Below are 98,551 nucleotides of genomic sequence, written 5' to 3' on the forward strand. Positions count from 1 at the left end.
AAGATTCCAGTAGTACCGCTTTATAGCGGGCCAGTAAAAGTGCTTGCGATACCGCTCTTTGGGGCGAGCAGTAACAATGGCCCTTTGGAGGGCCAGGGATAAACCACCAGTTGAACTGGTGGTTGCTAACTTATAAAGTATCACTCATAAGAAAACTCCTTTGATGCGATGGAAATAATCAATCTTTCATTTGAGGCTTAAAGATCAGACTGGCCAGGTATGAAAAAATCAGAGAAGCGGACACACCTGCGGCACAGGCAGTGAAGCCGCCTGTAAAAAGTCCGAGAAGACCATACTGGTTAATGGCTGTCTTCATGCCTTTCCAGAGAAGATGCCCAAATCCGGGAAGGGGGACCGAAACACCTGCACCGGCATAGTCGACCAATGGCTGATAGATTCCGACAGCACTTAAGAGGACACCGGAGCAGACAAGAAGAACCATAACCCTGCCGGGCATCAGTTTGGTTTTGTCAAGAAGAATCTGGACCAGGGCGCAGATGACGCCGCCGACCCAGAAGGCATTAAAATAATCCATATGAAACTCCTTTCAGGATAATTGCACGTGTTCAATAACAATTCCATGGGCGATGCCGGGAACGGATTCGCCCTCATTAAAACTGACTTTGGAGAGCATGGCACCGGTGGGGACAAAAAGGACTTTTTTCCACTGTCCGCTGACAATGCGTGGAAGGATGAAGGCTGCCAGAACAGCGGCCGCACATCCGCATCCACTGCCTCCGGAATGGGTATCCTGTGCATCATTGTCAAAGATCAGAAGCCCGCAGTCATAGTGGCGGGAAGCGATGGAGATATCTTTTTCGCCGAGAAGATCAAACAGGATCCGCTGTCCGACTCTGCCGAGGTCTCCGGTGATGATGGCGTCGTAATAAGAAGGCTGACGCTGGAAGTCGGTCAGATGGCGAGAAATAGTGTCGCTTGCGGCAGGAGCCATGCATCCGCCCATGTTCAGGGAATCACGAAATCCAAAATCAATCACGGTTCCGGTGGTGACAGCGGTGATCGCAGCACATCTGTTCTTGTGACGCAGAGGGGATGCATTGGGAAGATCACCAGAAAGAGGCGGCTTGTCTCCGAGAACGCAGGCTCCGCTTCCGGTCACCGTCCAGGTTGCGGACAGGGGACGCTGGCTGCCGTACCCCAGCGGAAAACGAAATTCTTTTTCGGCAGTAGCAAAGTGACTGGAAGCAGCACAGAGTATGTGTGAACCATAACCGGCAGCTACAGACATGGCACCGAGGGAGAGAGATTCTCCGATCGTGGAGCAGGCACCGTACAGCCCGTAAAACGGGATGCCTATTTCCGCAATGCCAAAGGAAGAGGCAATCGTCTGGGCGAGAAGATCACCGGCAAAGGCCATGCGGATATCGGAGGGCTTAAGCCCGGCTTTTCCGATTGCCAGGATCGCAGTTTCTTTTTGGAGTGTGCTTTCTGCATTTTCCCAGGTGTCCGTTCCGAAACGGGGGTCCTCACTGATCATATCGAAGCAGTGCTTTAATGGTCCTTCGCCTTCTTTTTTTCCTACGATGGAAGCAGCACTCTGGATATAAACCGGTTCATGAAATGCAAGGCTTGCTTTTCCCATCTGAACTGTGCTGCTCATCCGATCACCTCCATAAGTTTAAGAATGTAGTAGATGATGCCAAGGAGCCAGGAACTTAAGATTCCGTACAGGATCACAGGACCTGCGATGGTAAAAATCTTGCATCCGATTCCAAAAATCTGTCCTTCGGCCTGAAATTCTATGGCTGAAGCTGCAACAGAGTTTGCAAATCCAGTGATAGGGACAAGACTTCCGGCACCTCCGAATTTTCCGATTTTGGAGTACAGGTTGAACCCTGTCAGAAGGACACTCAGCAAGATCAGAAGGAGAGAGCACCAGCTTCCGGCACTTTCCTGATCGATACCCATGGATTGTGCAGTGTTCAGGATGAACTGTCCCAGAAGACAGATGAGTCCGCCGGTGAGAAAGGCTTTTGCCATATTTATGGGAAGGCTGTGAGTTGGTGTAACGGACTTGACATATTGTTCGTATTTTTTCTGCTTTTGGAGCTGTTGTTTATTTGCCATGAAAAACTCCTCTCTTTCGGTTTGACTTTTATGCGGTTTATGCATATAATGATTGAGGCTTATTGCCAGCCAAAAAAGTAAAAAATGAGTGTACCGATGCATTTCCCGACGGCGATAGAGAGAATGACTGCCGGGAATCCTTCCGTCAGGTGGATCCTCCTGAAAAAGACAGGAAAGACAGAGGCTACCTCTGCCAGAGCCAGGATCCAGCTTCCGAGAAAAATGCCGGAAAAAACACCATATACTATCAGAAAAGGAATGCCGAGAGGCAGCGAAAAGTGAAACAGGCAGAACACATTGCCAAAGACAAAACCAAGCAGAGTCATATCTTCATAAAGAAGAACAGAATCTGCGGTACGTGTGATGCCGGCATATCTGGGCACGATGGAAAGGCCGATCATCAGTCCGACCGCACCGCCGGCGATGATGATACCTGAGCACAGTCCAAGAAAACCTAAAAAAATTTGCTGCCACATAAAAAAACTCCTTTTCGGTTGACTTTTATGTTTAGTATGTGAAAATTTGATAGAATCATACATTAATTCTTAAAAAACTATGAAAAACTGTACTTTTATCTGAGGAGATAGTATAATTAGTAAAAATGAGGGTGCGTGACATTTTACCAGGTTGCTGTGAGCGGAGTGAACAGTGACAATGAATACAAGTTACTGTGAACGGAGTGAACAGTAATAACTACAAGAATGGTATAGGGAGGTTTTGCATGTATGATGCATATTCTCGAATGGAACTATTATTGGGGCAGAAGGGTGTAGACTGCCTGAGTAACGCCAGAATCGCAGTTTTCGGACTTGGCGGTGTGGGTTCCTATACAGTGGAGGCACTGGCACGCTGTGGAGTAGGAAGTCTTACTCTTGTGGATCATGATGAGATATCCGTGACAGATATCAACAGACAGCTCTATGCACTGCAGTCTACGATTGGGCATAAGAAAGTGCAGATCGCAAAAGAACGGATACGTAATATTGATGAGGATATTCTGGTACACACATACGAAAGTTGCTATAATGAAGATACTATGGGACTGTTTGACCTGAGAATGTACGATTATATCGTGGATGCAATGGACACGGTTTCATCTAAGATACTCCTGATAGAGCAGGCGGGGAAATATAAGATTCCGGTAATCTCATGTCTGAGTATGGGAGATAAGTTAGATCCTTCGAGATTGGAGATCATGGATATTTCTCGTGTCGCGGCAGATTCTGCGACCAAGAAGATGCGTGCAGAACTCCGGAAGAGAGGCGTCAGAAGACTTAAGGTGATTTGTTCACGAGAACATTCACACAGAGGATTTGAATTCAGAAAGATCAAACCAAGTGTCGAGAAAAACATCCAGGGAAGTATTTCATTTGTAGCGGGAGTGGCAGGTCTTATGACTGCCGGTGAGGTAGTCAGGGATATTCTTGCTGAAAAATACAAAAAATAACAAAATCAGGAGTTTGTAAACCTGATAAATAAATAGAAAGATTGAGGACAGTGTTTGTGAACGAGCAGATCAAGCAGAAATTTTGCCAGGAGCTGGGAGAAGAGCAGGTGCTCTTTGAAGAGCCTATGAAACGTCACACAACTTTTCGCATTGGTGGACCGGCAGAGGTCTTCGTGATGCCGAGAACAATAGAAGAAATACAAAAGACTCTTGAAATATGCAGAAGGGAGAAGCTTTCGTATTTTATACTTGGAAACGGAAGCAACCTGCTGGTAAGTGATCAGGGCTACAAAGGCGTGATCATCCAGATGGATCGCAATATGGAGCAGATCACTGTAGAAGGGACTGAGATCCGTGCAGCAGCGGGAGCACTCCTTTCTTCTATTGCGGTTGCAGCCAGAAGAGCATCCCTTGCGGGATTTGAGTTTGCGGGAGGCATTCCGGGAACGCTTGGCGGAGCCGTTGTGATGAATGCAGGTGCCTATGGCGGAGAGATGAAGGATGTACTCAAGGACGTAACGGTAATGACCGGGGAAGGTGAGGTTCGTGTAATCCCGGCAGCAGAACTTGAGATGGGATACCGTACCAGCATTATCAAAAAAGCCGGCTATCTGGTACTTGGGGCGACAATTTCTCTTAAGGAGGGAAACCTGGAAGAAATCAAGACACTCACGAGAGAACTCCGTGAGAAGCGTACTTCAAAACAGCCGCTTGAGTTTCCGAGTGCAGGAAGCACGTTCAAGCGTCCGGAAGGATACTTTGCAGGTAAGCTGATCATGGACAGCGGGCTTCGAGGCTGTCAGATCGGTGGTGCCAGAGTATCAGATAAGCATTGCGGATTTGTGATCAATGCCGGAGATGCGACAGCAGAGGATGTTGTGAGCCTGATGAAGCATGTGACAGAAGTGGTCCGTGAGAAGTACGGAGTAACTTTGGAACCGGAAGTGAAATTTTTGGGGGAATTTGATAAGAAATGCGACTGGTAATTGTTACAGGATTGTCCGGAGCGGGAAAATCCACAGCAATGAAAATGCTGGAAGATGCACAGTATTTCTGCGTAGACAACCTGCCGATACAGCTGGTTGGAAAGTTTGTTTCTCTGATGTCGGCAAATCAGGGCGAGGATATTCAGAACGCAGCAATCGGGCTGGATGTCCGAAGCGGCAGATATCTGGAAGGTCTGGAAGAAGTACTGGATCAGCTTAAAGAGATGGGACACAAGTTCGAAATCCTTTTTCTTGATGCAGACGATCGTACACTTGTTAAGAGATACAAGGAAACAAGAAGAACGCACCCGCTGGCTATGGCAGGGCGTGTTGATGAGGGAATCCGGGAAGAACGAAAGAGATTAAACTTCCTTAAAGAACGTGCAGACTATATTATAGATACAACGCATCTGCTTACCAGGGAACTTAAGAAGGAACTGGACAAGATCTTTGTGGAGAACGGTAAGTTCGACAATATGATGATCTCAGTATTATCCTTTGGATTTAAATATGGGATACCGGAGGATGCGGATCTTGTGTTTGACGTGAGATTCCTTCCGAATCCTTATTATGTAGATGAACTGCGTCCGCAGACAGGAATGGATGACGGCGTGTTCAATTATGTGATGCAGAACCAGACGGCGAAGGATTTTGCAGATAAGCTGGAAGATATGATGAAGTTCCTGATTCCGAACTACGCAAAGGAAGGGAAGACAAACCTTGTGATAGCGGTCGGATGTACGGGCGGAAAGCATCGTTCGGTTACTCTGGCAAGAGTGCTCTATGACCGGCTGCATGCAGAGCGGAGTTATGGGATTCGCCTGGAACACAGAGATATAGGTAAAGATGCACTGCGTAAAAATAAATGATATGAGATAGGAGAATGGAAATGTCTTTTTCGGGGATGGTGAAAGAAGAACTTTCCAGACAGATCAGCATGGCAAGGCACTGCAGGCTTGCCGAAATTACAGCACTTTTGAGTGCATGTGGAAGAATGACAGCAGAAGGGGGACTGCATTTTCAGACCGAAAATTATGCTGTTATAAGAAAGTACTTTACATTGCTGACAAAAACCTTTAATATAGAGACAGCAATAGCTATTCGGGAAAGCTGTCAAATGAAAAAGGGAAAGATATATTTCGTTGAGATTGCAGACCCGGAACAGATAGAAACTGTACTTCAGGGAACGAAACTTTCTGCAGATGAATATAACGGAGGTATGCTGGATGCGGGTAACGGATTTGTTACTCAGCAGGTATGCTGCAAACGGGCTTTTATCCGCGGTGCATTTCTGGCATCGGGATCAATCAGCGATCCGGAGAAAGGCTATCATCTGGAAATCGTCTGTTCAGAAGAAAAAAAGGCAGATCAGCTGCAGGAACTTATCCGCAGCTTTGATATTGATGCCAAAATTGTCGTGCGTAAGAAGTCATATGTGGTCTATGTGAAGGAGGGCGCACAGATTGTTGAAATGTTGGCGGTTATGGAGGCAAATGTGTCGTTGATGAATCTGGAAAATATACGGATCGTCAAGGAGATGCGCAACAATGTCAATCGGAAAGTAAACTGTGAAACAGCAAATATCAACAAAACGGTGAATGCAGCAGTGAAACAGGCAGAGGACATCAGACTGATTGAGGAAAGAATGGGATTCCACAATCTGAATGAGGGTCTTGCTGAAATTGCGGAGCTGCGACTGCAGTATCCGGAAGCTACACTAAAAGAATTAGGTATGATGTTAAATCCGCAGGTAGGAAAGTCGGGGGTTAATCATCGCCTGAGAAAGCTCAGCGAGATTGCTGATGGACTGCGGATGAACGAGGAGGATTTATTATGATTAAAAAACCAATCACTATTCAACTGTCTACAGGGCTGGAGGCACGTCCGGTTGCGCAGCTGGTACAGGTTGCAAGCCAGTTCAACAGTGAGATCTATGTTGAGATTGGAAGAAAAAAGGTAAACGCAAAAAGTATTATGGGAATGATGACATTAGGGCTGGATTCAGGTGAAGAGATCACACTTTCCGCAAATGGTGATGATGAAGAAGCGGCAATGACAAGTATTGAGAAATATTTGAGTAATCAATAATAAGAATTAAGAGCGGAGTAATAAGAGCATTGACCGGAAGAAGACCAGTCCGGCCAATGCTTTTTGCATCTGGCAAAAAGCAAGATTATAAGTTGACCATGAAACAAAAACAGGGTATAATAATAAAATGTTAATGAATGTAAACCAAAGCGAAGGAGATACCAATGTCTAAATTTTTGAAATTTATTGTACATTTTGTGATCATATGTACGATCATACTGATACTCGGTATGGCACTGCCGCCGTTTTTTGGGGTTTCTACTGTGATCGTGGACAGCAGCGATAAGGTTACCAATCTGCCCATGGGTTCTGTGACATATGCGATACCGGTGAGGACCGAAGAAGTAAAGAATGCACCGGGAACTCCGCTCCTGGTGAAGAAGGACTCTGCTACCTATCGTTATAACCTTGTAAGCATAGGAGATAATAACATAGGTACAGTTATTGATCCGACTGTGGCTGAGCAGAGCAATATCTCAGTATCTGTTAAGAACTGGGTTCCGAAGGTTGTTGTTACGATTCCTTTTGTAGGATATGTCCTGACAGCAACGGAGAGTACAGAGGGACTGATCGTTCTTGGACTGATTGTTCTTTTCCTCATCATTCTTTATGTTGTGGCAGAGCTTCTTAAGAAGGAACCGGAAGATGAATATGAGGATCTTCTTGGAGACCGCAGACATGTAAAGACTGCGAAGGAACTCCGCATGGAAGAGAAGGCACGTGCGAGACGAATGGATGAAGAAGACAGAGAACTTCTTTACGGAGAGAAGGCACGACGCAAACAGGTCAAGAAAGAAGAAAAGAAACGCAAGAAGATCCGTACAGGCGGATTCGTAGATGAGATTTACGAGGATGATCTGGAGGAGGAAGCACCGGTACAGAAGAAGACTCGTCCGGTAAGAAACATGCAGACTGCAACCAGCGAGGCGCATGAACTTCTCAAGAAGGAAATCGCGGCAGCGACAGCAGAGGAATTTTCCGATGATGAGCAGGATACATATAGAAGTGCCGGCGGCCATACAGAAGAGATTCCGAACATCCAGGAGGCTGAAGAAGAGCCTGAAGAGAAACCGGTAGAGATCAAGAAACTTGCAATCCCGCATTATACTGCTTCTCAGCTCGCGGACAAAGCGAGAAAGGCTGGAGATGCTCCGGATATCGTCAGAGATTCTATCACAAAGGTTACATTATTTGACTACTCTGATATTATCGGTGGTGATGAGGAGTCAGAGGAATAAATAACTGAATGATGTTTCTTTATTATATATAGAAAGAAAATCACTAAATCAGATGCAGCGAAGGGCAAAGAAACCTTTCGCTGCATTTTGCACTATAATAAGAAGAAAACAGATAAAAATATTGTGCAGAAATTTGTTCAAAAAAATAAAAAAAAGGCTTGCATAATTAAGAATCATCGTATATACTAATATCTGCTGTGACATGATAGCTATGAAGCGCGAGGTTGCTGCCATATTACCGGCAGGTTTTCCGTGGAGCGAATGTCAAGTTAGGAAACTGACGACAAGTCACTGTACAAGTTCAGAAACCATCATCGGGATGGACGTGTGGATAAATGTCGCATGACACACACGGAGATGTGTACAGTCGCCGCTTGTCGTACTGCATAATTGAGTACGAATAGGAGGAGACTTTTTTTATGGCAAATCAGGTAATGAGAATCACTTTAAAGGCTTATGATCATCAGTTAGTAGATGCATCAGCAGCAAAAATCATCGATACTGTTAAAAAGAACGGAGCAACTGTTAGCGGACCAGTTCCGCTTCCGACTAAGAAGGAAGTTGTTACAATCTTAAGAGCTGTTCACAAATATAAAGATTCCAGAGAGCAGTTCGAACAGAGAACTCATAAGAGACTCATCGATATCATGACACCAACTCAGAAAACAGTAGATGCACTTTCCAGACTGGAAATGCCTGCAGGTGTTCACATCGATATCAAGATGAAAAACAAATAATTAACTCGTTTTTAAATGTCCCTTGGGCATTTCAAAAAACTATATGATTGCCTTTATGGTAATCCGCTATAAGGAGGAAGAAAGAAATGAAGAAAGCTATTTTAGCTACTAAAGTCGGAATGACTCAGATCTTCAATGAAGACGGACAGTTAATTCCGGTAACCGTTTTACAGGCTGGTCCATGCGTTGTAACTCAGGTTAAAACAGAGGAAAACGACGGATATGCATCAGTTCAGGTTGGATACGGCGACATCAGAGAAAAACTGGTGAACAAACCGGAAAAAGGTCACTTCGACAAAGCTGGAGTTGCTGTTAAGAGATTCGTTAAAGAATTCAGATTCGAAAACGCTGCAGAATATGCAGTAGGACAGGAAATCAAAGCTGATATCTTTGCGGCTGGAGATCACATCGATGCTACAGCAGTTTCCAAAGGTAAAGGTTTCCAGGGTGCCATCAAGAGACATGGACAGTCCAGAGGACCTATGGCTCACGGTTCCAAATATCATCGTCATGCAGGTTCCAACGGTGCTTGCTCCGATCCGAGTAAAGTATTCAAAGGAAAACACATGCCAGGACATATGGGAAATGTACAGGTAACTGTTCAGAATCTTGAAATCGTTCGTGTAGATACAGAAAACAATTTACTGTTAGTGAAAGGTGCTGTTCCAGGACCTAAGAAATCTATGGTTACCATCAAAGAGACAGTAAAGTCTTTATAATTGAGAAAGGAGGAGCATCAGAATGGCAAACGTAACAGTTTTTAATATGGAAGGCAATGAAGTTGGAACAATGGAACTGAACGATGCAGTGTTCGGAGTAGAGATCAACGAGCATCTTGTTCATCTCGCAGTTGTTCGTCAGCTTGCAAATAAACGCCAGGGTACTCAGAAAGCTAAAACACGTTCTGAAGTAAGCGGCGGCGGAAGAAAACCGTGGAGACAGAAAGGAACAGGTCATGCAAGACAGGGTTCCATCCGTGCACCACAGTGGACTGGCGGCGGTGTAGTATTCGCTCCGGTTCCGAGAGACTATGAAGTAAAAATGAACAAGAAAGAAAGAAGAGCAGCTCTGAAATCAGCTCTGACTTCTAAAGTTCAGGATAATAAACTGGTTGTTGTAGACAGCCTTGCACTTGCAGAAGCAAAGACAAAAGAAATGCAGAAGGTTCTTACAAACCTCAAAGCAGACAAAGCTCTTGTTATCACAGCAGCTGATGACCAGAACGTAGTTATTGCAGCAAGAAACATCGCAGATGTACAGACTGCAACAGTAAGTACTATGAATGTATATGATGTTATGAAACACAATACAGTAGTAGTTACCAAAGATGCAGTAGCATCCATCGAGGAGGTGTACGCATAATGGCAGATATTAAGTATTATGATGTGATCCTGAAACCGGTTATCACAGAAAAATCCATGAACGCCATGGGAGAAAAGAAATACACATTCCTGGTACATCCGGAAGCAAACAAGTCTCAGATCAAAGAGACTGTTGAGAAAATGTTCGAAGGAACAAAAGTTAAGAGCGTAAATACCATGAACATGGATGGTAAGAAAAAACGCCGTGGTGCAGTTGTTGGAAAGACAGCTAAAACCAAAAAAGCGATCGTAGCTCTTACAGAAGAAAGCAAAGACATCGAGATCTTCGAGGGATTATAATCCCTCAGCTTTCAGAAGATATATGCTGGAAAGCATGATAACTAATATTCGAAAGGAGAAACATCATGGGAATCAAAACCTATAACCCATATACACCTTCCAGAAGACATATGACTGGATCTGATTTCTCTGAGATCACAACAAGTACCCCTGAGAAATCCTTAGTCGTATCTCTGAAGAAAAACTCTGGACGTAACAACCAGGGTAAAATCACTGTTAGACACCGCGGAGGCGGAAGCAGAAGAAAATACAGAATCATCGACTTCAAGAGAAGAAAAGATGATGTTGTTGCAACAGTTAAGACAATTGAGTACGATCCGAACAGAACAGCTAACATCGCTCTGATCTGCTATGCAGACGGCGAGAAAGCATATATTCTTGCACCGGAAGGACTGAAAGTCGGACAGAAAGTTATGAACGGTCCGGAAGCAGAAATCCGTGTAGGAAACTGCCTGCCGCTGGAACTTATCCCAGTTGGTACTATGGTTCATAATGTTGAGCTTCATCCTGGAAAAGGCGGACAGATGGTTCGTTCCGCAGGAAACGGTGCTCAGCTGATGGCTAAAGAAGGAAAATACGCAACATTAAGATTACCGTCAGGTGAAATGAGAATGGTTCCGCTTGTATGCCGCGCATCTATCGGTGTTGTTGGTAACGGCGATCATAACCTTATTAACGTTGGTAAAGCTGGACGTAAACGTCACATGGGAATCAGACCTACAGTTCGTGGTTCTGTAATGAACCCGAATGACCATCCGCATGGTGGTGGTGAAGGAAAGACCGGAATCGGTCGCCCAGGTCCGTGTACACCATGGGGCAAACCTGCTCTTGGTCTGAAGACCAGAAAGAAAAACAAACAGTCCAACAAGCTCATCGTAAGAAGACGCGATGGAAAAGCTTTAACAAAATAATAAGGAGGGTACAGAATGTCTCGTTCACTGAAAAAAGGACCATTCGCAGATGCAAGCCTGCTTAAAAAGGTTGACGCTCTGAATGCTGCAAATGATAAATCTGTGATCAAAACATGGTCACGTCGTTCCACTATCTTCCCGTCCTTCGTAGGACATACAATTGCAGTACATGATGGAAGAAAACATGTGCCGGTATATGTAACAGAAGATATGGTTGGACATAAACTTGGTGAGTTCGTAGCAACAAGAACTTACAGAGGACACGGAAAAGACGAAAAGAAATCCGGCGTTCGCTAGAATTAATTTAAATAAATAATCTGCCTGTTGTCCCGCAAGGGGACAGCAAGGCGGTGTTACCAGATATCGATTAAATGGAAAGGAGGCACTTTAAAATGGCAAAGGGACATAGAAGCCAGATTAAGAGAGCCAGAAATGAGAGTAATAGAGAGACAAGACCGTCTGCAAAATTATCTTATGCAAGAATTTCTGTTCAGAAAGCATGCTATGTATTAGATGCAATCCGCGGTAAAGATGTGCAGACAGCACTTGGTATCCTCACATACAATCCAAGATACGCTTCAAGCGTTCTGAAGAAGCTGCTTGAGTCAGCAATTGCAAACGCAGAAAACAATAACGGAATGAGCGCAGATAACCTCTACGTTGCAGCGTGCTATGCAAACAAAGGACCTACAATGAAACGTATTCAGCCAAGAGCACAGGGTAGAGCTTACAGAATCGAAAAGAGAACAAGCCATATCACCATCGTGCTGGATGAAAGATAAGGAGGAAAAGCATGGGACAGAAAGTTAATCCACATGGCCTTAGAGTCGGTGTTATCAAGGATTGGGATTCCAGATGGTATGCAGAAGCAGATTTTGCAGATTACCTGGTTGAAGACTATAATATCAGAACATTTTTAAAGAAAAAACTTTACAGCGCAGGTGTTTCCAAGATCGAGATCGAGAGAGCATCTGATAGAGTTAAGATCATCATCTACACTGCTAAACCGGGTATCGTAATCGGTAAGGGCGGATCTGAGATCGAAAAAGTTAAAGCTGAATTACAGAAATACACAGATAAGAAACTCATCGTAGATATCAAAGAAGTTAAGAGACCGGACAGAGATGCTCAGCTTGTTGCTGAAAACATCGCTCTGCAGCTTGAGAACCGTATCTCCTTCAGACGTGCTATGAAATCTACAATGCAGAGAACAATGAAAGCAGGAGCAAAGGGAATCAAAACATCCGTATCCGGACGTCTTGGCGGAGCTGATATGGCTCGTACAGAGTTCTACAGCGAAGGAACAATCCCGCTTCAGACACTTCGTGCTGACATTGATTATGGATTTGCAGAAGCTGACACAACTTACGGAAAAGTTGGTGTAAAAGCTTGGGTATACAATGGTGAAGTACTTCCTACTAAAGGAAATAAGGAAGGGAGCGATAAATAATGTTAATGCCAAAAAGAGTAAAACGTCGTAAACAGTTCCGTGGCTCCATGAGAGGTAAAGCCCTTAGAGGTAATAAAATCAATTATGGTGAATTCGGTCTTGTTGCTACCGAACCTTGCTGGATCAGATCTAACCAGATCGAAGCAGCCCGTGTTGCCATGACACGTTACATCAAACGTGGTGGTCAGGTTTGGATTAAGATTTTCCCGGATAAACCAGTAACAGCGAAACCAGCAGAAACACGTATGGGTTCCGGAAAAGGTACCCTTGAATACTGGGTAGCAGTTGTTAAGCCAGGACGTGTAATGTTCGAAATCGCAGGCGTTTCTGAAGAGATCGCTCGTGAAGCATTACGTCTTGCAATGCACAAGTTACCATGTAAATGTAAAATCGTTTCTCGTGCAGACTTAGAAGGCGGTGATAACAGTGAAAATTAATAAATTCGTAGAAGATTTAAAAGCAAAATCAGCTGCAGAATTAAATGAAGAATTAGTAGCTGCTAAAAAAGAACTTTTCAATCTGAGATTTCAGAATGCAACCAATCAGTTAGACAATACAAGCAGAATCAAAGAGGTTCGCAAGAATATTGCCAGAATCCAGACAGTAATCACTGAGCAGACAAACGCTGCGAAATAGTGATATATAGGAGGAAATAATCGTGGAAAGAAATCTGAGAAAGACCCGTGTGGGTAAGGTTGTCAGCAATAAGATGGACAAGACCATTGTTGTTGCTATCGAAGACCATGTAAAACATCCTCTTTACAAAAAAATCGTAAAGAGAACATATAAACTCAAAGCTCATGATGAAAACAATGAGTGCAATATCGGTGATACCGTTAAAGTAATGGAAACCAGACCGCTGTCCAAGGACAAGAGATGGAGACTGGTTGAGATCGTAGAGAAAGTGAAATAAGGAGGAAACCAGTATGATTCAGCAGGAAACTAGACTGAAAGTTGCCGACAACACTGGTGCAAAAGAAATCCTTTGTATTCGTGTTATGGGTGGCTCTACAAGAAGATATGCAAACATCGGTGATACTATCGTTGCTACTGTTAAAGATGCAACACCAGGCGGCGTTGTTAAAAAAGGTGATGTAGTAAAAGCTGTTGTTGTTCGTACCAAAAAAGGCGCTCGTCGTAAAGACGGATCTTACATCCGTTTCGATGAAAACGCAGCCGTAATCATTAAAGATGACTTAACTCCGAGAGGAACTCGTATCTTTGGACCAGTTGCCAGAGAACTTCGTGAGAAGAAATTCATGAAGATTGTTTCCTTAGCTCCGGAAGTATTATAGGAGGGTGCCTGATGTCAGCTATGAAAATTAAAAAAGGCGACACTGTTAAAGTAATCGCTGGTAAAGATAAAGGTAAAGAAGGAAAAGTTCTTGCCGTTAACGTAAAAGACAACACTGTAATCGTTGAGAATATCAACATGGTTACAAAGCACAACAAACCATCAGCAGCAAACCAGGCTGGCGGAATCACAACAAAAGAAGCTGCTCTTCATGTTTCCAACGTAATGCTCGTTGTAGACGGAAAAGCAACAAGAGTTGGATTCAAGATGGATGGAGACAAAAAAGTACGTGTTGCAAAAGCAACAGGTAAAGTAATCGATTAATTAAGAGAGGAGGCATGACAGGTGAGTAGATTAAAAGAACTTTACAAAAATGAGATCATGGATGCCATGACCAAGAAATTCGGATATAAAAACGTTATGGAAGTGCCAAAACTCGATAAGATCGTTATCAACATGGGTGTTGGTGAAGCAAAAGAAAACGCTAAGCTTCTTGATGCAGCAATCGCTGATATGGAACTGATCACAGGCCAGAAAGCAATCGCTACAAAAGCTAAAAAATCAGTAGCTAACTTCAAAATCAGAGAGGGTATGCCAATCGGTTGTAAGGTTACCTTAAGAGGTGAGAAGATGTATGAATTCGCTGATCGTCTTATCAACCTTGCTCTTCCTCGTGTACGTGACTTCCGTGGTGTTAACCCGAACGCTTTCGATGGCAGAGGAAACTACGCACTGGGAATCAAAGAACAGCTTATCTTCCCGGAAGTTGAGTATGATAAGGTAGACAAAGTAAGAGGTATGGATATCATCTTCGTTACAACTGCTAAGACAGACGAAGAGGCTCGTGAGCTGTTAACTCAGTTCAATATGCCTTTTGCTAAATAAGGAGGAGAATTCGAATGGCTAAGACAGCAATGAAAATCAAACAGCAGCGCAAACAGAAATTCTCCACAAGAGAATACAGCCGCTGCAGAATCTGTGGACGTCCACATGCATACCTGAGAAAATACGGTATCTGCCGTATCTGCTTCCGTGAACTGGCTTACAAAGGTCAGATCCCGGGTGTTAAAAAAGCAAGCTGGTAGGCCGAAAGCAACTTAATGAACTCAAGCACTTATGCGCAGAGTGAATTTAGTGCGAGGTTCTTCCCGAATCTTAATGAAACCGAGTGTAAACGAAGGTTGAATTTAGCTGAGGGAAGTGGTGCAAATCTAAAAATGTAATTAACGTACATGTAAAGTCTGAAAAGAGTGAATAATTAGGAGGAAACTAACATGACAATGACAGATCCGATCGCAGATATGCTTACAAGAATCCGTAACGCTAACACTGCAAAACATGATACAGTAGATGTTCCGGCATCCAAAATGAAAATCGCTATCGCAAACATTCTTCTTGACGAAGGATACATTGCAAAATATGATCTGGTTGAGGATGGTGTATTCAAAACTATCCACATCACACTGAAATACGGTGAGACAAAGAACGATAAGATCATCACAGGACTTAAGAGAATCTCCAAACCAGGTCTTCGTATCTACGCTGGTAAAGATGAGCTTCCGAGAGTTCTTGGCGGACTTGGAATTGCAATCCTTTCCACAAACAAAGGTGTGATCACTGACAAAGAAGCTCGTAAACTTCAGGTTGGTGGAGAAGTTCTTGCATTTGTTTGGTAATAAGGTAAAAAATCTGCGAGCAGATTTTTAATAGATGAAGGAAACACCATCGTCACTAAATTCGACAGCCGACGCGATGCATCGACTCTCTCATTAAGTGTCGAGGTGTACTTTCACACTAAACTCGTACAGTGCTTATGCCTGTACTTGTTAAGTGTTCAATGCACTGAAAACAGAGAGAAATTAAATCTTTTCTCTCCGACAATTTAAGTAAGGAGGACAATATTATGTCACGAATCGGAAGACTTCCGGTAGCTATCCCGGCAGGCGTTGAAGTAAACGTAGCTGCAGGCAATGTAGTAACCGTTAAAGGTCCTAAAGGAACACTCGAAAGAGCACTTCCAACCGAAATGGAAATCAAAGTAGAAGATGGTCATGTAGTAGTTACAAGACCAAACGATCTTAAGAAAATGAAAGCATTACACGGTCTGACCAGAAGCCTTATCCACAACATGGTTGTTGGTGTAAGCGAAGGCTACACAAAAGAGCTTGAGGTTAACGGTGTAGGTTATAGAGCACAGAAACAGGGCAAGAAACTTGTTCTTGCACTTGGATATTCTCACCCGGTAGAGATGGAAGATCCAGAAGGTCTGGAATCCAAAGTTGATGGAAATAAGATCATCGTTTCCGGTATCAGCAAAGAAAAAGTTGGCCAGTATGCAGCAGAAATCAGAGACAAGAGAAGACCGGAGCCATATAAGGGCAAAGGTATCAAGTATGCTGATGAAGTTATCAGACGTAAAGTCGGTAAGACTGGTAAGAAATAAATAAGGAGAGTGAGAATATGATTAATAAAGCATCCAGAGCGGAAATTCGCGAGAAAAAACATAGAAGACTCCGTCATCATATCAATGGAACAGCTACTACTCCTAGACTGGCAGTATTCCGTTCCAACAAGCATATGTATGCACAGATCATTGATGACACAGTAGGTAAAACTTTAGTATCAGCTTCTACTCTTCAGAAAGATGTAAAAGCTGAACTTGAAAACACTGATGATGTAAAAGCAGCAGCATATCTTGGAACTGTAATCGGTAAGAAAGCAGTTGAAGCAGGTATCGAGAGCGTTGTCTTCGACAGAGGAGGCTACATCTATCATGGTAAAGTAAAAGCACTGGCAGACGCAGCAAGAGAAGCTGGGCTGAAATTCTAAAAGGGAGGAAAAGACACATGAAACATAATCTTATTGATGCTAGTCAGTTAGAATTAGAAGATAAAGTAGTGTCAATCAAACGTGTTACCAAGGTTGTTAAAGGTGGTCGTAACTTCCGTTTCACAGCTTTAGTTGTAGTAGGTGACGGTAACGGACATGTTGGTGCAGGTTTAGGAAAGGCAGCTGAAATTCCGGAAGCTATCCGCAAAGGAAAAGAAGATGCTATGAAGAAACTGGTTACAGTTGCAAGAGATGAGAACAATTCCATCACTCATGACTATGTAGGTAAATTTGGAAGTGCTGAGATGCTTCTGAAACGTGCTCCGGAAGGTACTGGAGTTATCGCTGGTGGTCCGGCGCGTGCGGTCATCGAGCTTGCAGGAATCAAAAACATCCGTACAAAATGTATGGGATCCAGAAATAAACAGAACGTAGTTCTGGCTACAATCGATGGATTAAGCAAACTGAAAACTCCGGAAGAAGTTGCAAAACTTCGCGGAAAATCTGTAGAAGAGATTCTGGCATAAGGAGGACAAAATAATGGCAAACACATTAAAAGTTACACTTGTTAAGTCTCCTATCGGTGCAGTTCCGAAACACAAAAAGACTGTAGAAGCTATGGGACTTACCAAAATGCACAAAACAGTTGAAATGCCTGACAATGCAGCAACCAGAGGAATGATCCAGCAGGTTCAGCATCTTGTTAAGGTAGAAGAAGCATAAGATATCCAGAGAGTATTTAAATAATAAAAGGAGGTGCCAAAGATGGAATTATCAAATTTAAGACCAGCAGATGGTTCTAAACACAGCGATAACTTCAGAAGAGGCCGTGGACATGGTTCTGGAAACGGTAAAACAGCCGGAAAAGGACATAAAGGACAGTTAGCTCGTTCCGGACACAAGAAACCGGGATTTGAAGGTGGACAGATGCCTTTATACAGACGTCTTCCTAAGAGAGGCTTCAAAAACAGAAATTCTAAAGAGATCATTGCAATCAATGTTGACGTTCTGAACCGTTTTGAGGATGGAGCAGAAGTTACAGTTGAATCTTTACTTGCTACAAGTGCAATCTCCAAAGCAGGAGACGGTGTTAAGATTCTTGGAAATGGTGAACTGACAAAGAAACTTACAGTTAAAGTAAACGCTGTCAGTGAAACCGCAAAAGCAAAAATCGAAGCTGCAGGTGGTACAGTAGAGGTGATCTAATGTTTGAAACTCTTAAAAGTGTTTTTAGAGTAAAAGAGATGCGGAGAAAACTTCTCTACGTCTTATGGATGATCCTTATCATCCGTATCGGTTCACAGCTCCCGATTCCGGGCGTGGACAGTGATGTATTCAAACAGTGGTTTCGGAGTAATACCGGTGATGCATTCAATTTCTTTGATGCATTCACCGGTGGCTCTTTTGAGAGCATGTCCGTATTCGCATTGAACATTACACCGTACATTACTTCTTCCATTATCATTCAGCTTCTCACAATTGCAATTCCTGCTCTGGAGGAGATGCACAGAGATGGTGAAGAGGGAAGAAAGAAGATGACAGCGATTACCCGTTATGTCACAATCGGACTTGCACTGTTCGAGTCCATTGCCATGACTATCGGATTTGCCCGTGGAAATATCGTACAGGATATGACCGTGCTTAAGGGAATTGTTGTAGTCGTAAGTCTGACAGCCGGATCTGCAATGTTAATGTGGATCGGTGAACGTATCACAGAGAAGGGCGTTGGAAATGGTATTTCTATCGTACTTGCGGTAAATATTATTTCTCGTATTCCGAGTGATATGACAACTCTTTATGAGAACTTTATTAAGGGGAAAACAATTGCAAAAGGAACACTTGCAGGACTTATTATCTTTGCAATTATTCTTGTTGTAGTAGTATTTGTCCTTATTCTTAATGGAGCAGAGAGAAGAATTCCTGTTCAGTATTCCAGAAAGATGGTGGGAAGAAAAATGATGGGTGGTCAGTCCACCAACATTCCGCTGAAAGTCAACACTGCCGGCGTTATCCCGATCATCTTTGCTTCTTCCATTATGTCATTCCCTGGTGTTATCGCACAGTTTGCTGGAAAAGCAAATGGAACCGGCATTGGAAGTGAAATTCTGAGAGGTCTCTCTTCAAGTAACTGGTGTAATCCATCTCAGATTAAATACAGCTGGGGTCTGCTGGTATACGTAGTTTTATGCGTATTTTTTGCATATTTCTACACTTCCATTACATTCAATCCACTGGAAGTTGCAGATAATATCAAAAAGCAGGGTGGATTTATTCCGGGTATCCGTCCGGGAAAACCTACATCAGATTATTTGACTAAAATGCTGAATTATATTATATTTATAGGTGCGGTAGGTCTGATCATTGTGGCAGTTATTCCGTTCTTCTTTAACGGAGTCTTTGGGGCAAATGTTTCTTTCGGTGGAACATCTATCATCATCGTTGTAGGTGTTGTACTTGAAACTGTGAAACAGATTGAATCCCAGTTGCTTGTCCGCAATTACAAGGGCTTCCTGAACAACTAAAAATGAAGGTTGTGGTGCGAAAGCGTCACAGCCTTGATTTGGTACAGGAGAAGTTTCTGTAACTGTTCACAGGTAATATCCCGCGAGGTGTTTTGCCAGGGATATGGCAAAATCCCGAGACATACGGGGCAAAATGCCACCACCGAAGGTGATTTGGAATGCATTTTGACCAAGTTACTGTGAACGGAGTGAACAGTAACAAGTTTCTTCTGTACAGGCAGCATCCTCTGGATGCCTGCAATATATGGCTTCATAAAGAAAAAGGAGGTATTTGTTATGCGAATTATTATGTTGGGTGCACCAGGTGCAGGAAAAGGAACTCAGGCAAAGAAAATTGCCGCAAAATATGGGATTCCGCACATCTCCACAGGAGATATTTTCCGTGCAAACATCAAAAATGGTACTGAGTTAGGAAAAAAAGCAAAAACATATATGGATCAGGGGCTTTTGGTACCAGATGAATTAACCTGTGATCTTGTAGTAGACAGAATTCAGCAGGACGATGCAAAAAATGGTTATGTACTGGACGGTTTCCCGAGAACTATTCCTCAGGCAGAATGCCTGACAGAAGCTCTTAAGAAACTGGGAAGCGGCATCGACTATGCAATCGATGTAGATGTTCCGGATGAAAATATTGTCAATCGTATGTCTGGCAGAAGAGCCTGCCTGAAATGCGGTGCTACTTACCATATCGAATATGCAGCACCGAAGACAGAGAACGTATGCGATACCTGTGGCGAAGCACTGGTACTGCGTGACGATGACAAGCCGGAAACTGTTTCCAAACGTCTGAAGGTTTACCATGAGCAGACACAGCCGTTGATCGATTACTACACAGAGCAGGGCGTATTAAAGACAGTAGACGGAACTCGTTCCCTGGATGAAGTTTTCCAGGCTATCGTCGAGATCTTGGGAGAATAAAAAATGTCAGTTTCTATTAAGTCAGAACATGAAATTGAGCTTATGAGACATGCCGGCCATTTACTGGAAAAGGTTCATGATGAACTGGCTTCTCATATTAAGCCGGGAATCAGCACAAAAGAACTGGACCGTATTGGTGAGGATATGATTCGCTCTATGGGCTGCACTCCAAACTTTTTGAATTATCAGGGCTTTCCCGCATCATTCTGCATCAGTCTTAATGATGAAGTAGTACATGGAATCCCGTCCAGACACAAAATCATTCAGGAAGGCGATCTTGTCAAGATCGATGCCGGACTGATCTACAAGGGTTACCATTCGGATGCTGCACGTACTTATGCAGTAGGTGAGGTTTCACCGGAAGCAAGACAGCTCATGGAAGTGACAAAGCAGAGCTTCTTTGAGGGTATAAAATTCGCAAAAGCAGGAAATCATCTGAATGATATTTCCAAGGCAATCGGTGCTTATGCAGCGAAATTCAACTATGGTATCGTTCGTGACCTGGTTGGTCATGGAATCGGAACACATCTCCATGAAGATCCGCAGATCCCGAATTTCCCGCAGAAGCGCAGAGGCATCAAACTGATGCCAGGTATGACACTTGCAATTGAACCGATGATCAATCTGGGACGCGCAGATGTTGCGTGGGAGGATGATGAATGGACAGTTGTAACTATGGACGGATCTCTTTCAGCACATTATGAAAATACTGTTCTGATCACGGATGGAGAACCGGAAATTCTGACTCTTACAAAATGACAGATGACACAGGAGGTTTATAATGTCTAAAGCAGATGTAATTGAAGTGGAAGGTACTGTATTGGAGAAGCTGCCTAATGCAATGTTCAAAGTAGAACTGGAAAACAAGCATGTGGTACTGGCTCATATCAGCGGAAAGCTGCGTATGAACTTTATCCGTATTCTTCCTGGAGATAAAGTTACTATTGAACTTTCTCCGTATGATCTTTCCAAGGGACGTATTATTTGGAGAGATAAGTAAAACCGTGAGGGGGACAGGCTCGAAGTTACGCGAAGGCCGCATGTCCCCCTCACACTCCCCCTCTCGGCCACGCGTGTGGTGGTGTGGGGGAGTGTGTTGGTTGGATAAAACCGAAAGAACTGGAGATTCGTATAGAGTCTCTGGTTCTTTTTTTATGCAAAAAGCTCTCAATAATAAATATTCAAATAAAACACGATTACTGTCAGAAGTGATAGTGAAAAGATGAAAATATTGTGTATAATAACAAATAAGAAGGAAAGATTTCTGAAAAAAATGGAGGAGTAGATAACAAATATAAGAAGGAGAAAGGAGCGGTGTTTATGAGTAAGAGAATGAGATTTTGGATGATGGGTGTGCTGGGTGTTATGATGGCGGGTCTGGTGTGTGTAAATGTCTATGCATATGTTCAATATCGACCCGCAAGTAGGTTTCTGTTACACTGATGTTACTGTGACCGAGGATTTGGGACACATCCTGCACCGGAGTGCCTTTTCTCAGCATATTTGTGGCAAACGAATGGCGGATAGTGTGTACGCCTGTGTGCCTCTTTGTTGGGATAGCAATCCCTGCTCTGCGTAAATACTTATGAAATTCCGGATTGAAATTGTTATGCTCACCCAATGGCTGAAACGGTGCGTTATGGCTCAGAAAGATAAAAGCCGAGGAGGACTGTGGGCGGCCATCTTGCAAATAAGAAATAATCGCCATACCTAGCTCTTTGCTGAGTGGCAGACTCAAGGCGTTCCCTGTCTTCTGCTGAGAAAGTGAAATGCAGTTTTCCTTCCAGTTAATATTTGAAAATTTGAGTCCCAAAACGTCGCTTATCCTTAACCCTGTTCTTGCAAGAAGCAGAAAAATCGCGTAATTCCGCCTTCCAACTGGATTGGCAGTATCGATGACTGCAAGAATCTTGTCGATTTCTTCAGGACTCCATACCTGTGGAATCTGGGGTGCAGTGCGTTTGAAGTTTGGGAGTTGAAGGGAATAATCCAAATCCGTATATTTGTGGTCATAAAGCCAGTGCAGGTAAGCACCAACTTGTCGGCATCTTGCAACACTTTTATAGGTTGATTGTTTAGACAACGAAAACCACTAACCGATGGAACGCCGTGTGCGGTGAAAGTCGCATGCACGGTGTGGAGTGGGGGAAAAGCCCGAGAGGATATCAGAGGCTTACCTATCACTATAGAACTCGGACTTTATCTATATGCTCAACCAGGCCCAGGGAGACCGTCAGATTTTGGCAAAGCAGTTGGGGATCTCCCCGCACCAACTTTCGTATGTGACCCATTCCGGTCCCGGCGAGGGGCTTTTGTTCTTTGGAAATGTGATCATCCCCTTTGTGGACCACTTCCCGAAGGACACACTCTTGTACAGCGTGCTTACCACAAGACCGGATGAAGTGGCGGGGACCAAAGCATGAGGCAAAAATTAAAATGGATCGGAGGTGAGAACAATGGCACACGACAGGGAATTTCAAAGGAAGCGTAAAGATACCCGGATGCCGGTGCGTGATTCCCACGGGGAGGATCAGCCGGCAGCCAGGCAGACCGAACAGGATTTTGACCTGCGCAGGGCACGGGACACCCCTTCTTCTGTCAACGGCAAGACACACAGGCAGGACATCCCTGTACAGACGGAATTTTCCCATCTGTCACCGGAAACACCGGAGTCCTTGTTGGAACAGGGCGAAGCGTATGCAACCGCTTTGGATGGTTTTTCGGAACACTTTGAGACACCGGATGCTGCCAGGACAGCGCCCCCGATACAGGACAACGTGCGAAGCAATTTCCGGCAGGAGGCTTCCAGACGTTTTCTTGTAACAGAGAATGCGACAGACCATGATACCGGAAAATATGCTCCTTCTTCCGAAGGCTCAGCCACACCGGACAGCACAGACAGATCCAGTCAGGAACACCGTTACCGGACACATCAGCATGGGAACAAATATCAACAGCGTTTTCAGGAAGCGGCACAGGCGGAGGAACAGGCAGCGCAGAAGGAAAAGGGTGTGGATAGCGAACCGCCGAAAACATCCAAGCTGGAATTTACTGCGGATGAACTACCGCCGGAGACAAAGGATAAAAAGCTCACCCATGCAAGACGGAAGGCGGAACGGACTGCACAAAAAGCAGAGCAGGCGCAAAATCGTCTACCTGCCCGGAAGAAACTGCGCATGGAGACGGTTTCCGACCCGGAGACCGGAAAAGCCAAAAAACACTTAAAATTTGAAAAGGAGGTCAAATCCCAAAAGGTCCATGTAAAAGGACCTGTACCCCTGCGTCCGGTCAAGGCGGGCGCCAATACTGCCATTGGTTACGCTCATAAAAAGATTTATGAGGCAGAGGATGAAAATGTGGGCATCAAGGCAGCCCACCGCTCTGAACTTGTGGGCGAGGCAGGGCTTCGCACGGCATATCACCGGCATAAAACTGCCCCCTACCGAAAGGCAGCGAAATTACAGCAAAAATCAGCAAAAGCAAACGCAAGACTTGCTTACCGGCAGGCTCTTAGCGACCACCCGGAGCTGAAGAAACATGCGATTGCCCGGATATGGCAGAAACAAAAACTGAAAAGGCAGTATGCCAAGGCTGCCCGTGAAGCCGGGAAACAGGCAAAAAATGCCGCAGTCGCAACAGAGAGGGTCAGCGTCGGTATTGTCCATGCGGTCAAACGGCACCCTGTAATCTGCCTTGTCCTCCTGCTTCTCCTTTTGGTAATTTTCCTGATCACATCCCTGTTTTCCACGTTCTCCAATATCGGGACCGGCGGTTTGGGAAGTCTGGCTGCTTCTACCTATCTTGCAGATGATCAGGACATCAACCAGGCGGAGCTTACCTATACCGAATGGGAAACGGATCTGCAAATGGAAATAGACCGGGTGGAATCAGACCGCCCCGGCTATGACGAATACCGGTATAACCTGGGCGCAATCGAGCATGACCCGTATGTGCTAATGGGGTATCTGACTTCTGCTTATCAGGGATTTACTTACGATGAAGTGGAAAGCGTGCTGCGGCAGCTTTTCCAGGAACAATATACCCTGTCCTTTTCAGAAGAAACCGAGATCCGTTACCGCACCGAAACTTCCGTTGATCCGGAAACCGGGGAAGAAACCCAGGAGGAAGTGCCTTATGAATGGCGCATCTTAAATGTCAAGCTCACAGTCACACCTCTAGAAAACCTGGTCGTTTCCCGGATGAACGCAGACCAGAAAGAGATCTGCGAGATCCTGCTGCAGACAAAAGGAAACCGCCAGTATGTCAAAAATGTCTTTGGCACCAACTGGCTCCCTTATGTGACCAGCTATTACGGCTACCGGGTACATCCCATCAGTGGGGAAAAGAACTATCACACCGGTGTGGACATCGGGATGCCGGAGGGCACAGAGATCCTTGCCGGGCATGACGGAACGGTCACCCTTGCGGGAAATGCCGGCGGTTATGGCTTGTGTGTCGCTATTGAAGGCGAGGCATACGAAGGACATACCCTGACGACCAAATACGGGCACTGTTCCCAGATCCTTGTTTCTGCCGGGCAGGAGGTCAAAGCCGGGGATGTGATTGCAAAGGTCGGGAATACCGGAAATTCTACCGGGGCCCACCTGCACTTAGAAGTCCTGGTTGACGGCCAGTATTTGAATCCCCTGTATTTTGCCGATACCGGCGATACCAGCGAACGGCACCTGCCGGAAGTTGGTTCAGGCGGTACAGGAAACTACTTCGATTATGACATTCCACCGGAAGCCCTTGCGGATGAACAGTTTGCCGCAATGATGGCCGAGGCGGAAAAATATCTTGGCTATCCGTATGTATGGGGAGGCGCAAGCCCTTCCACTTCCTTTGACTGTTCCGGCTATGTGTCCTGGGTGATCAACAACTGCGGCGTTGGCTGGAATTTCGGAAGGCTGACCGCGGATGGTCTTTTAGGTGTATGTACGCCGGTATCAAGTGCGGATGCAAAACCGGGCGACCTGATCTTCTTCCAGAGGACCTACAACACCAGCGGCGCAAGCCATGTAGGGATCTATGTGGGAAATGGAATGATGATCCACTGTGGAGACCCGATTTCTTATGCAAACATCAATACAAGCTACTGGCAGCAGCATTTTTATACATTTGGGCGTCTGCCTTAACAGATTGGAGGTAATAAATTGAATCCTAAAATTGAAAAACTGGAAAAGGAAATTGAAAAGACCAAAACAAAGATTGCGGAAATGCAGGCAAAGCTCCATAAGCTGGAGGAACAGAAAACAGAGCTGGAAAATACCGATTATGTAGCGGTGGCGCGCAGTTTCAAACTGACGCCCCAGCAGCTTGCGGATTTTTTGAAATCACAGCAGGCAGCCCCTTCGGAAACTGTTTTACCGCAGGAGAAGGAGGATGTGCATGAGGCTTAAAAAACTTTCCCTGCTGCTGGCGCTTACGCTTCTTGTAAGTGTCAGCGCATTACCTGTAACGGCTCATGCCGGCGGTTCCAAAGACACCACACCGCCAACGCTGACTGCTTCCATGGAGGGCGATGCCCTGAAAATAGAAAGCAGTGACGATCTATCCGGCGTGGAGGCGGTCTTTGTTGATGAAAACCGTATCAACTCCCTCACCGACGGGAAAGCGTCGGTCGCACTGAAAGATTATGCCGGAACAGAAAAACAGGTAAGCATATACGCAAAAGATTATGCCGGCAACCGTTCTGATATGGTAAAGCTGGATAATCCGTATTACAAAGAACCGGCTCCTGAAAAGAAACCTGCTACGACAGCACCCCAGAGTCCGTCCGGTACACAGACAAAACCGCCTAAGGAAGAAAAACCTTCCGGCTCAAACGCTGCAACCCCTTCCGGCGGCGGAAATTCTTCCGGTTCAGATAACAGTACCGGACAGCAGGAAAATACTTCTGCGATCCCGGAAGGTGCATTTACCCCGGAAGGCACCGGAACGGTACAGGACAACATCAGCGGTACGGATGGGGAAAAACAGTTTTACACCATCACTACGGACGCGGGCAATGTCTTTTATCTGGTGATCGACGGGAAACGGGAAGATAACAATGTCTACTTCTTAAACGGCGTCACAGAGTCCGACCTGATGGCACTTGCAGAAAAGAACAATGGCAGCATGAGCATGATCCCCCAGGAAGAAAGCTGTAACTGCACAGAAAAATGTGAGGCAGGAAAGGTTAATACCGGCTGTCCGGTCTGCAAAAATGACTTAAATGGCTGCAAAGGAAAAGAAAAGCCGGCGGAAACTGAAAAACCGGCAGAACCGGAAAAGCCGAAGAAAGAAACCGGCAGCGTCGGCACGATCCTGTTTATCCTTGCTGCCTTACTTGCGGTCGGCGGGATCGGTTACTATGTAAAAATCGTGCGTCCGAAACAGCAGGCCGAGGACGATGCGGAATTTGAGGATGACGGTTATGGCGAAGGCTTTGACCCGGATGAGGCATACGGGGAACCGGAATATCTTTCCGAGGATGATTTTGACGACAAGGACAGCAAATAAGGCTGTCCTTTTAGATTTTATGAAAGTGAGGATTTTTTCATGGAACATATCATAACCAGACGCCGCGGCTTTCGCAAGCTGTTGGCGTTTTTGCTTTGTATGGCAAGCATTTTGGGGCTTCTTCCGGCTCAGGCTTTTGCCATGTCTGTCGGACAGACGGCAAGCTCCTGGCTGGGCGACCAGTATGTGGGCTCTGATGGGAACCACTACCGTGCCCCGGCGCCTTACACCTATCTTGCCTACCATGCAGACGGAACCATCGATGTACACACCAGTTCCGGGGGCAATGCTTACCGGCACTATATGCTGACGGATTCTGACGGGATCAGCCACCAGGTTTACTGTGTGGAGAGCGGGATTCCTTACCATACTTCGGAAAATACCTATGTTTCGGAAAGCGGGACCAACAGCCAATACCTGAACCTGCTTCCTGCCGAGGCAAGGAGGGGGATCACCCTGACTGCGATCTATGGCTGGAAACCCGGTGCGGCGCTCCCTGTTTCCGGAATCAACGAGGATGACTATAAGATGGCAACCCAGATCATCCTTTGGGAATACCAGCAGCAACTTAGAAGCGATCCGTACAGCCGCCACGGAAACGGCCACGCAGACGCCGACCAGTATTTCAGCGTGATCGCCGGACGACCGGCAGAAAAAGCCTATGACTGGATTCTTGCACAGGTCGCTTCCCATTCCACAGTACCTTCCTTTACTTCTTCTAAGAAAAGCGAAGCACCGGAACTGGAACTGAAATGGGATGTAGAAAAAAAGGTCTATACCCTGACGGTCACAGATACCAATAACTTGAAGATCGATCTGGAGGCTTTGAAAGGCAGCGGCGTTTCTGTGACAAGAAACGGAAATGAATACACCTTTACCAGCAGGCAGATGATGATGGACCCGGTGCTGTTTGAATTCCGAAAGAATATCCCGGTGGCAAACGACATGCTGATCTGGGGCAGACCCGGCTACCAGACCATGATGACCGGTGCCAGCGATCCGGTTTCCTTCTTTGTAAAATTCAAAACGGAAACTTACGGTACCGCAAAACTTGTCAAGACCAGTGAGGACGGCATTGTTTCCGGTATCACCTTCCATATCTCCGGTACGGACATTTTGGGAAATGAAGTCAATGAGGAAGTTACGACCGGAGAAAACGGCCAGATTGAAAAGAAGCTCCTGCCGGGAACCTATCTGGTAAAAGAACTTCCGGTGGACCGCTATGTGACCCCTTCCGCACAGTACGTGACCATTGAAAGCGGGCAGACTTCTTCGGTACATTTCAGCAATATTCTGAAGAAATTTCGCGTCCATGTGGTAAAGAGTGATGCTGACACCGGAAATGCTCAGGGGGATGCCACGCTTGCAGGGGCGGCCTATGGGATCTTCCGTGATGGCGAACTGATCGACACTTATACTACCGGACCGGATGGCAGCTTTATGACCCGCTATTATGTATGCGGGGATGGCTGGACGATCCGGGAAATCGAACCGAGCACCGGGTATCTTCTGAATGAAACCATTTATGAAGTGGGTGCATCCCCTTCCCTGTATGAAGTGGAACTCAATACCACAGAAAATCAGGTGACGGAAACGGTTATTTACGGAAGTATCCAGCTTGTCAAGCACACCGATGACCTGGACCCGGATGTGCCTGAGGGCGAAAATACCGACGATCCCAATGCTGGTATCATCGAACGCCCGGAAGCAGGCGCAGTCTTTGAAGTTTACTTAAAGGCAGCCGGGAGCTATGACGCGGCAAAGGAAAGTGAACGTGACCTTCTTACCACGGATGCGGATGGTTTTGCTTCCAGTAAACCGCTTCCTTATGGACATTATACGGTCCATCAGATCGCAGGCGAGGAAGGCAAAGCCTTTGTCCCGGACTTTACGGTATTCATTTCCTCTGACGGAAAGACTTACAGCTATATCCTGAACAACCGCACCATCACAGCCCGTCTGAAAGTTGAAAAATGTGACGCAGAGACCGGAAAGATTATCCCTGTGACCGGAACCGGTTTTCAGATCAAGGATCTTTCCACCGGGGAATTTATCACCCAGACCGTCTACTATCCGAACCCGGAAACACTGGATACCTTCTATGTTTCTGACGAGGGCTGGCTGATGCTGCCGGAGCCTTTGGCCGCCGGGGATTATGAACTTTATGAGGTGGCTGCCCCTTATGGCTATGTGCTTTCCGATCAGCCGGTACCGTTTACCATTGACGGCAGCGAGGCGGTTGTGACGGTCACTCAGTACAATATGCCGCAGAAAGGCCAGCTTACCATCACAAAGACCGGAGAAGTATTTGCTTCTGTCCAGGAAAACGACGGACTGTACCAACCGGTATATGAGGTTGCCGGACTTCCTGGAGCGGTCTATGATGTGATCGCAGATGAAGATATTTATACCGGTGACGGTACCTTGCGGGCAGAAAAAGATACGGTTGTGGAAACACTTACGACCGGCGAGGACGGCACAGCGAAAAGCGGGTCTCTCTATCTTGGCCGTTATCGTCTGGAGGAACGTCAGGCGCCTTCCGGCTGTGTGTTGAATCCTCAACCGGAATATGTGGAACTGACCTATGCGGGTGAGACCGTAGAGGTTACACAGACAGCGGCCGGTCTTTATGACGAACGCCAGAAAGTGGATGTCACACTTTTCAAGGCAATGGAGACCGATGACCTGTTCGGTCTTGGCATGAACGAGGAATATAAGGATATTTCCTTTGGACTTTATGCTTCCGCAGACCTGACGGCGGCAGATGGCAGCGTAATCCCGGCAGGTGGACTTCTGGAAGTGGTCTCTGTTTCGTCTGAGGAATCCGGCGGTTACAGCGCTTCCTTCGCTTCCGACCTGCCTTTTGGCAGCTATTATGTCAAGGAACGCACAACCAACGGCGCCTATATCCTTTCGAATCAGGAATATCCGGTTGTCTTTGAGTATGCTGGTCAGGAAACCGCCCTGGTACAGATCCTTGTCAATGAAGGCGAGGCTGTTTCCAATGAACTTCTCCGTGGGCGTGTAGACGGTGTAAAAGTCGGGGAAAACCCGGAAGGCGGCGAGGATGTCACGCTTGCCGGTGCGCTCATGGGTCTGTTTAGACCTGATACCGAAGAATTTACTGAAGAAAATGCGCTGCTTACTGCTATTACCGGAAAAGACGGCAGTTTTTCCTTTGAGAACATTCCTTACGGACACTGGATCGTCAAGGAGATCTCTGCCCCTGACCTTTATACGGTAAGCCCGCAGCAGCACCATGTATATATCGGTGCAGACGGACAGCATATCGAGATCCGTGTGGAAAACACCCTGATCCGCGGCAGTGTGCAGGTAACTAAAACCGAAGCTGTGGAGGAACCGTCCCCTGTGGAAAAGGAGGATAAGAAAGACAAGAATTCTTTCCTGCGCTTCCTGCCCGGTGCAGTGTTCGACCTGTATGCGGATTCCAACGCCAACCAGGAATATGATCCTGACGATCAAAAGATCGGTACGCTGAAAGAAACCGATGCAGGCTATCATACGGCGGAAAACCTTCTGGCTGGCGGCTACTTTATCAAAGAAAGCAAAGCGCCGGAGGGCTATCAGCCTGACTCAAACGCTTACTATTTTTCCATCACAGAAGATGGACAGGTCGCAGTTGTGGAAAATGGAGAAGCCGGGCACGGATTTACCAATGAGGCTTACCGCGGCAACTTAAAGATCACAAAGGATTCCAGCGACGGGCGCAAAGATGGTTTTGCCATCGAGGTTAAGAGTGCGGACGGCTCCTACTGCGAGACATTCACCACTCCAAAATCCGGCGTGATTGAAGTTAAGGGCCTTCGTGTCGGTATTTATACCGTAACAGAAGTTGCAAACCGGGCAAGCAAGGATTACATCATTCCTGATGCCGCTACGGTGGAGATCAAGGCAGATCAGACATCTACGGTCCAGTTCTTTAATGAAAAACCGGAAAAGCCGGATAACCCAAAGAACCCGGAAAAGCCTTCTGTTCCCTCCAATCCTTCCACCCCTCAAAAGCCGGTACCGCAGACCGGGGATGATCCGTATATTTTCCTGTATGGCGGACTGCTGGCAGCCGCACTGATCGGCGGCAGCGTATTTGCTGTGTATTATTTCAAAAAGGGAAAATACAGCAGGACTTCCCTGAAAAGAACGGCTGTCGGGGTTTCTGTCCTTTCACTCTGCGTTCTGGTGGCTCTTGGCAGCGGTTTTTTGGTGTTCCGTGACTTGAACCAGTATGCTGAGAGTAAAGATGCCTATCGAGATCTTGCCGGATATGTGGAAGTGCCGGAGCAGACAGCTTCCCCGGAGTCGGCACCCGATCCGACAGAACCAAAACGGGACGATACCGATATTGTCCTGCCTTCGGTAGACTTTGAAACGCTCCGTGAAAATGGACCGGACATCATCGGATGGCTTTCTCTTCCTGATACGGTGCTCAATTATCCGGTGACGCAGACCGACAACAACGAGTATTACCTGAACCATCTTTATGACGGGACCTATAACAAGGTTGGCTGCCTGTTTGCCGACTATGAAAACCGGGCAGATTTTTCAGACCGCAATACGATCATTTACGGTCATAATATGCGGGATGGTTCCATGTTTGCGCTGCTGAACCGGTACGATGAACAAAGTTACTTTGATGCTCACAGGCAGATGTATCTCGTTACTCCGAAGGGTGGTTATGTCATGGAGATCTTTGCGGCTTTTGCAGCAAAGCCGGAAGAATCCGGCAGTGAAACTTCTCCCTGGCAGCTTTCCTGGAAGGATGACGGTGCTTATACTACCTGGCTTACAGCTATGAAGGAACGTTCTGCGGTGGAAAGTGATGTGACTGTGACCTGCAGCGATAAGGTACTGACCCTTTCTACCTGTACGCCGGGCGGCACAGGACGCTTCCTTGTCATGGGAAAACTCGTGAAAGTAGATAACGAAATATAGATTTTAGACGGTGCGGGGGCAAAAGCTCCCGCACCTGCTGTTTACAAGGAGGATTTTATTTTATGGTAAATACCATTATTTCCATTCCCGGCTATGTCCATCTTTACCGCTCACTTTTGCGGTTTTACGACATGCCGGAAAATGAAGTCCGGGAAATGCTCTATCTTCTGAATACGGCAAACCTGGACTGCTACGAGTATTATCACCCGGACCGCAGTGTGATCCAGAGCGGACCGGTCGCTTTTTGCGGATGGCTGGAAACGAAAGACTGCCGCCCTTACCGCACAGAGGTACAGCTTTACAAATCGCTGCTGTTTTTGAAGCGCAGCATCGACCGTGACCTGATCGTATCAGCTCAAAGGGAGGCTCTGCAAACCCTGCGCTGTATTATCTCCAATCTGGAATACCGCTTTTATAAAGCCTATGGCATGGAGATCGAGGACAAACGCACGGTCTATGGGGAATGTACCTACCGTCTGGTTCCCAGGGAGGATGAACCCAGCGTGTGCCTGATGCACGACTGGATCTACCTGCCAACTGCCTGATGTCACGAATAATATATAAAATATGTGACATATATGAAAACTGTACTGCCTTGCAAAATTTTTGATTTTTGATGTATAAATCAGATTTTTAATGGGAACACTCAAAATAAGAGGAATAGGACCTATTGCAATCATGTCACGAATAATATATAATATTCGTGACATGAAGGGAGGCGGTATTGTGGACAACGGATATACAAAACGAATACGAGAGCGTGTTCTTTCTCTTGAAGATGGAACTGTTTTTGTGATGTCTGATTTTGCGGATATTGCAGATACATCCACTATTCGTCAAAGTTTAAGCCGTTTAGTGCAATCAGGAACATTGCGCCGTATTTTGAAAGGAGTTTATGAAAAACCAAAATATAGCAAACTTCTGGATGAATATGTGGCGGCAGACCCGGAAGCGGTGGCGAACGCATTGGCACGAAGTTATCACTGGACGATTGCCCCATGTGGGAATACAGCATTGAACCTGTTAGGTCTTTCAACACAGGTAACAGCAGTATGGTCCTATATCAGCGATGGTCCATATAAGACCTACGAGTGGAACTCTACAAAGCTGGAATTTAAGCACCGGACCAATAAGGAGATTACCGGATTGTCCTATATGACAAGTTTGGTTATACAGGCATTAAAAACGCTTGGCAGATCGAATGTTACGCCAGAAGTCATACAGATGCTTTCCGAAAAACTGACAGACAAGGATAAACAGGCTTGTTTGAAGGAAGCAACCGAGTCTACGGATTGGGTTTACGATACGATACGGCAGATTTGTGGAGGTGAAAAGGTACAATGAGAAATATAGCAAGACTTTCAGATAACGACCGCAGGGAGCTGTTCAGAAATACAGCAGATAAAATGGGGCTGAATGATGCCATCGTGGAAAAAGACTTTTGGGTATGTTTTACGCTGGATTATTTATTTCACCGCTCACCATGGAAAGAGTCCATCACCTTTAAGGGTGGTACCAGCCTTTCAAAAGCCTTTCACCTGATCAGCCGGTTTTCAGAAGATATTGATTTGATTCTGGACTGGCGTGTATTGGGATATGGCAAAGATGAACCATGGGAGAAACGTTCCAATACAAAACAGGATGCTTTTAACAAAGAAGCCAATGTGCGTGCAGAGGTATTTCTGTCCGAAACATTCTGCCCGGCAGTCAAAGCCGGCTTATCCCAGGAAATCGGTTGTGAAGCAAATGTCTACATAGATGAAAAGGATAAACAGACGGTCATTTTCGCCTATCCGCACCTTTTTACGAATACGGCGACTTTACAGGTGATCCGTTTAGAGATTGGTGCGCTGGCAGCGTGGACTCCTGCAAAAACAGCGCTGATCGAACCATACGCGGCAAAATATTATCCGAAGATTTTTGAGCAAAAAGAAACCGCAATCCTTACCGTTGCCCCGGAACGGACCTTCTGGGAAAAAGCCACAATCCTGCACCATGAAGCGAACAGACCGGAACATTTGGAAATGCCGCAGCGGTATTCCAGACATTATTATGATCTCTACCGCATGGCTGCAACACCGGTTAAAGAAGCTGCTTTTTCCAGGCTTGACCTCCTGAAGAAAGTTGTAGATTTCAAAATGAAATTCTATCCCAGATCATGGGCGAAGTACCCGGAGGCTGTGCCGGGCACATTAAAATTACTCCCGCCGGAATATCGGTTTGCAGCATTGGAAGCGGACTATAACTCTATGCAGGATATGTTGTATGGGGATGTTCCGACATTTGAGACAGTCATAGCAGCGGTCCAGGAACTGGAAAAAGAGATCAATACACTATAAACAATTACATATCCATTTATTTGCCGGCTATTCTAAGATGCTTTAGAATAGCCGGTTTCTTGTTTTCAAAGGAGGGATGCTATATTACGCAAAATGAAGTCAATGCCGTTTTTGACGAACAGGTGCGGCTCTGTGCTGATACCTTGAAACGGAAAACCAAAGAATACACCGGGGATGACCCGGACCGGCTGGGTGCATTTAAGGCAGCGGCAGCTTTACAGCACACAACGCCCCAGCGTGCCCTTGCCGGTATGCTGGCAAAGCATATTGTTTCTCTGTACGATATGTGCTTTGCCGAGGAAACGGTTTACCCGATGGACACATGGGACGAAAAGATCACAGACAGTCTGAACTATCTGTTCTTACTGAAAGCGATTGTAAAGGAGGGACATACCAATTAAACGAATCGAAGTAAAAATTTTGAACTGCCAGGCGGTAGCGGAAGCAGAAAAAAACATGGTCTTTGCGGCAAGGCTTACCCAACAGGGACATAAGATTGCCTCAATGGACGACCTGATGGAGCTCTACGAAAAATCATTCAGCGTTCAGACAGTAGCAGCTATGGGGGCGCTTCCCCATCCTACCATCCAGAAATTTGCGGTGATCACGGTAGCCATTGTCGGCGCCAGCAGGCGTTTTCTGGCGCAGATCACCCGCCACCAGAACGAAGTAAAATTTATGAGTGCATCGCTGCAGTACAGCAACTATACGGGACAGGCGGATTTCGCTGTCCCGTATTCTATTATGACGGCTCCGGCAGTGGTACGGGAATTGTACTTAAAAAGCTGTCATGAAAGCATGAAATGTTATGAAGCCCTGTGCACTGCCGGAAGCGGGCACGATGCGGCCGGCTATGCCACGCCCCAGGGATTACGGAATGTACTGCTCATCAGCGCCACCCCTTATCAGTGGAAACATATCATCAGCCAGCGGGTATGCCGGAGAAATACTGATGAAACAAGGATTGTGCTGCTAAAGGTCTGGAAAGAACTTTATGAACTAAGCCCTGCTTTGTTTGCCCCATCACTGACCGGGCCTTTTTGTCAGATGGATCGATGTCTGGAAGGTAAAATGACCTGCGGGCGAAAATTGGAGGCAGATATGACGCCGGAGGATATTTTAGAAAAAGACTATCCTGCTCTTTGGGAAGGAGGCTGCCGATGAAAATAAAACTGATTGACTTTGGCGTACCGGAGCACCAGCGTCCTTACCGTCCGCATGGCAATGATGCCGGAGCAGATGTTTATCTGCCCTATGACTGCACCTTACAGCCCGGAGAAATCGCCAAAATTCCTCTTGGTTTTGGACTGGAAATACCGGATGGGTATGCGGGATATATCTTTCCCCGTACCAGTATGGCGGTAAAAGGTCTGGTCTGTGAACTGCCACCTGTGGATTCCGGCTACCGTGGAGAGATCCATGCGATCATCAGCAATGTAAGCAATCAGGCGCAGTCTCTTTTTAAGGGAGCCCGTATCGGGCAGCTTGTGATCACGCCGATCGTCATTGCGGATTTTGTAACCGATCTGGGAACAGAACGAGGAACCGGCAGCTTTGGCAGTACCGGCGAATAGAAAAAGGCTGTTTGGAGAACAGTTTTTGAATACTTATCGGTATAGGGAGCGGACATTTCGAGAACATTATAAAATATAATAAAGAAAGTCACGAAAAAAGCGGCCATTACCGTGACCGCTTACTTTCTGCTATTGAGTTCTTTCATAATACCGAGGATATATTGCATGGATTGAGGATCAAGCTGTCTTGCCTCTGCAATGAATTCCTTTAAGGTTTCCGGGTAGGTATTTCCTTCATCAAAGAATTCCTGCGGTGTCACACCCAGATATTCGCAGATGTAGAAAAAAGACTGCATAGCGGGAAGTGACTTTTTATTCTCAATATTATTGATGTAGTTGTTTGCCTGACCTAACGATAAAGACATATCGCGTGCGGAAACTCCTTTTTGTGTCCGCAGCTTCGCTAATCGTTCCGGGACAAAATCTTCATACATCGCCTTCACCTCCCATTCTGTAATAGATTGTACCTCACGCCCCTTTATTATCCGCAAAAGGAAAAAGGGTATTATCGTTGACTTGCTAAATTAAATCTATTACTATATGAAAAGTGAAGAATTTTACCTATCAGATGGAGGGATGACCGATGAAAGGAAAGACTTGCTGTGTTACCGGACACAGGGATTTGCCGCAGAATGAGATCAACAAAATAAAAGCCGCTTTGGAACATGAGATCGATGCTGCCGTTACAGATGGATTTACCTGTTTTATGAGTGGCTTTGCAGATGGCGTGGATCAGTATTTTGCAGAGCTGGTGTTGGAAAGAAAGCAGACTAATCCGGCGCTGGAGCTGATCGCAGTGATCCCTTACCGCAAACGTCTGGACAGCCTGAATAAGAAAACAAGAACCCGTGAACTGCTGGAGGCTTGTGCGGATGTTGTTGTCATACAGGAAAAATATCTCCCAAGCGTCTACTCCCACAGAAACCGCTATATGGTGGAGCACTCCGACCGAGTGATCGCTGTATATGACGGACGGGAAACCGGCGGTACGGCAAAGACGATCCGCTTCACCCATCGGATGAAAAAGGAACTGCGGGAAATCCCGGTTGGAGAGATCGTCCTGCCGGATCACTTGAAACCAAAAACAAAATAGATACCTGTTGATGCGCTCACTTTGAAGTGGGCGTTTTTCTTTACCCATTTTTAGGAGGAATGCTTATGTGGAACCTGATTTCACATTTCCTTACCTTTGCCGGAGGAATGGCTTCCGGCGTTATGTTGATGTGTCTTATGCAAACCGGAAAACTTGCGGATAAAGAATTTGAAACTATGAAGGAGGAATAAAAATTGAAACTTGTGATTGCAGAAAAGCCCTCTGTTGCTATGTCACTGGCAGCAGTATTAGGCGCAACGGAAAGAAAAGACGGTTATCTCGAAGGTTCCGGTTATCTGGTGAGCTGGTGCGTGGGACATCTTTTGGAACTGGCACAGCCGGAGGCTTACAAAGAACAGTACGCCAAATGGCGGTATGAGGACCTTCCGATCCTACCGGAAAACTGGAAATATGAAGTTCCAAAGGATAAGAAAAAGCAGCTTGCCCTTTTGTGCCGGCTGATGAAGGACAAACGGGTTGATTCTGTGGTATGCGCTACGGATGCCGGGCGTGAAGGAGAACTGATCTTCCGTCTGGTCTATGAATATGCCGGATGTAATAAGCCTATGGAACGCCTTTGGATTTCCAGTATGGAGGATGCGGCGATCCGTGAGGGTTTTGACCATCTCCGTCCCGGCAGTGATTACGATAAACTCTATGATGCGGCAGTATGCCGGGCAGGAGCCGACTGGCTGATCGGGATCAATGCCACCCGGCTTTTTTCTGTCCTGTATGGTGTCACACTAAATGTCGGCCGTGTTATGTCACCGACGCTGGCACTTTTGGTACAGCGTGAGTCGGATATTGAATCCTTCATCAGCAGGCCTTTTTATGTGCCGGAAATCACCTGCGGAGGTTTTACTGCTTCCGGCGAAAAAATGACGGAACGATCCGAGGCTGAAAAAATCCGTATGGACTGTGACCACAACTCCGCTTTTGTGCGTTCTGCGGAAAAGCAGGTAAAAACTATACAGCCTCCCCGCCTTTATGACCTTACAACTCTGCAAAGGGAATGTAACCGTATTTATGGCTATACGGCTCAACAGACCCTTGATTATGTGCAATCTCTCTATGAAAAGAAGCTAGCAACCTATCCGAGAACGGACAGCCAGTATTTGACGAAGGACATGCAGGCAACCGCCGCTTCCCTGATCCTATGGCTGCGTGACAATATGCCCTTTGGAAAAGGCTGCGCCGGAGAGCCGGACATTGACCGGGTAACAGACGACAGCAAAGTGACCGACCACCATGCCATCATCCCAACTGTGGAGATTGCACGGACAGACCTGTCGGAGCTTCCTTCCGGGGAGCGGGATGTGCTTACCCTGCTTGCCGTCAGACTGCTTTGTGCCACAACGCAGGCAAACCGGTTTGAAGCGGTCACCGCTATGTTAGACTGCCAGGGATATACTTTTACGGCAAAAGGAAAGACCATCTTACAGTCCGGCTGGAAAGAGGTGGAACGGATTCACCGTATGAGTATCAGGCAGAGTGAAACGGAACACAGAGAAAATGAAGATGCCGCTCTCCCTGTGCTGAAGGAAGGACAGACTTTTGAAGCTGTATCAGCAAGTCTCCGTGAAGGGAAAACTTCACCGCCGAAACACTATACGGAGGACACACTGCTGTCCGCTATGGAGACTGCCGGTGCGGAAGATATGCCGGAAGATGCCGAGCGTAAAGGATTGGGTACTCCGGCTACCCGTGCGGCAACACTGGAAAAGCTGGTTTCTGCCGGATTTGTACAGCGAAAGAAAAAGCAGCTCATTCCTACGGAAAAAGGAAAGAACCTGATCGCAGTCCTGCCGGACAATATCAAATCTCCCATCTTAACTGCAGAATGGGAATCCATGCTGAAACAAGTGGAACATGGCGAACTGTCGGCAACATCTTTTATGGATCAGATTGCAGATATGAGCCGGACGCTGGTAAAAGAACATACTACCCCGGAAGAACGTTTTGCGGATCTGTTTCCTTCTTCCAAAGGAACTGCACACGAAGCCGTGGGGGTATGTCCCCGCTGCGGTGCCCCGGTATTTGAAGGAAAGAAAGGTTTTTTCTGCGGCAACAGGGAATGTTCTTTTGCTCTTTGGAAAGATAACCGTTTCTTTTCCAGCAAGAAAAAATCTATCACAAAGTCTGTGGCAGCGGCTCTTTTGAAAGAGGGCCGCATTTCTATGTCCGGGCTTTACAGTGAAAAAACAGGAAGGACCTATGATGCGGAAGTGATTCTGGATGATACCGGCGGTAAATATGTGAATTTCAAGCTGGAATTTCCAGTAAAGAAAGGCAGGCGTAAATGAGCGATCGAAAAACCTTTGAATATGGCGGTTATCACTTCACGCCCATACGAAAATTTCACAAAAAAGAAGGCGACTTTTTCGCCATATCGAAACGGCTGGCAAGTGACCCCAACTTAGGGCTGTGTACCTATCAGGATCGGCAAAAAGCACCTTATGAAAGAACTTCATAATGTTCGGGCCAATGTGGAATATCTATTAGAGATTTCTTCCCCACCACAACCGCAGCGCAGCACAGAAAAATCCCGTCAATAAGATTTGTCTGCTTTTGGTTTTCAGCGTTCCAACGGAACGCGCAGCCATTGCCACCGGCAATGATCTCAGGGGTTTGGGGATATGTCACCAACAAGCATTAGCAGGAATTCCGGAAACGGGATTTCTGCTAAATACGCAATCTTACGTAAGATTGCATTGCTTGCCAGTAGTTTTAAGAGTCTTTGGCAGAGAATCTGTTTACAGTTGCCGCATTGATAAACCTTTGATAACTGCCTATAATAGAGTTATTATTTTGAACTGCTATAACAGAGAAATGCAAAAAAATAAAATTTTTTGTCCGCTGTAACATTTCGCGGACATTTGGGGTTTACAATGGCCTTATCAAATATGGAGGTGATACAACTATGACATGGCCTTTTGAGAATGACACCAGCGCCATTGTAAAAAAATTAGCAGACCGAAGCATGAAAGCGGATAAAAGACGCAATGCGTTTATTATCATAACGATTGCTTTTGCAGTTAGTTTGATGATGGTATTAGCACTATATAATCTCGGAACAGACCGTGAAAATAGGCTTTATCTGCAAGGACGCTATCAGGGCAGCTTTATTAACAGTACCAGTACCGTCTTTGAAAAACTGGAACATAACAACCAGATTGAAGCAGTCGGCAAAGAGGCTGCAATGGGAACGAGCCGTATCAATGACTATACTTTGGATGTGTATTACAGAGATCAAAATGCACTTGAACTAAAAGGCGTTACTGACTTGCTGGGAAAAATGCCGGAGGCAGAAAATGAAATCATTGTGGAACAGTCCTATTTGGAGCATTTAGGGTTGCCGGTTCAACTGGATCAAACCGTTACACTGGATATGCCTTTTGGAAAAAATCAGACATATCATGTTTGCGGCATTATTCAAAGCAGTAATGCGTCCCGTATTTATCAAGTCATTGTATCGGATGGCTTATATAGCCGGTATGAAAAAGCAAACTGTTACGATCTTTTGGTTCGCGTGAAAAATACCGAAAATATGGACAGCGAAACTTTGAAACTGCTGATAAACGAAATTGCGGAACAAAGCGGTGTACCTGAACAGTATGTTATGTATAGCTCTACCTACTTTGGATTGGCAGAAGAAAAATCCACGCTGGAGCTATTGGTGATTATCGGAGCAAGCAGTTTAATTGTACTGGCCTGTTCTTTGGTTATTTACAGCCTGTTCTACATTTCTGTTATCGGGAAAACACATGAATATGGCAGACTGCGTGTGCTGGGGGCTACATCGGTTCAGATCAAGCGTATCGTGCGAAAAGAAAGTTTTTTGTTATCCTGTGCTGCAATTCCTATCGGTGTTGTATTGGGAAGTGTTTTGGGCTATTGTTTCGTCCCGGACGGCTGGCATTGGATGACTACACTGGAATGTGCCGTTGTGATTGCCCTTGTTACAGAAATTGCCTTGAAAATTGCTGTCCATACCCCTGTAAAGAAAGCCTCTATGGTATCGCCTATTGAGGCGCTGCGAATCAATACGACTGATACACCGGCGACAGAAAAAACGCGGATCGAACATCGAAAAATTACGCCATCTTCGCTTGCCCGAATGAGCTTTGCCCGGAACAAGAAAAAAGCTATACTAACCGTATTGTCTTTGGGATTTGCCGGAGTTTTACTGATGTGTGCCGCCACCTACCTTAATTCAACTGATGTAGAAAGCATGGCAAAACAGCAATTTGCAAATGGCGACATTGTACTTTCCCTTGATCCCGCCAACACAAATGCGGAAGATCGCCCCGCCGGGATCAATGCACTTCAAACGAAAAATCCATTGGATGAAGTTTTGGAAGAAACGATTTCAGATATGGATGGCGTAAAGAATATTGAATTTATACAGGGCTGTGTTTCAAATATGGAATTTCCCACTCCTTTCAAGGATGGTAACAGCCATTTCTTTACCCAAATTGGAATCCCCGAAAATCAGTACGAGGCCTTTTCACAAGGACTAATTGAGGGAACCGCAGACCGCCAGAAACTTATCAACGGAAAAGGAGTTATCGTAGATAATTCCGCCAAGCTGTTAAGCGACTATTATAATTACACTCCTCAAATTGGCGATATAGTCAAAGTGGAAACAGCGGATGGACAATGGGAAGAATTTACTGTAATGGGGATTGGGAAAGCTCCTAATCTCGGTGGGGATTCAGCTTCTTTCTATTTTCCGCAGGAACTCTTACCTATGATGAAAGAAAATGTTTCCAACTTCAACATAACCTGCATTGTAGATGTGGAAAGAGATCAGCTTACAGAAGTTGAGAATAAGATTTTCCAGTTGGCGGAAAATCGTGGAGGTATAGAAGTTTTCAGTATCAGCGATATTATTACTTATCTGCAAGAGGAAATGGATAACATAAAAATGCCGTTATACGGATTGGTATTTTTCATTGCTGTTTTTGGGCTAATCAGCCTTATCAACACGCTAATGACAAACATTATATCAAGACAGCAGGAATTTGGTATTTTACAGTCTGTGGGATTGAGCAGTAAGCAATTCTCCAAAATGCTGCAAACAGAATGTTTCTATTATGTTTCTGGTACGGCTATTTTAACCTTAACGATTGGAACTTTAACAGGATTTGTACTTTGCAAAGTTTTCAATCAGGTTGGGACATTCGGGACATTGACTTATCATTTTCCAGTTTTAGAAATAAGCATATATTTTGTAGCGCTTTTCTTCATACTGGCCGCTTACTCCGTTTTCTCTGTACGATATAGCAAAAGACATCCTGTGATCGAGCGCATTAAAACAATGGAGTAAATTTTCCTTTATCAGAAAATTGTGTTTTCTGCAACAAAGGACATTTGCCTGTTATACTATCTACAAAAAGCAAAGGAAGTGAGGATATGAAGCAGATTTTAATTGTCGAGGACGACAGTTTTTTGAATAAGATGGTGGCCTATAACCTGACCGCAGACGGCTACGGCGTGACTTCTGCCCTAAACGCCAGAACCGCAGCCGAAGCCATACGCCAGCGGGAATTTGACTTAGTGCTGCTGGACATCAACCTGCCGGACGGCAACGGTTTTGAGCTGTGCAAACTGATAAAGCCCCAGCACCCGGACACCATTGTGATTTTCCTGACCGCTAACGATCAGGAGAGCGACCAGATACGGGGCTATGAGGTGGGCGCGGTGGACTACATCACAAAGCCCTTTGTGATCGGGGCCTTGCAGCGAAAAATCAAAGCCATGTTCGCCATGCTGGAACACCACAAACCGGCCAAGGACATTTACGACGACGGGCGGCTGTTTCTGGACTTCTCGGAGCAGACGGCTTCCTTAAACGGCAAGCCCCTGACCCTATCCCCGATGGAGTACAAAATGCTGAACCTGTTCCGTAAAAATCCCCGGCAAGTGCTGACCCGTGGGCAGCTTTTGGAAAAGCTGTGGGATATAGACGAGAAGTTTGTGGACGAACACACCCTGACAACCTCCATCAGCCGGATTCGGAGTAAGATCGAATCCGACGGCGGCGCGCCCTACATCAAAACTGTTTACGGCATGGGCTATCAATGGACGGGAGGCGAGGCAAAATGAAGTTGCAAAACCTCTCGGTAAAGCGGCTGTTTGGCCGGGTAGCAATGGGGCTTGTCCTTTCCATGTCCGGGATCACCATAGCCCTGTTTCTTGTGACAAAACAGACGGCGGTGCTGCTGACGGGCGGGGCGCTGCTGCTGTGCGCCCTTGTGGGGATTTTTGTACTGACGCAGGCGTTTGGAAAGCGGCTGTCGCAGTTTACCGCTGACCTATGCCAGACTTTAGACCACATGATCGCCGGAAATGAAGCGCCCCAGCGGCCAGAGGACAGCGAAACCCAGCTTGCCAGAATTGGACACCGGCTGGCAAGGCTCTATCAGATCATGCAGGAGAACCGCCGCCGGGTGGACGAGGAACGGCAGGAGTTACAGACCCTTGTATCGGATATTTCCCATCAAGTGAAAACGCCGGTAAGCAATCTGAAAATGGCGACGGACACGCTGCTGGAAAAGCCTATGACCAAGGCGGAGCGCACCGACTTTATCCGGGGAATCCGCAGCCAGACGGATAAGCTGGACTTTCTCTTTCAGGCCCTTGTGAAAACTTCCCGGCTGGAAACGGGCGTGATCCAGTTGGATAAGAAACCGGGCCGCCTCTTTGATACCGTGGCACAGGCCATGAGTGGAATTGTGTATGCAGCAGAGAAAAAGGAAATCGTCGTGTCCGTGGACTGCCCGGAGGATTTGACCGTTTTCCATGACAGCAAGTGGACATCCGAAGCCCTTTTTAACCTGCTGGACAATGCGGTGAAGTACACCCCGGCAGGCGGGAAAATCGCTGTGTCGGTGGTGCTGTGGGAAATGTATGTGGAAATCAAAGTAGCCGACACCGGCAAGGGCATTTCCGAAAGCAATCAGGCCGCCATCTTCCGGCGCTTCTATCGTGAGGAAGAAGTACACGAACAGCAGGGCGTGGGCATTGGCCTGTATCTGGCCCGCGAGATCGTAACACGGCAGGGCGGCTATATCAAAGTGGTTTCGGAGCCGGGCAAGGGTTCGGAATTTTCCATTATGTTGCCGACTAAATAAAGCACACTTATAACAGGAGAAAACACCATGAAAAAAATCAATTTTTGCAAAGCAACAACAATCATCTTAATAATCAATGTTATTTTATCTATTGTTTTATTTTTCGTTGTTCCTGATAAAATAGCAATTCAATGGGTAGGTACATCCCCCAGCAATGCAGTAGATTCTTACTATGTATTTTTGGTGCCGGTATTGTCAGTGCTTTTTGCTTTTACGGGAAAACCTATTTTTACAATGTTCCTGTTTAGATTGTGGAATAGAACTAACGAGCATTTAGTGACATACTTAAATTTGTGTCTGCAAGTTGTATTTCTTACTTGTGAAATCTATATCGGATTATATAACCTATGTAATTTTAATGTTGCCATTAGTATAATTCTCATTGTGGAACTTATGATAGATGTGGTGATTGGATTGAAATTATTTCACAATCAATCTATCTAAAAGATTGTGTAGTATGATTCGGCGGACGACCATTTCCGGCTGTCCGCCGTGAATTTTTTTGAAATGTCCGAGCGTTGTAACATTTCACCCCGATTTTCAATGAAATTTTTTGGCCGCTGTAACATTTCGCGGACATTTGGGTTTTACAATACCCTTATCAACAAAAGTGAGGAGGCGACGCAATGGAACTGACCCCGACATTGATTTTGAATCTGGCGCTGCTGATCGTCCCGCCCGTTGCCATTGTGCTGGTGTTCCGGCAATGGCTGGCCCGGCACATCCGCTGGACGGTTGCCTTGACTGCTCTCTGTGATGTTCTCCTATTTTGGGATGAACTGTTCTACTATGAGAGCTTCGGCCTGTTCGCTGTGCTGATTCTGGTGCAGTTGGCGGCCACCGGCGCAGCAGCGTTCCGCATTTACAACAAACAAAAAAAGGATTGAATTTTATGAGCATTTTACAGACTATCGACCTGAAAAAGTATTACGGCACAGAGCCGAACATCACCCGCGCCCTTGACGGTGTGAACTTCTCCGTGGAGGACGGCGAATTTGTGGCCGTTGTGGGAACCTCCGGCAGCGGCAAGTCTACCCTGCTTCACATGATGGGCGGGCTGGACACCCCTACTTCTGGCAATGTGATTGTCCGGGACAAAGAACTGTCGAAGATGAACGACGAACAGCTTACCATCTTTCGCCGCCGCAACATCGGCTTTATCTTCCAGAACTATAACCTTGTTCCGATCCTGAATGTGTATGAGAACATCGTCCTGCCGGTGGAGCTGGACGGGGACACGGTGGATCAGAAGTTTTTGGACGAGATCGTTCACCTGCTGGGACTGGAAGATAAACTGAAAAATATGCCGAACAATCTTTCTGGCGGACAGCAGCAGCGTGTGGCTATCGCCCGGGCCTTGATCACCAAACCGGCTATTGTGCTGGCCGACGAGCCCACCGGCAACCTTGACAGCAAGACCAGCGCCGAGGTGCTGGGGCTGATCAAGCGTACCAGTGCGGAGTTCCGACAAACCGTTGTGATGATCACCCACAACAACGACATTGCCCGCCTTGCCGATCGGATCGTCCGCATTGAGGACGGTAAGATCGTGGAGTAAGGAGGTGGCAGGCTATGACATGGCCTTTTGAAAATGATACCAGCGGCATTGTAAAGCGCATATCAAACCGCAGTATATCGGCAAATCGAAAAAGAAATATCTTTATTGTTTTGACGATTGTACTTGCCAGCGCATTGCTATCTGCTATTGTACTCTATGGCTTTGGGGTTATGCAGGAAACGCAAAACCGCAACCAAAAAACAGCGCAGATTATGTATCATGCGATTTCTGAACAACAGGGACAGGAACTATACAAGCAAGAAGAAATTGCGTGGGTTGGAGAATTTTTCAACGCATTTTCTGAACAGGTAAACCATTCAACCGTGAACTTTACTTATGCAAATGCAGATATGCTAACATCCCAAAGTATGCCCTATTCGGGAGATTTACCAGCTTCGGAGAATGAAATTGTAGTGCAGGAATCCTTTTTGGATAGTTTGGGCTATTCAAATGAATTGGGACAGACAATTCAAATCCCCTTTTCTGACGGCACTACCCATGATTTCAAATTGACGGGAATCTTAGATGTGAAAACCGGCGATATTGGGCGCTATACAGCCATTATATCGAAAGAATTAGTAAGACAGCAGTATGGCGACGGAGGCATGATTGATTATTACATTGGGCTGAAAGGCGCTCAAAACATGAGCGAGGAAGAAGCCACCAACTATGCAAACACTCTGGCGCAGCAATTAAAAATTTCCGATGATAATGTGATTGTCCGTTCCACATATTTTAACTTAAAGGACGAAAATCACGGAAGCGATATGCTGTTCTATTTCTTGATCGGTTTTGTAACTTTCATTGGTTCCGGCATTGTGATCTATTCGATTTTTTATATTTCAGTAGCAAGCAGTATCCGTAACTATGGACAGCTTCGCACAATCGGAACTACAAAACGACAGATCAAAAAGATGGTTTACCGCGAGGGGAAATTACTTGCTGCCATTGCTATCCCGATTGGTTTGGTTATTGGAAATGTGATTGGGTACTTCCTGATTCCTGCCGGTTGGTACTGGCTGACTACTTTATGTGTGACGGTCGGGGTTGGCCTTTTTGCATTTATTATTGTGATGATTGCCATTCATACTCCTGTAAAAAGAGCTGCGGCAGTATCTCCGCTGGAAGCATTGCGATATTCCGATTATCAGGGGAAAATGAAAGAAAGTTCCGTGTTGCACCGTAAAATAACGCCTGCTTCACTTGCTAAAATGAATCTGTCCAGACAAAAGGCAAAGTCCACTTTAACAATACTTTCTCTTTCACTCGGCGGAGTATTGGTTGTATTGATTTCGACAATGTTAGTTTCCTATGATGGCGTTGCAGAGGCAAGAGGCAGGGCTTTCCCTGTCGGTGAATTTAACATTCAGCTCAACGCAAATCAATCGTGGGACACTGCTGGTATTTCTTTGTCTGGATTGCAGCAAAAGAATTTTCTAAATGCCGATTTTATAAATGCAGTAGAATCTATTGATGGCGTTACAGGAATCAAGCACTGGTATTACACGGACGCAGAATATCGTGTAAATGGTAATTCTGGAAAATGGATTCAGGGCTTTTGCCGAGATGAACAGCAGAATTTGGAGAAAGAGCGAATTGCGGGAACGACTGATTATGATGAACTGGTGGCAGGCAATGGAATTGTCTTGCTTCAAGAGCGTGCCGATCTCTATGATATTGAGGCTGCGTTGGGTGATACCGTCGAAGTGGACTATAAAACCGAATCCGGCCAAATTCGCACAAAGGCCTATACCGTCATGGGCATTGTAAACGAATATTCTTACTCCGGCTTCTCAAAATGCTTTGCGCTTCCGGAGCAGTTTATGAATGAAGCGACCGGGATAGATTGCACAGGTACGATTTCCGTAATTACCGATATGAAAAAATATGATACGGTAGAAGCTGCATTAAATCAACTGATAGACGGAAATAGCGATTTGGTTATGGAAACCATAAAAGAAAGTATCACTTATTATAGCGGACTTCAACAACTTTCTTTCGGGGTATTGTTGATCGTGGCTGTTATTGTTGTGTGCTTTTCTTTAATCAACCTTGTCAATACGACAATCACAAACTTCTTATCCCGTAGGCAGGAAATTGGAATGTTACAGGCGATTGGTTTGAGTAAAAAGCAGCTTATCAAAATGCTGTGCTATGAGGGGTTAATGTATTCAGTTTTTGCTACGCTGGTAACATTGGTTTTGGGGACTGGACTGGGCTTCCTATCCGTACAGGTCGTTGTGAAAACGATGAATCCATACTTTTACTATTCATTTCCGTGGCTGATCGTATTGATATATTTAGCAATCCTGCTGATTGTGCAATTCACCTTGATTTCTTACACAACTGGAAATCTGAAAAAGCAATCTCTTGTTGAGCAAATCAGGACGATGGAATAGCCGTATGGGATCGGCGGGGCGGCGTGTGCTGCCCCGCTTTTTTCGCCATTTCTCAAAGAAATTTTTGAAATGTCCGAGCGTTGTAACAATTCAGCCTGTTTTTCTGTCGAAATCAAAGGCACCTCGGACATTTGTGTAACATTTGTAGTTTATGCTTGTGGTAAATCAATATTGGGGGTGAGGACACATGAAAAAGATACTGCTGATCGACGACAGCGACACCTATACATGGTGCCTGCAAAAATACTTACAGCACCGGGGCTACCCGGTAAAAACGGCTTGTACGCTGAAAGAAGCGCGGACCGCCATCCAAGAGGAAATGCCGCTGGTGGTCTGCTGTGATCTCGACCTGCCGGACGGTTCCGGCATGGACTTTCTGGACGAGGTGCGGGCCGCAGACAAGGAGCTGCCTTTTATTCTGGCGTCCTGTCATGACAAGGACGACTACGAACAGGAAGCTATGCGCCGGGGCGCGACGCTGTGCATGGACAAAATGAAAGGACTGCTACTACAAGATAAGCTGGTGGAATACGCCTACCGGCAGTTATCCGGCGAAAAGGCCCCGACTTTTCACAAGCTGCTCTTTGTCTATGCAGAAGATACCAGCGCCGAAGTGCTGCGGGCTGCTATGCTACAAAAGGGCTTTGACCTGATTCTGGTTTCCTCGATTTGGGAAGCCAAGCGCCGGATTTTTGAGGATAAGGAAATAGAACTGATCTTGTGCGATCTGGAACTGCCGGACGGCACAGCAATGGAGCTGTTTCATACGCTACGGCGGGTGGCGGGGATGTTCCAAATGAAGAATCCCCCTGTCCGGCTTCTGCCGTTCTTTATCCTCACCGAGAACAACGACCCTGCCACGGAATATGAATACCGGCATGAGGGCGTGAACGACTATATCACCGCCCCGGTCAATATCCCGGAGCTGATCCGGCAGGTTTTGTTCTTTGTGGAGTAATTGAAAAATTTTATGGAGGTGATGATGTGATGGGACATTAGCTGTTTTTGATATAGAAGAATCCGGCAAACAGATTGGCGAAAAGTTATTTCTGCTTCTTAACGAGGAACAAAAGAATGCTCTAATGCAATATATTTTGGAGCAAGGAGTCTGTCATGGAACAGTATTCAATTCCTGTCACACTTCTTCCACAGCAGAGAAAAATCCTCTGACAGAAATACAAGAAGGCGAGCTTTATCTATGCCTGGAACACCGCACTGTCAGGGTTCGTGAACGGATTATCAACCTGACAAGTAAGGAGTTTGATATACTGGCATTACTCATTGCCAATCCCAAACGTGTTTTTACTTACGAACTGATTACCGATTTGGTTTGGAAAGAGGATTGTGATTTCTATTCGAGAAAAGCGATTCATAATCATATAAGTAAGCTGCGTAAGAAGTTGCGCTTTGAACCGGATCTTCCAAACTATATTGAGAGTGTCGCCGGGATCGGCTATAAATTTGAACATCTATAACATGAGCCCACAAGGTGTTGTTTCCCCTTGTGGGCTTGCTTTTTGCAGCATATATTCTAAGAGCGGAATATGTAGAAAATTGCGAATATAAAGAGTAAAAAGCGAATATCTGCGGACTGATAAAGGAAACATAACCGATATAATTTTCTCCCAAGGAGGTATCAAGCAGCCGATTCAGGTTCCTCCTTGATGGGAGGAAATGTCTATGCGTCTATGCAACACAGATCTGCAGATAAACTGCTTTACATTCAGTCACCTATACGTCGTAGTCCAGCTCGTATGGATTGCGGCGTTTTTGGTTTCGACAAAGTTTGAGCATTTTCGCTGTCAACCTCCCGGAAAAATTTTATACTGCTGCTTTGGCGCGCCTGTTCTTTGTACGGGCGCGCTTTTTTGTACCCTTTTTTTAATCAGAAAGAGACTTAGACCTTATCGCTGCCGCAGCCCACCCTCTGATTTCGATTTTTGCCATCAACTCAAACATCGAAATTGGAGGAAATTACTATGAAGAAAATCAATCTTCGGGATTATTACCCGTATTATACACAGGACATGATCGTTGAGGTGCCGGATGAAGTTGCTTTGTTGCTTCGGGAATATATGTTGTTGGAAGAAGCCTATCGGATTCGTACATACCGCTATAAAGCATTTTACTCTCTGGATCGAGACGAAGGTATTGAGCGTGAGATATTGCAAAAGCCTCTTAACCCGGCAGAAATTTGGGAACAGCGCCAAATGACGGAGTTGATTTATAAAGGTCTTTCCAAACTTCCGGTAAAGCAGCGCCAACGAATCTATGCACACTTTTTTCTTGGCATGAGCAAAGCAGATATTGCCAAAGCGGAAGGAACACACAAAAGCCGGATCACCCGTTCTATCGAAGCCGGATTGCGTAGTCTGGAAAAATATTTCAAAGAAATTTTATAACAGACGGCAACTTTGCCCCTAAAAATGTACTGAATAGTAGAGGGACATATTCGGCGGGACAAGCTGGACGGGTGTGGTAAGGAAGCATATACATCCTCCCACCCCAACTGCAATATCAATTTGTCTGCCATGCCCCTTGCTTGTTCCTTGACAACCGAATATACGCTGTTACAGGTACTTCATTCTGTGTTCCGAGCGGCAGATGGGGCGGCGCGGTGACAGGCGGCCTAAGGAGGTGATGGATCCAGGCTGTCCGAGCGATAAACGCAACCTACGAAACCGGCTGTGGCAGGCCGGACGCGATAACGACGCAGATCATAATGGTACTTCTTCACAGCTTCCTAAAGACTTGGGGAGAGTTCCTGCGGCGTTTGCTTGCTCTGGCAAAGCGGCGGCGTATGTGGGACTATGATGCGGTGACGCTATCCGCAGCCTGTAACAGCCCCGTCCTTATAACAGAAGGACTTGCCGGGGTGCGTGGCAAATACGGCAGTAAAATCGAAATCAGATATAATGGGCCGGATTTATGTGTGCAATAACCATAGATCCGACCTATTCATGTGGTTTTGATGATAAGATATAAAAATGTGGGAAGAAAGTGATCTATACTACAGGTGGAAAACATAGCGGCGGAAACTGCTGAAAGTATTGTTGCTGTGTGTTATAATCAATCAAGATGCAAATGCTTAAAGGATATAAGGAGTGAGATACAGCATGAAAATACTTTATGTTACAGACCTGCATGGAGATAAAAATAAATACAGAAAATCATTAGAAATAGCTATGAAACAAGAGATCAGAGTTATTGTGAATGGTGGAGATATGCTTCCAAAATTGGGAGAAAGACATACAGAACAACCGTTATTTATCAAAGGATTTCTAAGTAATTACTTTTCCATATTGCAAGAACATAACATTACATACCTTAATATGCTGGGGAATGACGATTTGCTATCTGTGGATAATCTTTTTGAACAGACTTGTGGGGGATTCGCAAATGTTCATAATATAGCAGGTAAAAAAATCCGCATTGACGAATATGAATTTATTGGAATGAATCAGATTTTGGATCATCCCTTTGGATGTAAGGATCGAGTTGTTACAGAGACAGATTATATTCCCCAAAGACAACTTAGCTTTTTTGCCGGTATATCGAATGAATATGGTTATGACAGAATTTTTGACTGGTTGGAGTATTCCAAAACAGAACTTCCATTGATGTGTGGAATTTTGAAAGAACTGCCTGAACCGGAGAGTCCGAAGAAAACGGTATATGTTATGCACATGCCTCCTGCCGGATTGCGTTTGGGACAGCTTCTATATCAGGATTTGGATATAGGATCAGTAGATATTTATGAGTTCCTTAAAGCCAAACAGCCGTTACTTTCTCTGCACGGGCATATTCACGAAAGTCCTGATACAGAAAAAGGATCATGGATGAATCAGATAGGTACTACAACCTGTATTCAGCCAGGGCAGACAGAGTTTGGCGATAGTAGTATGGTTTATGCAGAGATAGATTTAAAAAGCGGAGTATATGCACGAAGAATTGTAAATATATAGGAGCAAAAAAACACCAGTGATGGTGTTTTTTTGTTGCCTGGAAATGAGGTGAGCACATGGAAAATCCTAAACAGGAGAATGCAGTCCAAATTGGGAATACAACGTTTTATGTAACTTCCGTTTTTTCCGGTACGGTTCAGTTGGAGTATTTAATTAAACGACTGATCCAGAAAGAAATTGAGCAGGAAAACAATACCCGTTGATTGAAAAAAACAGTAGAGCAAATTGCTGAAAAGAGTGCTTAAACGTGTTATAATTATAAAGTACAAAGCAGTTTGTTTGCTGTTGGAAAGGAGCAGAAATGTTAAAACAGCAGACAAAACTAAGAGTTAGATTATATGCACGTTTATCGAAAGACGATGGGGATGCGGATAAGGAAAGCAACAGCATTACCAATCAGTTGCAGATGTTAAGGTACAATGCTAAGGAAAAAGGATTTGAAGTGATAGGCGAATATGTGGACGATGGTTATTCTGGAACCACCTTCAACCGGCCGGCTCTGAACCGTATGATTAAAGATGCTATGGACGATCCGGAACCGAGCGGTATCATGGTAAAGGATATGTCACGTTTTGGACGTAACAATGCCATGTTCATGTATTATGTGGAAGAAATCTTTCCTAATAATGATATTTTGTTTATTGCTTTGAATGATGATGTCGATACAAGATTTGATGAAAACGAGATGATGCCGTTTAAATCTATTATGAATGAGTATTATGCTCGTGATACATCAAAGAAAATCCGAAGCGTAAAAAAGACAACAGCATTGAGTGGTGGGTTCTGCGGTTCATTTGCACCTTATGGTTATGTGGTGGACCCAGAGAACAAAAGAAAGCTATTGGTTGATCCTGATACAGCACCTATTGTCAAACGAATTTTTGAATTATCGAAACAGGGCAACAGCGTTCATCAGATTGCGAGAACCTTGTGCGAGGATGGTGTTCTGATTCCGAGAGCATACAGGGCAATGAAGAACGGCACTCTGGAAACAAGTACAGGATTTAAGTTTCCAACGGATTGGGTAGCAAAGAATGTGAAGATGATTTTGGAGAATCAAGTGTACCTGGGACATATGGTTTCTCATAAGACACAGACCAAATCATTTAAGAATAAGAAGCCGGTTGCAGTTCCGAAAGAAGAATGGATCATAGTACGGAACACCCACGAAGCGATCATTGATGAAGAAACCTTTGAACTGGTGCAGAAATTCATCAGTGTAAAAAAACAGCCGAATAAAACAGGACGTCCTAATATATTTGTGGGTCTTGTGAAATGCCCGGATTGTGGTCGCAACATGGCGTTTTCTAATCCAAATGGAAGGGAGCCTCGCTTTCGCTGCAGAACTTATGTAAGGAATAGCAATCTTTGTACAACCCATGCCATTTCTTATGAGGCGTTGCAACAGATTGTTATGAGTGATATTCAAAAGCATATTAAGAATATGGAAGCCTTAGGAGATCAGTTTATACAGGAAATGCACGAATTGAGCGAAAAAGGCGGCAGTAAGAAAATCAAACAGTTCGAGAAAGACTTGGAAGTAGCAGAAAAACGGATTGCAGAAATTGATAGTGTGATTATGAAGCTCTTTGAGCAGAATGCACTCGGTAAGATTTCTGATGAACGCTTTGAAAAGATGTCCTCAGCTTATGAAAGTGAGCAGAAAGAACTTGCTCAAAAAAGAGACGAATTAAGAACTAAAATCAGAGCGGAAGAAAAGAAAACACAGAGTACCAATCAATTTTTGGAAACAATTCGTAAGTATGAAACAGTAACAGAACTGAACCGTTCTATGCTGGTGGAGCTGATTGATAGTATTTATGTATATCAGGCAGAGGGAACCGGCAAAGATCGTAAGCAAAGAGTGGAAATTAACTATCGTTTTCTTGCGGGGTCTCAATGTGGTATCGCCTGATGACAACAAAGGGATGTTTGCTGTGGCATTTAACATGAGTGAGCAGAATAACCCGGATATCGTGCCATTGTCAGCAATAACCTCATGCCGGCTGGAGATTGATGAGCAGCGGGAGGAAGAGGAATATACAGATCAGGACGGAGAAACAAGATCTTATGTGCCGCCTAGGTACACATATTCCTATGATTATAAGATAAAACTGAGTGTCAATACACCGTGGTTTGATGATATGGATTTTCAGTTGAATACTTTTTCTGTAGAAGATTGGGAACGTGCCAAAATGATGAAGTATGAACAGCTTGGAAACCAGATCGTGTCAGCACTTACAGGTGTTCCTGCACCGGTATATGGAGGAAGAGAATATGTCTGATATTATAGAATATAAGTGCCCAGCCTGCGGTGGTGCGATGGTATTTGATTCAAAATCTCAACATATGAAGTGTCCGTACTGTGATACGGAAATGACGGTCGAAGAATTTCAGCGTACACAGAAATCTGAAGATACACAGACGGATTCTGAAGAAAACTGGCATTCTATGAGCACCGGAGAATGGCAGAATGATGAGATCAATGGTATGCGTGTTTACAGTTGTCAGTCCTGTGGCAGTGAAATTGTTGCCGATGAAACGACAGGAGCCACGACCTGCCCGTTCTGCAATAATAAAATAACGATGAAGGGTCAGTTTGCCGGTGATCTGAAGCCGGACTATATTATTCCGTTTAAACTGGATAAGAAGGCCGCAAAAGAGAAGTATTATAAACATCTGGAAGGCAAGAAATATCTTCCGAAGGTATTCAAAAAAGAAAACCATGTAGATGAGATTAAGGGGGTATATATCCCATTCTGGCTGTTTGATGCAGATGCAGATGCCCGGATAACATATGAGGCAGAAAAAGTCCATGTCTCAAGAAGCGGTGACACGGAGTATACAACTCGTGAGATCTATCAGGTTTATCGTGAAGGAACGATAAGTTTCGATCATGTTCCGGCAGATGGTTCCAGAAAAATGGATGATACATTGATGGAATCTATTGAACCCTATGATTTTAAGGATGCTGTACCATTTCAGCAGGCCTATCTGGCAGGCTACCTTGCTGACCGTTATGATGTGAATGTGGATGAACGGATAGACAGAGCCCGTGAGAGAATCAGCGTCTGCGCTGAACAGGCTTTTCGGAAGACCGTGCGGGGATATAATGGCGGAGTAAGTGTAAAAGACAGAAATGTGCAGATCCATAACGCGAGTTACTGGTATGCCATGTATCCGGTATGGCTTCTGAATACGACATGGAAGGGAGAGCAATTTATTTTTGCAATGAATGGTCAGACCGGAAAAATGGTCGGTGATCTTCCAATAGACAGATCAAGATTCTGGAAATCTGTAGGTATCCGTACACTTCTGATCTGGGGCGTATTGTACGGCCTGAAGTGTTTATTTATGGCAAGCTAACTATTTCTGTAGCAGGAAGGAGCAGGTGAAATGAAGACAAAAAAGAAAATATGGTGCTGCCTGTTTTCGCTTCTCTGGATATTTGTTCTGATATTTCCGGTAATGGCTTCTGATATTCCAGAGATCCCGACAGAACGTCAGAAGCCGCTTCTTGTAGATGAAGCCGGTCTGCTTAGTGAAGAAGAGAGCAGCACACTTATAAATAAGCTTGAAGAGATCAGCCAGAGGCAGGAGAATGAGGTTGCTGTTGTTACAGTCAATTCACTGGAGGGTAAAACAGCCGAGGCATATGCAGATGATTACTATGATTATAATGGTTATGGTTATGGAGAAAATGATGATGGTCTTTTGCTTCTGGTAAGTATGGGAGAAAGAGAGTGGGCGATCACAACCTATGGTTACTGTCATACCGTAGCTTTTACAGATGCAGGTCTTGATTATATCAGCAGCGAATTTCGAAGCAAACTCAGCAGTGGAGAGTATGCAAAGGCATTTGAATGTTTTGCAGATCTGTGCGATGATTTTTTGACACAGGCAGCAACCGGTGAACCTTATGATGTCGACAATATGCCAAAGGGGAAGGTTTCTCCCTTTTGGTTATACACAGATTTAGTTGTTGCCTTTTTTATTTCTTTTAGAATCGTTAAAGGCAAATCCAGGAATCTGAAATCTGTAAAAAAACAGGAGTCAGCGAAAGCATATGAACGCAGTGGTTCCTTGTCGCTGCGAAGATCGACGGACAGTTTTGTCAACAGAATTGTTACGCAAAGAACAATCAAAAATGAAAAGGACAGTTCCTCGGGCTCTTCAGGCGGAAGTTCTTCACATACAAGCTCTTCAGGAAGGTCTCACGGTGGAAGCAGCGGTAAGTTCTGATTGCCCAAGATTCAGACTCTGGTGTATAATGGTAATAAATAATTCTGGCTGAAAGGGATTGAAATGCCTTACCAAAAAAAGAAAACCTTATCCTGCATGACAATTCTGCTGTGTGTCCTGCTGGCATACATATGCAGAATGCTGAGACCGGAGAGTTATCTTCTGCGAACACTGGCAGATCAGCTTCGTACCTGCCTTTATCTGGGAATATACTGTGCCTGGGTTATTTATCTGAATAAGCATGTCGTGCACAAAAGTATGCGTCAGTATCTGACAGTGATTGGCTGCATGATGGTATTCTGGTTTTTCCTGCGCACAATAAAATATCATATTTTTCAGGATCCACTGGGGGGACATATATGCTGGTATCTGTATTATGTACCGATGATATTGATCCCGACATTGGGACTGACAGCCACTTTGCTGATGGAAGAAAGAGAGGAAAAAAGAATAAAAAAAATCAGTACTGCATTGTTGTTACCGGCAGCAGTACTGATTGTATGTGTCCTTACCAATGATCTGCATCAGCAGGTTTTTCGCTTTTTGATGGAACCGCCGTATTCAGATGAAAACTATCATTATGGAAAGATTTTTTTTGTGATCCAGCTTTGGATCATAGTTTGTCTGGCGGCAATGGAAGTAATACTTGTTTTTAAGAGCAGGATTCCCGGAAGGAAACAGTTTTGGCTGCCGATCATTCCAGGTATTCTGCTCCTCGGATGGAATATCTGCAATATTTTTCGTGTACCTTTTATTCTGAGCATTGCAGGAGATATGACCGCTGTCTGCTGTCTGCTTATGGCAGCAATTTTTCAGAGCTGCATTCTGTGCGGGCTGATACCTGTCAACAGTCGTTATTTTGAACTGTTTCAGGCAACGGGTGGACTTCATGCAGAAATAACGGATAATTCTTTTCAGCGCTACTATTACTCAGGAGAATTTCCCAGACTGTCCAGGGAAATGCGGGAGTGTATCATTGCAAAATCAACCGTTCAGGAGCAGGGCACACAGATCAGGCATATTCCGGTTAAAGGAGGACACCTGTTCTGGGCAGAAGATATCTCTGTCCTTCTGGATCAGTATCTGGATATCCAGGAGCAGCAGGAAGAACTGACTGCACGAAATCATCTTTTGCAGAAAGCTTATCAAAAAGAGGCTGAGCGGAGAAAGACAGAAGAACAGAACCGGCTTTTAAATATGATACAGAGTCAGACCTTAAGACAGTATGAACTGCTTTCAACATATATGAAAAGTCTGGAGCAGGCGAAAACCAGGGAAGAATATGACAGGATTCTGAGCAAAGTGGTAGTAGTAGGAACGTATCTGAAACGGTGGAAAAATCTGATTCTGACCAGGTACAGTTCACAGGAGGATGAACTGACCATGGAGGACCTGAAGCAAAGTCTGGCAGAATCCTGTGAAAGTCTGAAGTTATGTAAGGTCCGTGCAGCTTATTTTGTGCAGGACAAAGAAAAACAACTCCATGCAGATGATGTCCTGAAATGTTATGAATTTTTTGAATGGCTGACAGAGCAACTGTTTGATGTTGTGACTTCAGTCTTTTTCCGCGTGACTCAGATCGAAAAAAAACTGCAGATTTCCGTCCATGTCGTATGTGCATGTCAGGAAGATATTCATATTTATCTGACAGAGAGGCCGGAGCTCTTGATACATCAGGAGGAGGAACAGGAATGGTTTATTCGATGCCCGGTTTCGTAGAAAGCAGCATAATACTTCAGGATATTATCATGATCCTCATGGAAATCTGTCTGATCCTTGAATTGATCCTGTTGATTTTCAGAATCATGAGTCTGGTGGGGAAAAAGAAGATATTGGTAAGTGCTGCCGAATTGTTTTTTTCGTTTCTTTTTATGACGGGGCTTTTGAATGATCACCGCTGCAGCATGGGAGATAAAAGATACAGACCGTTGTTTTATTTATTTCCGGCAGATATAATGTTAGTTCTTGTAATTCTTCTGGCAGTTTATCTTATCTGGGCACTCTACAGAGAACTGAAGGAATACAGAAATGTATTGTCTCCCTGGTCGGTTCATGAGGCAGTGAATAATGTTCCCTGTGGTGTCTGTATTTCAGATCCTCTGGGACGTATTATCCTGTGTAACATCAAGATGCAGGAACTGAGCAGAGTGCTTATCGGAAATTGTCTGCAGAATTATCATACGCTGCACAGCGTGCTGAAGGCAGATTCTGTGAAGAAGCCGGTCCGGAAATTAAGCTCGGACAGTAATGTGTTTTATTTCCCGGATGGTTCTGTCTGGCTGTTTCAGGAGTATCAGTTGAAAGAGGCTTCTTTTACAGGATACATCCAGACGGTGGCAGTTGATGTATCTGAAATTTATCACAACAGTGAAGAAATCAGGAGAAACAATGAAAAGCTGGAACTTCTAAATCGAAAGCTGGAAGAAATGTATGAAAAGATAGGCGATGAAATACGTGAGCAGGAAACGCTTTCTATGAAAATGAAGATACATGACAGCTTCGGCAGAAGTCTTCTGTCAATCCGCAGAATCCTGGAAAAGAAGGAAGAACCGGAAAACATGGAAAAGCAGCTGGAAGCACTGAAACAGCTGGTCTACATTCTTACCGGCACAACCGTCAAGAACGAGGAAGAGCAGTATAAAGATACAGAAAAACAGGCAGAAGAACTTGGAATTTCAGTTCAGATCCGGGGCAGCTATCCGGAGAATTCAATCTACAGACTTCTTACAGATAAGGCAATCCGTGAATGTGTGACAAACTGTGCCCGTCATGCACACGGAAGCATAGTTTATGTAAATATGAAAGAAAACAGAGAAGGATATCAGATCCAGATTACCAATGATGGTGAACCGCCAGTGAAAAATGCAAAAGAAGGCGGTGGATTATCTGCACTCAGGAAAGCGGTAGAAGCAGAGCAGGGGTCTATGAAGACATTTTTTGAACCTGCTTTTTATCTGTTTCTGAATTTTCCGTTAAAGTCATAAAAATATCAGATGACTTCAGTATGAGAAGGGAATGAGGTTATGGTACGGGTACTTATTGTGGAAGATCAGAAGATCATGCAGAAATATTTTGAATATATAATTTTACAAAATCCGGAGTTCAAACTGGCAGGTACGGTCAGTGATGCCCGGGAAGCAGTAAAAATCTGTAATTATTCAGTGATCGATCTGGTATTGATGGACGTGCAGACCTTTCATAATCATGATGGGTTGACAGCAGGAAAGACCATAAAGGAGGAACATCCGGGTACGAAGATACTTATTGTGACCTCGCTGATCGATCCTAAAGTACTGGAGCGGGCAAAGGCAGGATGTGCAGACAGTCTGTGGTATAAGGATCACGGAGAAGAGGAAATCAGTGATGTGATCAATAGGACACTGAAGGGGGAAAGGATTTTTCCGGATATGACGCCGGATGTGGAATTAAACTGGATCACCAGTGGAGAAATAAGTCCAAGGCAGCTGGAAATGTTGCGTCTTTATATCTGTGGGATGTCTTACTCAGAGATTGCAAAAAAAATGAACTGTTCCACCTCAGGAGTACGATGGAATTTTCAGGAGATGATCACCAGGGCAGGATACAGCTGCAAAGAGGATCTGATCGCAGCCGCACTGGAGAGCAAACTGATCGTTACTACACTGAAATAAAAAAATAAAAAAATTAAATTAGGGGGTTGTATTTTCCGGAATAGAATGTTATTATACTGGTTGTACGCGCTGAGGCGTGTATGAACTGCAGAATCAAGCCTATATTACGGAAAAGGAGGATTTCCAGTGAAAGTAAGATCATCTGTAAAGCCGATCTGCGAAAAATGCAAGATCATCAAAAGAAAAGGATCTATCAGAGTAATCTGTGAAAATCCAAAACACAAACAGCGTCAGGGTTGATTGAATCCCGAGTTTGTGAAACGTGCGGCTGCAGTTTGATACACCCGGAAGGGTTGTTCGGACTGTTTTAATATCTTATTAAAGAAGCATGTATTGCCTAATACCGAGAGGCAACAAATTTTCGGAAAGGTCGCTTTTCGCCAAAGGCGGCTGGGTGTTTTACCGAGGCACCCCAATTAGGAAACTAGAAAACAGAAAGTATTGAAGATGTACCCCATTTCACCTTGCGAAACTGCAAGTGGTACGGTTCATATAGCTTTCAAGAAGAAAATGGAGGAAACAGTACATGGCTCGTATAGCTGGTGTAGACTTACCAAGAGACAAACGTATCGAAATCGGTCTTACCTATATTTATGGTATCGGCAGAACAAGTGCAGACAAGATTCTTGCACAGGCAGGAGTAAATCCTGACATCCGTGTCAGAGATCTGACAGACGATGATGTAAAGAAAATCAGTGCTGTAATTGATGAAACAATGACAGTAGAAGGTGATCTTCGTCGTGAAATCGCTATGAATATCAAGAGACTGCAGGAAATCGGATGCTACCGTGGTATCCGTCATCGTAAAGGACTTCCGGTTCGTGGCCAGAAGACCAAAACAAATGCTAGAACACGCAAAGGTCCTAAGAGAACTGTTGCAAACAAGAAGAAATAATAAATACTTAACGAATGCAAATGTAAATGCAGCATGAGTTTAGTGTAAATATTGTTCGAAGGAACTTAATGAAGGCAAGCGTAAGCGCAGACTGAATTTAGTGAATCGAACTTCCTTACGAAACGAATTAATTGATTATATATAGGAAAGTGTAGGTTAGTTTTAAAATGGCAAAGACAACCAGAAAAGCGACTACAAAACGTCGTGTTAAGAAAAACGTTGAACACGGACAGGCACATATCCAGTCTTCCTTTAACAATACAATTGTTACTCTGACTGACAGTGAAGGAAATGCTCTTTCATGGGCAAGTGCCGGCGGTCTGGGATTTAGAGGTTCAAGAAAATCTACCCCTTATGCAGCACAGATGGCAGCAGAGACTGCAACAAAAGCTGCTCTGATTCATGGATTAAAGACTGTTGATGTTATGGTTAAAGGACCGGGATCAGGACGTGAAGCTGCAATTCGTGCACTTCAGGCTTGCGGCCTTGAAGTAACAAGTATCCGTGACGTAACACCGGTTCCGCACAACGGATGCCGTCCACCAAAACGTAGAAGAGTCTAATTTAGGAGGTAGCTTGAAATGGCAGTAAATAGAGTTCCTGTTCTGAAAAGATGCAGATCCCTTGGCCTGGATCCGATTTATTTAGGAATTGATAAAAAATCCACAAGACAGTTAAAACGTGCAAACAGAAAGATGTCTGAGTACGGTTTACAGTTAAGAGAAAAACAGAAAGCAAAATTCATCTACGGAGTTCTGGAAAAACCTTTCCACAACTACTACAACAAAGCTGACAGAATGCCGGGACAGACTGGTGAAAACCTTATGGTTATCCTGGAGAGCAGACTTGATAACGTAGTATTCCGTATGGGTCTTGCAAGAACCAGACGTGAAGCTCGTCAGATCGTTGACCACAAGCATGTACTTGTAAACGGCAAATGTGTAAACATTCCGTCTTACCTTGTAAAAGCTGGTGACACAATTGAAATCAAAGAAAAATGCAAAGGTTCTGAGAGATATAAAGGAATCCTGGAAGTAACAGGCGGAAGACTTGTTCCAGAATGGATCGATGTTAATCAGGAAACATTAAGCGGAACTGTAAAAGAACTTCCAAGAAGAGAAGCTATCGATGTTCCGGTAAACGAAATGCTTATCGTCGAGCTGTATTCTAAATAATAATTAGTGTACGATTTGTAACTGTGGGGAGTATCTTCACAGTTACAGCATTCGTTAATACCCTCAAATGTTGAATACCCAGAAGGAGGGAACCTTATAGTGTTTGATTTTAATAAACCAAAAATCGAAATTACGGAAATTTCCGAAGATAAAAAGTTTGGCAGATTCGTAGTAGAGCCTCTTGAAAGAGGATACGGTACTACACTTGGTAATTCTCTTAGAAGAATTATGCTGTCCTCCCTTCCGGGAGCAGCAGTAAGCCAGGTTAAGATTGATGGTGTTCTTCATGAATTCAGCTCAATTCCGGGCGTAAAAGAAGACGTTTCAGAAATCATTATGAATCTGAAAAGCCTTGCTATCAAAAATACCAGCACAGATAACGAACCAAAGACTGCATACATTGAGTGTGAAGGTTCCGGTGTCGTAACAGCTGCAGACATCCAGGCAGATCAGGATATCGAAATCATGAATCCGGATCAGGTTATTGCTACTCTTAACGGAGGCAAAGACTGCAGATTGGCTATGGAGATCACAATCACCCGTGGCCGTGGATATATCAGTGCTGATAAGGGTAAAACTGATGACATGCCGATCGGTGTGATTGCTGTTGATTCAATCTATACACCGGTTGACCGTGTAAACATGGTAGTAGAGAATACTCGTGTAGGTCAGGTTACCGATTTCGATAAACTTACATTAGATGTATATACTAATGGAACACTGGATCCGGATGAAGCTGTCAGCCTTGCTGCTAAGGTACTGAGTGAGCATCTGAACTTGTTCATTGATCTTTCTGAGAACGCTAAGACTGCAGAAGTCATGATCGAAAAAGAAGACAATGAGAAAGAAAAGGTTCTGGAGATGAGCATTGATGAGCTCGAACTTTCTGTTCGTTCTTACAACTGCCTGAAGAGAGCCGGAATCAACACAGTAGAAGAACTGTGCAACAGAACTTCCGATGATATGATGAAGGTTCGTAACCTTGGTCGCAAGTCATTAGAAGAAGTACTTGCTAAACTGAAAGAACTGGGCTTACAGCTTCAGCCAACTGAAGAATAAGCACTTCTTATAATTTGAGCGGGGATGCCTAAGCATTTATACAGTAAGACCGAACAAGCGTGTATAAATGTCCCGCAGATGGAGGAAAACAACATGGCAAAATATAGAAAATTAAGCAGAACTGCTGATCAGAGAAAAGCTCTGTTAAGAAACCAGGTAACAAACCTTCTTTACAACGGAAAAATCGTTACTACTGAAGCGAAAGCTAAAGAAATCCGCAAAATCGCTGAAGGACTTATTGCTATGGCAGTTCGCGAGAAAGACAACTTCGAAACAGTTACTGTAACTGCTAAAGTTGCTCGCAAAGATGCTGATGGTAAGAGAGTAAAAGAAGTTGTAGACGGAAAGAAAGTTACCGTATATGACGAAGTTCAGAAAGAGATTACAAAGGATGCTCCGTCCAGACTGCACGCTCGTCGTCAGATGGCTAAAGTATTCTACCCTGTAAAAGAAGTTCCGGCTAAAGCAGCAGGAAAGAAGAAAAACACAAAGGACATCGATATGACAAAGAAGATGTTCGAAGAAATCGCACCGAAATATGTTGGTCGTAACGGTGGTTACACAAGAATCGTTAAGATTGGACCGCGTAAAGGTGACGCAGCAATGGAAGTTCTGATCGAGTTAGTATAATTTGACAGAAATCAGAGAAGATATCCGTAACGGGATATCTTCTCTTTTTTTTCACAATTAGCAAAAAAAATGGGGGGGGGGTAAAAGTAATAGCAAAAATATGATATAATAAGATTCTAAAAGAAAAATATTTATCAGAAGGAGAACGATTGCTTTTATGGATCAACTTTCGATTGCTATTTGTGATGGAAATGAAAGAGATATGGAAATTCTTGAAACACATATAAGAAAATCATTTCCAGATGCGGAAATCACAAGCTTCACACAGGGACAGTCGTTGATTGACCAGGTGGTGGAGAATCCAAATCAGTTTCAGGTTATTTTTATGGAGACTGAATTTCCAGATGATAATGGAATCCGAATCGCCGCGGAAATCAGGAAGTTAAACAAATCAGCGGGGATTATTTTTGTAACGGGAACAGAAAAGTATTACAGAGAAGCCTTTGATGTATTTGCATTTCAGTATCTTCTGAATCCGGTCGACGTAGAGAAACTGAAGAAGATTCTTGAGTTTCTGTATATAAATGTCAGAAAATACAGTGAGTTTATTCGTAAAGAACGTGTGATATGTTTCAAATATCGCTCACAGCTTTATACGATCAAACATAATGAGGTTCAGTACATATCCAGTAGTCTTCATACCGTAACTTTTTATATGGATGATGGAAGCGAAATTCACTGCAGAGGAAAACTCAGTGATTTTGACGAACAGCTTAAAGACAGTATGTTTCTCCGTTGTCATCAGAGTTTTTTTGTAAATATCAGTAAAGTAATAGGAATGAAAACGGACGGATTTATTATGAAGGACTTTACGGTTCCGATCTCAAGAACCTATATGAAAGAAGCACAGAAGCAGTACAGGAAGTATCTGGGGAATAATGACATTGCGGAGGAAGATGGTTGCTAAATTCCTGAAATTGTCGTAAAATCAGTAGGAACGATAAAGCAAAAGCAAAAAGGAATAGATCATATGAATATTAGAAGAATACTGGCAGTCTGGGCTGCCAAGGCAGCTGGATTTGCCTGCAAGAAGATGGACCGTCAGGGGGTAACCTGGGCGGGAAAGATCGCTCTCAAGATTTATCCTCCGGTACTTAAGGAACTGGCATCAGAGGTTAAGAAAGATATTTTTGTAGTCTGCGGCACAAATGGAAAGACAACGACAAATAATATGCTCTGTGCGGCACTGGAGGCAGAAGGACAGAAGGTGATCTGTAACCATACAGGCTCCAATATGCTGAATGGTGTTGTGGCAGCATTTGTTCTTGGAGCAGGTCTGAATGGACATATTAAGGCCGATTATGCCTGTATTGAGGTAGATGAGGCATCCACAAGATATATTTTTCCTCAGATCAAACCGGATTATATGGTAATGACAAACCTTTTCCGTGATCAGCTCGACCGCTATGGAGAAATTGATATTACTATGAACATCCTGGAAGAAATGATCCGCAAGGTTCCGAAGATGAAGCTCATAGTAAATGGAGATGATGCACTGTCAGCATACCTTGCCATGGACAGTGGAAACGACAGTATTTATTATGGAATCAGCAAACCTGTCATGAAAAGCAAGACAAATGAGATCCGCGAGGGACGTTTCTGTAAGCGTTGTGGTGAGAGACTGCAGTACAGCTTTTATCATTATAGTCAGTTGGGTGACTATAAATGTCCAAAGTGTGGTTTCTGCAGACCGGTTCCGAAATACGATGCCTCTGATGTCCAGGTGGGCGATCAGCTTTCTTTCCGTGTCGAGGATAAGAAGATTATTGCGAATTATAAGGGATTTTATAATGTGTACAATATTCTCGCTGCTTATGCAGGAATCCGTACAGCTGGTTTCGGGGCAGAGCACTTCCAGAATATGCTCAAGAAATTTAATCCGGAGAATGGCCGTATGGAGCAGTTCCGTATTCAGGGAACCAGCGTTACATTGAATCTTGCGAAGAATCCGGCCGGATTTAACCAGAATATTTCTGCTGTCATGCAGGACAGCGAGCCAAAGGATGTAATCATTGCCATCAATGACAATGCTCAGGATGGAATCGATATTTCCTGGCTCTGGGATGTAGATTTTGACCGTTTCAGGGAAGAAAGCATCCGCTCGATCACAGTCAGTGGCATCCGCTGTCAGGATATGCGGCTTCGTCTGAAATATGTAGATATTCCGTCCATGCTGGAAGCAGATATTGAAAAGGCAGTCCGCAGCCGAGTGGCTGACGGAACCGGGAATCTGTATGTGCTGGTAAATTATACCGCACTGTTCAGTACCAGAAATATACTGAAGAAGCTGGAGGGAGAGCAGAAATGAAACTGACGATAGGACATTTATATCCGGATCTTCTGAATCTCTATGGGGACAGAGGAAATATCCAGTGTCTGATGAAGAGATGCCAGTGGAGAGGAATCGAAGCAGAAACCATCGCATATGAGATGGATGACAAGATTGATTTTTCCAGGCTTGATATTGTACTTCTCGGAGGTGGTTCTGACAGAGAGCAGATGCTGGTCTGTGAGAAACTGAAGGAGATCCAGAAGGACTTTAAGGAATATGTGGAAAATAACGGCGTAGTCATTGCAATCTGCGGAGGCTATCAGCTTCTGGGAAACTACTATAAGACAGACCAGGGAATGATCAAAGGACTGGAACTGGTAGATATGTATACAGAACAGGGAGAGGGACGTCTGATCAGCAATATCATTCTTCAGAGTGAACTGTTTGACATGCCGGTTGTCGGATTTGAGAATCATGGCGGAAGAACCTGCATCAATAACAACAAGCCTCTGGGAAAGGTTCTGTACGGTTCCGGAAATGACGGGAAATCCGGCTATGAAGGCGTTGTATACAAAAATGTGATCGGAACTTACCTTCACGGCCCGCTTCTTCCCAAGAATCCGCAGCTGGCAGACTGGCTGATCCTGCACGCCCTGCAGAAAAAATACGGAGAACAGACAGAACTTACTCCGCTTGATGACAGTCAGGAAAAAGAAGCTAACGATTACATCTGTCACAGATTCCTCAAATAGTACTTGCATTTAATTGTGAGTTGAAACAAAATATGGTGAGGATATAATTCAGGTATATAAGAGCGGACAAGGGGATAAAAATGGCGAAATCACGTAATCAGAAAGCAAAAATACTGGTACTGGAACATCTGCTGTGCGAGACTGGGGAAAATCGTGCAGTGACAATGCAGGAAATTCTTGATAAGCTGGCAGAATGTGGAATCAATGCGGAGCGTAAGAGCATCTATGATGATCTGGATGCCCTGAGAGGTTTTGGACTGGATGTCAAATACAAAAGAGGAAGACCGGGAGGCTATTACATTGCCGGACAGACTGCTGCCGAAAAGAATGAGACAGTACCGAAGCCGGAGTCTCGACCGGCCAGGAGAGAAGAGAAGGCAGAACCGGTTATTAAGGAAATACTGGTGAAGCGTTTTACCCTGGATGAGAATGAGATCCAGGATGTCGAGAAACCTATGAAGCTTCTCTGCAGAGAGACGATAGAGAAGGAAGTGCAGGAATATTTTGGCTCTTATGGAACTTATAAGAACAAAGAATCCGGCTATATATCTGTTACAGCGCCTCAGATTGCAGGACCACAGTTTTTTGGATGGCTCACTGCAATGGGCAGGGATATCACGATCGTCAAGCCAAAGAAAACGGCAGCGGCGTACCGGGATTATCTTAAACTTCTGGCAAAGGAATATAAAGGAATTTAACATGAAAAAAAAGACAGCATATATTTTATTAGGTGTTTTTCTGACCACTTCCATACTTGGAGGCTGTGGTTCCAAAAACAAGGCAACAGAAGCAGCAAGTGAAAGTGCACAGACTGAGAAAGAGGGAGCCGGTGAGGCGGAAGAACTGACGGTAACTCCGACACCTGAGGAGGAGAAGGATACAGAGAAGAAAGCAGACTCTTCTGAGGATGCAGAGGCATCCACACAGAGCAATGAAGCAGAGGAAGAGAGTGCTCCTGTGGAAGAGACGAGAGAAAAAATTGCGGTTCTCCTTCCGAATGAAGAAAAATGGAGCAGAGATGCAGATAAGTTCAAGAGTGAGCTGGAGGCGGACGGATATGAGCCTGTGATCGAGTATGCAGAGAATGATGTATCCAGACAGGTTTCCCAGATTCAGGATCTGACAGCAGAAGAGGTCTCTGCATTTGTTATCACACCGGTAGATCCCTATGGTCTGGGGAGTGTCCTTGAGACTGTGAAGGAGGCTGACATTCCGGTATTTTCCTACGATGATCTGATCATGAATACCAGTGCAGTCAAGTATTATGTGACGTTTGGCGGACGTCAGGTCGGTCAGATAATAGGAAAGCAGATCGTAGATGCCCAGGAACTGGATAAGGTTCGCGAGGCAAAGGAATCCAGAACCATAGAATTCTTTATGGGCTCATTGGATGACACACAGGCACTGTTTTTGTACAATGGACTGATGGAAGTACTGCAGGAGTATCTGGATGACGGAACTCTGGTATGCAGATCAGGAAAGATTTCCTTTGATGATACAGGTATCTTAAGATGGAGTAAAACCACCGCAAAGTCAAGAGCGGCAGAAATCCTGGAGGAGTTTTATCCGGATGGAGCAGCACCGGATATTATCTGTACCGGATTTGATGATGCGGCAGGAGCAGCACAGGAGGCACTTCTGGAGGCAGGAGTCGTCCTGGGAACGGATATCTGGCCGTTTATCACGGGAAATGGCTGCAAGGAAGATGCGGTCAAGAGAATTGCGATGGGTACACAGGCTTTCAGTGTGTTTATGGATTCCCGCGAGCTTGCGGCTCAGTGTGAAGAGATGGTAAATGTATATCTCCATGGAGAGGATGATCCGGAGGTAAATGACTACGAGCAGTATGATAACGGTGTGAAGATAATAGGAACCTATCTCTGTGATCCTCAGATGATAGACAGAGATAATTATGAAATCCTGATCGACAATGGTTATTATACAGAGAAGGAAGTAGAACCGGATCCGACAGAGACTCCAACACCGGAACCAGTCACACCGACGGAGGCAGCACTGACACCAACTGAGAAACCAGTGACGCCGACACCGAAGGCTGTTACGCCAACGGAGACACCGGAACCGACAGAAGCACCGGAGGAGATTTCTCCGACACCGACAGAAAAAGCAAAAAAATAATATAGTATACACAAAAACACAGCCGGAACAAATTCTGTTTCGGCTGTGTTTTTGTACATGGATATGGAAACTGCGTTGAGGATCAGTCACGGAAGGTAAGAGAATCATCGGTCATAGAATCAATGATCGCAAGAGATTCCAGACGAACGCCCATCTCACGGATCTTCTCGCCGCCATGCTGGAAGCCTTTCTCGATCACGATTCCGGCACCCTCAAGAGTTGCACCGGATTCTTTGACAATATCAAGCAGACCAAGCAGTGCACATCCGTTGGCAAGGAAATCGTCGATCAGGAGAACGTGATCTTCCGGTCCAAGGAATTTCTTGGATAAGATAACATCGTAAACCTTCTTGTGAGTAAAAGATTCTACCTTGGAACAGTACATCTCTCCATCGAGATTCAGGCTCTGTGCCTTCTTGGCAAAGACTACAGGTACATGAAAATACTGTGCCACGATACATGCGATTCCGATACCGGATGCCTCGATTGTAAGAATTTTGGTGATCGGACAGTCTGCAAAACGTCTTTTGAATTCTTTTCCAATCTCATTGATAAGGTCAATATCCATCTGATGATTCAGAAAGCTGTCTACTTTCAGAATATTTCCTGGTTTTACAATTCCGTCTTTCAGTATACGGTCTTTTAAAAGCTGCATGTTTTATCTCCTTTAACTAAATTCTCGTTTATGTAAAATTATATTTATGATACTCTATTCTTGGAAGAAGTTCAATTCTTTTCGACAAATTTTTATAAAGAAATAAAAAGTTTGTTTAATGTTTACAGATAATATTCCGCGAGATGTTTCGCTATGAATGTGGAAGGCGGTATTCTCTTATGAAAGAAAAGCCGGAGATTGTGTGGAAGGCAGATTTGCAAAAAAACAGAAGGTCTGGTACAATAAAAACAATGTAAATGCAGGAAAGTATCGCAAAATGAATACAGGGAGGTTGCTCTTATGGAACAGAAATATACAGTAGATGCAAGAGGCGAACAGTGTCCGATCCCGGTTGTCAGGACCAAGAAGGTTCTGGATGGCATTCTGGGAGATGCTGAGATCACAGTTTTGGTGGATAATGAGACCGCAGTGCAGAATCTCACCAGAATGGGGAAACATGCAGGGGCAGAAGTACTTTCAGAGAAAAAATCCGACAATGAATTTCAGGTTGTCATTCGTGTAAAAGATCGGAAACCAACTGAAGGAGGAGAAGAAACCGCAGAATGTATCCCGGATGTCAAGGGTGACTTTGTGATCGCGGTAGATACCGCAATCATGGGAAGAGGAAATGATGAACTGGGAAAAGTCCTGATGAAGGGATTTATTTTTGCAGTGACTCAGCTTGAAAAGCTTCCAAAGACCATTCTTTTTTATAATGGCGGTGCAACTCTGACGACAGAGGGTTCAGATTCTCTTGACGATATAAAGAGTCTGGAAGCACAGGGCGTGGAGATCAAAACCTGTGGAACCTGTCTGAACTATTATGGACTGACAGATAAGCTTAAGGTCGGAGAAGTTACAAATATGTATGATATCGTAGAAACTCTTGCAAAAGCGTCCAAAGTAGTGAAACCATGATCAGAAAGATTCCGAGATATCTTCTGACTTTTTACAGCACAAGCGGTGCTATGGCAGTAGAGAAATACTGTAAACAGAATGGGATTGCAGGAAGACTGCTTCCCGTACCAAGAGAAATTTCTGCAAGCTGCGGCCTTGCATGGGCTGTGCCGCTGGAACAGAAAGGAGAACTGGCGGCAGTAGAAGCAGAATTTGCAGATGAGATTGAGGGAAAATGGAGTCTGGAATTATGAAAGAATACGAGGTGATCTGGGAGATTTTTAATAAATGTCCCAGAAATCAGATGCGTGATGTATTTGTAGAGGAAGTAGAAATCAAAGACCCGGAGGAATATATCAGAAAGAAGTTTCAGGGAAAGGATGTCTCCTATGACAAGACGGTTCTCGCCGATGGGACCATTGTCTTTGATATCACAACATCACAGATAAAACAGAGATGTTCCTTTACAGAGATTTAGCGGCTGTGTTATAATGTGATTTTGGGATTATATTTACACCTGAGAGGAGCAGACATGAGTGAAACAAAGGAAACCCATGTGCATGTACTGGAAGATGGGACTGTAGTCGAACATTCCCATGGAGAACATGGTCATCATCACAGCCATGCACAGACAAAATCGGTTTTGAATAGGCTTTCCAGAGCAATCGGTCATCTGGAATCTATCAAGAGAATGGTCGAGAGCGGAAGGGACTGTTCCGAGGTATTGATTCAGCTTTCAGCAGTCAAATCAGCTATCAATAATACAGGTAAAATCATCCTTCAGGATCATATTGAACACTGTATTGTGGATGCGGTAGAGCACGGTGACAAGGATGCCATTAAGGAACTGGAACGTGCGATTGACCGTTTTATGAAATAGCGATAACTGGAAAATACAGGCCGTGCAGCCCGGTAGACAGGCTCCATGACCGGAAAATAAAGGAGTATACAAAATGGCAAAAGAATGCAACAACAGCTCATGTGATAAGTCAAGCTGTGAAGGATGTGCAAGCAAGGGCAAGAGCAATCCACAGGATTTCCTTGTACCGGCAAATATTTTTTCTGATGTAAAACACGTGATCGGTGTTGTCAGCGGTAAGGGCGGCGTTGGTAAGTCTTTCGTTACAGGATCTCTTGCAAACGCGATGGCAGCAAAGGGTTACAAGGTAGGTATCCTGGATGCGGATATCACAGGACCATCCATTCCGAAGATGTATGGACTTACCGGTGCAGCTCAGGCAGATGACAATGGAATCTATCCGATGGAAACTGCAAATGGCATCAAGGTTATGTCCATCAACCTCCTGCTTCCGACAGAGGACACTCCGGTTATCTGGAGAGGACCTGTTCTTGCAAACATGGTCAAACAGTTCTGGACAGATGTAGTATGGGACAAGATCGACTATCTCTTTGTAGATATGCCGCCAGGAACAGGCGATGTACCGCTTACCGTATTCCAGTCTCTTCCGATCGACGGAATCGTAATTGTAAGCTCACCGCAGGATCTGGTCAAGATGATTGTGAAGAAGGCATACAACATGGCCGGAATGATGAAGATCCCGGTACTTGGAATCGTAGAGAATTACAGTTATGTAAAATGCCCGGACTGCGGCAAAGAACTCAAGATTTTTGGTGAGAGTCATATCGATGAGATCGCTGCTGAGCTGAATATTCCGGTTGTAGGCAAGATGCCGATCGACATGGAATATGCATCCAAGGCAGATTCTGGAGAATTTGCCCAGATCAATAATGAGTATATCGAAAAGGCAATCGAAGTAATGCCGAAATAAGGTTACAATGAGCTCCCCGACAGTCACAGAAGAGAACTTCTTTGGTGACCATCGGGGATTTTTTGTGCAAAAAAACTCGGCTCTGTTTTTCAGAATAACTCAAGAAATCGTTCAGCCGCCTGGGAAACCGGCAGATTGTCATTCTGAACCATAATCAGCTGTCGGGAAGGAAGTACCTCTGTCATGGGAATCGGTTTCAGCGAATCTGCCGGGCTCAGCATATAGTCCGGAATACAGGCAATACCGAGACCGATACGGGCAAGATCCATAAGAAGATCGTTGCTGTTGAGTTCAACTTCCGGCAACAGTTTTAGATCATGGAGTGCAAACGTGTGATACAGATACTCGCTGGTGGTGCTTTTGGAAGAAAGCATCAGGATCGGATACTGCATGAGATCACTGAACGAACAGGGCAGATGTCTGAAGGCAAAGCAGTTTGGATCAGCGACAAAAATATCATGGAAATCCTTTAATATCTGGACGCGGGTGTGAGTTCCGAGCCGGGAGTTGGGCGAATTACATACGATCAGGTCAACCTGTCCTTTTTCGAGAAGTTCCACACAGCCGATCGAGGTGCTGTTTGTGACTTTGACCCGGACATCCGGATAAGCCTGGTGAAATTTACGGAAATATTCGATCAGGAAATAACGGCAGATCGTATCACTGGCTCCGATGCGGAGCTGTCCTTTAAGAGTATCTCCTGAAAGAAGAGATTCCCCCTCATCCAGCATCTGTATGGCAGGTTTGACATGCCGGAGAAGAAGCTCCCCCTCAGGTGTGAGAAGGACTTTCTTGGTACTTCGGATGAAGAGGGTGTGTCCAAGTTTTTTTTCCAGAGTCTTGACAGACTGACTTACGGCTGACTGGGAAATAAAAAGCTGACGGGAGGCCTCCGAGAAGCTTAAGGTCGTAGCTACATAATAAAAAACTTTGTATAATTCAAGATTGATATCCATAGATTCTCTCCTTATTGATTATTGTAACTAATAAATAATATAAGATATATTAATTTTACTAATGATATTTGTTATGATACTATAGATATTGTAAAAAAACAACTATTCTATCCCAAACACCAGAGTTACTGTTTACGGAGAACTTCTGTAAACAGTAACAAAACAACGAATGAATATTATCTGAAAGGAGTTTCTTATGAGTAACGTAAGACGCGTTTATGTAGAAAAGAAACCAGCCTATGCCGTACAGGCAAAAGAATTAAAACATGAGATTAGCAGCTATCTCGGAATCAAAACAGCATCCAATGTCAGAGTGCTGATCCGTTATGACGTAGAAAATATTTCAGATGAAGTTTTTGAAAAAGCATGCAGAACCGTATTTGCAGAGCCGCCGGTAGATGATCTTTATCTTGAGAAATTTGAGGCAGCAGAAGGTTCCAGAATCTTTTCTGTAGAATATCTTCCGGGTCAGTTCGACCAGAGAGCAGATTCTGCTGTACAGTGCGTACAGTTCCTTGATGGAGATTCACAGCCGATCATCCGTTCTGCAACTACTTATGTAATAGAAGGAAATATAACAGACGAAGAATTTGATGCCATCAAACATCACTGTATCAACCCGGTAGACTCCCGTGAGACAGGACTTGAGAAACCTGAGACACTCGTTGCCGTATTCCCGGAACCGGAAGATGTTAAGATTTTTGACGGATTCAAAGAAATGTCAGAAGCAGATCTTAAAGCATTGTACGATTCCCTGAATCTTGCAATGACATTTAAGGATTTCCAGCACATCCAGAACTACTTCAAAAATGAAGAGAAACGTAATCCTTCCATGACCGAAATCCGTGTACTGGATACTTACTGGTCCGATCACTGCCGTCATACAACCTTCTCCACAGAGCTTACCGATGTGAAGTTTGATGAAGGAGATTACAAAGAACCAATCGTAAAAACATACGAGAAATATCTTGCTGACAGAGAAGTCCTTTACAAAGGCCGCGACGACAAGTTTGTCTGCCTGATGGATCTTGCTCTTATGGCAATGAAGAAACTCAAATCCGAAGGCAAACTGGCTGATCAGGAAGAGTCCGATGAGATCAATGCCTGCAGTATCGTTGTTCCGGTAGACGTAGACGGAAAGGAAGAAGAGTGGCTCATCAACTTCAAGAATGAGACACATAACCATCCGACAGAGATCGAGCCATTTGGTGGTGCTGCGACCTGTCTTGGCGGTGCGATCCGTGATCCGCTTTCCGGACGTACTTATGTATATCAGGCAATGCGTGTAACCGGTGCTGCTGACCCGACAGTATCTGTCAAAGAAACTCTGAAAGGAAAACTTCCTCAGAAAAAACTTGTCAGAGGAGCTGCTCATGGTTACAGTTCCTATGGTAACCAGATTGGTCTGGCTACAGGCTATGTAAAAGAAATCTATCATCCGGATTATGTTGCAAAACGTATGGAGATCGGTGCCGTTATGGGTGCAGCTCCAAGACGTGCCGTTATCCGTGAAAACTCCGATCCGGGAGATATTATCATCCTTCTTGGCGGACGTACCGGCCGTGACGGTATCGGTGGTGCAACAGGTTCCTCCAAGGTACATACAGAAGCTTCCATCGAAGTCTGCGGTGCAGAAGTACAGAAAGGTAACGCACCTACAGAACGTAAGATCCAGCGTATGTTCAGACGTGAAGAAGTCAGCTATATCATCAAAAAATGTAACGACTTTGGTGCAGGCGGTGTATCCGTTGCCATCGGTGAGCTTGCAGACGGACTTCGCGTAGATCTTGACAAAGTTCCGAAGAAATATGCCGGCCTTGACGGAACAGAGATTGCAATCTCTGAATCCCAGGAGCGTATGGCAGTTGTTGTAGATCCGAAAGATGTTGACAAATTCCTTGGCTTTGCAAACGAAGAAAACCTCGAAGCAATCCCGGTTGCAGTCGTTACCGAGGAGCCACGCCTTGTTCTTACATGGAGAGGCAAAGAAATCGTAAATATTTCCCGTGCATTCCTTGATACTAATGGAGCACATCAGGAAACAACAGTAGAGGTTGAAATTCCGAACAAGGAAGGAAACCTCTTCGAAGAAAGACCAGACGTTGCCGATGTTAAGGCAAAATGGCTGGAGACACTTGCTGACCTCAATGTATGCTCCCAGAAAGGTCTTGTCGAAATGTTCGACGGTTCTATCGGTGCAGGAAGCGTATTTATGCCATACGGCGGTCAGTATCAGCTTACAGAGACTCAGAGTATGGTTGCTAAAGTTCCGGTACAGAACGGAAAGACTGATACAGTTACCATGATGAGCTACGGCTTTGACCCATATCTCTCATCCTGGAGTCCATATCACGGAGCTGCTTATGCAGTAACAGAATCTGTAGCAAGAATCGTAGCTACAGGTGGTGATTACAAGAAGATCCGCTTCACATTCCAGGAATACTTCCGTCGTATGACCGAAGATCCAAAGAGATGGAGTCAGCCATTCTCTGCACTCCTTGGTGCTTATGCGGCACAGATGGGATTTGGCCTTCCGTCCATCGGTGGTAAAGACAGTATGTCCGGTACCTTTAACGAGATCGATGTACCTCCGACACTTGTTTCCTTTGCAGTTGATGTAGCTAAGATCCAGGATGTGATCACTCCTGAACTCAAAAAAGCAGGAAACAAACTTGTATGGCTCCGTGCACCGCGTGATCAGTACGATCTTCCGGATTACGCTGGAATCATGGATCAGTACGAAAAACTCCACAACGATATCCAGGATGGAAAAGTTGTTTCCGCTTACGCACTGGATCGTCATGGTATTGCAGCTGCTGTTTCCAAGATGGCATTCGGTAACGCACTCGGAGTGAAGATCGAACACAATCTGGATCCAAGAGACTTCTTTGCACCAGGATTTGGCGATATCATCATGGAAGTTCCGGCAGACAAAGTTGGAGAACTTTCCATTACCTATACACTGATCGGTGAAGTTACAGATGACGGTAAATTCTCCTACGGCAATACCGTGATTACAGAAAAAGAAGCTGAAGAAGCATGGAAAGGAACTCTCGAAAGAGTCTTCAAGACAGCTTCCGGTGAAGACAACGAAAAACAGGCAAAGGATGAACTGTATCACGCAGAAAACATTTATGTATGCAAACATAAAGTTGCAAAACCTCGTGTATTCATTCCTGTATTTCCGGGAACAAACTGCGAATACGACAGCACACGTGCTTTCGAACGTGCAGGAGCAGAGGTTGATGTCAAAGTATTCAAGAACCTGACAGCAGAAGACATTCACGATTCCGTGGAACTCTTCACCAAAGCAATCGACCAGGCACAGATTATTATGTTCCCTGGCGGATTCTCCGCTGGTGATGAACCGGATGGTTCTGCAAAATTCTTTGCAACTGCATTCCAGAATGCAAAGATCAAAGAAGCAGTCATGAAGCTTATCAATGAGAGAGACGGTCTTGCACTTGGTATCTGTAATGGTTTCCAGGCCCTGATCAAACTTGGTCTTGTACCATACGGTGAGATTTGCGGACAGAAAGAAGATTCTCCGACACTGACCTTCAACACCATCGGACGTCATATCTCCAAGATGGTTTACACCAAGGTTGTCAGCAACAAGTCTCCATGGCTTCAGAAAGCACAGCTTGGCGGAGTATACTGCAACCCTGCATCCCACGGTGAAGGACGTTTTGTTGCCAACGATGAATGGCTTGCAAAACTGTTTGCAAACGGACAGGTTGCAACCCAGTATGTAACTCCAACTGGCGAACTTAGTGCAGACGAAGAATGGAATGTAAACGGTTCCTACATGAATATCGAAGGTATCACAAGCCCTGACGGACGTATCCTCGGTAAGATGGCACACAGCGAACGCCGCGGTGACGGTGTGGCTGTCAACATCTACGGCGAGCAGGATATCCAGATCTTCGAGTCCGGTGTAGAGTACTTTAAATAATCAGAGTTAGTAAATCAATCAGGCCCTCGCTTATATGGCGGGGGCTTAATTTGTGTCTTGACGAAAATAAAAAAATTCGGTATCGTACTGGTAGAATGAAAAATGTTTCATAATATAAAAATGCTTATAGTATAAAAAACAGGATCATATAAAGAATCAGGACAGGAAGTGAACAAATGGCAAGTATTCGTGATGTAGCAAAAAGGGCAAATGTGGCAGCATGTACGGTTTCCAGAGTGCTGAATGGGACAGCAAATGTAGCACCTGAGACGCGGATGAAGATTGAACAGGCTATGAAGGAACTGAATTATATTCCCAATGAACTGGCAAGGAGTATGTTCAAGCAGAAGGCAGGAATCGTGGCAATGTTGGTTCCGGATATCCGTCATCCGTATTTTTCTTCACTGGCGAGACATATCGAAGACGAACTGTACAAAAACGATTGTAAACTCATGCTGTGCAGTACCGGAGATGATCCGGAGCGAGAAAAAGAATACATGAAGATACTCCGTTCCAATATCGTGGATGGAGTGATCATGGGTGTAAACAATCAGAAACCGGAAGCTTATGCAGAATTCGGGAAGCCGCTGGTCATGCTGGACTATTATGTAAATGATGAGGTACCGGTGGTTGTGTCTGATCATGAGATGGGAGGACGGCTTGCGGCGGAGGAATTTATTCGAAGTGGATGCAGATACGTGCTCCATATCGGAAGTGAGGCGGATACGGACAGGGTTCTTTCCTACAAGAGTCACCGGGCACTCAGGGAAACACTGGAAAGAGAGGGCATTCAGACCCGGGAAGTGGATATCAAGTGGAACTCCTTTGACTTCCAGAATTACTTTGAGATGGCGAGTCTGATTCTGAAAGAAAACCCGGAGATTGATGGTATCATGGCAGCAGATATGCCGGCAAGTGCTTTTCTCAAGGCTGCTGTGAAGATTGGAAAGAAAGTTCCGGAGGAGTTTGCCGTGATCGCCTATGATGGAACGTATGTCTCCAGAACCAATATTATGGAGATCACCACGATCCACCAACAGTTACACGAGATAGGAAACAGGGCTGTTGATACGATTCTCAGGCTGATCGATGGAGAGATGCCACAGGAAAGATACATCACGATCCCGGTGGAACTCAAAAAGGGAAGCACGACATGATATTATAGGAGTTCCCAAAAGTTTCTCAACAAAACAATAAAAAGGATTGACTTCAGATCAAAAATGTGGTAGTTTAATAACAACGAATGAAACATGTTTCAAGAAACAAGGCATAGTTCAGTTACAGAAACTGTGCCTAAAAAAATAACTATTATGAAACATGTTTCAAGAAACAGAAAACGAAACACAAAAGGAGGACGGGAGATGAAAAGATCCATAAAGGCACTTGGCGTGTGTCTGCTTGCAGGTACAGCTGCGGTCACCGTGACCGGCTGCGGCAAGGTAAATAAGGATTATGATGTGTACTTTTTTAACCAGAAATCAGAGATTGCAGATAGTCTGAACGATCTGGCTGATGAATACGAAGCACAGACCGGTAAGAAAGTGAAAGTGTTTACAGTAGGAACAACAGAAGGTTCTGAGACTATGCGTTCCGAATTGAAATCAAAGAAATATCCGACGGTATTTTCTTCTAATGCGATTGCCTTTGAGGAATGGAAATCGGCAGGATATGCGGAAGGAGTCGATGAGATTTCTAATCCAGAACTCAAGGCCTTGTATGAGAGTGTACCGGATGCCCTGAAACTTCAGTTTGAGGGTGAAGGAAACTATGGAATCCCATACAACATCGAGGGATATGGCCTGATCGCAGATCGTCAGATGCTGGAGGACATTCTTGGAACGACAGACCTGGATGCATTTATTGCAGATTACAAAGAAGCAGACTATGAAGAATTCCAGCAGATGGTTACGGCGTTGAATGATTACATCAACGATGGCAGATCTGAGAGCTTTACTCTGAATGGCAGCAGCTACAAGACACAGTCCGATAAAACAGATCTTACCGAGAATCTGAACGGAGTCTTTTCCATCGCAGGTGCAGAGAAATGGACATACGGAAATCATTTCGGAAACTATCCGATCAGTACCGTATATGAGAATGTTTACGATGTACGTGAATCCGCCCCGGACAAAGCAGATCTGATGAAATCCTCCATCGTGAAATCCTTAGAGGAACTGGATTTCCTTTCCAATTATGCAGCAGGACCGGAAGGGGCAACAAAGAGAGGATCACAGTTCATCAATTCTACCGTGACCGGTTATGACCAGGCAGTACAGACCTTTGCAGAAAGCAAAGCAATCTTTATAAAAAACGGAAACTGGACTTACAGCAATATTGCGAATATTGCCCCAGAGGTTGCGGAACGTCTGGTCATGCTTCCGATGAAGCTGAATTTCTCTGATGATGATATTCATGTGGACGGGCTGACAGTGGATCAGATGAACCGTTCTGTTCCGGAGTTCGTATCTCAGTATTACATTGTTAACAAGAAAGCTACCGAGCAGGAAAAGAAAGATGCAGAAGATTTCCTTCTCTGGCTGAATACCTCAGAGACAGGCCTGGATTACATTGTAAATAAATTTGCATTTGTACCGTTCAATGCCGACGAGGACACAGTACTGGAGAACCCACTGTCCAACGATCTGATCACTTATAAACGTGATAACTGTATTCTGGCAAACCCGTTTGATGCGGCACCATCCTCCTGGGGGCTGGAAAGCTACGGAAAATATATCATGGAAGATTTGTTCACAAATCCGGATCCATGGTCCGAAGATAAATTAAATGATATTGCGGATGAATGTATTTCATACTGGAAATCCGGCATGGATGAATGGTAAGGAAGGGAGAGAAACATGGAGAAATATTACAAAAAATGGTTCAAGATATTGAATATTCCGGCGGCCATCCTGTTCGTTGTGGTTATTCTGGTACCATTTATCATGGGTGTGGCGTACTCATTTACAGCATGGAGAGGTTCCTATTTCAAAGGTTCTGAGCACTGGTATGGCGCACTGGTAGGATTCAAAAACTATATCAAAGTGTTCCATTCACAGAAGTTTATCACCTCTTTTATCTATACCATTAAGTTTACGATTGTAGCTGTCGTAGTCAAAAATATCATAAGCCTTGGAATGGCACTGATGGTAAGAAAAGTCGGTAAAGGCAAAGGATTTTTCCGTACCGTATTTTTCTTCCCGAACCTTCTGGGAGGACTTGCAATGGGCTTTATCTGGAGTTTCATTTTCCAGAATGTATACTCCCTGATGCTGTTTGGTGAGGATTCACCGATTCATATTCCATTCCTGTGCGATATGCTCCAGGATCCAAATAAAGCAGTTTTTGCCATGGCAATCATGGCAACCTGGCAGACAGCCGGATATCTGATGCTGATCTATCTCAACGGTCTCAATAACATTCCGGAAGACCTCTATGAGGCTGCTTCCATCGACGGTGCAACTGCATGGCAGAAATTCCGTCATATTACAGTTCCGATGCTGATGCCGGCATTTACAATCGTATTTTTCCTGACACTTTCCAGCAGCTTCAAGATGCTGGACGAGAACCTTGCCCTCACCGGCGGAGACTTCGGCACGAGAATGCTTTCTCTGCAGATCCTTCTGACAACCAGAGAAAACACACCGCCAAACTACGGTATGGCACAGGCACAGGCGGTTATTTTCTTTATCCTGATCGCTGTTGTGTCCATCGTTCAGGTTATTGTTACTAAGAGAAAGGAGATTGAGGCATAATGACTGCAAACAAAAGAATAAAACAGGGCGTAATGTATGCAATTCTGATTCTTCTGAGTATTTATACGTTATTCCCAATCTACTTTTTGATCGTGAACTCATTCAAGAGTCAGAAAGAAATTGTCGGATCTCCAATCTCCGTTCCGTCTTCTTTTGATTTCTCTTATCTCAAGAATGCGGCAGCACAGATCAGACTTGGAGAATCTGTAGTAAACACACTTATCATCACGGTGGTAGCAGTAGCACTGATCGTTGTGATCTCATCCCTCACTGCCTGGATGATGGTAAGAAACAAGACCAAAGCAAGCAGCTTTCTGTTCCTCTGCTTTACCGCAGCAATGCTGATTCCGTTCCAGTCCGTTATGTATCCGCTGGTAAACCTGATGGAAGCACTGGGACTTAAGAATACCTTCGGACTGATCCTGATGTATGGCGGCTTCGGACTGAGTATGACCGTCTTTCTGTATCATGGATTTTTTAAGAGCGTTCCGCTTTCTTTGGAAGAAGCGGCGGTTATCGACGGTGCAAATATCTTTCAGCTGTTTTTCAATGTTGTATTCCCACTGGTAAAACCAATCACTGCAACGGTTGTGATCACAAATGCCATGTGGATCTGGAATGATTACCTTCTTCCATTTCTGATTATCGGAAACAATGACAGCAAGACACTGACCTTAAGCTTGTATTATGCAAAGAGCCTTTCCGGACAGTACGGAAATCCATGGGAACTCATCTTCCCGGCAGTATTAATCTGTGTCATTCCAATCCTGATCGTGTTCATTTTCCTTCAGAAAAATATCATCGAAGGAATCGCAGCAGGAGCAGTAAAGGGGTAATTTATGAAAAGAATATGGTGGAAAGAAGCAGTAGGATATCAGATCTATCCGAAAAGTTTCAAAGATACAAACGGTGATGGAATCGGAGACATAAAAGGAATTGTGGAAAAACTCCCTTATCTGAAAGAACTGGGAATTGATTTTATCTGGATCTGTCCTTTTTACCCGTCACCCATGAAAGATAATGGATATGATGTTGCTGATTATTATGGAATAGATCCCTGCTTCGGAACGATGGAAGATATGGAACTTCTTCTCAAAAAAGCAGGCGAATCCGGTATTCGTGTTATCGTTGACATGGTGTTGAACCACAGCTCTGACCAGCATAAATGGTTTCAGGAGGCATTGAAGGATCCAAATTCAAAGTACAGAGATTATTATATGTTTGTGCAGTCCAAAGAATGTCCTTCCAACACACGAAGCTGCTTCGGCGGTTCTGTGTGGGAGAATGTGGGAGAAGATACCTGGTATTATCACACCTTTGACAAGAGCCAGCCTGATCTCAATTGGGAGAACCCGCAGCTTCGGGAAGAAGTTTACAACATCCTGAATTTTTGGATGGAAAAAGGAGTCAGTGGATTTCGTTTTGATGCGATCACTTATATTAAAAAGGCAGATTCTCTGGTATCACATGAGCCAGATAATACAGATGGTCTGATCGGAGTAGAAAAGACAGGACAGAACCAGGAAGGAATCCGTGAATTTCTTCAGGAAATGAACCATAAATGTCTTAGAAATCCGGAAATCATGACGGTTGCAGAGGCTCCGGGAGTCCCATATGAAAACCTGTCCGAGTTTATCGGAGAAGACGGATATTTTTCTATGGTATTTGATTTCAGTTATGCAGATATTGACCTCCTTCCGGGTTCCAACTGGTACAACCAGGCTCCGTGGACTTTTGGAGATCTCAAGAAACTTCTATTCAGAAGCCAGTGCAGTGTGCAGACACAGGGATGGGGTGCCATCTATCTGGAAAACCATGACCAGTCCCGCTCGCTCAATAAATATTTCCGTGAAAAAGCTGCTGCGAAAGATGATCTGCATTTAAGATTCCTTCAGGGAAGTGCCCTTGCAGCCCTGCTGATGGGACTTCGCGGAACTGTATTTATTTATCAGGGAGAAGAACTTGGTTCTGTAAATGGTACATTCAACAGTATCGAAGAATACGACGATCTGAATACCAGGGATCAGTATCAAAGAGCTTTACGGGCAGGTTTTGATGTAGCACAGTCCCTGAAATTTGCCAATGACAGAAGCCGCGACAACAGCAGAATGCCATTCCCGTGGAATGAGGAAGAACATGGTGGATTTACTTCCGGAACACCATGGCTTAAATGCAATGATGACTATGCATCCATCTGTGCAGAGAAGCAGAGCCAGGATAAAAACTCTCTTCTGTATTATTATCGAAATCTGATTCAGGTCCGCAAGGATGAAGCCAACCGCGAATGCCTGATCTACGGTGAAGTCCGTGAGATTGAGAATGCGGTGGAGTCTGTGATCGCTTTTGAGCGTATCGCAGAAAACGGTGAAAAGATCCAGATCTGGATCAATATGTCTGATGAAACCCAGCAGGCAGACATCGCAGAGGGCGAGATCCTCTGCAATAACTACAGCGAAACTAGCCAGAAATCCCTGAATCCTTACCAGGCAGTCATGGTACGCCGCAGATAAAATTATATGATAGATATACAGAAAAGGCAGATTATGTCGATTCCTCTGGAATTGATGTGATCTGCCTTTTTTGCCTGACGTATTAGGGGATGTTGGTGTTTTATCCATTAATTGGAAAAAGTATAACGGTTGAAATGTTATTGGGATAATGATATTATACATATGTAAACTAATAGTGCACAAATGTTAAAGGAAGAGAATGAAAAATAAAAAGAAAAGACCAAATAAATTCAGAATTCGACTGTTTATAATTTTTTGGATTGCCCTGGTTATTCCCTGTATGTTGATTTCCTATATTCTATATCAGAATTCACAGGAAAAATCAAAACAGTCCATGGCAGAAGATATTCAGCATACGCTGACAGAAAACATGGCATCTGTAGAAGGAAAACTGGATGCAGTTTCTGATGCGGGTGTATCGTTAAAATTTGCAATGGAACAGAACAATGTGGTGATGATTCCTGACCTGAAATGCAGGGATATTGATATTTACTCTCTGGTGCAGAAAACTTTTTCTACCTATACTTCTCTGCTGGATGAGACATATAATGTCGGCGGATTTTCTGGATTTTATCTTTATTACCCATATCGGCAGCTGCTGTTGGTATCTGATGCTACTTTTTTTCCAAATGTTCTGTCAAATACGATGGACTGTTATCAGGCAGAAGTGGGTAAATGGGGAATTGCGACACCCTATCAGAACATTATCTGCAATCCGACATTGGGAAAATATTTTAATGATTATGATCTGGTGCGAAATTATGAAATTCGTGACGAAGAAGGCAACGAACTATATCTGACTGCCTGCGTGGATGAGCGTTATATCAACAGGCTTTTGTCTGCAAATTTTCAGATTCAGCCGACCTGGCTTGCAATTCTGGATCCTTATGGAAATATAGTAAGTACCAAAGAGCAGCAGGATTTCAAAAAAGTCAAAGATCCCTATACAGATATCATAAACTATATCACATCAAAAGAAGATGAACAGATAGGAGAACTGAAAATTGATGGAAGAAATTACATATTAAACTGGAACTATTCTGCAGCAAATAACTGGTATTATGTGAGTGTGACAGATGCAGGAAAAATTCTGTCAGAAAATGGTTTTCCAGATGAAATCAAAGTTTTTGCATTTGTATTTCTGACAGCAGTGGCCTTTGGTGCAGCCTGGACTGTAAATGCAATGATAGAAAAGAGAAATGAGAGAATGCTATCGGTTCTTCATGATATCGAAAAACAGGTTTCGGAGAATAAAGTTCCGGATGTACTGCAAAAACCGGAACAAGGACGACAGGCAGATGAATATATGGAAGTCAGTGACGAATTTTACAGGATGACAGAACGTGTATGTAATATAGCGAGGGCAGCTCTTAAACAGAAGGACAAAGTTACAATGACAACGATCCAGATGCTTCAGACAGAACTGGATCCGCATATGCTGTACAATTCACTGGAATCTGCGTACAGCATTGCAAAAATCAACAAGCAGGAAGAAATTGCACAGCTTGTTATGGCATTATCAAAATTTTTCCGGATCGCAGTATCAGGAGGAAAGCGGATCGTAACCTTCAGAGAAGCGTTTGAACTGTCAAAGCAGTATATCATAGTACAGAATGTGCGGGTCAATAATAAGATCACATTTGTGTATGATATCGATCCGGAAGTGGAAGAACTGGCGGTTCCGAAGTTCCTTCTGCAGCCATTGGTGGAGAATGCGGTAATTCATGGATTTCGAAATAAGAGTGACAAATGGAAGATAGAAATAACTGCTTTAAAAGAAAAAGACTGTGTACAGATTACCGTAAAAGATGATGGAATTGGGATGAGTGAAATGGAGCTGGAAAAACTGAACGAAAAGATATGTGATAATACTTTTGAGAATTCTATGGGAAACAAAGGATATGCACTCAGAAATCTGAATTATCAGATCCAGCTTCAATATGGGGAACGTTCCGGGCTTACGATCCGAAGTACTTATGGAGAGGGAACCACAGCAGTAATCAGACTGGAAAATATTTCTGAAGTGGAGAAAGGAGTTGTGTGATATTGCGGCTGTTAATTGCAGAAGATGAACTATGGCTACGAAAAAGGCTGGTATCGACAATCGACTGGTCATCATATGGGATTTCAGAAGTTTATGAGGCAGAAGATGGAGGCGAAGCACTGGAAATCGCACTGAAAGAAAAACCGGATATTGTGATTACAGATATCAGAATGCCGGAACTGTCTGGAATTGATCTTATGAAAAAATTAAATGAAAACTCCATATTTTCCAAAATGATCGTAGTAAGTGGGTATGATGATTTTGAATATGCACAGGGAGCACTCCGCATGGGTGCAATAAACTATCTTCTGAAACCGGTGGATGAAGAAGAACTGCTGGATAGCGTCAAACGCTGTGTGGAAGAACTGAAAAAAGAAAAAAATAAAGAAACAGTGTTTGATAAACAGTCAGCGGCATCTGAAATGCTGATGGAACATATTTATGAAGATCTGATTTTTGAAACTTCAGAAAAACGAACAGAAGAACTTCTGCAAAAATTAAGCAGGAAAGAAATAGGTTTTCCATTTCAGTCGGCAGCAGTTGTGAATATGCAGGTCAGAGAGCATACCTTTTTTGTGAATGATAAAGTGAAATCAGATATGTGGTCTGTGTACCAGTGGCTCAGACGAAATCTTCAGGAAGACTGCTATGAATGTCAGTATCTTTATATGAGAGGAAGCCAGATCGTACTGCTTTTATTCGGGGATGATCTGGAAGCGAAGTTCATGGAGCGGGTAGAAAACTGGGTTCAGCTGATTCTTGAGGCATTGCAGAAGGAACTGAATATATCACTGTTTATGGCAGCAGGAGATGTGACTGATGATTTTTCCGGAATCCACAGATCTTATGAAATGGCACAGAAGAAGATTAAAGAGAAACGTGCCGAAGAAAAAAGAATCCTGGCACTTCGTAATCAGGAGACAGAGCAGGAACTGAATACCAGATTTGATGATGTTTATGGAGAATATGATTTTAAATTGCTGATTAAAGAAATCCGTAATGGAGATTCAGAAAAAGCACAGACAGAACTTCAGGCGATGCTGCAAAGTTCCTCCAGACGTCTGCAGAGTGCAGATATGATGAAACTGCAGTTGTTTTATATGAATTTTATTAACAGGATTGCAGGAGCATGTCTTCCGGAGTGCGAGGCGTATGCAGATGAACTGGCGATGCAGTGCATGACTGTCATGCGGGAGCTGATTTATATTGGAAGCGATACGATTGTAACGGAAATGTGGGACTGCCTCAGAAAATTTGTCGAAAAACTTGTAGAAGTCTATCAGGAAAACAACGGGAAAAGAAAGCACTGGATGATTGATCAGGTTCTGCAGTATGTAGAAGAAAATTACAATACAGCATTGTCCACCAGGGATATTGCCGGCCGCTTTTTTATGAATACTTCGTATTTCAGCAAACTTTTTCACGAACAGATGGGATGCACTTTTTCAAATTATCTGATCAATGTAAGGGTAGAAAAAGCAAAAATGATGCTGACTCAGACAAATATGAAGCTGTACGATATTGCTGAGGCGGTAGGGTACACGAATGTACAGTATTTTTCGACCATATTTAAGGAAAAAGAAGGACTGACACCATCTGCATTCCGGCAGATGCGTTCTGCGGTAAAAGATGAATACACAGGAAAGTGATAAGAATGGAAAAAAGAAAGAAAATAGGGCTTCTGTTTTTGGCTGTCATTGGTATTACTGTCGCTTTGATCTGGGGAGTCCGGATACAGGAGATGAAAAACGAAAATACAGAAAATTTGGCAAATGAAGAGAAAAATGATGATTTAAAAGGGACGACAATTGCATCTGTAATTCTTCTGGAAGATCAGACCGAAAAAGTAATGCAGACTGCCATGCGCGTTACAGCAGAAAAATATGGGGCAACCGTCATTGAAGGGCAGAGCGGTGGAGAACTGGAAAGGGAAACACGACTGCTCAGTGACTATATGGAGCAGGAAGTGGATGCAATCTGCATTTATCCGGTCAGTCCGACGGGATCGCTTGCAGGTCTGGAAAATGCGGCAAAACAGGGAATTGACATTTATTCTGTGGATCTGAGCATGGAAAGTAAATGGCTGACAGGATATTGCGAAGCGAACCAGTACAATATCGGACAGATGGTTGGAAAAGAATGTGCAGAGTATATCCGGGAAAATTTTCCGGACAGGAAGCCAAAAACTGCAATCATCCAGTTCAGTGCACTGCTTCCGGATACCAGTAAAAGCCGGACGAGAGGATTTTTGTCCATGACACAGAGTCTGATTGATGTTGTTCAGGATGTGGATGCCTGGGATGCAAGTACATCGACACCAATTGTCAAAGAAGTGCTGGATGCCAATCCGGATCTGGATATGATCTTCTGCGCGAACGAAGGCGGTACAGTCGGAGCCGTTATGGCGGTGCAGAATGCGGGACTGAAGATTCCGGTGTTTGGAATTGATATTACGGAGCAGCTGGTGAACATGATGCTGGATGATGATAATATCCTGCAGGCACTTGGTGGTCAGGATCCGGTACAGCTTGGGGAACGTTCCATGGAAAATCTGTGCAGATATCTGATGGGAAAGGATTATGAATCTGAAATTGTAATTCCGGGAATTCTTCTGTCGAGAAGCCGTCCGGGAGAAGCAAGAGACTATATCGAAACGATGAGACAGATTTTGGAACAGGACAAAAAATAACCAGAAAACAGATAAAAAAGACAATAAAATAAAACAAATTTAACAATGAACAGTAATGCGATATGGTGAAAATCACCAAAAACATTACTGTTTTTTTGCTTTATAAAAACAAAAATGACAAACAAAAACCAAAAGTGGAAGATAGATTAAAGTGGTCAGCCTGCTATAATTTGATTAACAAAAACGAAACGGAAAACAACATGAGCAACAGAAGAAAAGTGAAATGTATGGGGTGTGAGTATGGAAACTATTTTGGAAATGAAAAATATTTCTAAACACTTTTCCGGCGTAAAAGCTCTGGATAAGATCCAGTTTGATCTGAGAAAAGGAGAGATCCATTCACTTCTCGGAGAAAACGGAGCCGGAAAGTCAACCATGATAAAAATTCTTGCGGGAATTCATACACCGACAGAAGGACAGATTTTTATCAATGGAAAAGAAGTAAAAATTGAAAAAGTAAGTGATGCAAAAGAACTTGGAATTTCAGTTATTCATCAGGAACTGAGTCTTGTTCCATATATGACAGTTGCAGAGAATATTTATCTCGGCAGGATGCCATCCAAAAAGAGTGGATTTGTAGATGACAGGAAACTGGAAGCAGATGCTTATAAAGTTCTGGAAAGACTGGGCGTTCAGGATGTGATCCACGTAAATGATTATCCGGCAAATCTGACAGTAGCACAGCAGCAGATGGTAGAGATCGCAAGAGCACTCTCGGTTGACAGCAAGATTCTGATCATGGATGAGCCGACAGCATCTCTTACCGAGCGTGAGACAGTACAGCTTCTTGAATTTGTTCAGATGCTTAAGAATCAGGGAGTTGCAATCATTTATATTTCACATCGTATGGATGAAGTATTCCAGATCTCAGACAGGATTACGGTGTTCCGTGATGGACAGTACATAGCAACCAGGAATATTGGGGAGGTAACTTACGATGATGTGATCCGTCTCATGGTTGGACGTGAAATGAAAGATGTTTATCCGGAAGTAAACCTGACAAAAGGCAAAGAACTTTTGAGAGTGGAACATCTGGATGATGGGAAATTTCTCAAAGATATTTCATTTGAACTGCATCAGGGTGAAATCCTTGGCTTCTACGGTCTGGTGGGAAGCGGCAGAACAGAGATTATGAGGTATTTGTTCGGTGTGGATAAAGGAGCTGCTTATAACGTATGGCTGGAGGGCAGAGAGTTTAAAGTATCAAATCCAAAGGAAGCAATTGAAGCAGGCATTATTCTGGCACCTGAGAGCAGAAAAGAACAGGGTCTGGTTCTCATACAGGATATTCGGTTTAATACAGTTCTGGCGATTCTGGACAAACTGATCCACGGAGTAAAAACAGACAAAAAGCAGGAAACAGAGATCGTAGAAAAATATATGAAAAAAATGCGGACAAAAGCAACTTCTGCAGCGCACATTACAGGGCAGTTATCCGGTGGAAATCAGCAGAAGGTCGTTCTTGCAAAATGCCTGGCTACCAACCCGAAGATTCTGATTCTGGATGAACCGACAAGGGGAATTGATGTAGGGGCAAAATTTGAAATCTATAAAATGATCACAGAGCTGGCAGAAGAAGGGGTAGGAATTATTTTCATATCATCAGAACTTCCGGAGATCCTGAATCTTTCAACAAGAGTGATTACAATGCATGAAGGACAGAAGACAGGTGAACTGGCAAGAGAAGAACTGTCAGAAGAACTGGTATTAAAATATGCAACAGGAGGTGCCAACAAATGACAACAAAGAAGGAAAAAATCTCCGGAGGCGTTCCAAAAAATCCGGTTATGAAGTATTTATACCTGAATAAAGGCATTCTGGCAGGAGCACTGGGAATCTTTCTCGTATTTGGATTTCTGACAGAATTTAAATTCTGGGGAAGAGCAAATGTTATCAATATTTTAAGAATCACCAGTCTTGACAGTATTGCAGCATTTGGTGTAACGCTCATCATTATCACAGGTGGTATCGACCTTTCTGTTGGTGCGCTGATGGCATGTGCAAGTACCTATTGTGCACTCCTGATCTCCAATGGTTTGCATCCAGCAGGTGCACTTCTGGTAGGTGTTCTGATCGCAACTGTGTTTGGTGCAATAAACGGTGGAATCGTTGCAAATACAAAAATTCCACCATTCATTGTAACTCTTGGAACCATGAACATTGGACGAGGAATTGCCTACACCTGTTCTGCAGGTACACCGATTCGTATTTCCGGTGATTTCGGAGAAATCGGAAACGGATATTTAATGAATACGATTCCATATCCGATTATCTATACAGCTGTTATTCTGGCAATCACTTATGTTCTGCTCAATAAGACAAAGTTTGGCCGTGAAGTATATGCAATCGGCGGAAATGCAGAAGCTGCCAGATTCTCAGGAATCAACAGCAAAAAAGTTATCTGGATCGTATATACATTTGCTGGATTTTTGTATGGTATCTATGGTGTTATCTCCTGTTCCAGACTGTACAGTGGACAGCCGACACTTGGACAGGGATCAGAGCTTACTGCAATTGCAGCTGCAGTTGTAGGTGGAACCAGTATGAGTGGTGGTGTTGGAAGAATCGGAGCCACTTTTATCGGCGCACTGATCATGGATCTTTTAAGCAGTGGACTGAATTTCATGAACGTGCCGTTCTACTGGCAGTATGTGTGTCAGGGCGTTGTAGTTCTCGGGGCAGTATTCGTTGATCTTCAGATAAAGAAAAAATAAAAAATTAATATAAAAAACAAACAAGGGAGGATTCAAGGATGAAAAAAAGGTTAGTAGCAGTTTTAATGACAGCAGCAATGGTATGCAGTATGGGAAGTGTGTCCGCAGTATCAGTATTTGCAGAAGAAGAGACCGCAGAAGCCGCAGGGGATGAAGATGTGGTTTATGTAGACCCTCTTGAAGCGGAAGATGGACTGCCGTTTGCTGCTACCGAACTGAGCAAAGGCAAAACAATCGGTGTTTCTGTACAGACACATGCAAATGCATTTTTCCTCGCAGAGATCGACGGTGTTAAAGCTACACTGGAAAAAGGCGGTATTGATGCAGAAGTGATCGCACCTGACCCGGCAAATGATATCAACACACAGGTAGAGGATATCACACAGATGGTTGCCAGAGGCGTAGATGTTATTTTTGTAGATGCTCTTGACAAAGATGGAATCAAACCTGCACTGCAGGAAGCAGAGAGAGCTTCCATTCCTGTAATTGCGATTGATTCCAACGTAGAAGATAAAGATCTGATCGCATCTATTGTAGAATCTGATAATGTGGCAATGGGAAAAATGGCAGCGCAGACACTTTGTGATTCCATTGACGGCGAAGGTGAGATCGTAGTTATCAACTGGTCAACACTTCAGGCAGTACGTGAGCGTGTAGAAGGTCTTAAGTCAGTGATCGAGGAGTCTTATCCGAATGTAGAGATCGTAGCAGACCAGGATGCTTTTGGCGTAGTAGAAGATGCACAGAGTATTATGGAATCCTTCCTTCAGACTTATCCGGATGTAAAGGGAGTCTTTGCAATCAACTCTCCGACAGCACAGGGTGCAGCGGCAGCAATCAAGGCAGCAGGTCTGGAAGGCAAGATTTCTGTAGTAGATATCGATGGTGCACAGAATGATATCGATATGATCAAAGAAGGACAGATCCTCTGCTCACCGGTACAGTTTCCGAAGACGATCGCAAACAAAGCAATGGAATGTGCAGAACTTATCTGGGCAGGAAAAGAAGATGAGGTTGCAAAACATTACTATGTAAGCGGCGACAACATCACAGAAGAAAATCTCGACCAGTATGACGGAAATACATACTAAAGGAAATCCTGCATTAATTAAATATAGTTTCAGGTAAAAGAGAAAAGCACTGCAGGATAACGAGGGAATGTTATTATGTGGTGCTTTTCTGAATAAGGAGTGCTGAAAGATATGGCAGTAAAAACAAAATGGGCGATTATCGGGACAGGATATATCGCGAATCAATTTGCATCCGGGATGCGTGCAGTGGAGGATGCGATTCTGGAAGCTGTTGTTTCCAGAAGTGAAAATTCAGGCAAAAAATTTGCACAGAACTATGGTTGTGAAAAAGTCTACACAGATCTGAAAACAATGCTGGATACAGAAAAAATCGATATCGTATATCTGGCAATTCCGAATTCCTGTCATTTTGAATATATTATGGAGATTCTGGAAAGAGGAATCCCTGTACTGAGCGAAAAACCAATGGTTGATAATGGAAAGCAGCTTACGCAAGTTTTGAACAAAGCAAAAGAAAAGAATACATTCCTGATGGAAGGCATGTGGACGAGATGTTTTCCGGCAGTCATACAGACAAGAAACTGGATCAAAGAAGGACGGATCGGAAAGCCACTGACAGTCCGTGCCGGCTTTGATATCAAGCCGGATATTGATGACTGGCAGCCCTGGAAAGCCGGAATCAAATATGCAGCAGGTGCACTTCGGGATGTTGGAATTTATTCTCTTGGAATGTCGTATCTGGTATTCCCGGAAGACCCACAGAAGATTTATTCCAATATGAAATCAAACGGAGAGGTAGATGAATGTTTCCAAATGCTTCTCACGTATTCAGAAGGCAGAGCAGCAATACTGAGCGGAGCATTTAATCAGATAGGAAATGCAGAAGTGGAGATCGTAGGAGAGGAAGGCAAGATCCTGATAGGACCGGAATTCTGGCATCCGACCACGGCAAAGCTGATTTTAAACAATGGAAAAAAAGAATGTTTCAGTGAGGAGTACTGTGAAACAGGATTTCAGTATGAAATACAGGAAGTTATGAAATGTCTGGAACAGGGAAAGAAGGAGTGTCCGCATTTCACCTGGAAAGAGTCGATCGCAATTGGAGAACTGATAGAAAAGACCCGAAAAGAATGGGGAATCCTTTATGCATCAGACTGACGCACAAATTCAGAAAGGGCAGATTGAGTATGAAAGAAATATTATTAATGGCGGTTGACCTTGGTACAAGCTTTATCAAAGCAGGGGTTTACAATACAGAAAGTCAGTGCATTGCAATTGAGATGGAACCTGTGAAAGACTACCGTCCAAAGCCGGGAGTTTTTATTCAGAAAGGAGAAGAACTTCTTGCATCGGTAATTGCGTGCATGAAAAAAGTCGGAGAAAAAATCGGTGACAGAAAGAAGAATATCGCAGCGATTTCTTTTACCGGACAGATGTCAGGATTCATGGGAGTTGATAAAGACTGGAATGATATCACAACCTGGTCCTGTTCCCTGGACAGCCGTTATATGCCATATGCAGAGCGGCAGATGAAAGAATTAAAAGATGAGTTCCTGAGAGTCGGAGGAACCAACTTTCCACAGATGGCACCAAAGGTAGAATGGTTCCGCAGCGAATATCCGAAAGAAAGCGAAAAGATTGCGAAGTATCTGATGATCAGTGGCTATGTAATCGGAAAACTGGGCGACATCTCTACAGAAGATGCAGTAATGGACAGATCGTTTACAGAGTGGACAGGACTTGCAGATGTGCAGAACGACCGTTGGTCAGATGAAATCTGTGATGCGATCCATCTGGACCAGAAATATCTTCCGAGAATCGTAAATTCAAATCATATCTGTGCACATCTGAACAAAAAAATGGCAGCAGAGTTAGGGTTTACAGAGGGAATTCCACTGGTTTCCGGTGCAGGTGACAAAGTAGCAGGATGCCTGGGGGCAGGAATTGTGGACTATGGTGATACGATTTTTGAAGCTTCATCTTACGGCGAAGTCAGCACCTGTGTACCGGAATATCGACCGGATATGGAAGAACGCAGACTGGATGTTCTGCCATCGGCGATTCCAGGTGACTTCTATGCGACACACTTTGTTGCAGGTTCAGGAATTACACTGGACTGGTTTATGAACACTTTTGTGAAACACGAAGGAATCACTTCCAAAGAGATGTTTGCACAGATGGAAGAAGAAATGAAAAACATCCCGCCTGGATGTGACGGACTGATGGCGATCGGACTCCTTGGAGGAAATTCCATGCCATCTGATGGTGCACTTCGTGGAATGTGGATGGGATATGACTGGAGCCACAGCAAAGCGCATTTTTACAAAGCTCTGATTGAAAGCTTTACTTATGATTTTACGTTATGTATGAACAGCATTGAGAGACTGTATCCGGAATATACGATTGATCTGGTCAAAATTATAGGAGGCGGTGCAAAATCACCGGTCTGGACGCAGCTCAGTGCAGATATCCAGAACAAAAAGTATACGACCATCAACAGAGATGACGTGGCAATGTGGGGCGTATCCATTCTCGCCGGAAATGCAATTGGTGTATTTGGAGATCTTAAAGAAACCGCAAAGAAATTTGTAAGCAGCAAGACAATCTACACACCAGATCCGGAGAATGGAAAACGGTATTATAAATACATGAATCTGTATAAGAAATATGTGACAGAGCTGCATGATTTCTATAAGAGGATCCAGGATCTTGCGAATGAATAAAGGCTGACAGGAGGAACGGAGAAATGAGTTTGACAAAATCACAGGTAGAATCTATTGTACGGAATACAATTACAGAATATGTATCAGAAACAACTGTTTCCGGCAAAATGAAAGCATATGTGATGAATGAAGAAAGAAAAATGGTGATCAAAGAGATGCCGGAACCAGTTCCGAAAGCAGATAACATGATTGTAAAAATTAATTATGCATCTATCTGCGGAACCGATTTCAGAACTTTTATGAAAGGCAATGCCAAAATTACCCCACCGAGGATCATGGGACATGAATCGGCAGGAGTTGTAATACATGTCGGTGCGTATGCAGAAGGAAAAGGATTCAAAAAAGGAGACCGTGTAACGGTAGCACCGGCAGTAGGATGCGGCAAATGCTGGCCCTGCCAGACCGGTCACACCAATATGTGCGATTCTCTTAAGACATTTGGTTTCCAGTATGAAGGTGCTTTTGCAGAAAAAATGGAAATTCCGAAGCACGTTATTGATATGGGAAATGTGATCAAAATTCCGGACAGTGTTTCTGATATGTCAGCAGCACTTTCTGAACCGGCAGCATGTGCATTTAACGCACAGACCTATCTGAATATTCAGCCAGATGATTATGTAGTCATCTATGGAAGTGGATACATTGGCTGTATTCATGCAGAACTTGCCCGTCTTGCAGGTGCATCCAAGATTATCATGGTAGAAATTGCAAAACCAAGAATTGAGATTGCAAAGAAAATGATTCCGGACATTATCGTAATCAATCCGAAGGAGCAGGACACTGTAGAGGAAGTGAAACGAATCACGAACGGAAGAGGCGCAAATGTTGTAATCACAGCACTTTCTGTTCCGAGTGCCCACACAGAAGCACAGATCATCGCAGCCAAGAGAGGACGAATCAGCCTGTTCGGTGGAATTGCAGGCGACGGAAAAGGATATCTGGACAGTAATCTGATTCATTACAAAGAACTTTCCATTCATGGTGTTCATGCAACTACCGCAGGAATGATGAAAGAAATCATCAGATATGTGGAAGAGGGAAAACTGAACCTGGAAAAATATGTAACAGATGTCTATGATCTGAAGGATATTTCAGAAGGCTTCCTGGCAATCAGAGACAGAAACGCAATGAAAGTACTGGTTCACCCATAATCTTCCGATAAATATTGACTTTTTTAAAGCAATATGATACTCTGAATCAAGAACGAAAGTTACTTAATGCGTATCATTTGTTCATAGAAAGGCTTAGGATGAATGGAGGAAGTCAATATGAACTACAAAGAATTGTACCAGCCTGCACATACCATCATTGGTAAGGGCTGCATTCAGGAGATACCAAGATATATCGATACCATAGCCGGAAATAAGGCGCTGGTCGTTACGGATGAGGGATTGTATAAGATTGGTACAGTGAAGAAGGTAACAGATGTTTTGGATCGTGCCGGTAAACCATATGCGCTGTATACCGGAGTTAAGCCAAACCCGACCGTATCCCTGGTCAATGAGGCGAAGGCAGTTTACGACAGAGAGGGATGCGACTACCTGATCGGAATCGGAGGCGGTTCCCCGCTGGATGTATCCAAAGCAATCAGTATCCTGGCAAAAAACGGCGGTAATATCGAAGATTACAATGGACTTGACAAATCAAAGAAATCCGGTGTTCCGCTGATCGCGATCAATACAACAGCCGGAACAGGATCAGAAGTTACCAGAGCATATGTAGTAACAGATGAAGTTCGTAAAGTAAAGATGCTGATGGTCGATGCACACTGCCTTTCCTATCTGGCACTGAACGACCCGGCACTGATGGTGGATATGCCGGCACCCCTTACCGCAGCTACCGGAATGGATGCTCTGACCCATGCGGTCGAAGCCTATGTTGCGAAGTCGCATTTTCCGTTTACTGACGGTCTGGCACTTGAAGCAATCGGACTGGTAGCCAAATCCCTGCAGAAAGCCTGCGAAAATGGACGCGACATGGATGCAAGAACAGATATGTGCTGGGCAGAATATATGGCAGGGCTTGCTTTTTCCAATGCAGGACTTGGCATGGTACATGCGATGGCTCATCAGCTTGGTGGATTTTATAATACACCGCATGGAGTTGCAAACGCGATCCTCCTTACACACGTAATGAAATTCAATCTCCCTTCCTGTAAGGAACGCTATGCAGATATTGCACGTGCACTCAAGATCAATACAGCACATATGACACCAGATCAGGCAGCAAATGCAGCAATCACCTATATTGAACAGCTTGCAGAAAGAATACATATCCCGAAATTATCAGAGACTGCATTCAAACCGTCGGATGTGCTGACACTTTCTCTTCATGCACTCGAAGATACCGGAATGCCGGAGAATCCAAGAGAAGCAACCCTTGTAGATGTACAGAAAGTGTTCATGGACGCATACTACGCAAAATAAATAAAAAAGACAAACAGGAAATGCCCCCTGCATTCAGTTTGAAATGCAGAGGGCATTTTGCTGTTTGATACATATCGAAAAGACAACTAAAGTGAACTGGCAGTCTATACAGCATCGGCACAGAGCTGCTCATCCTTGCTGAGAACCCACTGTGCAGTCTCTTCGTTTGTGATCAGGACATTGACGATCTTACCCTTAAGTGCACCGAGGATACAGTCTACTTTGCTGAGACCCTGGGCAACACCGATCCGGTATTTCTTATTTCGGATATCCTCAAGCGGGACAGCGGCTGTGCGCTGATCCAGTTCCTGATCGCAGATATTTCCGTTAATATCAATGAGATGTGTACAGATATCGCCGACTGCACCTCTGGCAGAAAGCTCATCCATCTTGTCCTGGCTGATGTAGCCGGTATGTACAAGTGCACTCTTAGGTCCGAAAGAACCCATAGTCACGAGTGCGATGTTGGCGTCACGACCATACTGGAAAACCTTGCCCATATTGTGATCTTTTTCCAGAAGATCTCTCATCTTTCTGGAATCAAGAACTGCAGGCATAGGAAGGATAAAAGAAGAACTTCCAAGTGCAGCAGAAAAATTCTGTGCGATCTCTGTTGCGAAAACGTTCTTGTTCAGGTTGCTGACACCGCCGCAGAGCTGAACATTGATAATGTTCCGAAGATCATCTCTTCGAATCAGAGCTTTGGAACATTCATAAACAGTTGCTCCCCAGGAAAGACCGATAATGTCTCCATCCTGAAGAATGGTGTCGAGATATCTGGCTGCTTCCAGTCCAAGCCGTGAAAGTGATGCTGTTCCTTCGGACATCGGAACAATCCGGACTTTCTCCAGGCCGAAGTGCTCGCGGAGATTCTTCTCCAGAGGGGTTTCGATACTTAAAGGATCTACGACCTGAACCCTGACAATACCGTTAGACTTGGATTCGTTCAGAAGTTTGGAAATATACGGACGGGAAAGCCCGAGTTTCTTCGCAATCATCTCCTGGCTGTAGTCATTTTCATAATAAAGTTTTGCTACTTTGACAAGTAATTCGATTCGTTTGTAATCAGGCATAGGCAATAGTCTCTTTCTTTTTCATAATAGTTAAGATTTACTTACTTATTGCGAGTATAACACAAAGTGTTCTGTATCGCAATAAGGCATTTGTGGATTTGTTGTCAAAATATTTGAATAAAATTCGAATATTGGGCAAAATGACGAATGAAAAGAAAGAACAGACAGATTTATAATGAAAAAATTAACTAAAATAATTTATTAACAAGCAAAAATCAGACAAACTTCCAAAAAATGATTGACAATATCAAAAGCATATAGTAATATTCAATTATAAACAAACGATACAAGTACAGTAACAAATGTTCATCAAAACTAATAGAAGCACAAAAGCAAATAAGAAAATTCCGATTTTATTGGTGCGGAGGTTAAAGATGGAAGCTTATTTTATGGGGATAGACACAGGAACTCAGGGTGTGCGGATTGGAATCAGTGATACCGGAGGAAAACTGATCTTTGAACAGGAACAGAAATGGGAGACAGAATTTCCTAAGGTTGGATGGGCTGAGCAGAATCCGTTGAATTGGTGGGAAGCTGTCAACGGAATTTTTGAAAAAATCGCACATACAGTGGAAAGTGAAATCAGACAGAACATCAGAGCCTGTTGTGTATGTGCTACTTCCACCACTGCAATAGCAGTGAATGAGAATGGTTATCCGCTTATGAACGCCATGATGTGGATGGATGCCAGATCAAGAAAAGAAATGAAAGAGATTAATGATACAGGTCATCCGGTTCTGAATTACTGTGGAAAGGAAACCTCCTTTGAATGGATGATTCCCAGCTTGAATGAAAAAGTAAATTCTACATTCTAATATACCTTGATTTTATGCGGGAT

The 98,551-nt window shown here is 44.3% G+C and carries 106 protein-coding genes and 1 pseudogene; 98 read left to right on the forward strand and 9 right to left on the reverse strand.

Annotated elements, in window-relative coordinates; all coding sequences use genetic code 11:
* Positions 1-178: 178 nt before the first annotated feature.
* Genes spoVAE through LIR34_RS08680 form a run of 4 tightly spaced genes read right to left on the reverse strand, consistent with a single transcriptional unit; the run spans position 179 to position 2,564 of the window.
* Entirely contained in the window at positions 179-535 is a 357-nt protein-coding gene (gene spoVAE, locus LIR34_RS08665) for a stage V sporulation protein AE (protein ID WP_173902546.1), read from the reverse strand.
* A gap of 12 nt (positions 536-547) precedes the next feature.
* Positions 548-1,621 carry a stage V sporulation protein AD gene (locus tag LIR34_RS08670; protein WP_173902547.1) on the reverse strand — a complete coding sequence of 358 codons (1,074 nt, stop codon included), beginning with the start codon at positions 1,619-1,621 and terminating at the stop codon, positions 548-550.
* Positions 1,618-2,088, reverse strand: coding sequence for a SpoVA/SpoVAEb family sporulation membrane protein (locus LIR34_RS08675; protein ID WP_173902548.1), 471 nt, complete (start codon positions 2,086-2,088; stop codon positions 1,618-1,620). The genes LIR34_RS08670 and LIR34_RS08675 overlap by 4 nt, the downstream gene beginning before the upstream one ends.
* A 59-nt stretch (positions 2,089-2,147) precedes the next feature.
* Positions 2,148-2,564, reverse strand: coding sequence for a stage V sporulation protein AB (locus LIR34_RS08680; protein ID WP_161283908.1), 417 nt, complete (start codon positions 2,562-2,564; stop codon positions 2,148-2,150).
* A gap of 245 nt (positions 2,565-2,809) precedes the next feature.
* On the opposite strand from LIR34_RS08680, the gene LIR34_RS08685 reads away from it, so the two are divergent.
* The 31 genes from LIR34_RS08685 (at position 2,810) to infA (ending at position 21,172) form a co-directional block, all read left to right on the forward strand.
* A complete protein-coding gene (locus LIR34_RS08685) occupies positions 2,810-3,535 on the forward strand; it encodes a tRNA threonylcarbamoyladenosine dehydratase (RefSeq protein WP_173902549.1) in 726 nt (241 codons plus the stop codon).
* Between the two features lie 56 nt (positions 3,536-3,591).
* Entirely contained in the window at positions 3,592-4,521 is a 930-nt protein-coding gene (murB, locus tag LIR34_RS08690) for a UDP-N-acetylmuramate dehydrogenase (RefSeq protein ID WP_173902550.1), read from the forward strand.
* The gene (gene rapZ, locus LIR34_RS08695) at positions 4,509-5,390 is read left to right on the forward strand and encodes an RNase adapter RapZ (protein ID WP_161283911.1); all 882 of its coding nucleotides are present in this window, start codon (positions 4,509-4,511) and stop codon (positions 5,388-5,390) included. Before murB ends, rapZ begins: the two co-directional genes overlap by 13 nt.
* A 20-nt stretch (positions 5,391-5,410) precedes the next feature.
* Positions 5,411-6,358, forward strand: coding sequence for a DNA-binding protein WhiA (whiA, locus tag LIR34_RS08700; protein WP_173902581.1), 948 nt, complete (start codon positions 5,411-5,413; stop codon positions 6,356-6,358).
* A complete protein-coding gene (locus LIR34_RS08705; protein ID WP_161283912.1) occupies positions 6,355-6,609 on the forward strand; it encodes an HPr family phosphocarrier protein in 255 nt (84 codons plus the stop codon). The genes whiA and LIR34_RS08705 overlap by 4 nt, the downstream gene beginning before the upstream one ends.
* A 164-nt stretch (positions 6,610-6,773) precedes the next feature.
* On the forward strand, positions 6,774-7,847 hold the full coding sequence (locus LIR34_RS08710; RefSeq protein WP_173902551.1) for a hypothetical protein: 1,074 nt from the start codon (positions 6,774-6,776) through the stop codon (positions 7,845-7,847).
* 419 nt (positions 7,848-8,266) lie between these two features.
* Positions 8,267-8,584 (forward strand): 30S ribosomal protein S10, encoded by a 318-nt coding sequence (rpsJ, locus tag LIR34_RS08715; RefSeq protein WP_161283914.1) that lies wholly within the window; start codon positions 8,267-8,269, stop codon positions 8,582-8,584.
* 86 nt (positions 8,585-8,670) lie between these two features.
* Positions 8,671-9,303 (forward strand): 50S ribosomal protein L3, encoded by a 633-nt coding sequence (gene rplC, locus LIR34_RS08720; RefSeq protein ID WP_161283915.1) that lies wholly within the window; start codon positions 8,671-8,673, stop codon positions 9,301-9,303.
* A 22-nt stretch (positions 9,304-9,325) separates the two neighbouring features.
* Positions 9,326-9,946 carry a 50S ribosomal protein L4 gene (rplD, locus tag LIR34_RS08725; protein WP_161283916.1) on the forward strand — a complete coding sequence of 207 codons (621 nt, stop codon included), beginning with the start codon at positions 9,326-9,328 and terminating at the stop codon, positions 9,944-9,946.
* Positions 9,946-10,245, forward strand: a complete 300-nt coding sequence (rplW, locus tag LIR34_RS08730) for a 50S ribosomal protein L23 (RefSeq protein ID WP_173902552.1) — start codon at positions 9,946-9,948, stop codon at positions 10,243-10,245. The genes rplD and rplW overlap by 1 nt, the downstream gene beginning before the upstream one ends.
* 65 nt (positions 10,246-10,310) lie before the next feature.
* A complete protein-coding gene (rplB, locus tag LIR34_RS08735; protein WP_161283918.1) occupies positions 10,311-11,156 on the forward strand; it encodes a 50S ribosomal protein L2 in 846 nt (281 codons plus the stop codon).
* A 15-nt stretch (positions 11,157-11,171) separates the two neighbouring features.
* Positions 11,172-11,453, forward strand: coding sequence for a 30S ribosomal protein S19 (rpsS, locus tag LIR34_RS08740; RefSeq protein ID WP_008707255.1), 282 nt, complete (start codon positions 11,172-11,174; stop codon positions 11,451-11,453).
* Positions 11,454-11,548: 95 nt separating this feature from the next.
* Positions 11,549-11,938 carry a 50S ribosomal protein L22 gene (gene rplV / locus LIR34_RS08745; protein ID WP_005424978.1) on the forward strand — a complete coding sequence of 130 codons (390 nt, stop codon included), beginning with the start codon at positions 11,549-11,551 and terminating at the stop codon, positions 11,936-11,938.
* An 11-nt stretch (positions 11,939-11,949) separates the two neighbouring features.
* Positions 11,950-12,606 (forward strand): 30S ribosomal protein S3, encoded by a 657-nt coding sequence (rpsC, locus tag LIR34_RS08750; RefSeq protein ID WP_005424980.1) that lies wholly within the window; start codon positions 11,950-11,952, stop codon positions 12,604-12,606.
* Entirely contained in the window at positions 12,606-13,043 is a 438-nt protein-coding gene (gene rplP / locus LIR34_RS08755; protein ID WP_019162497.1) for a 50S ribosomal protein L16, read from the forward strand. The genes rpsC and rplP overlap by 1 nt, the downstream gene beginning before the upstream one ends.
* Positions 13,033-13,242: a 50S ribosomal protein L29 gene (gene rpmC, locus LIR34_RS08760; protein ID WP_118039832.1), complete on the forward strand. Its 210-nt coding sequence runs from the start codon at positions 13,033-13,035 to the stop codon at positions 13,240-13,242. The genes rplP and rpmC overlap by 11 nt, the downstream gene beginning before the upstream one ends.
* A gap of 22 nt (positions 13,243-13,264) precedes the next feature.
* Positions 13,265-13,519: a 30S ribosomal protein S17 gene (gene rpsQ, locus LIR34_RS08765; protein WP_008707264.1), complete on the forward strand. Its 255-nt coding sequence runs from the start codon at positions 13,265-13,267 to the stop codon at positions 13,517-13,519.
* A gap of 13 nt (positions 13,520-13,532) precedes the next feature.
* Positions 13,533-13,901: a 50S ribosomal protein L14 gene (gene rplN, locus LIR34_RS08770; protein WP_019162495.1), complete on the forward strand. Its 369-nt coding sequence runs from the start codon at positions 13,533-13,535 to the stop codon at positions 13,899-13,901.
* Between the two features lie 11 nt (positions 13,902-13,912).
* Positions 13,913-14,224, forward strand: a complete 312-nt coding sequence (rplX, locus tag LIR34_RS08775; RefSeq protein WP_161283919.1) for a 50S ribosomal protein L24 — start codon at positions 13,913-13,915, stop codon at positions 14,222-14,224.
* Positions 14,225-14,245: 21 nt separating this feature from the next.
* Entirely contained in the window at positions 14,246-14,785 is a 540-nt protein-coding gene (rplE, locus tag LIR34_RS08780; protein WP_044925691.1) for a 50S ribosomal protein L5, read from the forward strand.
* Positions 14,786-14,799: 14 nt separating this feature from the next.
* The gene (locus LIR34_RS08785) at positions 14,800-14,985 is read left to right on the forward strand and encodes a type Z 30S ribosomal protein S14 (protein ID WP_005424988.1); all 186 of its coding nucleotides are present in this window, start codon (positions 14,800-14,802) and stop codon (positions 14,983-14,985) included.
* A 189-nt stretch (positions 14,986-15,174) separates the two neighbouring features.
* Positions 15,175-15,576, forward strand: a complete 402-nt coding sequence (rpsH, locus tag LIR34_RS08790) for a 30S ribosomal protein S8 (protein ID WP_161283920.1) — start codon at positions 15,175-15,177, stop codon at positions 15,574-15,576.
* Positions 15,577-15,803: 227 nt separating this feature from the next.
* Positions 15,804-16,343 carry a 50S ribosomal protein L6 gene (gene rplF, locus LIR34_RS08795; protein WP_173902553.1) on the forward strand — a complete coding sequence of 180 codons (540 nt, stop codon included), beginning with the start codon at positions 15,804-15,806 and terminating at the stop codon, positions 16,341-16,343.
* A gap of 17 nt (positions 16,344-16,360) precedes the next feature.
* The gene (rplR, locus tag LIR34_RS08800) at positions 16,361-16,729 is read left to right on the forward strand and encodes a 50S ribosomal protein L18 (protein WP_161283922.1); all 369 of its coding nucleotides are present in this window, start codon (positions 16,361-16,363) and stop codon (positions 16,727-16,729) included.
* 17 nt (positions 16,730-16,746) lie between these two features.
* Positions 16,747-17,256 (forward strand): 30S ribosomal protein S5, encoded by a 510-nt coding sequence (gene rpsE / locus LIR34_RS08805; RefSeq protein ID WP_118252533.1) that lies wholly within the window; start codon positions 16,747-16,749, stop codon positions 17,254-17,256.
* Positions 17,257-17,269: 13 nt separating this feature from the next.
* Positions 17,270-17,452: a 50S ribosomal protein L30 gene (gene rpmD / locus LIR34_RS08810; RefSeq protein ID WP_161283923.1), complete on the forward strand. Its 183-nt coding sequence runs from the start codon at positions 17,270-17,272 to the stop codon at positions 17,450-17,452.
* 42 nt (positions 17,453-17,494) lie between these two features.
* Positions 17,495-17,935: a 50S ribosomal protein L15 gene (rplO, locus tag LIR34_RS08815; RefSeq protein ID WP_118698077.1), complete on the forward strand. Its 441-nt coding sequence runs from the start codon at positions 17,495-17,497 to the stop codon at positions 17,933-17,935.
* Positions 17,935-19,251 carry a preprotein translocase subunit SecY gene (gene secY, locus LIR34_RS08820; protein WP_173902554.1) on the forward strand — a complete coding sequence of 439 codons (1,317 nt, stop codon included), beginning with the start codon at positions 17,935-17,937 and terminating at the stop codon, positions 19,249-19,251. Before rplO ends, secY begins: the two co-directional genes overlap by 1 nt.
* A 276-nt stretch (positions 19,252-19,527) precedes the next feature.
* Entirely contained in the window at positions 19,528-20,172 is a 645-nt protein-coding gene (locus LIR34_RS08825) for an adenylate kinase (RefSeq protein WP_161283925.1), read from the forward strand.
* Positions 20,173-20,175: 3 nt separating this feature from the next.
* A complete protein-coding gene (gene map, locus LIR34_RS08830) occupies positions 20,176-20,931 on the forward strand; it encodes a type I methionyl aminopeptidase (protein WP_161283926.1) in 756 nt (251 codons plus the stop codon).
* A 22-nt stretch (positions 20,932-20,953) separates the two neighbouring features.
* Positions 20,954-21,172 carry a translation initiation factor IF-1 gene (infA, locus tag LIR34_RS08835; RefSeq protein ID WP_005428560.1) on the forward strand — a complete coding sequence of 73 codons (219 nt, stop codon included), beginning with the start codon at positions 20,954-20,956 and terminating at the stop codon, positions 21,170-21,172.
* Between the two features lie 363 nt (positions 21,173-21,535).
* Here infA and LIR34_RS08840 read toward each other — a convergent pair whose 3' ends face one another.
* Positions 21,536-22,255, reverse strand: coding sequence for a site-specific integrase (locus tag LIR34_RS08840; protein ID WP_173902555.1), 720 nt, complete (start codon positions 22,253-22,255; stop codon positions 21,536-21,538).
* A gap of 106 nt (positions 22,256-22,361) precedes the next feature.
* On the opposite strand from LIR34_RS08840, the pseudogene LIR34_RS08845 reads away from it, so the two are divergent.
* From LIR34_RS08845 to LIR34_RS08895, 11 genes and pseudogenes are all read left to right on the forward strand, one after another.
* Positions 22,362-22,595, forward strand: a pseudogene (locus tag LIR34_RS08845) (conjugal transfer protein TraE); the annotation flags it as partial.
* A 33-nt stretch (positions 22,596-22,628) separates the two neighbouring features.
* Positions 22,629-25,307, forward strand: coding sequence for a CD1108 family mobile element protein (locus LIR34_RS08850; RefSeq protein ID WP_173769606.1), 2,679 nt, complete (start codon positions 22,629-22,631; stop codon positions 25,305-25,307).
* A gap of 18 nt (positions 25,308-25,325) precedes the next feature.
* Complete coding sequence (locus LIR34_RS08855) at positions 25,326-25,571, forward strand: DUF4315 family protein (RefSeq protein WP_025577937.1); 246 nt, start codon at positions 25,326-25,328, stop codon at positions 25,569-25,571.
* The gene (locus LIR34_RS08860) at positions 25,561-26,673 is read left to right on the forward strand and encodes a DUF4366 domain-containing protein (RefSeq protein ID WP_064785863.1); all 1,113 of its coding nucleotides are present in this window, start codon (positions 25,561-25,563) and stop codon (positions 26,671-26,673) included. The genes LIR34_RS08855 and LIR34_RS08860 overlap by 11 nt, the downstream gene beginning before the upstream one ends.
* Before the next feature lie 39 nt (positions 26,674-26,712).
* Entirely contained in the window at positions 26,713-31,623 is a 4,911-nt protein-coding gene (gene srtB / locus LIR34_RS08865) for a class B sortase (protein WP_173769605.1), read from the forward strand.
* Between the two features lie 62 nt (positions 31,624-31,685).
* Positions 31,686-32,168 (forward strand): hypothetical protein, encoded by a 483-nt coding sequence (locus LIR34_RS08870; RefSeq protein ID WP_064785859.1) that lies wholly within the window; start codon positions 31,686-31,688, stop codon positions 32,166-32,168.
* A 181-nt stretch (positions 32,169-32,349) separates the two neighbouring features.
* Positions 32,350-32,967 (forward strand): DUF6088 family protein, encoded by a 618-nt coding sequence (locus tag LIR34_RS08875; protein WP_055158509.1) that lies wholly within the window; start codon positions 32,350-32,352, stop codon positions 32,965-32,967.
* The gene (locus LIR34_RS08880; RefSeq protein WP_064785857.1) at positions 32,964-33,962 is read left to right on the forward strand and encodes a nucleotidyl transferase AbiEii/AbiGii toxin family protein; all 999 of its coding nucleotides are present in this window, start codon (positions 32,964-32,966) and stop codon (positions 33,960-33,962) included. Before LIR34_RS08875 ends, LIR34_RS08880 begins: the two co-directional genes overlap by 4 nt.
* A gap of 83 nt (positions 33,963-34,045) precedes the next feature.
* On the forward strand, positions 34,046-34,363 hold the full coding sequence (locus LIR34_RS08885; protein ID WP_040446694.1) for a hypothetical protein: 318 nt from the start codon (positions 34,046-34,048) through the stop codon (positions 34,361-34,363).
* A complete protein-coding gene (locus LIR34_RS08890) occupies positions 34,359-35,126 on the forward strand; it encodes an FAD-dependent thymidylate synthase (protein ID WP_256439197.1) in 768 nt (255 codons plus the stop codon). The genes LIR34_RS08885 and LIR34_RS08890 overlap by 5 nt, the downstream gene beginning before the upstream one ends.
* A complete protein-coding gene (locus LIR34_RS08895; protein ID WP_005361111.1) occupies positions 35,123-35,536 on the forward strand; it encodes a dUTP diphosphatase in 414 nt (137 codons plus the stop codon). The genes LIR34_RS08890 and LIR34_RS08895 overlap by 4 nt, the downstream gene beginning before the upstream one ends.
* A gap of 119 nt (positions 35,537-35,655) precedes the next feature.
* On the opposite strand, the gene LIR34_RS08900 is transcribed toward LIR34_RS08895, so the two are convergent.
* A complete protein-coding gene (locus LIR34_RS08900; RefSeq protein ID WP_005361112.1) occupies positions 35,656-35,970 on the reverse strand; it encodes a helix-turn-helix domain-containing protein in 315 nt (104 codons plus the stop codon).
* Positions 35,971-36,119: 149 nt separating this feature from the next.
* Here LIR34_RS08900 and LIR34_RS08905 point away from each other — a divergent pair, with 149 nt between their 5' ends.
* From LIR34_RS08905 to LIR34_RS09070, 34 genes are all read left to right on the forward strand, one after another.
* Entirely contained in the window at positions 36,120-36,629 is a 510-nt protein-coding gene (locus LIR34_RS08905) for an SLOG family protein (RefSeq protein WP_055158503.1), read from the forward strand.
* A 65-nt stretch (positions 36,630-36,694) separates the two neighbouring features.
* Positions 36,695-36,820, forward strand: coding sequence for a DUF3789 domain-containing protein (locus LIR34_RS08910; RefSeq protein ID WP_081017347.1), 126 nt, complete (start codon positions 36,695-36,697; stop codon positions 36,818-36,820).
* A gap of 3 nt (positions 36,821-36,823) precedes the next feature.
* The gene (locus LIR34_RS08915) at positions 36,824-38,932 is read left to right on the forward strand and encodes a DNA topoisomerase 3 (RefSeq protein ID WP_173769604.1); all 2,109 of its coding nucleotides are present in this window, start codon (positions 36,824-36,826) and stop codon (positions 38,930-38,932) included.
* Positions 38,929-39,102 (forward strand): hypothetical protein, encoded by a 174-nt coding sequence (locus LIR34_RS08920; protein ID WP_173902556.1) that lies wholly within the window; start codon positions 38,929-38,931, stop codon positions 39,100-39,102. The genes LIR34_RS08915 and LIR34_RS08920 overlap by 4 nt, the downstream gene beginning before the upstream one ends.
* Positions 39,103-39,549: 447 nt before the next feature.
* Positions 39,550-41,958: an ABC transporter permease gene (locus tag LIR34_RS08925; RefSeq protein ID WP_118651042.1), complete on the forward strand. Its 2,409-nt coding sequence runs from the start codon at positions 39,550-39,552 to the stop codon at positions 41,956-41,958.
* Positions 41,959-42,044: 86 nt separating this feature from the next.
* Positions 42,045-42,737 (forward strand): response regulator transcription factor, encoded by a 693-nt coding sequence (locus LIR34_RS08930; protein ID WP_005361153.1) that lies wholly within the window; start codon positions 42,045-42,047, stop codon positions 42,735-42,737.
* The gene (locus LIR34_RS08935; protein ID WP_005361155.1) at positions 42,734-43,765 is read left to right on the forward strand and encodes a sensor histidine kinase; all 1,032 of its coding nucleotides are present in this window, start codon (positions 42,734-42,736) and stop codon (positions 43,763-43,765) included. The genes LIR34_RS08930 and LIR34_RS08935 overlap by 4 nt, the downstream gene beginning before the upstream one ends.
* A 27-nt stretch (positions 43,766-43,792) precedes the next feature.
* Positions 43,793-44,209 (forward strand): hypothetical protein, encoded by a 417-nt coding sequence (locus tag LIR34_RS08940; RefSeq protein WP_004611616.1) that lies wholly within the window; start codon positions 43,793-43,795, stop codon positions 44,207-44,209.
* A 182-nt stretch (positions 44,210-44,391) separates the two neighbouring features.
* A complete protein-coding gene (locus LIR34_RS08945; protein WP_106789471.1) occupies positions 44,392-44,652 on the forward strand; it encodes a hypothetical protein in 261 nt (86 codons plus the stop codon).
* 5 nt (positions 44,653-44,657) lie between these two features.
* A complete protein-coding gene (locus LIR34_RS08950) occupies positions 44,658-45,323 on the forward strand; it encodes an ABC transporter ATP-binding protein (protein ID WP_002586598.1) in 666 nt (221 codons plus the stop codon).
* A gap of 14 nt (positions 45,324-45,337) precedes the next feature.
* The gene (locus LIR34_RS08955) at positions 45,338-47,722 is read left to right on the forward strand and encodes an ABC transporter permease (RefSeq protein WP_118575775.1); all 2,385 of its coding nucleotides are present in this window, start codon (positions 45,338-45,340) and stop codon (positions 47,720-47,722) included.
* Positions 47,723-47,909: 187 nt separating this feature from the next.
* Positions 47,910-48,680 carry a response regulator gene (locus LIR34_RS08960; RefSeq protein ID WP_055201459.1) on the forward strand — a complete coding sequence of 257 codons (771 nt, stop codon included), beginning with the start codon at positions 47,910-47,912 and terminating at the stop codon, positions 48,678-48,680.
* Positions 48,681-48,804: 124 nt separating this feature from the next.
* Complete coding sequence (locus tag LIR34_RS08965; RefSeq protein ID WP_055158478.1) at positions 48,805-49,197, forward strand: winged helix-turn-helix domain-containing protein; 393 nt, start codon at positions 48,805-48,807, stop codon at positions 49,195-49,197.
* Between the two features lie 504 nt (positions 49,198-49,701).
* Positions 49,702-50,124: a hypothetical protein gene (locus LIR34_RS08970; RefSeq protein ID WP_015542925.1), complete on the forward strand. Its 423-nt coding sequence runs from the start codon at positions 49,702-49,704 to the stop codon at positions 50,122-50,124.
* A gap of 714 nt (positions 50,125-50,838) precedes the next feature.
* Positions 50,839-51,687 (forward strand): metallophosphoesterase family protein, encoded by an 849-nt coding sequence (locus LIR34_RS08975; protein WP_106789478.1) that lies wholly within the window; start codon positions 50,839-50,841, stop codon positions 51,685-51,687.
* A 56-nt stretch (positions 51,688-51,743) separates the two neighbouring features.
* The gene (locus LIR34_RS08980) at positions 51,744-51,890 is read left to right on the forward strand and encodes a hypothetical protein (RefSeq protein ID WP_015542922.1); all 147 of its coding nucleotides are present in this window, start codon (positions 51,744-51,746) and stop codon (positions 51,888-51,890) included.
* A 98-nt stretch (positions 51,891-51,988) separates the two neighbouring features.
* Positions 51,989-53,602: a recombinase family protein gene (locus LIR34_RS08985; RefSeq protein WP_173770221.1), complete on the forward strand. Its 1,614-nt coding sequence runs from the start codon at positions 51,989-51,991 to the stop codon at positions 53,600-53,602.
* A gap of 34 nt (positions 53,603-53,636) precedes the next feature.
* Complete coding sequence (locus tag LIR34_RS08990; protein WP_173902557.1) at positions 53,637-53,972, forward strand: hypothetical protein; 336 nt, start codon at positions 53,637-53,639, stop codon at positions 53,970-53,972.
* Positions 53,965-55,053, forward strand: a complete 1,089-nt coding sequence (locus tag LIR34_RS08995; protein WP_161283929.1) for a hypothetical protein — start codon at positions 53,965-53,967, stop codon at positions 55,051-55,053. Before LIR34_RS08990 ends, LIR34_RS08995 begins: the two co-directional genes overlap by 8 nt.
* Positions 55,054-55,083: 30 nt before the next feature.
* Positions 55,084-55,929 (forward strand): TPM domain-containing protein, encoded by an 846-nt coding sequence (locus LIR34_RS09000; protein WP_244092293.1) that lies wholly within the window; start codon positions 55,084-55,086, stop codon positions 55,927-55,929.
* A gap of 63 nt (positions 55,930-55,992) precedes the next feature.
* Positions 55,993-57,648, forward strand: a complete 1,656-nt coding sequence (locus LIR34_RS09005; protein ID WP_173902558.1) for a histidine kinase N-terminal 7TM domain-containing protein — start codon at positions 55,993-55,995, stop codon at positions 57,646-57,648.
* Entirely contained in the window at positions 57,621-58,913 is a 1,293-nt protein-coding gene (locus tag LIR34_RS09010) for an ATP-binding protein (RefSeq protein WP_244092295.1), read from the forward strand. Before LIR34_RS09005 ends, LIR34_RS09010 begins: the two co-directional genes overlap by 28 nt.
* Positions 58,914-58,952: 39 nt before the next feature.
* On the forward strand, positions 58,953-59,579 hold the full coding sequence (locus tag LIR34_RS09015) for a response regulator transcription factor (RefSeq protein WP_173902559.1): 627 nt from the start codon (positions 58,953-58,955) through the stop codon (positions 59,577-59,579).
* A gap of 126 nt (positions 59,580-59,705) precedes the next feature.
* Positions 59,706-59,819 carry a 50S ribosomal protein L36 gene (gene rpmJ / locus LIR34_RS09020; protein ID WP_003497809.1) on the forward strand — a complete coding sequence of 38 codons (114 nt, stop codon included), beginning with the start codon at positions 59,706-59,708 and terminating at the stop codon, positions 59,817-59,819.
* Between the two features lie 286 nt (positions 59,820-60,105).
* Positions 60,106-60,474 carry a 30S ribosomal protein S13 gene (gene rpsM / locus LIR34_RS09025; protein WP_022214197.1) on the forward strand — a complete coding sequence of 123 codons (369 nt, stop codon included), beginning with the start codon at positions 60,106-60,108 and terminating at the stop codon, positions 60,472-60,474.
* 167 nt (positions 60,475-60,641) lie between these two features.
* On the forward strand, positions 60,642-61,037 hold the full coding sequence (gene rpsK / locus LIR34_RS09030) for a 30S ribosomal protein S11 (protein WP_005428565.1): 396 nt from the start codon (positions 60,642-60,644) through the stop codon (positions 61,035-61,037).
* An 18-nt stretch (positions 61,038-61,055) separates the two neighbouring features.
* A complete protein-coding gene (gene rpsD, locus LIR34_RS09035) occupies positions 61,056-61,649 on the forward strand; it encodes a 30S ribosomal protein S4 (RefSeq protein ID WP_161283933.1) in 594 nt (197 codons plus the stop codon).
* Between the two features lie 99 nt (positions 61,650-61,748).
* Complete coding sequence (locus LIR34_RS09040) at positions 61,749-62,708, forward strand: DNA-directed RNA polymerase subunit alpha (RefSeq protein ID WP_161283934.1); 960 nt, start codon at positions 61,749-61,751, stop codon at positions 62,706-62,708.
* 93 nt (positions 62,709-62,801) lie between these two features.
* A complete protein-coding gene (locus LIR34_RS09045; protein ID WP_161283935.1) occupies positions 62,802-63,338 on the forward strand; it encodes a bL17 family ribosomal protein in 537 nt (178 codons plus the stop codon).
* A 157-nt stretch (positions 63,339-63,495) separates the two neighbouring features.
* Positions 63,496-64,245: a LytR/AlgR family response regulator transcription factor gene (locus LIR34_RS09050; RefSeq protein ID WP_173902560.1), complete on the forward strand. Its 750-nt coding sequence runs from the start codon at positions 63,496-63,498 to the stop codon at positions 64,243-64,245.
* A gap of 63 nt (positions 64,246-64,308) precedes the next feature.
* Positions 64,309-65,646: a MurT ligase domain-containing protein gene (locus LIR34_RS09055; RefSeq protein WP_173902561.1), complete on the forward strand. Its 1,338-nt coding sequence runs from the start codon at positions 64,309-64,311 to the stop codon at positions 65,644-65,646.
* Complete coding sequence (locus tag LIR34_RS09060) at positions 65,643-66,362, forward strand: type 1 glutamine amidotransferase (RefSeq protein ID WP_173902562.1); 720 nt, start codon at positions 65,643-65,645, stop codon at positions 66,360-66,362. Before LIR34_RS09055 ends, LIR34_RS09060 begins: the two co-directional genes overlap by 4 nt.
* A gap of 80 nt (positions 66,363-66,442) precedes the next feature.
* Entirely contained in the window at positions 66,443-67,060 is a 618-nt protein-coding gene (locus LIR34_RS09065; protein ID WP_173902563.1) for a hypothetical protein, read from the forward strand.
* A gap of 1 nt (position 67,061) precedes the next feature.
* A complete protein-coding gene (locus LIR34_RS09070) occupies positions 67,062-68,498 on the forward strand; it encodes a substrate-binding domain-containing protein (protein ID WP_173902564.1) in 1,437 nt (478 codons plus the stop codon).
* 82 nt (positions 68,499-68,580) lie between these two features.
* On the opposite strand, the gene LIR34_RS09075 is transcribed toward LIR34_RS09070, so the two are convergent.
* Positions 68,581-69,153 (reverse strand): xanthine phosphoribosyltransferase, encoded by a 573-nt coding sequence (locus tag LIR34_RS09075; protein ID WP_161283941.1) that lies wholly within the window; start codon positions 69,151-69,153, stop codon positions 68,581-68,583.
* A gap of 300 nt (positions 69,154-69,453) precedes the next feature.
* Here LIR34_RS09075 and yedF point away from each other — a divergent pair, with 300 nt between their 5' ends.
* The 5 genes from yedF to LIR34_RS09100 all read left to right on the forward strand — a co-directional run bounded on the left by yedF (position 69,454) and on the right by LIR34_RS09100 (position 71,840).
* Positions 69,454-70,071 (forward strand): sulfurtransferase-like selenium metabolism protein YedF, encoded by a 618-nt coding sequence (yedF, locus tag LIR34_RS09080; protein WP_173902565.1) that lies wholly within the window; start codon positions 69,454-69,456, stop codon positions 70,069-70,071.
* A complete protein-coding gene (locus LIR34_RS09085; RefSeq protein ID WP_161283943.1) occupies positions 70,068-70,304 on the forward strand; it encodes a DUF3343 domain-containing protein in 237 nt (78 codons plus the stop codon). The genes yedF and LIR34_RS09085 overlap by 4 nt, the downstream gene beginning before the upstream one ends.
* The gene (locus LIR34_RS09090; RefSeq protein WP_161283944.1) at positions 70,301-70,528 is read left to right on the forward strand and encodes a hypothetical protein; all 228 of its coding nucleotides are present in this window, start codon (positions 70,301-70,303) and stop codon (positions 70,526-70,528) included. Before LIR34_RS09085 ends, LIR34_RS09090 begins: the two co-directional genes overlap by 4 nt.
* Positions 70,529-70,582: 54 nt before the next feature.
* A complete protein-coding gene (locus LIR34_RS09095) occupies positions 70,583-70,930 on the forward strand; it encodes a metal-sensing transcriptional repressor (protein WP_161283945.1) in 348 nt (115 codons plus the stop codon).
* 73 nt (positions 70,931-71,003) lie between these two features.
* Positions 71,004-71,840, forward strand: coding sequence for an Mrp/NBP35 family ATP-binding protein (locus LIR34_RS09100; protein WP_161283946.1), 837 nt, complete (start codon positions 71,004-71,006; stop codon positions 71,838-71,840).
* Positions 71,841-71,929: 89 nt separating this feature from the next.
* On the opposite strand, the gene LIR34_RS09105 is transcribed toward LIR34_RS09100, so the two are convergent.
* A complete protein-coding gene (locus LIR34_RS09105; protein ID WP_173902566.1) occupies positions 71,930-72,796 on the reverse strand; it encodes a LysR family transcriptional regulator in 867 nt (288 codons plus the stop codon).
* Between the two features lie 196 nt (positions 72,797-72,992).
* Here LIR34_RS09105 and LIR34_RS09110 point away from each other — a divergent pair, with 196 nt between their 5' ends.
* The 16 genes from LIR34_RS09110 (at position 72,993) to LIR34_RS09185 (ending at position 96,640) form a co-directional block, all read left to right on the forward strand.
* Positions 72,993-76,751 (forward strand): phosphoribosylformylglycinamidine synthase, encoded by a 3,759-nt coding sequence (locus LIR34_RS09110; RefSeq protein ID WP_173902567.1) that lies wholly within the window; start codon positions 72,993-72,995, stop codon positions 76,749-76,751.
* Between the two features lie 176 nt (positions 76,752-76,927).
* On the forward strand, positions 76,928-77,908 hold the full coding sequence (locus LIR34_RS09115; protein ID WP_161283949.1) for a LacI family DNA-binding transcriptional regulator: 981 nt from the start codon (positions 76,928-76,930) through the stop codon (positions 77,906-77,908).
* Between the two features lie 204 nt (positions 77,909-78,112).
* The gene (locus LIR34_RS09120; protein ID WP_173902568.1) at positions 78,113-79,591 is read left to right on the forward strand and encodes an ABC transporter substrate-binding protein; all 1,479 of its coding nucleotides are present in this window, start codon (positions 78,113-78,115) and stop codon (positions 79,589-79,591) included.
* A 15-nt stretch (positions 79,592-79,606) separates the two neighbouring features.
* Positions 79,607-80,503: a carbohydrate ABC transporter permease gene (locus LIR34_RS09125; protein ID WP_173902569.1), complete on the forward strand. Its 897-nt coding sequence runs from the start codon at positions 79,607-79,609 to the stop codon at positions 80,501-80,503.
* The gene (locus tag LIR34_RS09130) at positions 80,503-81,339 is read left to right on the forward strand and encodes a carbohydrate ABC transporter permease (RefSeq protein WP_161283952.1); all 837 of its coding nucleotides are present in this window, start codon (positions 80,503-80,505) and stop codon (positions 81,337-81,339) included. Before LIR34_RS09125 ends, LIR34_RS09130 begins: the two co-directional genes overlap by 1 nt.
* A gap of 3 nt (positions 81,340-81,342) precedes the next feature.
* Positions 81,343-83,013, forward strand: a complete 1,671-nt coding sequence (locus tag LIR34_RS09135) for an alpha-glucosidase (protein WP_173902570.1) — start codon at positions 81,343-81,345, stop codon at positions 83,011-83,013.
* A 334-nt stretch (positions 83,014-83,347) separates the two neighbouring features.
* A complete protein-coding gene (locus tag LIR34_RS09140) occupies positions 83,348-85,057 on the forward strand; it encodes a sensor histidine kinase (protein ID WP_173902571.1) in 1,710 nt (569 codons plus the stop codon).
* 2 nt (positions 85,058-85,059) lie between these two features.
* A complete protein-coding gene (locus LIR34_RS09145) occupies positions 85,060-86,706 on the forward strand; it encodes a response regulator (RefSeq protein WP_173902572.1) in 1,647 nt (548 codons plus the stop codon).
* Positions 86,707-86,711: 5 nt separating this feature from the next.
* Positions 86,712-87,746, forward strand: a complete 1,035-nt coding sequence (locus tag LIR34_RS09150) for a substrate-binding domain-containing protein (RefSeq protein WP_173902573.1) — start codon at positions 86,712-86,714, stop codon at positions 87,744-87,746.
* 240 nt (positions 87,747-87,986) lie between these two features.
* Positions 87,987-89,486, forward strand: a complete 1,500-nt coding sequence (locus LIR34_RS09155; RefSeq protein ID WP_173902575.1) for a sugar ABC transporter ATP-binding protein — start codon at positions 87,987-87,989, stop codon at positions 89,484-89,486.
* Complete coding sequence (locus tag LIR34_RS09160; protein ID WP_022214821.1) at positions 89,483-90,460, forward strand: ABC transporter permease; 978 nt, start codon at positions 89,483-89,485, stop codon at positions 90,458-90,460. Before LIR34_RS09155 ends, LIR34_RS09160 begins: the two co-directional genes overlap by 4 nt.
* A 38-nt stretch (positions 90,461-90,498) precedes the next feature.
* Positions 90,499-91,551 (forward strand): substrate-binding domain-containing protein, encoded by a 1,053-nt coding sequence (locus LIR34_RS09165; RefSeq protein ID WP_022214820.1) that lies wholly within the window; start codon positions 90,499-90,501, stop codon positions 91,549-91,551.
* Positions 91,552-91,662: 111 nt separating this feature from the next.
* Positions 91,663-92,649, forward strand: coding sequence for a Gfo/Idh/MocA family protein (locus tag LIR34_RS09170; RefSeq protein ID WP_173902576.1), 987 nt, complete (start codon positions 91,663-91,665; stop codon positions 92,647-92,649).
* Between the two features lie 29 nt (positions 92,650-92,678).
* Entirely contained in the window at positions 92,679-94,214 is a 1,536-nt protein-coding gene (locus LIR34_RS09175; RefSeq protein WP_022214818.1) for a xylulokinase, read from the forward strand.
* A gap of 23 nt (positions 94,215-94,237) precedes the next feature.
* A complete protein-coding gene (locus LIR34_RS09180) occupies positions 94,238-95,365 on the forward strand; it encodes an alcohol dehydrogenase catalytic domain-containing protein (RefSeq protein WP_173902577.1) in 1,128 nt (375 codons plus the stop codon).
* A 117-nt stretch (positions 95,366-95,482) separates the two neighbouring features.
* Positions 95,483-96,640 (forward strand): iron-containing alcohol dehydrogenase, encoded by a 1,158-nt coding sequence (locus tag LIR34_RS09185; RefSeq protein WP_202017294.1) that lies wholly within the window; start codon positions 95,483-95,485, stop codon positions 96,638-96,640.
* Positions 96,641-96,744: 104 nt separating this feature from the next.
* Here LIR34_RS09185 and LIR34_RS09190 read toward each other — a convergent pair whose 3' ends face one another.
* Positions 96,745-97,713 carry a sugar-binding transcriptional regulator gene (locus LIR34_RS09190; RefSeq protein ID WP_173902579.1) on the reverse strand — a complete coding sequence of 323 codons (969 nt, stop codon included), beginning with the start codon at positions 97,711-97,713 and terminating at the stop codon, positions 96,745-96,747.
* Positions 97,714-98,087: 374 nt separating this feature from the next.
* Here LIR34_RS09190 and LIR34_RS09195 point away from each other — a divergent pair, with 374 nt between their 5' ends.
* Complete coding sequence (locus LIR34_RS09195; protein WP_173902580.1) at positions 98,088-98,528, forward strand: FGGY family carbohydrate kinase; 441 nt, start codon at positions 98,088-98,090, stop codon at positions 98,526-98,528.
* Positions 98,529-98,551: the final 23 nt, after the last annotated feature.

This window comes from Blautia sp. MSK17_66, assembly GCF_020538025.1.
Taxonomy (GTDB): Bacteria; Bacillota; Clostridia; order Lachnospirales; family Lachnospiraceae; genus Blautia_A.

What these genes read in the sequence shown, in the direction of transcription:
- LIR34_RS09120 (WP_173902568.1), top strand. Translation starts at nt 78,113, where the DNA reads ATGAAAAGATCCATAAAGGCACTTGGCGTGTGTCTGCTTGCAGGTACA.
- rpsH (WP_161283920.1), top strand. Translation starts at nt 15,175, where the DNA reads ATGACAATGACAGATCCGATCGCAGATATGCTTACAAGAATCCGTAAC.
- rplX (WP_161283919.1), top strand. Translation starts at nt 13,913, where the DNA reads ATGTCAGCTATGAAAATTAAAAAAGGCGACACTGTTAAAGTAATCGCT.
- LIR34_RS08870 (WP_064785859.1), top strand. Translation starts at nt 31,686, where the DNA reads ATGGTAAATACCATTATTTCCATTCCCGGCTATGTCCATCTTTACCGC.
- LIR34_RS08920 (WP_173902556.1), top strand. Translation starts at nt 38,929, where the DNA reads ATGAGCGATCGAAAAACCTTTGAATATGGCGGTTATCACTTCACGCCC.
- LIR34_RS09150 (WP_173902573.1), top strand. Translation starts at nt 86,712, where the DNA reads ATGGAAAAAAGAAAGAAAATAGGGCTTCTGTTTTTGGCTGTCATTGGT.
- LIR34_RS08925 (WP_118651042.1), top strand. Translation starts at nt 39,550, where the DNA reads ATGACATGGCCTTTTGAGAATGACACCAGCGCCATTGTAAAAAAATTA.
- LIR34_RS08945 (WP_106789471.1), top strand. Translation starts at nt 44,392, where the DNA reads ATGGAACTGACCCCGACATTGATTTTGAATCTGGCGCTGCTGATCGTC.
- LIR34_RS08930 (WP_005361153.1), top strand. Translation starts at nt 42,045, where the DNA reads ATGAAGCAGATTTTAATTGTCGAGGACGACAGTTTTTTGAATAAGATG.
- LIR34_RS09110 (WP_173902567.1), top strand. Translation starts at nt 72,993, where the DNA reads ATGAGTAACGTAAGACGCGTTTATGTAGAAAAGAAACCAGCCTATGCC.
- LIR34_RS09140 (WP_173902571.1), top strand. Translation starts at nt 83,348, where the DNA reads ATGGCAGAAGATATTCAGCATACGCTGACAGAAAACATGGCATCTGTA.
- rplV (WP_005424978.1), top strand. Translation starts at nt 11,549, where the DNA reads ATGGCAAAGGGACATAGAAGCCAGATTAAGAGAGCCAGAAATGAGAGT.
- rplB (WP_161283918.1), top strand. Translation starts at nt 10,311, where the DNA reads ATGGGAATCAAAACCTATAACCCATATACACCTTCCAGAAGACATATG.
- LIR34_RS08990 (WP_173902557.1), top strand. Translation starts at nt 53,637, where the DNA reads ATGAGTGAGCAGAATAACCCGGATATCGTGCCATTGTCAGCAATAACC.
- LIR34_RS08965 (WP_055158478.1), top strand. Translation starts at nt 48,805, where the DNA reads ATGCAATATATTTTGGAGCAAGGAGTCTGTCATGGAACAGTATTCAAT.
- spoVAE (WP_173902546.1), bottom strand. Translation starts at nt 535, where the DNA reads ATGGATTATTTTAATGCCTTCTGGGTCGGCGGCGTCATCTGCGCCCTG.
- rpsM (WP_022214197.1), top strand. Translation starts at nt 60,106, where the DNA reads ATGGCTCGTATAGCTGGTGTAGACTTACCAAGAGACAAACGTATCGAA.
- LIR34_RS08975 (WP_106789478.1), top strand. Translation starts at nt 50,839, where the DNA reads ATGAAAATACTTTATGTTACAGACCTGCATGGAGATAAAAATAAATAC.
- LIR34_RS08940 (WP_004611616.1), top strand. Translation starts at nt 43,793, where the DNA reads ATGAAAAAAATCAATTTTTGCAAAGCAACAACAATCATCTTAATAATC.
- LIR34_RS09190 (WP_173902579.1), bottom strand. Translation starts at nt 97,713, where the DNA reads ATGCCTGATTACAAACGAATCGAATTACTTGTCAAAGTAGCAAAACTT.
- LIR34_RS08985 (WP_173770221.1), top strand. Translation starts at nt 51,989, where the DNA reads ATGTTAAAACAGCAGACAAAACTAAGAGTTAGATTATATGCACGTTTA.
- srtB (WP_173769605.1), top strand. Translation starts at nt 26,713, where the DNA reads ATGGAACATATCATAACCAGACGCCGCGGCTTTCGCAAGCTGTTGGCG.
- LIR34_RS09010 (WP_244092295.1), top strand. Translation starts at nt 57,621, where the DNA reads ATGGTTTATTCGATGCCCGGTTTCGTAGAAAGCAGCATAATACTTCAG.
- LIR34_RS09125 (WP_173902569.1), top strand. Translation starts at nt 79,607, where the DNA reads ATGGAGAAATATTACAAAAAATGGTTCAAGATATTGAATATTCCGGCG.
- LIR34_RS08850 (WP_173769606.1), top strand. Translation starts at nt 22,629, where the DNA reads ATGGCACACGACAGGGAATTTCAAAGGAAGCGTAAAGATACCCGGATG.
- rpsK (WP_005428565.1), top strand. Translation starts at nt 60,642, where the DNA reads ATGGCAAAGACAACCAGAAAAGCGACTACAAAACGTCGTGTTAAGAAA.
- LIR34_RS08675 (WP_173902548.1), bottom strand. Translation starts at nt 2,088, where the DNA reads ATGGCAAATAAACAACAGCTCCAAAAGCAGAAAAAATACGAACAATAT.
- LIR34_RS09115 (WP_161283949.1), top strand. Translation starts at nt 76,928, where the DNA reads ATGGCAAGTATTCGTGATGTAGCAAAAAGGGCAAATGTGGCAGCATGT.
- LIR34_RS08825 (WP_161283925.1), top strand. Translation starts at nt 19,528, where the DNA reads ATGCGAATTATTATGTTGGGTGCACCAGGTGCAGGAAAAGGAACTCAG.
- LIR34_RS09095 (WP_161283945.1), top strand. Translation starts at nt 70,583, where the DNA reads ATGAGTGAAACAAAGGAAACCCATGTGCATGTACTGGAAGATGGGACT.
- LIR34_RS09100 (WP_161283946.1), top strand. Translation starts at nt 71,004, where the DNA reads ATGGCAAAAGAATGCAACAACAGCTCATGTGATAAGTCAAGCTGTGAA.
- yedF (WP_173902565.1), top strand. Translation starts at nt 69,454, where the DNA reads ATGGAACAGAAATATACAGTAGATGCAAGAGGCGAACAGTGTCCGATC.
- LIR34_RS09065 (WP_173902563.1), top strand. Translation starts at nt 66,443, where the DNA reads ATGGCGAAATCACGTAATCAGAAAGCAAAAATACTGGTACTGGAACAT.
- rplD (WP_161283916.1), top strand. Translation starts at nt 9,326, where the DNA reads ATGGCAAACGTAACAGTTTTTAATATGGAAGGCAATGAAGTTGGAACA.
- LIR34_RS09105 (WP_173902566.1), bottom strand. Translation starts at nt 72,796, where the DNA reads ATGGATATCAATCTTGAATTATACAAAGTTTTTTATTATGTAGCTACG.
- LIR34_RS09015 (WP_173902559.1), top strand. Translation starts at nt 58,953, where the DNA reads ATGGTACGGGTACTTATTGTGGAAGATCAGAAGATCATGCAGAAATAT.
- LIR34_RS09180 (WP_173902577.1), top strand. Translation starts at nt 94,238, where the DNA reads ATGAGTTTGACAAAATCACAGGTAGAATCTATTGTACGGAATACAATT.
- LIR34_RS09000 (WP_244092293.1), top strand. Translation starts at nt 55,084, where the DNA reads ATGAAGACAAAAAAGAAAATATGGTGCTGCCTGTTTTCGCTTCTCTGG.
- rpsC (WP_005424980.1), top strand. Translation starts at nt 11,950, where the DNA reads ATGGGACAGAAAGTTAATCCACATGGCCTTAGAGTCGGTGTTATCAAG.
- LIR34_RS08910 (WP_081017347.1), top strand. Translation starts at nt 36,695, where the DNA reads ATGTGGAACCTGATTTCACATTTCCTTACCTTTGCCGGAGGAATGGCT.
- rplC (WP_161283915.1), top strand. Translation starts at nt 8,671, where the DNA reads ATGAAGAAAGCTATTTTAGCTACTAAAGTCGGAATGACTCAGATCTTC.
- LIR34_RS09045 (WP_161283935.1), top strand. Translation starts at nt 62,802, where the DNA reads ATGGCAAAATATAGAAAATTAAGCAGAACTGCTGATCAGAGAAAAGCT.
- LIR34_RS08860 (WP_064785863.1), top strand. Translation starts at nt 25,561, where the DNA reads ATGAGGCTTAAAAAACTTTCCCTGCTGCTGGCGCTTACGCTTCTTGTA.
- map (WP_161283926.1), top strand. Translation starts at nt 20,176, where the DNA reads ATGTCAGTTTCTATTAAGTCAGAACATGAAATTGAGCTTATGAGACAT.
- LIR34_RS08970 (WP_015542925.1), top strand. Translation starts at nt 49,702, where the DNA reads ATGAAGAAAATCAATCTTCGGGATTATTACCCGTATTATACACAGGAC.
- LIR34_RS09175 (WP_022214818.1), top strand. Translation starts at nt 92,679, where the DNA reads ATGAAAGAAATATTATTAATGGCGGTTGACCTTGGTACAAGCTTTATC.
- rplR (WP_161283922.1), top strand. Translation starts at nt 16,361, where the DNA reads ATGATTAATAAAGCATCCAGAGCGGAAATTCGCGAGAAAAAACATAGA.
- infA (WP_005428560.1), top strand. Translation starts at nt 20,954, where the DNA reads ATGTCTAAAGCAGATGTAATTGAAGTGGAAGGTACTGTATTGGAGAAG.
- LIR34_RS09155 (WP_173902575.1), top strand. Translation starts at nt 87,987, where the DNA reads ATGGAAACTATTTTGGAAATGAAAAATATTTCTAAACACTTTTCCGGC.
- LIR34_RS09135 (WP_173902570.1), top strand. Translation starts at nt 81,343, where the DNA reads ATGAAAAGAATATGGTGGAAAGAAGCAGTAGGATATCAGATCTATCCG.
- rplN (WP_019162495.1), top strand. Translation starts at nt 13,533, where the DNA reads ATGATTCAGCAGGAAACTAGACTGAAAGTTGCCGACAACACTGGTGCA.
- LIR34_RS08710 (WP_173902551.1), top strand. Translation starts at nt 6,774, where the DNA reads ATGTCTAAATTTTTGAAATTTATTGTACATTTTGTGATCATATGTACG.
- LIR34_RS08880 (WP_064785857.1), top strand. Translation starts at nt 32,964, where the DNA reads ATGAGAAATATAGCAAGACTTTCAGATAACGACCGCAGGGAGCTGTTC.
- LIR34_RS08960 (WP_055201459.1), top strand. Translation starts at nt 47,910, where the DNA reads ATGAAAAAGATACTGCTGATCGACGACAGCGACACCTATACATGGTGC.
- LIR34_RS09090 (WP_161283944.1), top strand. Translation starts at nt 70,301, where the DNA reads ATGAAAGAATACGAGGTGATCTGGGAGATTTTTAATAAATGTCCCAGA.
- whiA (WP_173902581.1), top strand. Translation starts at nt 5,411, where the DNA reads ATGTCTTTTTCGGGGATGGTGAAAGAAGAACTTTCCAGACAGATCAGC.
- rpsD (WP_161283933.1), top strand. Translation starts at nt 61,056, where the DNA reads ATGGCAGTAAATAGAGTTCCTGTTCTGAAAAGATGCAGATCCCTTGGC.
- LIR34_RS09005 (WP_173902558.1), top strand. Translation starts at nt 55,993, where the DNA reads ATGCCTTACCAAAAAAAGAAAACCTTATCCTGCATGACAATTCTGCTG.
- LIR34_RS09195 (WP_173902580.1), top strand. Translation starts at nt 98,088, where the DNA reads ATGGAAGCTTATTTTATGGGGATAGACACAGGAACTCAGGGTGTGCGG.
- rpsE (WP_118252533.1), top strand. Translation starts at nt 16,747, where the DNA reads ATGAAACATAATCTTATTGATGCTAGTCAGTTAGAATTAGAAGATAAA.
- rplP (WP_019162497.1), top strand. Translation starts at nt 12,606, where the DNA reads ATGTTAATGCCAAAAAGAGTAAAACGTCGTAAACAGTTCCGTGGCTCC.
- rplW (WP_173902552.1), top strand. Translation starts at nt 9,946, where the DNA reads ATGGCAGATATTAAGTATTATGATGTGATCCTGAAACCGGTTATCACA.
- LIR34_RS09165 (WP_022214820.1), top strand. Translation starts at nt 90,499, where the DNA reads ATGAAAAAAAGGTTAGTAGCAGTTTTAATGACAGCAGCAATGGTATGC.
- rpmD (WP_161283923.1), top strand. Translation starts at nt 17,270, where the DNA reads ATGGCAAACACATTAAAAGTTACACTTGTTAAGTCTCCTATCGGTGCA.
- LIR34_RS08950 (WP_002586598.1), top strand. Translation starts at nt 44,658, where the DNA reads ATGAGCATTTTACAGACTATCGACCTGAAAAAGTATTACGGCACAGAG.
- LIR34_RS09185 (WP_202017294.1), top strand. Translation starts at nt 95,483, where the DNA reads ATGAACTACAAAGAATTGTACCAGCCTGCACATACCATCATTGGTAAG.
- rplF (WP_173902553.1), top strand. Translation starts at nt 15,804, where the DNA reads ATGTCACGAATCGGAAGACTTCCGGTAGCTATCCCGGCAGGCGTTGAA.
- LIR34_RS08895 (WP_005361111.1), top strand. Translation starts at nt 35,123, where the DNA reads ATGAAAATAAAACTGATTGACTTTGGCGTACCGGAGCACCAGCGTCCT.
- LIR34_RS08785 (WP_005424988.1), top strand. Translation starts at nt 14,800, where the DNA reads ATGGCTAAGACAGCAATGAAAATCAAACAGCAGCGCAAACAGAAATTC.
- LIR34_RS08980 (WP_015542922.1), top strand. Translation starts at nt 51,744, where the DNA reads ATGGAAAATCCTAAACAGGAGAATGCAGTCCAAATTGGGAATACAACG.
- rpsS (WP_008707255.1), top strand. Translation starts at nt 11,172, where the DNA reads ATGTCTCGTTCACTGAAAAAAGGACCATTCGCAGATGCAAGCCTGCTT.
- secY (WP_173902554.1), top strand. Translation starts at nt 17,935, where the DNA reads ATGTTTGAAACTCTTAAAAGTGTTTTTAGAGTAAAAGAGATGCGGAGA.
- rapZ (WP_161283911.1), top strand. Translation starts at nt 4,509, where the DNA reads ATGCGACTGGTAATTGTTACAGGATTGTCCGGAGCGGGAAAATCCACA.
- LIR34_RS09070 (WP_173902564.1), top strand. Translation starts at nt 67,062, where the DNA reads ATGAAAAAAAAGACAGCATATATTTTATTAGGTGTTTTTCTGACCACT.
- LIR34_RS08935 (WP_005361155.1), top strand. Translation starts at nt 42,734, where the DNA reads ATGAAGTTGCAAAACCTCTCGGTAAAGCGGCTGTTTGGCCGGGTAGCA.
- LIR34_RS08900 (WP_005361112.1), bottom strand. Translation starts at nt 35,970, where the DNA reads ATGTATGAAGATTTTGTCCCGGAACGATTAGCGAAGCTGCGGACACAA.
- LIR34_RS09085 (WP_161283943.1), top strand. Translation starts at nt 70,068, where the DNA reads ATGATCAGAAAGATTCCGAGATATCTTCTGACTTTTTACAGCACAAGC.
- LIR34_RS09075 (WP_161283941.1), bottom strand. Translation starts at nt 69,153, where the DNA reads ATGCAGCTTTTAAAAGACCGTATACTGAAAGACGGAATTGTAAAACCA.
- LIR34_RS09160 (WP_022214821.1), top strand. Translation starts at nt 89,483, where the DNA reads ATGACAACAAAGAAGGAAAAAATCTCCGGAGGCGTTCCAAAAAATCCG.
- LIR34_RS08955 (WP_118575775.1), top strand. Translation starts at nt 45,338, where the DNA reads ATGACATGGCCTTTTGAAAATGATACCAGCGGCATTGTAAAGCGCATA.
- LIR34_RS08680 (WP_161283908.1), bottom strand. Translation starts at nt 2,564, where the DNA reads ATGTGGCAGCAAATTTTTTTAGGTTTTCTTGGACTGTGCTCAGGTATC.
- LIR34_RS09050 (WP_173902560.1), top strand. Translation starts at nt 63,496, where the DNA reads ATGGATCAACTTTCGATTGCTATTTGTGATGGAAATGAAAGAGATATG.
- LIR34_RS08905 (WP_055158503.1), top strand. Translation starts at nt 36,120, where the DNA reads ATGAAAGGAAAGACTTGCTGTGTTACCGGACACAGGGATTTGCCGCAG.
- LIR34_RS09170 (WP_173902576.1), top strand. Translation starts at nt 91,663, where the DNA reads ATGGCAGTAAAAACAAAATGGGCGATTATCGGGACAGGATATATCGCG.
- LIR34_RS09130 (WP_161283952.1), top strand. Translation starts at nt 80,503, where the DNA reads ATGACTGCAAACAAAAGAATAAAACAGGGCGTAATGTATGCAATTCTG.
- LIR34_RS09060 (WP_173902562.1), top strand. Translation starts at nt 65,643, where the DNA reads ATGAAACTGACGATAGGACATTTATATCCGGATCTTCTGAATCTCTAT.
- rpsJ (WP_161283914.1), top strand. Translation starts at nt 8,267, where the DNA reads ATGGCAAATCAGGTAATGAGAATCACTTTAAAGGCTTATGATCATCAG.
- LIR34_RS08995 (WP_161283929.1), top strand. Translation starts at nt 53,965, where the DNA reads ATGTCTGATATTATAGAATATAAGTGCCCAGCCTGCGGTGGTGCGATG.
- LIR34_RS08705 (WP_161283912.1), top strand. Translation starts at nt 6,355, where the DNA reads ATGATTAAAAAACCAATCACTATTCAACTGTCTACAGGGCTGGAGGCA.
- LIR34_RS08685 (WP_173902549.1), top strand. Translation starts at nt 2,810, where the DNA reads ATGTATGATGCATATTCTCGAATGGAACTATTATTGGGGCAGAAGGGT.
- rplO (WP_118698077.1), top strand. Translation starts at nt 17,495, where the DNA reads ATGGAATTATCAAATTTAAGACCAGCAGATGGTTCTAAACACAGCGAT.
- LIR34_RS09055 (WP_173902561.1), top strand. Translation starts at nt 64,309, where the DNA reads ATGAATATTAGAAGAATACTGGCAGTCTGGGCTGCCAAGGCAGCTGGA.
- LIR34_RS08670 (WP_173902547.1), bottom strand. Translation starts at nt 1,621, where the DNA reads ATGAGCAGCACAGTTCAGATGGGAAAAGCAAGCCTTGCATTTCATGAA.